Below are 110,855 nucleotides of genomic sequence, written 5' to 3' on the forward strand. Positions count from 1 at the left end.
ACGAGGCCCGATCGCACGGCGTGCACGTGGGGGTGGGCCGTGTCCTGGTGGAACACCGCGGCGCCGGCCGGCAGGAAGCGCACGGTGAGCGCCTCCTGCACGCGCTCCCGTTCGGGCAGCGGTGCGGGGGCGAGGGTGTCCAGCAGCCTCAGCAGGGTGCTCGGTGCGTCGTTCATGCCGATTGATCCGGGTTGATGCGGGGGCGTGCCGGCCCGCCTACAGTGGGCCGCATGACGAACCGCATCTTGCCCTACCCATGGCCCTGCTGCCTCGTGACCGGCGCCACGTCCGGCATCGGCCTGCAGCTCGTGCGCCAGCTCGCCGAGGCCGGCGTGGAGGTCGTCGCCCTGGGACGCGACATCGCCCGGCTGGAGGCCCTGTCCTCACGCTCTGCCCACCTCACGGTGGTGCAGGCCGACCTGCTGGACCTGGATGCGATCCCGGCACTCGCCGCGCGCCTCGTGGCCGCCCATCCGCGCCTCGCGGGCGTGGTGCTCAACGCCGGCGTGCAGCACGACGTGCGCTTCGATGCCGAGGGCTACGGCCCGCGGCAGGTGCGCGACGAGGTCGCCGTGAACCTCACGGCGCCGATGCTGCTGGCGCAGGCCCTGTTGCCGCACCTGGCCACGCAGCCTCACGCCACCATCGCCTGCATGACCTCGGTGCTGGCGCAGTCGCCGAAACCGCGTGCGGCGGTCTACAGCGCGACGAAGGCGGGGTTCGCCCGGTTCGCGGATGCGCTGCGGCTGCAACTGGAACCGGGGCCGGTGCGGGCGGTGGAATTGGTCGTGCCGCTGGTGGACACGCCGATGACGGCGGGACGCCCCGGCGCGAAGCTGCCGGCCGAGGCGGCCGCGGCGGCCATCCTCGCGGGCCTGCGGTCGGGCCGGCCGGTGGTGCGGGTGGGCAAGGCACGGGCGGCGGCGTGGCTGCACCGCTTCGCGCCGTGGATCCTGGCGCGTGTGATGCGGGCCAGCTGAGAGGTTTTCAGCGCCGGCGGTACGTCACGAAGGCGTAGCCGCGACCCTCGGGGTCGGTGTGCGCCTCGCGGGCGACCTCGTCGAAGGCCGCGCGGTCCCACGCGGGGAAGAACGCATCGGCGTCGTCGAAGGTGGCATCCACCTCGGTGAGCACCAGCTCGTGGGCGAGGGGAAGGGCCAGCGTGTAGAGTTGGGCGCCGCCGACGACGAACACCCGGGGCGAGCCGACGGCGAGCGCGAGCGCCGCGTCGAGCGACGTCACCACTTCGGCACCCTGCGCGGCGAAGGCCGCGTTGCGCGAGACGACGATGTTGCGCCGCCCCGGCAGCGGGCGGAAGCGTTCGGGCAGCGAGTCCCAGGTCTTGCGGCCCATCACGACGGGGTGGCCCATCGTGGTGTGCTTGAAGTGCAGCTGGTCCTCGCGCGTGCGCCACAGCAGGTCGTTGCCGCGGCCGATCTCGCGGTGGCGGCCCACGGCCGCGATCAACGACAGCTGCATCAGACGGCCACCGGCGCCTTGATCGCCGCGTGGTGTTCGTAGCCCACGACCTCGAAGTCTTCGTATTCGTAGTCGAAGATCGAGGCCGGGCGGCGCTTGATGTTCAGCGTGGGGTAGGGGTGCGGCGTGCGCGACAGCTGCAGCGCCACCTGCTCGGTGTGGTTGCTGTAGATGTGGCAGTCGCCGCCGGTCCAGATGAAGTCGCCCACCTGCAGGTCGCACTGCTGCGCGATCATGTGCGTGAGCAGCGCGTAGCTGGCGATGTTGAACGGCACCCCGAGGAAGATGTCGGCGCTGCGCTGGTACAGCTGGCAGCTCAGGCGGCCCTCGGCCACGTAGAACTGGAAGAAGGCGTGGCACGGCATCAGCGCCATCTTCGAGAGGTCGGCCACGTTCCACGCGCTCACGATGATGCGGCGCGAATCGGGGTTGGTCTTGAGCGTCTGGACGACGTCGGCGATCTGGTCGATGTGGCCGCCGTCCGGCGTGGGCCACGAGCGCCACTGCACGCCGTAGACCGGGCCCAGGTCGCCGTCGGGCTTCGCCCACTCGTCCCAGATGGTCACGCCGCGTTCCTGCAGCCACGTGGCGTTGCCGTCGCCGCGCAGGAACCACAGCAGCTCGAGGATGATCGACTTCAGGTGCACCTTCTTCGTGGTGACGAGGGGGAAGCCCTCGTTCAGGTCGAAGCGCATCTGGTGGCCGAACACGCTGCGCGTGCCCGTGCCGGTGCGGTCGCCCTTGGCCACGCCGTGTTCGGCCACGTGGCGCATGAAGTCTTCGTACTGGGAGCGGACAGGTCGGGTCACGGGCGGGTTTCCAACGGACGGAACGGAGCGGGGATTATCCCAAGAAACGAAAAAGGCGCCCCGGGAAGGCGCCTTCAGGGAGCGAGCGACGGGGATCAGGCGGGCTCGCGCACGAAGATCTCGACGCGGCGGTTCTGCGCGCGGCCGGCTTCCGTGGTGTTGCTGGCGACGGGTTCGCGGTCGCCACGGCCGGCGGTCTGCACGCGCGACGGGGCCACGCCGCGGCCGCTCAGGTAGTCGCGCACGCTCTGGGCGCGTTCGAGCGACAGCGGGTTGTTGATGGCCGCGTTGCCGGTGCTGTCGGTGTGGCCGATGATCGTGACCTCGGCCTTGGGGTCACCCTGCAGGCTGCTGGCGAAGCTGTCGAGCACGCCGCGCAGCTGCGGCTTGATGGCCGCGCTGTTGATGTCGAACGACACGTCGTTCGGCACGTTGATCTTCAGCTGGTTGTCCGACGTGCGGGTCACGTCGACGCCGGTGCCGGCCGTGGCCTGCTCCATCTGCTTCTTGCGGTCTTCCTGCTTCTTGCCCCACAGGTTGCCGGCGATGGCGCCCACGGCGCCGCCGATCGCGGCACCGGTGCCGGCGTTGCCGCCCGTGGCCGCGCTGATCACGGCGCCGCCCACGGCACCGATGCCGGCGCCGCCGGCGGTGCTCTTCTCGCGTTCGCTCATGTTTTCACAACCGGCGAGGAAGAGGGCGGCGGCACTCAGTGCCAGGACGGAGGTACGGAGGATGGGGGTGCTCTTGTTCATGTGAATGTTCTCCAGGCCTTCAGTAGGGATGGCTCTTGCATTGTGGACCCGAGGTCCGGCATGACTGTAGGACAGAGTGAAAGACCGGTGTGGGTTCAGGCCTCGAACTGCAACGCGGCCAGCCTTGCATAGAGACCGCCCGCCGCCGCGAGTTCCGCATGCGTGCCGGTCTCGACGATGCGGCCGTGTTCCATCACGACGATGCGGTCGGCCCGCTGCACGGTGGCGAGGCGGTGGGCGATGACGATGGTCGTGCGGTCCTTCATCGCGGACTCGAGCGCGGCCTGCACCATGCGTTCGCTTTCGGCGTCGAGGGCGCTCGTGGCTTCGTCGAGCAGCAGCAGCGGCGGGTTCTTCAGCATCGCGCGCGCGATGCTGATGCGCTGGCGCTGGCCGCCCGACAGGCGCACGCCGCGTTCGCCGAGGAAGGTCTTGTAGCCCTCGGGCAGCGCGCGGATGAAGTCGTCCGCGAACGCGGCCCTCGCGGCGGCGATCACCTCGTCGTCGCTCGCATCGGGGCGGCCGTAGCGGATGTTCTCCATCGCGTCGGCCGAGAAGATCACGCTGTCCTGCGGCACGATGCCGATGCGTCCCCGCAGCGCGTCGAGCGCGACCTGCGGCACCGGCACGCCGTCGAGCGCGATGCTGCCCGCGTCGGTGTCGTAGAAGCGCAGCAGCAGCTGCAGCACCGTGCTCTTGCCCGCACCGCTCGGCCCGACGAGGGCGAGCCGCTCGCCCGCACGCACGTGCAGGGTGAAGTCGGCCAGGGCCAGTTGCTGCGGGCGCGAGGGGTAGCGGAAGTCGATGTGATCGAACGTCACGGCCGAACCGCCGCGGGTGGCCGGCAGCGCCACGGGGTTCGCGGGCGACACGATCGGCGAACGTTCGGCGAGCAGTTCCATCAGCCGCTCGGTGGCGCCGGCCGCGCGCAGCAGGTCGCCGTACACCTCGGCCAGCACCGCGACGGAGCTGACCAGGATGGCCACGTACACCACCGTCTGCCCGAGGTGGCCCGCGCCGATCTGGCCGGCGATCACGGCCTGCGTGCCCTGGTACAGGCCCCACAGCAGCGCGCCGAACGTGGCGGTGATGATGAATGCGACGAGGCCCGAGCGCACCCGCGTGCGGCGGATCGCGGTGGCGAAGCCGGTCTCGGTGGCGGTGGTGAAGCGGGTGGTCTCGCGGTCCTCGGCCGTGTAGCTCTGCACCACCGGCACGGCGTTCAGCACCTCGGCCGCGATGGCGCTCGCGTCGGCCACGCGGTCCTGGCTGGCGCGCGAAAGCTTGCGAACGCGCCGGCCGAAGTACAGCGACGGCAGCACCACGAGCACGAGGATGCCCAGCACCTGCGTCATCACCAGCGGGTTCGTGACGATGAGCATCAGCATCGCGCCGATGCCCATCACCGAGTTGCGCAGGCCCATGCTGAGGCTCGAGCCCACCACGGTCTGCACGAGCGTGGTGTCGGTCGTCAGGCGCGACAGCACCTCGCCGGTCTGCGTGGACTCGAAGAACGCGGGGCTCTGGCGCACGACGTGGGCATAGACGGCGTTGCGCAGGTCGGCCGTCACCCGTTCGCCGAGCCACGACACCATGTAGAAGCGCGCCGCCGAGAACACGCCGAGCGCCGCGCCCACCGCGAACAGTGCCACGAAGTGTCCGCGCAGCGCGAGCACCCGCTGGCCGGGGTCGGCGGCGACGAGGCCCTGGTCGATCAGGGACTTCAGCGCGACCGGGAACACGAGGGTGCTCACCGCCGCCAGCACGAGGAACAGGCCCGCGAGCGCGATGCGCCCCCGGTACGGCCGCAGGAACGGACCGAGGCCGCTCAGCGAACGCACGTTGCGGGCAGGGGCGGGTGCGGCGGAGTCGGGGGTGGCGGTCATGCGGCGCAGTGTAGCCACCTCGGGTTTCTACGGAGTTCTGCAACGTTCTTCACATTCAAAGCCTTGACAATGTTTGCCTAGGCATCTAAATTTCAGCCCATGCCACAAGACCGCGTCCCCGCCGATTTCTACGAGGCCAACCAGTACGCCACCGAGGCCAGCGTGGGCTACCTCATGCGCCGGGTGCTGCTGAGCCTCACGCAGCAGACCGGCAAACTGCTGGAACCGGTGGGCCTCACGTCCGCCCAGTGGGCGCCCATGTTCAAGATGCACGAGGGCAAGGCCACCACCGTCGCCGAACTCGCCCGGGTGCTGCAGATGGACCCCGGTGCCACCACCCGACTGCTCGACCGCCTGGAAGCCAAGGGCCTGTGCCGCCGCGTGCGCTCCGACCAGGACCGCCGCGTCGTCAACCTCGAACTCACGCCCGAGGGCACCGAGGTGGCGGGGCACATCCCCGTTGCCCTGTCCGAGGTCATGAACGCCCACCTCGCCGGCTTCTCGCGCGACGAATGGCAGACCCTCAAGTCGTACCTCCAGCGAATGATCGACAACGGCGAGGGGATCCACGATGGCTGCTGACACCGATTCCCAGGGGCGATTTTTTTCGTCCGATTCAATGCCTAGGCAGTTAAAGCCCAATCAAATTTCTTCCAGGATGTTCGAGATGAACCCCGCCATCGATTCCCCCGCCGAGATGCCCCGCCACGGGGGCTGGCTCGCCGCCTCTGCCCTGATCGCCGCGCTGGCCTCGACACTCGTGCTGACCCTCGCGGGCTGCGCCAGCTCGGCCGGCATCGCGCCGCGCAGCGCCGAGATCGCGCCCGAGTCGGTCGGCCTGCCCGCCAGCGCCCCGGCCGCCGCCGTTGCACCGCGGCTCGACGAAGCCTGGTGGACCGGCCTCGGCGACCCCGTGCTCGACGGCCTCGTGCAGAAGGCCCTCGCCGGCAGCCCCACGCTGAAGGTGGCGCAGGCCCGCCTCGACCGTGCCGTGGCCGGCGCCGACAGCGCACGCGCCAACGACGGGATCCAGGGGGACGTGAAGCTCGAGGCCACCCGCCAGCGCTACACCGAGAACGGCATGATCCCGAAGCCGCTCGCCGGCTCCATCGAGAACAGCGGCACGATCCAGGCGAGCGCCTCGTACGAGATCGACTTCTTCGGCAAGCACCGCAAGGCCATCGAATCGGCCGTGGGCGTGCAGCGCGCCACCGAGGCCGACATGGCCGCCGCGCGCCTCGTGCTCGCGAGCCAGGTCAGCCGCAACTACCTGCAGCTTGCCCGCCTGTTCGAGCAGCGCGAGGTGGCCGTGCGCGCGCTGGCCCAGCGCGACGAGATGCTCGGCCTGATCCGCCAGCGCGTGGCCGCCGGCCTCGACACGAACGTGGAACTGCGCCAGGGTGAAGGCGCATTGCCCGAGACCCGCCAGGCGGTCGAGGTGCTCGACGAACAGATCGCGCTGACGCGCCACGCGCTCGCCGCACTGACCGTGCAGGCGCCGTCCGCCCTGAACGACCTCGTGCCGCGCCTGCAGAACCTGCACGGCTTCACGTTGCCCGACACGCTGCCCGCCGACCTGATCGCTCGCCGTCCCGACGTGAGCGCCGCCCGCTGGCGCGTCGAGGCGGCCGCGAAGGACAGCCAGTCCTTCAAGACGCAGTTCTATCCGAACGTCAACCTCGTCGCCTTCGCCGGCTTCTCGAGCATCGGCCTCGACCGGCTGCTCCAGAGCGGCAGCCAGCAGTACGGCATCGGCCCGGCCATCCACCTGCCCCTGTTCGACCAGGCTCGCCTGCGCGCCGGCCTGCGCGGCAAGACCGCCGACGTCGACGCCGCGGTGGAGACCTACAACGGCGCCGTGATCGACGCCGTGCGCGACGTGGCCGACCAGCTCGCCTCGGCACGTGCCGTCGCCCGCCAGCAGAACGAACAGCAGCAGGCCGGGGTCGCCGCCGAAGCGGCGTACGACCTGGCCACGCAGCGGTACAAGGCCGGCCTCGGCACGTACCTCACCGTGCTGAACGCGGAGTCCAACGTGCTGCAGCAGCGCCGCTCGGCCGCCGACCTGCGGGCCCGCGCGCTCGATGTGCAGGTGTCGCTGGCCCGCGCCCTCGGCGGCGGCTACGTCGGCCCGCAAGTCCACTGAACGTTTCGACCTTCACACACCAGAACAGAACACCCGTCGCACCGGAGTCCCCCGCCATGAATGCCCCGCAAACCCAAAGCCCCGAGTCCAACCCGCAACGCAAGAAGGCGCTGACCGCCGTGGCCGCCGTGGTCGCCGTGGCCGGCATCGCCTATGGCGCGTACTACGCGCTCGTGCTGAACCACTTCGAATCCACCGACAACGCCTACGTGCAGGGCAACGTCGTGCAGCTGACCCCGCAGGTCGGCGGCACGGTGCTCGCCATCAACGCCGACGACACGGACTTCGTGAAGGCCGGCACGCCCCTCGTCAAGCTCGACACGGCCGACGCCCGCGTGGCGCTCGACCAGGCCGAGGCGCAGCTCGCGCAGACGGTGCGTGAAGTGCGCATCCTGTTCGCCAACAACGCGACGCTGCAGGCCCAGATCGCCCTGCGCGAAGCCGACCAGGCCCGTGCCGAGAGCGACCTGCTCCGAGCGCAGGACGACCTCGCCCGCCGCGCCCCGCTGGTGGCCACCGGCGCCGTCGGCAAGGAAGAGTTCAACCACACCACGTCGCAGCTCGCCGCCGCCAAGAGTGCGGTGGCCGCGGCCAAGTCGGCCGTGCTGGCCGCCCGCGAGCAGCTGACGTCGAACCAGTCCCTGACCGACAACACGTCGGTCGAGCAGCATCCGAACGTGCTGCGTGCCTCGGCCCGCGTGCGCGAGGCCTACCTCGCGCTCAAGCGCGCCGAACTGCCGTCGCCGGTGGATGGCTACGTCGCCAAGCGCAGCGTGCAGGTGGGCCAGCGCGTGCAGGCCGGCGCGCCGCTGATGTCGGTCATCGCGCTCGACCAGGTGTGGGTCGACGCGAACTTCAAGGAAAGCCAGCTGCAGAACCTGCGCATCGGCCAGCCCGTTTCGCTGAAGGCCGACCTGTACGGCAAGAAGGTCGAGTACCACGGCAAGATCGAAGGCCTCGGTGCCGGCACCGGCGCGGCCTTCGCGCTGCTGCCCGCGCAGAACGCCACCGGCAACTGGATCAAGGTGGTGCAGCGCGTGCCGGTGCGCGTGTCGCTCGACCCGCGTGAACTCGCCGACCACCCGCTGCGCGTGGGCCTGTCGATGGACGCCAAGGTCGACATCAGCGACACCAGCGGCAAGATGCTCGCCGACGCCCCGCGCCGCGCGGCCGTCGCGCAGACCACGGTGTTCGACGAGGTCGACCGCATGGCCGACGACGAGGTGCGCCGCATCGTCGCGACGAACCTCGGCCGCGGCGCCAAGGCGCCGGCCCGCGCGGTGGCCGCGTCCGAACCCGCGCACAAGGGCGCCGCGGCGCCGGTGACCGCCCACGTCGCCATCGCGAAGTAAACCGGCGGAGCGTTCCACCATGTCGTCCCCCAACCCCCAGGGCGCCGCGCTGAAGCCGCTCACCGGCAGCCAGCTGGTGCTCGGCACCATTGCGCTGTCGCTCGCCACGTTCATGAACGTGCTCGACAGCTCGATCGCGAACGTGTCGATCCCGGCGATCTCCGGCGACATGGGCGTGAGTCCGGCGCAGGGCACCTGGGTCATCACGTCGTTCGGCGTGGCCAACGCCATCTCGGTGCCGCTCACCGGCTGGCTCACGCAACGCTTCGGCCCGGTCCGCCTGTTCACGGCCAGCATCCTCCTGTTCGTGCTGTCCTCCTGGCTCTGCGGCCTGGCCCCGAGCATCGGCCTGCTGATCGCGTTCCGCGTGCTGCAGGGCCTGGTCGCCGGTCCCATGATCCCGCTGTCGCAGACGCTGCTGCTGTCGAGCTACCCGCCCGCGAAGGCCGGCATGGCGATGGCCATGTGGGCGATGACGGTGCTGGTGGCGCCGGTGGTCGGGCCGTTGCTCGGCGGCTGGATCACCGACAACATCTCGTGGCCGTGGATCTTCTACATCAACATCCCGGTGGGCCTGGTGGCCGCGTCCATCACCTGGTCGATCTACCGCTCGCGCGATCCGGGTCCGAAGAAGGTCAAGCTCGACGTCGTGGGCCTCGCGCTGCTGGTGCTGTGGGTCGGCGCGCTGCAGGTCATGATCGACAAGGGCAAGGAACTCGACTGGTTCGAGTCCGGCGAGATCATCGCGCTGACGGTGGTCGCGGTGGTGGGCTTCCTGTTCTTCCTCGCGTGGGAGCTCACCGAGAAGAACCCGATCGTCGACCTGCGCCTCTTCAAGGGCCGCAACTTCTCGCTCGCGACCATCTCGCTGTCGGTGGCCTACGGCCTCTTCTTCGGCAACGTGGTGCTGATGCCGCTGTGGCTGCAGCAGTACATGGGCTACACGGCCACCTGGGCGGGCATCGCGCTCGCGCCGGTGGGGGTGCTCGCCATCGTGCTGTCGCCGTGGGTGGGCAAGAACGTGAGCAAGATCGACCCGCGGCGCCTGGCCACCGTGGCCTTCGTGGGCTTCGCGCTGGTGCTGTGGATGCGCTCGAAGTTCAACGTGCAGGCCGACCTCGCGACGATCCTGATCCCCACGGTCATCCAGGGCGCGGCGATGGCGTTCTTCTTCATCCCGCTGCAGGCCATCGTGTTCTCGGGCCTCACCCCGGACCGCATGCCCGCGGCCGCCGGCCTGAGCAACTTCGTGCGCATCACGGCCGGCGCGATGGGCACGTCGATCTTCACGACGGCGTGGGAGAACCGGGCGGTGATGCACCACGAGCACATCGCCGAGTCGGTCAACCGCGGCAACCAGGCGGCCAGCACCGCGCTCAGCCAGCTGGGCGCGGCGGGCTACTCACCGGACCAGGCGCTGGCCACGGTCAACCGGCTGGTCGACCAGCAGGCCTACACGCTGGCGGCCACGGACATCTTCTACCTGTCGGCGGTGCTGTTCGTGCTGCTGGTCGGGTTGGTGTGGACCACCAGACCGAAGATGGGCGGAGCCGCCGCCGACGTGGGCGGCGCGCACTGATCCGTCCGGACTCAGCCGCGGACGAGGCGCAGCAGCGCCGAGTCCCGGCCGATGTTCTCGATCACGACGGTGCGGGAGCGCCCGAGCGCGTGGGGCTGGCCCGGCGACACGAAGTGGTCGCTGGCGTCCCCCTTCGCCGTCACCCACAGCCGGCCTTCGATCACCTCGACCCGCAGGTCGCGCCCGTGGCGCAGCGTCAGCACGGCGCCGGCGGCGATCCGGAACGGTGCGGAAGCGTTGGAAGCCGGCGACGACGGGGCCTTGGCCGGGGCAGCGGTGGCGTTGAGGGCGAGCGTGTTCATGGGCTCAACCTTATGACGCCGTCCGGATTCGCGACAGACACAGGCCGTCCGACGTGAACAAGTACAGCGACGGAACTTTCGGACACTGTGCCGGTCGCGTTCACGTCAATCTGTACTGGTCGGCACACCGCTGAACGGTACAGAATGGTTCCATGACGTCCGATGGTGCGCTTTATCTCCAACTCGCCCAGACGATCGCCACCGCGATCCGCAGCGGCACGCTCGCGGCCGGTGAACGCGTCCCCTCGGTGCGCGAGATGGCTCGCCAGGAGGGCGTGTCGCTCTCCACGGTGATCCAGGCCTACCGTTCGCTGGAAGACGCGCACCTGATCGAGGCGCGTCCCCGCTCCGGCTACTTCGTGGCCACCCGCACGCCGGGGCTGCCGCAGCCCGAGACCTCGCGCCCGCCGGCCGACTCCCAGGCGGTGGACGTGGGCTCGCTCACCAGCCAGGTGCTGCGCCTCGCCAACGACCCGGCCTTCACGTCGTTCGGTGCCGCGTGCCCCAGCGCCGAACTGTTCTCGCAGGACCGCGTGCGCCGCGCCGTCAGCCGCGCCGCGCAGCGCAACCGGCACAGCCTGTGCACGTACCCCATCGGCGGGGGTGAGGAGACGTTGCGCCGCGCCATCGCGCGCCACGGCCTGCGCATGGGCTGCCAGATGGACGCGCGCGACATCGTCATCACGAACGGCTGCGTCGAGGCCATCACGCTGTGCCTGCGCGCGGTCACGAAGCCGGGTGACATCGTGGCGCTCGAGTCGCCCACGTACTTCGGTTTCCTGAGCATCCTCGAGAACCTGCACCTGCGGGCGCTCGAGATCCCGACGCATCCGCGCACGGGTGTTTCGCTCGACGCGCTGCAGCTCGCCTTCGACACGCAGCCGGTCAAGGCCGTGCTGCTGGTGCCCACGCTGTCGAACCCCGTGGGCGCCACGATGCCGCAGCAGGACCGCGCGCGCCTGGCCGCCATGCTGTCGCGCCACGACGTGCCGCTGATCGAGGACGTGCTCTACAACGACCTGGCGGAAGACGACGACATGCGCCGCGCGGTGAAGTCGTACGACACCACCGGGCACGTGATGATGTGTGGGTCCTTCTCGAAGACCGTGGCCCCGGGCATCCGCCTGGGCTGGGTCGAGGCCGGCCGCTGGCGCGATCGCGTCGAGGGCCTGAAGCTCGCCACCAGCGGCGCGCAGACGGCGGTGCTCGAACTCGCGATGGCCGACCTGCTCACGCAGCCCGGCGCCGAGGCCAGCTACCGGCAGCTTCGGGCCACGGTGGCCGCGCGCGTGGACGAGGCGGGCCGCATCATCGCCGAGAGTTTCCCGGCCGGCACCCGCGTGACCGACCCGCCGGGCGGCTTCATCCTGTGGGCCGAACTGCCCCGGGAGATCGACACGTTCGCGCTGTTCCGCGCGTGCCTCGCCGAACACATCGTGTTCGCGCCCGGCACCATGTTCAGCGCCACCGACCGCTACCGCCACTGCATCCGCCTGGGCGTGGGCGGGCGGTGGGACAACGCGCAGCGGCAGGCGCTGCGCCGCATCGGCGAGATGGCGTGCGAGATGCTGCAGGCGAAACGCCCGAAGTCAGCCGACGACCGCCAGGCCGAACCGGCGCTGGCCGGCTGATCAGAAGAAGCTGGCCACTACGAACAGCGCGGCCTTCAGCATCGCCACCAGCACCCCGGCGATCAGCACGGTGGACGCCACGGCGGTGATCAGCCCGGCGATGACCCAGAGGCCGTCGCGTTCGAGCACGCCCAGCGCCATCAGGCTGATGGCCAGCGCCGGCAGCATGTTGCCGAGCGGGATGGGCAGCACGAGCACGATGGCGAGGTAGAGACACACGAGGCCCACGAACCGCTCGCCGATGGGGGCGGTGATCCACAGCAGCCGCGGTTTCAGCAGGTTCTCCGCGCGGGCCAGCCACGGCGCGATGCGGGCCACCACGGCGGCGAAGTCGGTCCGCGAGATGGAACGCTGCGCGATGAACTGCGGCAGCCACGGTGCCAGGGCCAGCATCAGCTGCGCGGTCAGGAACACGAGGGGCGTGCCCAGCACGGTGGACGTGCCGGGGGGCATCGGGATCACGCAGGGCAGCGAGAAGATCAGCAGGAGCGCGCCGAGCGCCCGGTCGTCCAGGGCCTTCAGCAAGGCGCCGAGCGAGATGCGGGGCCGCGTGGTGTCGGAGGCGATCTCGAACAGCACATCGGACAGGGCTCGGCCGGAATGGGAATGCGCCATGACCAGGAATTCTCCTCCAGACGGCGAAACGGGGCCCGAAGGCCCCGTCGTGTGGTCGTGAGATCAGGCCGGGAAGGCGGTCACTCGTCGCGGCCGCCGAAGATGCCGAGCAGCATCAGCAGCGACTGGAACACGTTGTAAAGGCTCAGGTACACCCCCAACGTGGCGCTGATGTAGTTCGTTTCAAGGCCGTCCTGGACACGCTTGAGGTCATGCAGGATGAAGGCCGAGAAGATGCCGATGGCCAGCACGGCCAGCGTGATCATCAGCGCGCTCGACTGCAGGAAGATGTTCGCGATGCCGGCCACCAGCAGCATGATCGCGCCGATGAAGAGCCACTTGCCCATCGCCGAGAGGTCACGCTTGATGACCGACGACAGCGTGGCCATGCCCAGGAAGATCAGGCCCGTGCCCGCGAAGGCCGTCATGATCAGGCCGGCGCCGTTCGACAGGCCGAGCACCATGCCGACCATGCGCGAGAGCATCAGGCCCATGAAGAACGTGAACGCGAGCAGGATGGCCACGCCCGTGGACGAGTGCTTGGTCTTCTCGATGGCGAACATGAAGCCGAACGCGCCGGCCAGGAACACGATGGCGCCGATGCCGCCGGACATCGCCGACATCAGGCCGGTGGCCACGCCGATCCAGGCACCCAGCACGGTGGGCACCATCGACAGAGCGAGCAGCCAGTAGGTGTTGCGGAGCGTGCGGTTGCGCGTCTCCACGGAAGGGGCGGTCGAGAAACCGTAGGCGGTTTGCAGGGACTGGTTGTTCATGAGGGTCCTTTCGGAAAAGGGAAGCGATGGGGCATTCTGCGGCGGCCCCACACTTCGTGTAAATGCGAGTTTTTGGCAGGAACAGTTCGAGAAATCCCGAACTGTCAGGCGACCGCTTCCTTCGCCAGGCGCTTCTTGCGCGCCCGGATGTTCAGGGCTTCCACCACCAGCGAGAAGGCCATCGCGGCGTAGATGTAGCCCTTCGGCACGTGGGCCTCGAAGGCTTCGGCCGTGAGCGCCATGCCCACCATCACGAGGAACGCGAGGGCCAGCACCTTCACCGACGGGTGCGCGTCGACGAAGTCGCCGATGGGCTTGGCCGCCACCAGCATCACGCCGACGGACGTCACGACCGCGGCCACCATCACGCCGATCTGGTCGACCATGCCCACCGCGGTGATGACCGAGTCGAGCGAGAAGACGATGTCGATCACGGCGATCTGGCCGATGATGCTCCACATCATGCCGCGCTTGGCCGCGGCCAGCGCTTCGGGCGAGGTGGCGGGCGGGCCGTCCTGTTCGCGGGCTTCCACCTCGACGAAGATCTCGTGCGAGGCCTTGTAGAGCAGGAAGAGGCCGCCCAGCAGCAGCACGAGGTCGCGGCCGCTGATGTCCTGGCCCACCACCGTGAACAGGGTTTCGGTGAGGCCCATCACCCAGCTCAGCGAGAACAGCAGCGCGAGGCGGGAGATCATCGCGAAGCCGAGGCCGAGGCGCCGGGCGAGGTCGCGCTGTTCGGGGGGCAGGCGGCCCACGAGGATCGAGATGAAGATGATGTTGTCCACGCCGAGAACGATCTCGAGGGCGGTCAACATCCCGAAGGCGATCCAGACGTTGGGGTCGAGCAGGAATTCCATGGCGTGGTGCGGGACAGTCGAAGAACACGAGACTGTAGACCTGCCGATCTTTCGCGTAAATTCGGACTTTCAATCACCATGTTTCGAATAATCCGCAGGATGGACGCGTGAACTTCAAGCACCTCCAGTATTTCTGGGCCACCGCCAAGGCCGGCGGGGTCGTGCGGGCCGGCGAACAGCTGCACATCAGCCCCCAGACGCTCTCTGGCCAGATCAAGCTGCTCGAAGACCGGCTGGGCTGCAAGCTCTTCCGCAAGAGCGGTCGTCGCCTCGAACTCACCGAGCAGGGCCGGGTGGCGCTCGGCTACGCCGACCAGATCTTCGCGCTGTCGACCGAGATGGAGGCGGCCATCGGGGCGGCCGCCAGCGGTGAACACGTGCTGGAGTTCCGGGTGGGCATCGCCGACGCCGTGCCCAAGTCCATCGCCTACCGGCTGCTCGAGCCCGCGCTGGGCCTGCCCGAGACGGTGCGCCTGATCTGCACGGAAGGCAAGTTCCAGGACCTGCTGGCGCAGATCTCCGTGCACCGGCTCGACCTGGTCATCGCCGACGAGCCCATGAGCAAGCAACTGAGCGTGAAGGCGTTCAACCACGCGCTGGGCACCACCGCGATGAGCTTTTTCGCGTCGCCGGGCTTGAAGCGCACGCTAAAGGGCACGTTCCCGCAGAACCTGCAGGGCGCGCCGATGCTGATCCAGGGCGCCTCGTCGGCGATGCGCCAGCGGCTGGAGCTGTGGCTGACCCAGCACCAGATCCACCCGAAGGCGGTGGGCGAGTTCGACGACGCCGCGCTGATGAAGGCGTTCGGCGGGGAAGGGCGCGGCGTGTTCATGTCGCCCCGGGTGCTGGAGGAGGAGACCTGCGAGCAGTACGGCGTGAAGGTGCTCGGACGCACCGAGGAACTGGTGGAGGAGTTCTACGCCATCTCGGTGGAGCGGCGCATCACGCACCCCTGTGTCGTGGCCATCACGCAGGCGGCGCGGGGGCGGTTCTTCCGGCTGTAGGCGACGCTCAGGCGCGCAGCCGCGCCGGATCGGCGCTGGGATCGCCCGCGTACAGGCGGAACTTGCCCGTGCCGCTCTGCTTGGCCGCGCGCAGGGCCTCGCCCGCATGGGCGATGGCTTCCTCGAACGTGGCCCCGTGAACGGGCCACACGGCGCCGCCCACGCTGCCCGAGATGCGCAGGTTGCTCAGCGTGCGGTAGCTGAGCGGCCGCTGCAGTTCGGCCAGCACGCGGGCCGCCACGGAACGGGCGAGGGCGGTGGCTTCGCCCACGGGGCAGGTGAGCAGCACCAGGAAGTCGTCGCCGCCGAGGCGGAACACGCTGTCGCCTTCCCGGGCGGCCTGGCGCAGGCGGCGGGCGATCTGCACGAGCACCTCGTCGCCGGCCGGGCGGCCGTAGCGTTCGTTGACCGTCTGGAATCCGTCGATGTCGATGCACAGCACACACGTCTCGGCGGGTTCGTCAGCGGCCGCGTCGGCCAGGCGGCGGGAAATCCGTTCGAGCTGGGCCGCGTTGCCGAGTCCGGTCAGCGTGTCTCGGTGCTCCTGGTCCAGGATGTCGGGCACCGGGGACGCGACAGGCTGCAGGCGGGTGACGGGGGCGAGGTCGGAGCGGCGCTGGGGCCGCACGGCGCCGGCCATCAGCGAGGCGGGTTGGGTGCGGACGGGCTCCTGCGGGGCCGGCGGACGCACGGCGCGCCCGATGGCCCACCAGGCGAGCGCGGCCACGACGAGGCCCGCGCCCATCGCCCAGGTCCAGGCCTCGCGGCGCTGGGCTTCCACCGCGGTGGCGAGCGCCGCCTGTTCGTCGCGGGCGATCACGCGCCAGCCGAAGCCGCGGAAGGCGCCGACCGGCAGGCTTTCGGCGACCGCGGTGAGCGAGGGGCGGCCGTCGCTCCAGGCCACGGCCGTCCAGCGGTCGATGTTCTCCTCGATGCGGGCGGGGGCGAGGGTGGCGCCGGCGTCGCGCCGTTCGGGCGGCAGCAGCAGGTCGCCCTTCGGGCCCACGATCGTCAACTGCAGCGACGCGGGAGCGCCGCGTGGCCGCAGCACGGTCTGGCGCAGCTGGTCGGCCCACTGCCAGCTCAGGTGGGCGGCGAGCACGCCGAGGGGCTCGCCCGCCGCATCGCGCACGGGGGCGGCGATGTCGACGAACTTGATGTCCTCGCCGGGCGGGTGGGGCACGAGTTTCGCGAGCAGCACGGCCTCGTGCACGTCGCCGGTCCACAGGCCCTTCAGGCCGTTCTGGAACACGGGGCGCGACGCGATGGACTGGCCGAGCAGCAGGTCGCCGGTGGCCGCGACGATGGTGCCGTCGGGCGACGCGAGGCCCATCCACGTGAACTGGGGCAGGCGGGATTTCAGCCCTTCGAGCATCGCGCGCGAGGCGGCCGGGTCGGTGACGGGGTGGCGCAGCGTCTCGTCTTCGGACAGCGCCTGCACGTCACGGGCGCGGGCCGCCATCTCCTGCGAGAGCCGGTCGGCCATTTCGCGGGCCGTGGCGAGCAGCCGGTCGCCGGCGGCTTCGCGTGCGGTCTCGGCATGCCGGCGGGCGAACCACTCGCCGCACCCGGCGGCCGCGGCCAGGATCAGCAGGCACACCCCGACCCGCACCTGCAGGCGCAGGTGCCGCGGGCGGAGGGGGGCAGCGGCAGTCATCGGGCTTGTCCGGGATTCACCGACATTGTGGGCGTTGGCTCACCTGACAGGGTGCGGAAAAGCACGGTGTCTTGTGTCCAATTCAACGGAAATGCATTTTCAGAGGCGAAGGCGGCTTGCATAGCCGGTCATCTCCAGGTACCCGCGCCCGAGGCGCCGGCCGTCCGGCGCGCGCAGGTCGCTCAGGCCTTCCCAGTACCACGCGCCCGTGCTGGCCCGGCTGTCGAGCTCCTGGGCGTCGAGCAGTGACACCACCGCGAAGCGGCCGGCCGGGGTGTCGACGGTCCACTCCACCGGGTAGCGGGCCTGCGACGCCGGGCTGGTCCAGGTCCGGCCCGGCGAGAACACCACCTCGTTCGCGCCGAAGATCCGGGCGGGACCGCCGGCCGGGCGGTGGCTGCCGCCGGCCCACAGGGCGCTGCCGTCGGGGCGGCGCAGGCGGAAGGCGGTGAGGGCGGCGCCGTCGTCGAGGTTCATGCCGATCCAGTCCCAACCCACCGCCTCCGCGGGCATCAGCACGGCGCCCCACTCGTGGTCGAGCCAGGCCCGGCCCGTGACGGGCAGGGCCGGGGCGCCGTCCCGCACCAGCGTGCCCGCCACGGCCAGCTGGGGCTCGCTGTAGTAGCCGGTCGTGTTCGCGGGGTCCGGGCCCTTCCGGGACCAGCCGTCTTGCCCCTGCAGCAGCGTGGGCTGGGTCGTGTCGAGCACGAGGTCCAGGTCGAAGCCGGCCGCCGGGCAGCGCACGCGGGTGGTGTAGCGGTCGCCGTCGCGGTCGAGGTGCCAGTCGCGCAGCCGGATCGCGGTGCGCCCCTCGGCCGCCGAGGCCACTCCGAAACCGCTGCGGGCGACCCGCTGGTCGTGGAACTGCCGGCCGGCGGCGAGGTCCGTCAGGGCCGCGTGGCCGAACACCAGCTCACGTGCCGCGAAACGGCTGGGGTGGGCGGTGTCGATGCCGGTGGTGACGCGGAAGAACGTCACCTGGAAGCCCCAGGTGCGTCCACCCGCCTCGAGCGCGCCGGTGACGTACCACCACTCCGTCCGGGCGTCCGGATGGGCCCCGAAATCGTGCGGCAGGCGCACGCCGGGCGTGGCGGCGAGGCCCCACCCGGGCAGCGCCAGGGCCGAAAACAGCAACTTGCGTCGATTCACCATCCAAAGTGCCCCCGTCCTGCCCGACAATCGCGGGTTGCCGCCCATTTGCTCATGACAGAATTTTCTCTTCCCCCCGATTTCGATTTTGGCCAGCAATTCGACCGTGTCACGCTGACGCGGGCGATGGCCCTGAACCCGGATCAGGCCGTGTTGTCGATGCACACCCACGGCAACATGCTGATGACCCGCATGCAGGGCACAGGCCTGGCCGCCTACGACCAGCGCATCACGCTGCCGGTCGACCGGCTGGGCCTGCGTGTCCAGGGGCACTGCACGTGCCCGGTCGGGTTGAACTGCCCCCACGTGGCCGCCGCCCTGATGGCGTTCGAGGCCCGCGAGATCCGCCGCAAGAAGAACCCGCAGGCCACGCCGGCCGTGCGCCCGCTGGGCGGCACGCCGCCGGCCCCGCCCGCGCCGCGCCAGGCCGAACGCCCCGTCGAGAACCTCGGCAGCCTGCCGCTGGTGCCGGTGCTGCGCCTGACCACCTGCGTCGACGTGGCCTCCGAGGCCCTGCTGCACCACCGCTACGGCAACAGCACGTCGCGCAACACCACGCTGCGCCAGGCTTCCGCCCAGTTCTTCCTGCGCTACGTGCCCGACACCGGCAAGCCGCTCGAGTACCACTACCCGGCCGGCAACGCCGAGCAGACGCTGGCCGAACGCCCCGACCCGGCCCACCCGGGCCAGACCACGGCCATCCGCTTCCAGCGCCAGGGCAAGGAAGAGGCCGCGGCGCTGCTGGTGCTGTTCAACGAACTCGGCTTCCGCCCGTGGAGCCTGGCCGCGGGCCTCGCCCACAACCGGCTGACGAAGGTGGGCGCGCGCGCCGCGCAGAACACGCCCCACGCGCTCGAAGGCCAGCCGCTCGTGCTCGTGCCGCAGCTGCGCGACCAGTGGCCCATGCTGCTCGCCAAGCAGCTGCCCGAACTGCAGGAACGCGGCTGGGCCGTCGAACTGGCGGAAGACTTCCCGTACGAGATGCACAACGCCGACGAGTGGTCGGTGGACGTGGAGGAAGCGCCGGACGGCAACTGGTTCACGCTGGGCCTGAAGGTGTCCGTCGAGGGCCAGCCCGTCGACCTCGTGCCGCTGCTGGTGGGCCTCGTGCAGACCGGCTGGCTCAAGCTCGACGCCGCGCTGCGCGACCCCGAGGGCGACGTGCTGGTGCCGTGGCCCGGCAACGAGCCCGCGCTGCCCGGCCGCCCGGTGCGCACGCGCCTGCTGCGCGTGCCCGTGCGCCGCGTCGCCCCGCTGATGGACTGGCTGCGCACCGTGTTCGAGGCCAACGGCCGCGACGCGCCGCTGCGCATGTCCCGCTACGACCTCGGCGCCATGGACGACCTGTCCGTCGGCGCGAAGGTCACTGCACCCACGAGCTTCACCGCGCTGATCGAGCAGGTGCGCGCGCTGCGCACCGGCGAGGGCCTGCCGGTGGTGACGCCGTCGTCCAACGTCAACGCCACGCTGCGCCACTACCAGCAGGACGGCCTCTCGTGGATGGACTTCCTGCGCCGCGCCCAGCTGGGCGGCGTGCTCGCCGACGACATGGGCCTCGGCAAGACGCTGCAGGCGTTGACGCTGCTGCAGGGCGAGCTGGACGCGGGCCGCATCGACCGCCCGTGCCTCGTCATCGTGCCCACCAGCCTGATCGGCAACTGGGCGGCCGAGGCGCGCAAGTTCACGCCGGCGCTCAAGACGCTGGTGCTGCACGGCCCGCAGCGCACGCAGCACTTCGCGAAGATCCCGAAGGTGCACCTCGTGATCACGAGCTACCCGCTCGCGGTGCGCGACGCCGACATGCTCGCGTCGCACGAGTGGCACTACCTGATGCTCGACGAGGCCCAGCGCATCAAGAACGCGCGCAGCCAGGCCGCCCAGTCGGTCAAGGGCCTGCGCGCGCGCCACCGCATGTGCCTGAGCGGCACGCCGCTCGAGAACCACATGGGCGAGCTGTGGAGCCTGATCGACTTCGTGTGCCCGGGCCTGCTCGGCAACGAGAAGGAGTTCCGCGAGCACTATCGCAACCCGATCGAGAAGCGGCAGGAGTCCGCGCTCGCGACGCACCTCGCGCGCCGCGTGCGCCCCTTCATCCTGCGCCGCACGAAGCAGCAGGTGGCCAAGGAACTGCCGGCCAAGACCGAGACGCACCTGCGCGTGCAGCTGTCGGGCGCCCAGGCCGACCTGTACGAGACCGTGCGCGCCACCATGGACAGCAAGCTGCGCGAGGCCATCGAGAAGCAGGGCCTCGCCCGCAGCCAGATCATGGTGCTCGACGCGCTGCTGAAGCTGCGCCAGGTGTGCTGCGACCCGCGCCTCATCAAGACCGGCGAGACCAGCGCCGTGAAGGCCGCGCCGTCGGCCAAGATGGAACTGCTGCTCGACCTGCTGCCCACGCTGGTGGAAGACGGCCGGCGCATCCTGCTGTTCTCGCAATTCACCGAGATGCTCGAGCTGATCGAGGCCGAGGTGCAGCGCCTGAAGCTCCCGTACCTGCTGCTGACCGGCGAGACGAAGGACCGCGCGGGCCTCGTCGACGAGTTCCAGTCGGGCGACGTGCCGCTGTTCCTCATCAGCCTGAAGGCGGGTGGCGTGGGCCTGAACCTCACGGCGGCCGACACGGTCATCCTGTACGACCCGTGGTGGAACCCGGCCGTCGAACAGCAGGCCATCGACCGCGCGTACCGCATCGGGCAGGACAAGCCGGTGTTCGTCTACAAGCTGCTGGCCGACGGCACGGTGGAGGACAAGATGCTCGAGCTGCAGGCCCGCAAGGCCGGCCTCGCCGACATGCTGCTGTCGGGCGTGGCGAGCGATGCGGCGCTGAACGCGCAGGACTTCGACGAGCTGTTCAAGCCGCTGCCGAAGGCCGGATCCATCCAGCCTGCAAGCGGAGGCTGAAGCCCGTACGATCCGGTCCATGCCTTCCCCCGCGACCGACACCCCGCACCCGCCCTGGTGGCAGGCCTTCTGGCCGGCCCCCCAGGCCGTCGATGCCCGTGAACGCCTGCGGGGGGCCGGGGGCGCCGGCATCGGCATCCTGATCACCGCGATCGTCGGACACCTCGCGATGCGCCTCGGGATGCCGGCGTGGATCGTGGCGCCGATGGGGGCTTCGGCCGTGCTGGTGTTCGCGGTGCCGGCGAGTCCGCTCGCGCAGCCGTGGTCGGTGGTCGGCGGCAACACGCTCTCGGCGCTCATCGGCATCATCTGTGCGACGTGGGGCGGCAGCACCGAGTGGGCGGCCGCGGTGGCCGTCGCCGGGGCCATCGGCGTGATGTTCGCGCTGCGCTGCCTGCATCCCCCTGGGGGCGCTTCGGCGCTGCTGATGGTGGTGGCGGGGGTCACCGACCCGCGCTATGCGATCTTCCCGGTGCTGCTGAACTCGGTGCTGCTGGCGAGCGTGGGGGTCGTCTACAACAACCTCACGGGCCGGCGTTATCCGCACGCGCAGCTGCCTGCCAAGCCGTCCGAGTCGAAGGACGACCTCGACGCGGTGCTGGCCCGCTACAACCAGGTGCTGGACATCAGCCGCGACGACCTGCAGGCGCTGCTCGAGCAGACGCGCAGCGAGGGCTACCGGCGCCGCCTGGCCGAACTGCAGTGCAGCGACGTGATGTCGCGCGACCCCATCACCGTGGAATACGGCACCTCGCTGCAGGAGGCGTGGGCGCTGCTGCGAGAGAAGCGCATCAAGGCGTTGCCGGTGGTGGACACGCGCCGGCGCATCATCGGCATCGTCACGCTCGCGGATTTCATGCGCACGGCCGACCTCGACCTGCACGAAGGCTTCGGCCAGAAGCTCAAGCAGTTGATCCGCAGCACGGGCCGCACGCACTCCGACAAGCCGGAGGTGGTGGGCCAGATCATGGCGCGCACGGTGCGTGTGGCCAGCGAGCATCGCAAGCTGGTGGACCTGGTGCCGCTGTTCGGCAGCAGCGGGCACCACCACATCCCCGTCATCGGCGAAGGGGAGCGGCTGGTGGGCATCCTCACGCAGTCGGACGTGGTGGCCGCGCTGGCCGAACCGCCCGTGCGCTGACGCACGTCAGGTCAGCCACCAGATCAGCAGGATCACGGGCAGGGGAACGCCGAGGGCGAGCAGCAGCAGGGTCTTCATCGCGGTTCCTTTCAAGGTCGTGGACGTGACGATGAAAGGTTAGGGCGATGGGCCCGGGCCGGGCACCGGCCCCGGGCGTGCCCGCGTGTCGGACCGCAGGCCTTCAGCGTGACAGCGGCTTGATGCTGCCGCAGTCGTCACCGAGCCACGTGCCCTTCTGCGCGGTGTCGAGCTTCTCGGGCTGGCCGTTGATCTGCGTCAGCACGGTGGCCGTCATCACGTTCGACGTGGGCGAGATCACGCGCACCTCGCCTTCACCCGACACCGGCGGATCCGTCTGGCACGAGAACGACACCTTCGTGACGTTGCCGTCGCGGTTGACGATCTTCTGCGTGCAATCGCCGTTCTGCACGGGGATGTTGCCCTGCGCCACGTCGGCCGCGGTGAGGCACAGGCGCACGGTGGTGGCGCCGTTGCCGATGCCCACGCCGCGCTCGGCCATCATCTGCTCGATCTGGCGGCGTTGCTCCGGCGGCAGCTTGGCGATCTGGGCCTGCGCCTCGGCCATGGCCTTCTCGACCTGGCCGCTCTGGCTCTTGACGGTGCCGACCTGTTCCCACAGGCCCGGCTTGAGCTGGGTCTGCGCATGGGTGGTGAGCGGGGCGCCGAAGGCGGCGAACGCGGCCAGCGCCGCGAGGAGATTCGATTTCATGGTGGAGCACTCGAACGTCGAAGGGGCCGATGTTCGCACGACACGGTCCGCCACGTTGTAGCGTGATGTGTCGCCCCTCAGCCGCCCCGCAGGCGCTCGCGCACGACCCCGAGGGCGAAGCCCAGCAGGTTCAGGCCCTGCCACTGGTTGGGATCGTTCGCCTGCGGCGCGTCCGCGGCCAGGCCGATGCCCCACACGGGGTCCACCGGACTCGCCTCCACCAGCACCTGCGGGTGCGTGGACAGCAGGAAGCCCGACAACGTCGCGTTCTGCGAGAACTTCGCGAGGTTGCCTTCCACCACCGCATCGAAACGCCTCGCCACCCACGCCGCGTCGTCGTAGCCGCGCACCTGCCGGCCGAGGGCCTTGGCCGCCGCGGGTGTGCCGGCCGCGAGGATGCGCGACACGGTCTCCGCATCGCCGAAGAGGCGCGCCTTCTCGGCCATCATGAAATGTTCCGCCGTGGCGTAGGTGAGCCCGTCGACCTGGAACGGCGACTCGAACCACTGGCTGAAGCAGCTGGCCGACGGGCGGCCGTCGGCGCGAGGGCGGTGGCCCCAGAAGTGCAGGAACGAGAGCGGCTCGCCCGCGTCGAAGCGGGTGCGCAGGTCCTCGAGGGACACGGGTGGGGCGAGGGGATGGGTCATCGCGGGCTCATTGGTTGTTCAGTGCAACTTATGGGTGCGGATGTTGCCGCCGATCACGGGATCCGTCAAGCGCCGGCAAGTCCGGTGCGGGTCAATCGGTGTCGAACTGCCGCGAGGCGAAGGCCCACACGAGCCGCGACGCATCGGGCCCGCGCGCGTCGCTGAAGGGGTGTTTCGCCGCGCCGCCGCTCCAGGCATGTCCGAGCGACCCCACCTCGCACAGCGAGGCCCGCGTGCGGCCGCGAAGCTTGTAGTCGGTGACGGTCATCGCGTGGCGCTGGCCCCGCTGCACGCGGCGCGGGGCGGCGGGCCGGGCGCCGGACGCCTCGGCCCAGAACTCGGCGGTGCTCGCGGCGTTGCGGGACGACACCACGCGGTCGGCGTCGCCGTGGATCACGATGAGCGGGGGCCAGCGGGTCGCGTCCGTGCCGTCCGGCAGCGCGGCCGGCCGGTGCCCGTGGCGCATCGCCCGCAATGCCGTCGCGGTGGACGAGGCCGTGCCGGGCGGCACGCCCGAATGCATCGCCACGGCCTTGAAGCGGTCGGGGTACTTCATCGCGAGCAGCGCGGCCATGCTGGCCCCGGCCGACAGCCCGGCGAGCGCGACACGCTCGCGGTCCACCGGATACAGCAGGATCGCCTGCTGCACCGCCGCCATCACGATCTGGGCCTCGGCCTGCGCGAGGCCGGACCGGGTCTCGTACCAGTTCCAGCAGCCCTGGCTGTTGGCCCGCCGGTCCTGCTCGGGGTACAGCACGAGGAACCGTTCGCGGTCGGCGAGGGCGTTCATGCGCGTGGACTCGGCGAAGGCCTTCGCGCTCTGGTGGCAGCCGTGCAGCATCACCATCAGCGGCAGCTTCTCGTGGAAGGCGATGCCCGGCGGACGGTAGAGCTGGAAGCGGCGCAGGCCCGAGGGCGCCATCGCGACGCCGGAGATCCAGTCGCCGGGGCCGGCCGGAGGCCGGCGGTGTTCGTCGACGGCGTCCGAGACCGCCTCGGAGACCTTGCTCATCTGGGCGCGTGTGGCCGCGCCGGCGATCCGCACCGGCATGCGGCCCCATGCGCCCAGCATCTGCTCGAACGGCAAGGCCCAGGGCAGGGCGGCGCGGCGCCGGGCCATGGGCACGCGGGTCAGTTGTTGGCCGTGACCTGGCCGCGGATCTCGCCGCCCGGGTACGCCGCGGTGTGCAGGTTCACATACCACTTGCCGGCCAGCAGGTCCGACGCCTGGATGGCCGACAGCTTGGCCTCGCCCTCGATGGGGCTCGCGAGCGGCCCGGAGAAGGGCACCACGACACCCGTGTTCGTGCCGGGGGCGGCGGGGCCGTGGAAGTGGGCGGCGGTGACGGGGCCGGTCAGGCCGGTGTACGTGACCTTCCACTTGAGCACCTGCGTGTCCGTGTTGTACCGCGCCTCCAGCGTGCCGGAACCGGTGCTGGGGTTGGGCGGCACCTCGGCGGAGGCGGTGAGCTTCGCGCCGAGGGACGGGGCATGCGAACCCATGGGGTTCATCGAGCAGCCTGCGGCGAGCGCGGCCGCGGCGAACACGGCGGTGAGGGTGCGGTTCATGGTGTCTCCGGAAGGGGATCGGACGCCCGTTATGGCACAGCGGCGCGCGCGCCGCCATCGGGCCCGTGCGGAGGCGAGGGCTTCTATTGCAGGCCGGCCGGTGTTGGTGCACGGGGTTCACGCACCGGGACCGGGATGCCCTGCGGTGCGAGCGGATCGTCCACCGGCTCCGGCTCGGGCTCGTCCCGGGGCGGGGGAGGCGGCGGCAGCGGTGGCAGGTTGGGTGTGATCGGGGTGGGGTTCGGGGTGATCGAGGGGGACATCGCGGCTCCAGCATGGACGCGGAAAGCGGAGCGCCCCGCCAGGGCGGGGCGCTCCGGGGGAGAAGGGCGTGGCACGGTCAGAGCTTGTCGACCGCGTCCTTCACCTTCTCTTTGGCATCGCCGACGCCGGCCTGGATCTTCCCGCCGGCCTTGTCGAGCTGGCCTTCCGCGCGCAGGCGGTCGTTGCCCACCGCCTTGCCGGCGGTTTCCTTGATCTGGCCCTTGGCTTGTTCCACGCGGCCTTGGACTTGGTCCTTGTTCATGGTGCAATCCTTCATCGAGTTGGTGGTGATACCGGCGTTGGCCGATGTCTTCATGGTGCGCGGCACACCGGCCCGGGTCTGTCGGGCCGGGGGGCGGTGTGCCGTAGGACATGACCCACCGTCCCTGCAAGGAGCCGTACATGAGTCCGTTCATCCGTGCGTGGCCGCTGGCACTGCTGGTGCTGGCTGGCGTGTCCTCCGCCCAGAAGGTCTATTCCACAGTCACGCCGCCGCCCGTCGAGCGCGTGCGCACCACCTCGGTCGTGAACCTGCGCGCCGGGCCGGGCACGGAGCACGAGGTGGTGGGCAAGGTCGCCCGCGGCGCCTGGTTCGAGGTGCGCGACTGCCACATCACGCCGGGCTGGTGCGAAGTGATCGTGCCGGGGCCCGATCCGGCCTACGTGTCCTCGGCCCACCTGGAGCGCCTCGGGGTCGAGGTCCCGGCCGCACCGGCCGCCTTGCCGGCCCCGGCGACGGTGCCCATCATGGTGGTCGTGGAGCCGCGCGGTCGACGCCATTGACCACCATTGAGGCCATTTTCGCGGCCGATCGCTCAAACTGGCGGGCTAGTGCCATCCATTTTTCGATAGTCCTTCATCCCTCCGGAACCGCTGCCGACATCGGGGCAAGTTCAACCGAGGGAGTGGAAACGTGGGGAATGTCGAAGGGGTGGTCCGGGCCACCGAACGGGCGCAGGCCGCGATGGCCTGGGGGGATGCGGGCGAGAACGACGGGGAAACGCTGCTGCCGTTTTCGGTGCACGTGGTGACCACCGAGGCACAGCTCGACGCGGTGCAGTCCTTGCGCGAGACGGCCTACGGCCGCCACCTGCCGCACCTGAAGGCCTCGTTCGGCCTGCCGGACCCGCTCGACCGCGGCCCCGGCACCACGGTGTTCTACGCCGAGGACAAGCTCACCGGCGAGGTGGTGGGTTCGGCCCGCATCCAGACGAACCGCCACGCGCCGTTGCAGATCGAGCGCAGCCTCGAGTTGCCGGCGCAGTGGCGCGGCAAGCGCCTCGCCGAGATCACGCGCCTCGCGGTGCGGCCCGGCTACGGCGGCCCGGTGCGCCTCGCGCTCGTGAAGGCGAGCCACCTGTACTGCATCGCGATGCAGATCAGCGCGGTGCTCGCCGGCTCGCGCCAGTCGCTGCTGCGTTCGTACCGCATGCTCGGCTTCTCACCGCTCTTCGAGGAAGGCCGCCTCGTGCCGCTGGTGCATGCCGGTGGCCTGCCGCACCACGTGCTGGTGCGCGACATGGTGACGGCCGAAGCCGACGCGCGGGCGCGCAACTCGGGCGACCACGAGTTCGTCTTCCGCACGTACCACCCCGACATCGACCTCTTCGCCGCGGTGGGCGAGCGCGTGCGGCACGGCCTGCGGCCGGTGACGTCGCACTGACGCGGGTCAGGGCCGGTCGTCGAACGGCGCGAACACCTCGGCGATCCAGTCGACGAACAGGCGCAGCTTCGCGCTCAGGTGGCGCGAGGCGGGGTACACCACGTGCAGCGGATGGCGGGGGCGCGTCCAGTCGTCGAGCACGGTGCGCAGGCGGCCCTCGTTGGCGTGCGGATGCACCATGAACTTGAACGCCTGCCCGAGGCCCGCGCCGGACAGCAGCGCGCTCAGGTGCGCCGTGCTTTCGTTGACGGCCACGACGGCCTGCCCGGCCACCTGCAGGTGCTCGTCGCCGCGGTGGAACTCGAGCGGGAAGGCCTTGCCCGTCAGCGACGAGAAGTACCCGACGATCGCGTGTCCGGGGACCCGGTCGCCGTCCTGCGGCGTGCGCGCGGCCAGCTCCGACGGGTGTTTCGGCACGCCACGGGCCTTGAGGTACAGCGGGCTCGCGCACGTCACCCAGTCGAGGTCGGCGATGCGCCGTGCCACGAGCGAGGTGTCCGCGAGTTCGCCGCCGCGGATCACGCAGTCGACCCCTTCGCCGATCAGGTCCACCGGCCGGTCGCTCACGCCGAGGTCGATGTGGAGTTCGGGGTGGCGGGCGCGGAAGGCCGGCAGCGCGGGGATCAGGATCATGTTCGCGAGCACCGAGCCGATGTCGACGCGCAGGCGGCCGCGGGCCTGGGCGCGCGACTGCGCGGCCTGTTCGTCCATCTCCTGCAGGTCTGCGATGAGCCGCGTGGCCCGCTCGTAGTAGGCCGCGCCTTCCGGGGTGACGCTGACCCGGCGTGTCGTGCGCTGCAGCAGCCGGGTGCCGAGGTGGCGCTCCAGGTCCTGCACGAGCTTGGTCACGGTGGGGCGGGGGATGTTCATCGCGTCGGCCGCCTTCGAGAAGGCGCCCGATTCGGCGATGCGCACGAAGACGCGCAGGGCGAGCAACTGGTCCATGGGCTTGATTATTCAACATGATGAAATAAGAAGTGCGAATCTCCGTCTTTATTCATCGCCGTGGAATTTTTAAGCTTCGCTCACCCTTTCACTTCAGGAGCATTCCATGGGCAACAAACTCACCCACAAGGTCGCTGTCATCACCGGTGGCACGTCGGGCATCGGTCTGGCCGCCGCCAAGGCCTTCGCGTCCGAAGGCGCGTTCGTCTACATCACCGGCCGCCGCCAGGCCGAACTCGATGCCGCCGTCGCGGCGATCGGTCCGAACGCCACGGGCGTCCAGGCGGACTCCACGCGGCTGGCGGACCTCGACCGGCTCTACGACACGGTGCGCGAACGGCACGGCCGCATCGACGTGCTGTATGCGAACGCCGGCGGCGGCGGCATGGTGCCGCTCTCCGAGCTCACCGAGGCGCATGTCGACGAGACCTTCGACCGCAACGTCAAGGGCGTGATCTTCACCGTGCAGAAGGCGCTGCCGCTGCTCGACAAGGCGGTCCGCGGCGCATCCGTGATCCTCGCCGGCTCGACCACCAGCGTGATGGGCACCGCCAACTTCAGCATCTACAGCGCGACGAAGGCCGCGGTGCGCAACCTCGCCCGCAGCTGGATCCTCGAACTGAAGGGCCGCAACATCCGCATCAACACGCTGTCGCCGGGTCCGACGCACACGCCGGGCCTCGTGGAACTCGCCGGCCCGGACGCGGCCCAGCAGCAGGGCCTGCTGGACTACCTCACGTCGCAGCTGCCCATCGGCCGCATGGGTCAGCCCGAGGACATCGCGAAGGCCGCGGTGTACCTGGCCTCGGACGATTCGTCGTTCGTGACCGGCATCGAGCTGTTCGTCGACGGCGGCATGGTGCAGATCTGATGGCGCGGAGGCCGCCTCCGCAAGCTTGAGGATGACGGGCTCCCGCACCTTCGGTCGAATGCGACTCGAGAACGAAGGGGGAGCCCGCACCAGGTCTCGCGGGCAGTCATGGGGGATCTGCCATGGGAAGCCGCGGGAATGGCGCGCTGGCGGTATTCGCCGGCACGCTCGCGCTGGCGGGCTGTGCGGCGCTGTCGCCGCAGTTCTATGCGCCGGACATCGCGCCGGCGGCGGTGCAGGGCACACAGGGCACCGAGTCCGGCGGGCCGGTGACGTCGAGCGCTTCTTCGGCGTCGTCCGTGCCGCGGCCGTGGGCGCCTTCGGCGTCCTCTCCGGTGGAGGAGGAGCCGAACCTCTCCGATGCGATCTGGCTCGCGCGGGTCCAGCAGCGGCAATACGCGGCGGTGGTGCAATCGCTCTCCAATTCGTCCAGCGGAGTGAGCGTGGCGACGCTGACGGCCCTGGTCGGCACCGCGATCACCGCGATGACGGGAGGCGATTCGAAGCTGGTCGCCTCCCTGGCCGCAGGCACGGCGGGCCTGGTGGTCGCCGGCACCACCTTCGTGCCCAAGGAGCGGGCTACCGCGTTCGGGGCCGGGGTGATGGCGCTCGAATGCGCCATCGGATCCGCCGTGGCGCTCAATGAGCCGAAGTTGCAGGCCCGGCTGGACGGGGTCCGAAAGAACGCTGCACAACTGGACCTCGACATCGTCGACCTGGAGCGCATGGCCCGGCCGGTGAAACAGTCCGGCATCAACCCGGGTAACAAGTCGGGATGCGGCGCGCCCATCGTGTGCGGCAGCTCGTCGTCGAACCCCGCGGATCGGGCCACCAGCGCGAAGCTGTGCGAGGACCTGGAGAAGCGCCGGGCGAGCCTGTGCACGCCGTCCACGCGCAAGGAGACGACCCTCGAACCGGATGGCGACCTCGTTGCCCTCCTCGCGTACGCCCGCAAGCTGCGGACTGCCATCTCGGAGGGGGTCACCGCGGGGGACCGGTTCGGCGGCCAGGCGGACCTGGCCGCGTCGGAGCTGCGTGGCCGCGCTCGCGCGATCGGCGAGGCCGTTCGCGCGGAAGCCGCCAAGACGCAGCCGGACGTGGCGGCGGTCAAGGCCGCGGCAGGCAACAGCAGCGAACTCGGGGGCGTGCTGTCGACGTTGCCGAAGACGGTGAAGACGCCGACTTCCGCCGTGCCGCCGGGCGGGGACCCCGGCCAGGCGTTGAGCACGAACGCGCGTCCTCGCGCGGGCGACGCCGACACCAAGGCGTTGTCGGTCGAGGAACACGCCCGGCTCGAAGGCATCAGGATTCGCACGGTCAGTACCGCGAACGCCTGGAGCGGGTTGCAGGGCGTGCTGATCCGCATGGAAGCACGCCAGGCGCGGTCCCGCTCGCTCGAAGGTTGCACCGTGCCCGGCGTGACGCGGCCGGTGACCATCGTCGCCAGCGCCGCCGGGGATGTTTCCGTGCCGATCGACGATGGCGTGCGGCAATTGCTCGCACCGGGGCTCGGACTCGACCCGAAAGCCTCGAATCTGGCGCGGCTCGTCGAGCAGGGTCTGAGCGACTGTCAGGACCGTGGTGTCCTGCCCGAACCACCGGGCAGCGGCTCGCTGTCGGTCGCGTCGCTGACGAAGGTCGTCAACGGAGCCTGCCGCAAATGAGGGCGAATCAGCCGTCCTCGCGGCGAGCGCCGCCGGACCACGCCGCGGGCCGTGCGCTGGCCTGGGTCCATGCCCTCAACGAGTCGCATGGCTACGGCCGGGGCACCCTGGCCGCCGTTTTGCGGCCGGCGTCCCGTCCGGACATTCTCCTCGGCCTCACCGCCGGACACGTCGTCAGCGAGGACGAGCGTGCACGCGTCGGTGATCCGTGCACGCTGCGGGGTGGCGTGGGCGGCACGGTGGCGGGCCGGCTGTTCGACTGGTACCCGTACTTCCGGGCCGTCGACCGTGCCGTGCCGATGGATGCGGGCCTCATTGAACTGGCCGCCCCGGCGCTCGAGCCGCTCGTCGACGACTTCGCCTGGCCGGTGGGCTGGGCCGATCCGCTGCCGGGCGAACGGCTCCGCCTGCTGGTCCGGCAGCACCAGGTGCCGGCGCGGATGGTCCGCGTCGTTCCCGTGGTTCCGATGCAGGCCGGGCTCGCCAACCTTCGCTACGAGATCCTGGACGCGGCGCTCTTCGACATCGAGGCCGACGCCAGTGCCGGCGGCGTCCTCCAGCCGGGTGACAGCGGTGCTCCCGTGTGGAACGAGCGGGATGAACTGGTCGGCGTGTTGTCGGGCTCCGCGCCGGCCGGTGCCGGCGCTGCGGCGGTCATGACACCGATCCGTCGCATCCTTGCGTGGGCGAAGGCCGACCTGGTGTTGCGCCACGATGCGCTGGACCTGGAAGACCGCGGGGCCGCGCGGCCCGCGGTGCCCGCAGCCCCACCCACGCCGTTGGCGAGCGCCGTCCCGGCGGACGCCGTGGCCGCGGCGGCTGCGCTCGTACTGGCGCGCACGATGTGGGGAGAAGCCCGGGAAGACGGAGCGGATGGCATGGGCGCGGTCGGGCACGTGGTGCTCAACCGCGTGATGGGCGCGAGCTGGTGGGGACGCGACATCGAGTCCGTGTGCCTGCGCACCGCCCAGTTCAGTTGCTGGAACGCGGGCGATCCGAATCGTCCCAAGATGCTGGCCGTGACGGCTGCGGATCCGCAGTTCACGATGGCCAGTTCGCTGGCCGCCGCCTTCGTGGCGCAGGCGCCCGCCGACCCGGCGCGCGTGCGGGCCGATCCGACCCTCGGGGCCACCCACTACTTCTCCAGACGCTTGCCTCGGTGGCCCGCGTGGGCCGCCGGGCGGAGCCCGGTCGCGGAGATTGGTCATCACCTCTTCTTCAAGGACATCGGCTGACGGCTCCCGCGGGCTGTCGCACACGTCAAGGCGTCGACACCATGGACATGCGCTTCATCGAGGTCTGCATCGGGCTGGTGCTGGTCTTTGCACTGACCAGTCTGCTGGTCACCACCGTCACCGAGATCTGGGCGTCGATGCGGGGTCGAAGGGGTGCGAACCTGGAACTCGCCCTCCGGTCGATGCTGGCGGACGATCCGGCACAGGGCGGCTGGCGCGGCATGTTGTTCAGGCACCGCAAGCCGACGGACTTCACCGACGCATTGCTCAACCATCCGCTGCTGGTGTCGCAGTCCCAGGGACAGGCCCACGAGCAGGGCAAACCGTCGTATCTGCCGGGTGATCTCGTGGTGTCCGCGCTGCTGGACCTACTCGGAGGGCAGGAGAACGGGCAGAGCAAGCCTCGTGCGGAGACGCCTCGGCTGATGCTCGGCGCGTTGGCATCGACGAAGGGAGGCGACACACCGCCACCGGAGGGATTGATGCGTTCCCTCGAAACACTCTCCAAAGGCGTGGAGACGGACTGGCAAGCCTACGAGCGCCGCTTGGTCGCGTGGTTCGACAGCATCGGCGAGCGGTCGATCGGCTGGTACAAGCGCTGGAACCAGATGCGCCTGGGCGCGTTCGGCTTCCTGATCGCGGTGCTCTTCAACATCAACCCCATCGTGGTGGCGAGCCGCCTCTGGAACGAGGAACCGCTGCGGCGTGCCACGGTGGCGGTGGCACAGTCGACGAACGAGGCGTTCGTGGCTTCGCAAGCCGCATCGTCGCCGGACGCGCAGGCCGTGCTGCGTGTTCTCGAGCGTGCCGCCACGCGCCTGGAGGCCGCGGCTCCGCCGTCCGAGGCGGCGTCCGCGACGTCGAACGGGCTTGCCGGTGCGGGCACCGCCGCGGCGGCGCGGTCCGATGCGGCCCTGGGGCGGCTGCGCACCGAGCTTCATGGGGCACAGGGCAAGGACCGGGACAGCCTCGCACGCATCGCCCGGATGCTGGACCACGAGACGGACCTGCGGGACTTCGTCCGCAAGCGCCGGGCGAGCGTTGCCGACGACACGGTGCCCGAGCAGGTGCTGGCGTTCTCGACGCTGGTGGACGATGAGATGAAGCGGATCGCCGAACTGGCGGGGCAGAGCCGGCTTTCCGCGGTGGAACGGTCGGCGAGGGAGGCGCAGGCCGCGCTCGCCGCGGAGCGGGTGGATCTGCTGCTGCAGGCGCTGCCGGCGGCGTCCGGCCAGCGCTGCCGGGCGGCGCAGACCTCGGAGGCCCGTGTGGTGTGCGAACGCCTGGAGGGCGTGCGGTCGCTGGGGGACGGTGGACTGCCGGTGGGCTGGAACTTCGAGAACCTGCCCGGTTGCGAGAACCGCGGGTGCGACCCGCAGCCGGATGGCGCGCGCTCTCGGGCGGAGGTCCGCGACCGCCTGAAGGTGCAGATCGTGCAACTCGACCGCGGTGTCGGTCAGCGTGCCGCCGCGGCGTGCACGGACGGCAAGGGAAAGGACGGGTGCGATGCGGACAAGGCGCCGCGGTCGGCGGAAGCCGAGCGGGTGGAAATCGAGGCACGGCTGACCTCCGTCTGGCGCGCGGCCGCCAGCACGCTGCAGGTGCAGCCCGTGGCCATGGCCACGGTGATCGGTCACTGTGCCAGCGGAAAGGTGCCGTGCAGCTGGAGCCTGATGCTGCTGGGCTGGCTGGTGGTCGGCTTGGCGTCGGTCGTGGGGGCGCCTTTCTGGTTCGACGTGCTCGGTCGGCTGATCCAGTTGCGCGGCAGCGGTGCACGTCCGGCGGATGAAACCAAGGGCGGTGCCGCTCCCGCCGCGGGCGGCGGAGGAACCACGGGCCCCGGCAGCGGCATGCTCGCGCCACCGACCCAGCCCGCGGGTCCCGGGAGTGCCAATGCCGGATCCGCAGACGCGCTTTCGGAGGCAGAACTCCTGCTCACCGCCGATGACGTCGGACGCATCCAGCGCGACGGCCTGAACATGAAGCCGGAGGAGATCACGCGGCGCCTGGACACCGTCACACGCAAGAGCATCGCCGAATGGCAGGCCCAGCAGCAGCTGACCCCCGCCGAGGGTGTGTTGACCGGCCCGCAGATCGAACGCCTGCTGCGCGGCACCGCACCCGCGCCGGTGCAGCCGCCCGCACCGGCGGCCCCGTCGGGCCGTGGCGCCACGCCCGTCCGCAGCGACGGCACCATCGCCCCTCTGAAGGAGCAGGAGATCCGCGACATCTATGGCGACATCGCGACCGTTCCGGGGGCCTCGACCGGCTTCGTCAAGGTCGTTGCCGACGGGAAGCCCGGCGGGCCGCAGCGCGTGCTCGAGCCGCTCGTCGTGCCCGCTTCCATGGCGGCGCGGTTCCAGGGGCTCCGGGTGCACCACCTCGCGCGACCCCACCTGGAGAACGTGCTGAACGACATCGACCAGGCCGGGCTGTCGGCGCAGATCCTCACCTGCGATGGCGCGGTCGTCGAGCGGCACATCGGCCGGGATCCCGTCAAACGGCTCAGCAGCCACACCTGGGGCATCGCCATCGACATCAATGCGGCGCAGAACGGGCAGGGGTCGACGCCGGCCCCGAAGGGGACCCACGGGTCCGTCGTCGACCTCGTGCCCTTCTTCACGAAGCACGGTTTCGCCTGGGGCGGCCATTTCCGCAACGGAGGGTCCGACGGCATGCACTTCGAGCTGGCGCTGCGCAAGCCCTGAGGCGGATTTTCAGGGGCTCCGCACCGCCTCGGGCCCCAACCCCTCGACCAACACCGCGTGCAGCTGCGCATCGGTGAACGGCTTCGCGAGGAAGTCGTCCATGCCCGCTTCGATGCACTGCTCGCGGTCCTGCGGGAAGACGTTCGCGGTGAGCGCCACGAGGCGCAGCCGCGGCAGGCCGTGCTCCGACTCCATCTGGCGGATGCGCCGCGCCGCCTCGAAGCCGTCCATGAGCGGCATCTGGCAGTCGAGCAGCACGAGGTCGGGGCGCTGGCCGCCGTGGCCCAGCCGCGCCAGCACCTCGTGGCCGTCGCGGGCGCGGTCCACGGTCAGGCCCCAGCGTTGCAGCGCGGCCTCGGCCACGATGGCGTTGACCTCGTTGTCCTCGGCCAGCAGCACGGTGCCCGACAGCATCGCGCCCGCGGCAGGCTCGGCCGCGGGAGCCGGTGCGGGAGGGGTGCGGGCCGGCGCGGGTGCCGGGGGCAGCGGCAGCTCCAGCTCGAACGTGGAGCCGGCGCCGGGGCTGCTGGTGCAGCTCACGCGGCCGCCCATGGCCTCGCAGATGTCGCGCGTGATGCTGAGGCCGAGGCCCGTGCCCCCGAAGCGGCGGCTGTTCGACGTGTCGGCCTGCGCGAAGGGTTCGAAGAGCCGTTCGAGCATCGATGGGCCCATGCCCACGCCGGTGTCGGTCACCCGGGCGCGGAACACGCCCGAGGCGTCGGTGCTGGCCGACACCGTCACGCTGCCGCGGTCGGTGAACTTGATGGCGTTGCCGATCAGGTTGAAGAGCACCTGGCGCAGCCGGAACGGGTCGGCCGACCGCACGCAGGGGTGCGGCAGGTCGAGCTTCGTGGTCATCACGAGCCCCTTCTCGGACGCCGCGGGCGCGCACATCGCGACGGTGTCCTCGATCAGCTGGCGCAGGTCGACGGTCTCGGGGTGCAGGTCGATGCCGTGGGCGCCGAAGCGGGAGAACTCGAGGATGTTGTTGATGAGGCCCAGCAGGTGTTCACCGCAGCGCCGGATCACCCGCACGCCCTCGATGCGGCGGTCGGTGGCCGTGGCGTGCTGCAGCATGTTGGCCATGCCGAGGATGCCGTGCAGCGGCGTGCGCAGTTCGTGGCTCATGTTCGCGACGAACTCGTTCTTCGCGAGGTTGTCGCGATGGGCCGCGGCGAGCGCCGCCGACAGCTGCTGCGTGAGCCGCTCGTTCTTGAAGCGCAGCGTCAGCATCTCCACCACCATGCGCTCGGAGCGCCGCGTGGCCCGCATCAGCAGCGCGAGGAAGATCAGCACGCCGAAGCCGCCGTAGAAGCCGAAGCTGTCGCCGCGCAGCAGCATCACGATGGCCGCCGGCAGCACGATGGGCACGTTGTAGGCGAGGCAGGCGATCCAGTCCACGTGAAGCACGAAGGCCGCGACGGCGCTGACGCCCACCAGCGACGCGATCACCACGGTGATGGTCGGGATGTCCGCGGGCGGCACCAGCCACACGCCGGCCGCGCCCCACACGAGGCCATCGGCGAACAGCATCAGCTTGCCCCAGAACAGCCACGACAGCGACTGCGGCCGGCGCAGGTACAGGCGGACCTGCACGATGCGCGGGATCACGACGAGCACCTTCGCGATCACCCACCACAGCAGCGCCTGGTCGGGCACGTCGCCCCGCAGGTGCAGCGCGAAGCCCAGCGCGAAGATCGTGGCGGCGAACGTGGCCACGGCCGTCTGGCCGAACACCATCGCCATCTGCTCCTGGCGGACGCGGATGCGGACGTCGTCCTCGGCAGGGCCGGGCCGGAGGTGCACTGCAGGGGCGGGGGTGTCACCCATGGGCGGATCCGTCGTGGGCGGAGCCCGTACGTTACACCGTCAGGCTGCCCCGCGCTCGGCGGTCAGTCCGCCAGCAGTTCCGCCACCAGGTGCGGGGCGGCCGGGTCGGTGAAGAGGGTGTCGGCCGGCAGGTCGGCGAAGGCCGAGTCGGCCAGCGCCCCGGGGGGCGCGCCGTGCTCCCGCAGCACGTCGCGGAAGGCGCCCAGGTGGCGGTCGGTCAGCTCGTCGACGAGGCCGTCGTCGGCGATGCGGCGGGGCTGCAGCGGGCGGTGGAGGGATGCCGAGATTTCGTCTCGGCGCGATGCACGTGCGGCCACCCGGTTCGCCACCAGGTGCACGAGCGTCTGCGACGTGCTCAGGCTTTCGTTGGCGATCCCGGGCACGGGGGCGAGCGGGGCGTCGAGGCCCAGGGTGGCGACGAAATCGGACAGCACGGTGCCGCCGACGAGGCGGTCGCGTTCGTAGGGGCGCAGCAGCACGCGGTCCGCGCCGAACGTGGTTTCCCAGGCGTCGCGCAGGGCCTGCACGTCGAGGTAGTCGCGGCGGCTCTCGTAGAAGGTGCGGATGCCGTGCCGGTATTTCCACCGCCGCACCCATTCGCGGTAGCACGACTCGACGTAGTCGACCGGGTGGCGCAGGTAGGCGAGCAGGTACACCGGGCGATCGGGCATCAGGGCCGCGACGGCGAGCGGATCGATCTGCGGGGAAAAGAAGTTCTCGTGCGAGATCAGCACGCGGCCGTGCCACCCGTCGAGTTCGGCGTGCAGCTGCCGCCACGACGGGTGGAGGATGTTGTCGCGCGCCTCGGTCATCAGCGTGCGGTGGCGGTGGCCGGTGGCCACCTGGTCCACGAGGCCGGCGCGCGGGTAGAGCCAGCCGGCCTCGGCGAGGGCGCCGCGGTTGGCCTGCAGGGTGTTCTGGATGGCGGACGAGCCGGTCTTGTGCATGCCGCCGTGGACCACGATGGCGTCGGGCGGCAGGTCGAGCAGGTCGGTCGGTCGCATCGCGGGTCTCGTCAGCGCGGCAGCGCGCGGGCGCTCAGCACGCCGCGGTCCACGAGGGTTTCGATCAGCACGCGGCAGGCGTCGTCGGGCGAGCCGCGGTCCGAGTGGAGGTGCACGTCGGGATGGCGTGGCGCCTCGTAGGTGGCCTGCACCCCGGTGAGCTGGATGGCCTCGCCGCGTCGGGCGCGGGCGTAGAGGCCCTTCGTGTCGCGCTGCTGCACGACCGGCAGCGGCGCATCGACGAACACCTCGAGGAACTGGCCGGCGGGCAGCAGCGCACGGGCCTGGTCGCGCGAGGCCTGGAACGGCGAGATCAGGGTCACGAGCACGATCAGGCGCGAACGCGCCATCAGCGCGGCCACGTGGGCCACGCGGCGGATGTTCTCCACGCGGTCGGTGTCCGAGAAGCCCAGGTCGTCGCACAGGCCTTCGCGCACGTCGTCCCCGTCGAGGCGGGCGGTGTGGCAGCCGAGGTCGTCGAGCACGGACTGCAGCCGGCCGGCAATGGTCGACTTGCCCGCACCCGACAGCCCGGTGAACCACAGCACGCACGGGGCATGGACCGGCACCGGGCGCCACAGCAGCGGCACGGGGCGCAGTGATTCGTCGGCGAAGCCGGCGGGGGCGGTGATGTCGAAGGCGGGCTGGTGCACGGCGGAATCCCCGGAACGTTTGCGGAGATTGTTCCGGTGTCCCGCCGCGGCGATCGCCGGAAAAGACCGGCTGGTCGGGGTCAGATCTCCGCGGGCGGCGTGCGCGCGTCTTCCTCGCACTGCGCCTGCAGGCGGGCGATGCCTTCGGCGCCGAGGGTGGCCATGGTCTGCATGTTCACCTCGAAGACGGATTCCGCGTCGGGGAACGCCGCGGCCGCGCGGTCGACGCTTTCCTCGCGCAGCAGGTGCAGCGTCGGGTAGGGCGAGCGGTTCGTGGCGTTGGTGGGGTCGTCCGGCTCGGTGTCGGCGAACTGGTACTGCGGATGGAACGTGGCCACCTGCAGGATGCCGGCGTAGCCGAGCTGCTCCACGGCGGCGTCGGCCGCGTCGAGGAAGTCGTTGAAGTCCTCGAAGTCGGTCAGCACGAAGGGGTGCACGATCAGCGTGGTGTCGGTCTTTTCGGGGTCGCGTTCGGCGAGGTAGTGCATCTCCGAGCACAGCGTGTCGAGCAGGGTCTGCTCGTCGGTGGCGTCGCTGAAGACGTAGCGCACCTGGCCCTTGACCTGCACGGCCTTCGCGAAGGGGCACAGGTTCAGGCCGATCACGGCACGGTCGACCCAGGCGCGGGTGTGGGCGAGGGCGAATTCGGGGGTGAGGGACATCGTGGTGGCGCAGAGAGGAAAACCTGGGTCCATTGGACCCGATCGGGGATCAGCCGTACACGTGGAAACCGTCGAAGTCGGCCTTGCCGATCGGCAGCCCGGCATGCCGCAGGATGTGGTACGCGGCACCCACGTGGAAGAAGAAGTTCGGCAGGGCGTACAGGTGCAGGAAGTCGTCGGCCGGCAGCACGAGGCGGGCCTGGCCGGCGGTGTCCTCCACCTCGCGCGGCACGGCGAAGGCGGCCGGGTCCAGTGCAGCCACCAGCGTCGACGCGCGGGCGAGGCGGCGCCGCAGCCCGTCGGCCGTGGGCGGCATGTCGCCGTACGGCGGCACCGGCAGGCCGGCGAGCGGGAAGCAGGTGCGCAGCGCGAAGTTGGCCGCCACCTCCACCTGCGTGTGGAACGGCAGCATGTCGGGCGCGAGGCGGGCGGTCAGCAGCGCGGGCTCGGCCGCGGCCCGGTCGACCCACGTGCCGAGGCGGTCGAGGTAGCGCAGGAAGACCGGCACCGAGGCCGTGAACCGCGGCGGAGCCGTGCTCACGGCGTGGACGCGCGGCGGATGGTGGCGAGCAGGAACCCGGCGCCGATGAACGTGGCGCCCGACACCCGGTTGAACAGCCGCGCCCGGCCGCGTTCTCGCAGCCACGGCGCGAGCCGCGCGGCGAACGTGGCGTACACCATCAGGCAGGTGAGCTCGAAGGCGACGAACGTGGCGCCCATCGCGAGGAACTGGGGCATCCGCGGCGCGAGCGGGTCGATGAACTGCGGGAAGAACGCGGTGAAGAACAGCAGCGCCTTCGGGTTGCTGGCCCCCACGAGCAGCCCCTGCACGTACAGCGCGCGCACGGTGCCCGCGGAACGCGCCTGGTCGGGCACGTCGAAGCTCGATGCCGAGGACCGGAAGGTGGTGATCCCGATGTAGATCAGGTACGCGGCACCGGCCCACTTGATGGCATGGAACAGCGTTTCGGAGGCGGCCAGCACGGCGCCCAGGCCGACGGCCGAGCACGCCATGATGCCCAGCACCGCGGTGATGCTGCCGAGGGCGGACGCGAGCGTGAGGCGCGCCCCGTGGTTCACGCCGTTGGTCACGCACATCAGCACGGCCGGGCCGGGCGTGAGGGTGAGCACGAGGACGGCGGCGGCGTACAGCAGCCAGGCATCGAAGGACATGGAGGAAGCTCCGGGAGGATCAGGAGGACAGGTCGACCAGCAGCTCGAGGCGGTTCACCTCGAGCCAGGTGTCTTGCTTGAATTGTCGGTGAAACTGCTCGATGGCGGCCTGCGACCGCCGTGCGATCTCGAACGCGGCCTCGACGTCGGCCGCGCGCAGGTAGTAGACGAGGCTGTCGCCGCTGGCGTCGCTCTCGAGGAACACCGACTCCACCGACACGCCCTCGTCGTCCAGCGTGCGCAGCGCCTCCGCGCGGTGGGCATGGAGGTGCGCGGCCCAGGCGCGCACGCGGGGCAGGCTGCCCGGCTGGAGCCGGACTCGGGCACAGACGACGTCGTCTTTCATGGGCGGGCCTCCGGAGGGTGCGGGACCCCATTGTGGCCCCGGGTACCATGGCGGGGTGCTGAAGTACCTGACCGCTTACTCCCCGACGCTGCAGGCGAAGGTGCAGACCCTCGTCGACGAGGGGCGCCTGGCCGAGGTGCTGCGTGCCCGCTACGGCGGCGTGCACGACGTGCGCTCCGACGCCGCCCTGTACGACTACACCCTCGAGCTGAAGAACCGCCACCTGCGCAACGCCTCGCCGGTGTCGAAGGTGGCGTACGACAACAAGCTCAAGGTGATCCAGCACGCCCTCGGCACGCACACCACGGTGTCGCGCGTGCAGGGCACGAAGCTCAAGGCCAAGCGCGAGATCCGCATCGCGAGCCTGTTCAGGCAGACCCCGCCCGAGTTCCTGAAGATGATCGTCGTGCACGAGCTCGCGCACCTGAAGGAACGCGAGCACGACAAGGCGTTCTACGCGCTGTGCGAGCACATGGAGCCCGCCTACCACCAGATCGAGTTCGACCTGCGGATGTACCTCACGCAGCTCGACCTCTCCGACGAACCCGTTTTCACCGCATGATCCCGACCTCATGGCATTGACTTCCGCCGGCCAGATCTTCCTGGCGTGCAGCGCGGTGTTCCTGGGCGCTGCGTACGGGCTGGGGCGGGGCGTCTCGCGCCGCCTGCGTCCGGGGAAGCGCACCAGCGTGCTGCTGGTGATCATCTTCTTCACGATGATCGCCCTGTTCGTGCCCTTCACCTGGTGGACCGGCCAGGCGTTCTTCGCGCTGGCGACCAAACCCATCTACAGCGCCACCGTGGTGGGGCACACGTCGGAGCTTCGCGACTACGAGGAGAAGGACTCGCGCGGGCGCACCGTGCGGGGCCAGCGCCTGATGCACACCGCCCAGGTGCGGTTCCTCGGACCCGACGGCGCCTGGCTGGAGCTGCCCAACTCGGTGGCCTCGGGCGACGAACCCGTCGACGGGTCGGGGCTCAAGGTGGTGTACGCGCCGGGGGACCGGGTGGCCACCGAACTCAGCGTCCGCAGCGTGGGCCTGTGGCTCGGGGCGAGCGTGATGCTGTTCATCCTCGGCTACTTCCTGTGGGCCGCGGTCTGGTACGCCATGGGGCGCCCGATGGAAGGCGTGCGGGACTTCGGCATGGCCTTCCTGTTCCGGTTCCTGCTGCCGGTGGTCACGTCGCTGATGGCGGCGGCCCTGGGCTACACCGCGCTCAAGTACTTCGCGCTGGGCAATCCGGACGGGCACCCGCTGTGGGTCGCCTGCCTGTGCACCCTCTTCACGCTGGCGCTGCTGCCCCTTCTGGTGACGCTGCTCACGCCGGCGAAGGGACAGCGACGGGGCAAGTGATCAGCGGGTGCTGGTCTCGGACCACCACGTGCGGGCCATCGCCACGACGGGGTACAGCATCAGCGCCGCGCATAGCCACCCGTACCAGGCGCCCCCTTCCATGAACGGCGCGAGCCGGTCGGGCAGGGTGCTGTCGTGGGCCACCGACGCGAGGACCAGCTCGGCACAGCCCTTGAGGATGAGCTGGATCGACAGCAGGGCCATCAGCAGCGCGGAGAGCCGGAACACCGACAGCATGCCGACCCGCGTGCGAAGCGGCCGGTAGGCGGCCGCCAGCAGGCCGGTCGCCAGCAGGCCGAGCCCGAACCCCGTCGCGGTGTCGGCCGGACCGGCCTCGTCGTGCGTCTCGTGAAGGAAAAAGGCGAGTTCCACGGACTCGCGCAGTCCGACGATGACGCCGAACACACCCACCCAGATCGTGGCCGACGGCCGCGCCGTCCAGGCGTCCGCGGCCAGCTGCGTGCGGCTCCGGATGATCTGGGCCGACGACAGCATGCTCGTCGTGAGGAACAGGATCGCCGCGGCGAAGAGCGCCGAGATGCCCGCGGACAGCCGCGGGTCCCACGGGTACGCCGCCGCCGCTGCGGACAGGGCCGCGCCCGCGAGCACGCCCAGCCCCATCGCCCCCGGTAACCCGCGCGCGAGGTCGGCCCGCGCGGCGTTGCGCAGGTACTCCGCGGCGGCCTGCGCGATGAGCAGCAGTTCGGCGCATTCCCGCAGGGTCACGAACAGTGCGTTGAACATGGGGGCACGGATGTCACGGTGGAGCGGCATTATCCGGCGCGGCGGCCGCGGGCCGCGTGCGACACTGGCGACGGCTCCGGAATCTCCCCCGCATCGATGAAACAGGCACCCAACGACCAGGACGTTCTCCACCTCGTCGACGAAGCGATCGACCGGTTCGACGGCAACCTGAACGACCTCGGCAGCGCCATCGGCATGCTGATGCTGGCGCGGCGGTACGGGTGGCGGGTGGTCCTGCTGATCCACAGCCCGGGCACGGTGCGCAAGTACCTCAAGATCCTGGGCCTCCCCAACCTCCGGGAGGTGGTCCCCGAGGTGGGTGAACTCGCCCAGCGCTCGAAGGCCTGGCGCCTGATCGAGGGCACCAGCAGCTTCTGGAAGGTCGTGCGCGGCCAGATCAGCGGCGTGCGCACGGCGCTCGTCGACCCGCCGTCCAAGGGCTGATCCCGCCCGGCCCGGTCCGGGCTTCGAGGCCAGGCAGTGGTGCTTGACAGTACTACTGCCCGCTGCATACATTTGCTGGCGCTTGCGAGCGATTCGCATTCGCCGCCATTGCCGCGCCCCCGCATCCCGAGGACCTCCGTGAACCCGATCATCCGCACCCTTTCCGCAGCCGCCGTCGTCGCGCTCGGCGCCGCCTCCCTGCCCGCCCTGGCCCAGAACGCGGGCGAGGTCACCGTCTACACCACGCGCGAGCCCGCGCTGATCCAGCCGCTGCTCACGGCCTTCACGTCGCGCACCGGCACGAAGGTCAACACCGTGTTCGTCAAGGACGGCCTGCTGGAGCGCGTGAAGGCCGAGGGCGAGCGTTCCCCCGCGGACGTGCTCATGACCGTCGACATCGGCAACCTGGTCGACCTCGTCGAAGGCGGCGTGACGCAGCCGGTCAAGTCCCGCGAACTGACGTCGGCCGTGCCGCCGCAGCTGCGTGGCGTCGACGACCAGTGGTTCGCGATGTCGCTGCGCGCCCGCGTGCTCTACGCGGACAAGAACCTCGCGCTCAAGGACATCCACTACGAAAACCTGGCCGACCCGCGCTGGAAGGGCAAGGTCTGCATCCGCGCCGGCCAGCACCCGTACAACACCGCGCTGGTCGCCGCGATGATCGCGCACGACGGCGAAGCCAAGACGGAGCAATGGCTGCGTGGCGTCAAGGCCAACCTGGCTCGCAAGGCCTCCGGTGGCGACCGCGACGTGGCCCGCGACATCCTCGGCGGCATCTGCGATGTCGGCCTCGCCAACTCGTACTACGTCGGCCAGATGAAGGCCGCCAAGGAAGGCACCGACGCGCGCAAGTGGGGTGATGCGATCAAGGTCATCCGCCCGACCTTCGACAACCCGCGGTCGGGCACCCACGTGAACATCAGCGGTGCGTCGGTCGCGCGCCACGCGCCGAACAAGGCCGGGGCGGTCCGCCTGCTGGAGTTCCTGGTCTCCGAGCCGGCCCAGGCGCTGTACGCCCAGATCAACTTCGAGTACCCCGTGCGCAAGGGCGTGGCGCTCGACCCGATCATCGGCTCGGCCATCGGCGAGCTGAAGATCGACTCGCTGCAGCTCGCGGAGATCGCTCGTCACCGCAAGCAGGCGAGCGTGCTGGTCGACAAGGTCGGCTTCGACCAGTAAGCACCGACGGCGGCGGGCGGGCAGCGGCGATCGGCCGCCCGCACCCCCCGCCCGACCTAGCCGAGGAACCGTTCGGCGGCCACCAGCGCCCACGTCGCGACGGCGAACCCCAGCGAGAGAAACACCGCGGCGCTCGCCTGGTCCTTCGCCCGCTTGGACAACTCGTGCCGGTCGAACGAGATGCGGTCGACGGCGGCCTCGATGGCGGAGTTGAGCAGTTCGACGACCAGCACGATCAGCAGCACGCCGATCAGCGCGAGGCGCTGCCACCACGTCGTGCCGAGGCAGAGCGCCGCGGGCACCAGCACGGCCGCGGCCCACGCCTCCTGCCGGAAGGCGCTCTCGAAGCGGTAGGCGGACGCGAGCCCCGCCATGGAGTGGCCGGCGGCCCGCACGATGCGGTCGAGGCCGACATGGCCCTTGTAGGGATTGGTCATGGCGAAGTCTTGAGCGGAGGCGGGTGCCTCGTCCGGGTGAAAGGGGGGACGCTCCGGAGCCTGACGCGCGTTGCTTAAGGCAACCTTAGGGCGGCACCCGCCGCCAGGGCGTCCGTCGGCGCCGCCGCCGCGAACCGCACGGTGGCCAGCAGCCCGTGCGCCTCGTCCGGGTTGTCCGAGAGTGTCACGTCGGCATCGAAGCCCCGCGCGATCTCGCGCACGATCGCGAGGCCGAGGCCGGTGCCTTCGGTGTCGTTCGACACGCGGTAGAAGCGTTCGAAGATCCTGTCGCGGGCTTCGGCGGGAATGCCGGGGCCGTTGTCCATCACCGTCAGCCACACGGCCTCGTCGGTGCGCCGCACGCCCACGGTCACCCTGCCGCCTTCGGGGGTGTAGCGCAGCGCGTTGTCGAGCAGGTTGCTCACCAGCGCCTCCAGCAGCGTGGGCTGCGCGGTCACGAACGCGCCGTCGGCACCGGGCTCGGACTCCAGCCCGAGGTCGATGCCGCGGCGGTCCGCCAGCGCCGCGAGCTGCTCGACACACCGCAGCGCGGCGGCGGCGAGGTCCACGCGTTCGAGCGGCGTGCGCCCGTCGCCGCGTTCCTCGGCCTGGGCGAGCAGCAGCAGCTTGTTGGTGACTGCGACGAGCCGGCGGTTGCTGGTCTGCATCTCGCGCCACATGTCGTCCATGTCGGCGCGCCGCGTGGCCCATTCGCCGCGGTGCTGCCGCGTGTAGCGCGCGTACTCGATCTGCGAGGCCTGCATCGCGAGCGGCGTTCGCAGCTGGTGCGCGGCATCGGCGATGAAACGCCGCTGCGCCTGCGAATGCGACTGGAGCTGGGCGACGAAGCGGTTGATCGTGTCGGCGACGGGGCGCAGCTCGGTGTGCAGCGCCTCGGCGTCGACGACCGGGTCGAGGTGCAGCGGATCGCGCTGGGCGAGCTGCCGGCTCAGGCGCACGATGGGCCGCAGCTCGAGCGTGAGCGCCGCCACGGCGAGCGCGACGGCGAGCAGCAGCGCCACCAGCAGGTACACGAGCGAGGGCCACCAGAGCGTGCGCAGCATGTGGTCGCGGCTGCGCTGCGTCTTGCCCACGGCGATGGTGATGTCGCGTGCGCCGCCCACCTCGTACATCGAGCGTGTGGTGACCACCGCGCGCAGCGGCAGGCCGGTGAATTCCGCGTCGTACCACTGGGCGCGGTCGATGCCTTCGGGCTTGCGCACCGCGGGCAGCGGGAAGTCGGGCGACCCCGCGAGCAGCTCGCCGTTGGCGCCCGTCACGCTCAGGAACACGCGGTCGCGCTCGGGCGACACGAAGAGGCTCAGCGCCGACGGGGGCACGCTCGCCTGCACGTCGTCGCCTTCCCAGATCAGCCGGTCGGACAGCACCTTGGCCGAGGACAGCAGGTCGTGGTCCTGGACGTAGTCGGCCACCTCGGCGGCATTGCGCCAGTTGAGCCAGCCGCACACGGCGACGAACACCGACAGCGGCAGCAGCAGCCACAGGGCCAGGCGCAGCCGCAGGCTCGCGCGTTTCATGGGGCCCCTCAGTCTTCCTGGCGCGTGCGCAGCAGGTAGCCCACGCCGCGCAGCGTGATGATGGTGGCCTGGCTGGGCTCGAGCTTCTTGCGCAGGCGGTGGATGTAGATGTCGACCGCGTCGGCGCTCGGTTCGTCGTCGAGCCCGAAGATCGCATCGATCAGCGCCTGCTTCGACACCGCGTTGCCGGCCTTCAGCACGAGGGTCTCCAGCAGCGTGCGTTCGCGCGGCGGCAGCGCCAGCTCCTCGCCGGCGAGCGTGAACTGCCGGGTGCGCAGGTCGTAGCGCAGGTCGCCGCAGAGGATGTCGTTGGCCTTGCCCGGCATCTGCCGACGCACGAGCACCTTGATGCGCGCCACCAGCTCGCGGACCTCGAACGGCTTGACGAGGTAGTCGTCGGCGCCGATCTCGAGGCACAGCACCTTCTGGTCGAGCGAGGCGGTGGCCGTGAGGATGATCACCGGCACGGTGTCCCCGCGTTCGCGCAGCCGGCGCAGCACGGCCTTGCCGGGCAGGCCCGGGATGTTGAGGTCGAGCAGCACGACGTCGTAGGCGCCCTGGAGCAGCTGCAGGTCGGCGGCCTCGCCGTCCGCGACGTGGTCGACCACGAAGTCCTGCTCGCGCAGCAGGCTCGAGAGCCAGTGTGCGAGTTGCGGGTTGTCTTCGATCAGCAGCAGCTTCATGGGGCGCCTGATTCTAGGGAGGCTGCGGCGGTGTGGGGTGCCCTAGGGATAACCATGAGGATTCCGGCGCGCCGCCGAAAGCTGGTCGAAGGGTCCGGATTTCTAGACTGGCTTCGTCGAACAACCCGTGGAAAGACCGCCGACCATGTCCCCCATCCGCCGCACCCTGATCGCCGCCGCCCTCTGCACTTCCTTCGCCGCGCCGTTCGCGCACGCGGCCGACGCACCCATCGTCATCATGGTGGGGGGCATCAACAAGATCATCTACCTGCCGGCCAAGCTCACCGAGGCGCTGGGATACTTCAAGGACGCGGGCCTGAACGTCGAGCTGCAGTCGCAGCCGGCCGGCGTCGACGCCGAGAACCAGCTGATCGCCGGCGCCGTGCAGGGCGTGGTGGGCTTCTACGACCACACCATCGACCTCCAGAGCAAGGGCAAGGAGATCCAGGCCATCGCCGTGTTCTGCAAGGTTCCGGGCGAGGTCGAGCTGGTCAGCACCAAGGCCGCCGCGGCCGGCTTCAAGAGCATGGCCGACGCGAAGGGCGGCAAGACGCTGGGCGTGACCGGACTGGGCTCGTCCACCGATTTCCTCACCCGCTACCTGGCCGACCGCGCGGGCGTGGCCTCGAAGGAGTACTCGCTGCTGCCCGTGGGTGCCGGCAACACGTTCATCGCCGCGATGAAGCAGGACCGCATCCAGGCCGGCATGACGACCGAACCCACGGTGTCGCAGATGCTCAAGACCGGCGATGCGCAGGTGCTGGTCGACCTGCGCACCGAGGCCGACACCGTGAAGGCGCTCGGCGGGCTCTACCCGGCGGCCAGCCTGTACGTGCAGAACACCTGGGCCGAGTCGCACAAGGTCGAGGCGGCCAAGCTGGCCCAGGCCTTCGCCCGCACGATGAAGTACATCCAGACGCACAGCGCCGAGGAGATCGCCGAGAAGGTGCCGCGCGACTACTACGGCAACGACAAGGAACTGTACGTGCAGGCACTGAAGGCCTCGCTGCCGATGTTCACAGCCGACGCGAAGATGCCCGCAGGTGGTCCCAAGACGGTGCTGAAGGTGCTGGCCACCTACAAGCCGCTCGTGAAGAGCAAGAACATCGACCTGTCGAAGACCTACACCAACGCGTACCTCGCGGCGGCCACCAAGTGAGGACCGGACCATGCTCATGACCACGCCACCCGCCAGCGTCCCCGCGATCGACTTCCGCGACGTGTCGCTGCGCTTCATCTCGCAGGACGGCAACGCCACGGTCGCGCTGCGCAACTTCAGCATGTCGGTCGCGCGCGGCGAGTTCGTCGCGATCGTCGGCCCGACCGGCTGCGGCAAGTCGACCACGCTCAACATGATCACCGGCCTGCTCAAGCCCACCGTGGGCGACGTGCGGGTGATGGGCCGCCCCGTGGACGGCATCGACCCGCGCATCGGCTTCGTGTTCCAGGCCGATGCCGTGTTCCCGTGGCGCAGCGTCGAGGACAACGTGGCCGCAGGCCCGATGTTCCGCGGCAAGCCGAAGAAGGAGGCGCTCGAACTCGCGCAGGACTGGATCCATCGCGTGGGCCTCGCCAAGTTCGGCAAGCACTACCCGCACCAGCTGTCGGGCGGCATGCGCAAGCGCGTGGCGCTGGCCCAGACCTTCATCAACGACCCCGAGATCCTGCTGATGGACGAGCCCTTCTCGGCGCTCGACATGCAGACCCGCACGCTGATGCAGGACGAGTTGCTGCAGCTGTGGTCGAACAACGGCGGCAGCGTGGTGTTCGTGACCCACGACCTGGAGGAGGCCATCGCGCTGGCCGACCGCGTGTTCGTGCTGTCGGCCCGGCCGGCGACGTTGAAGCGTGTCTACGAGATCGACCTGCCGCGCCCGCGTGTCATGGCCGAGGTGCGCTACGACAAGCAGTTCATCGAGCTGTCCCGGCACATCTGGGACGACCTGCGCGAAGAGGTCGTCATCCAATGAGCCCCGCCACCCTCACCACTGGAGCCGCCATGAGCACCACCACGACGACCCTGCCCACCGCCCTGAGCGACGAGGCCCTCGCGCGCGAATCCGGCATCGCCCAGGCCGCCATCCGCAACCGCCGCCGCATGATCATCGGGCTGCGCCTCGCGGTGCTGGTGGTTGCGCTCGGCGGCTGGGAACTCGCCGCACGGCTGAAGTGGATCGACCCGTTCTTCTACTCGATGCCCTCGATGATCTACGACCAGCTCGTCGAGTGGATGCGCGACGGCACGTCCCAGGGCTCGCTGTGGATGCAGGTGGCGGTGACGCTCGAGGAAACCGTGCTCGGCTTCCTCATCGGCTCGGTGGCGGGTGTGATCTGCGGCATCGTGCTGGGCCGCAACAAGCTGCTCTCGGACGTGTTCAGCCTCTACATCCAGATCGCCAACTCGATCCCGCGTGTGGTGCTGGGCTCGATCTTCGTGATCGCGCTGGGCCTCGGCATGGCGTCGAAGGTGGCGCTGGCGGTGGTGATGGTGTTCTTCGTGGTCTTCGGCAACGCCTTCCAGGGCGTGCGCGAGGCCGACAAGTACATGATCGCGAACGCCCAGATCCTCGGCGCCTCGCCGCGCCAGCTCACCATGGCCGTGGTGATCCCGTCGGCGATGTCATGGATCCTCGCGAGCCTGCACGTGAGCTTCGGCTTCGCGCTGGTGGGCGCGGTGGTGGGCGAGTTCCTCGGCGCGAAGGAAGGCATCGGCCTGCTGATCTCCACCGCGCAGGGCGCGTTCAATGCCAGCGGCGTGTTCGCGGCGATGATCGTGCTGGCGGTGGTGGCGCTGGCGGCGGACTTCCTGCTGAGTTCGCTCGAGAAGCGGCTGCTGAAGTGGCGGCCCGCAGCGTTCTGAGCTAGCCGAGCACCAGGCGCTCCGCGAGGTGTCCGTACACGGCGGACACCCGGCGAAGGTGCCGCGACTCGCGGTGCGTCAGCAGCCAGAGGTCGTTGGGGTGGTCGTCTGCCGGCGCGTCGAGCGCCACCAGGTCCGGGCGATCGGCCGCGAGGAACGCCGGCAGCACGCCGATGCCGAGACCCAGCGAGATCAGCTCCATCACCGCCAGCACGCTGTTGACCCGCAGCCCCGGCACCACCTTCGGGAAGTGCTTGCGGCGCCACAGCACGGACGGGTGGTCCGGCAGCATGTCGTCGGTGGCGATCCACGGCACCGATGCCGGATCGCGCGATGCGGCCCGGCGGAGCGGCGCCTTCTTCGCGGCGTAGAGGCGCAGGCGGATGGGCCCGAGCCGGCGGCCCACGAGGTGCTGCGGCGGGCGCATCGTGGCCCGCACCGCGATGTCGGCCTCGCGCCGCGTGAGGCTCACCACCTCGTTGGCGGTGTGCAGTTCCAGGTTCAACAGCGGGTGTTCGGCCACGAGGTCCTTCAGGGCCGGGGCGACCAGCCCGTGGAGGATGGTGTCGGTGGTGGTGATGCGCACCGTGCCCGACACCTGGGCCGGCACCGCCTGCACGGCCGAGCGGGCCACCTCCAGCGCGGTTTCCATCTGCTCGGCCTGTTCGGCGAGCGTGCGGGCGAGGTCGGTGGCGGCGTAGCCACTGCGGCTTCGTTCGAACAGCGTGCGTCCGAGGCCGCGCTCCACCTTCTGCAGCGTGCGGAACACCGTGGAGGCGTCCACCAGCAGCCGCTCGCCGGCCGCGGCGAGCGTGCCGGCGCGCACGAGGGCCAGCACGACGTTGAGGTCGGCTGCGGTGAGATCGTATTGCGTTCGTGCAGTCATCGTTTGCGCTCCTGCGCATTTTCAATGCATCGACGCAATCCTACAGTGAGGTCCTCCCCACTCACCGAAGGACGTCTTCCATGAAGCTCTACCACGCCAGCGGCGCCTGCTCCCTCGCGGTCCACATCGCCCTGCGCGAAGTCGGCGCGCCGTTCGAGGCCGTCGCCGTCGACCTCGCCACGCACACCCTGGCCGGCGGCATCGACTACCGCACGGTCTCGCCCCGCGGGTACGTGCCACTGCTTGAACTGGACGACGGCTCGCGCCACACCGAAGGCACCGCGCTGCTGCCGTACGTGGCCGACCTCGACCCCACGCACGCGCTGATCGGTGCACCCGGCTCGGCGCGGCGCCTCGCGGTCACCGAGTGGCTCGGCTTCGTCGCCACCGAACTGCACAAGGTGTTCAGCCCGTGGCTGTGGCACAAGGAGACCGCCGACTCGACCCGCCAGGCGGTCAAGCAGAAGCTCGCCGAGCGGTTCACCGAACTCGACGGCGTGCTGGGCCAGCGCGACTTCCTCGCCGGCGAGTACAGCGTGGCCGACGCGTATGCGTTCACCATCGTCAACTGGGCGAACTTCCTCGGGCTGCCGCTGACGCCGTACCCGAACCTGCAGCGCTACCTCGACCGCGTGGCCGCCCGGCCGCACGTGCGCGAGGCGCTGCGGGCCGAGGGGCTGCTCAAGGCGTGACGAGGGTGGCCAGCTCGCGGGCGAGGTTGCCCCGGGCGGCCGCTTCCCACGCGGTGTGCAGCTCGGGCGTGCGGTAGATCGCGGGCCGGTCGATGAACGAACGCAGCACCCGCGCGCGGCCCGTGCGCCACTCGGCCTCGGGCACCCAGTCGAACTCGGCGCGGATCGCGGCAGCGTACGTGTCGTACGCGGCCGGCGCTGCGGCCAGCACGGACAGGTCCAGGTCGAGGAACAGCAGCGTGTCGGTGTCGCCGTCGTCGGCGCGGTGGTGCTGCGTCGCTTCCACCATCGTCGCCACACGTTCCACGTCGACGCCGAGCCAGCCGATCGACATCAGCTCGAAGCGCACCACGTCGGCCGAACACACCTCGTTGTCGTTGCGGTGCGTGTCGTACACCACGTCGTGGTACCAGGCGGCGGCCTCGAGGTGCGCCGGCTGGCGCGCGAGGTGCCGCCATGTGCCGAGGTGGCGCAGCAGCGCCTCGACGTGCGCCAGCGTGTGGTAGCGGCGGTGCGGCTCGGCGTAGCGGGCCTTCAGGTTGTCGAGCAGCGTTTCCGGCAGAGAGGGCAGGGCGTTCATCCGGACGATGGTAGCTGCCCGCGGTGACTCCACGTCACCGCCGGGGCCGTGCCACGCGCCGCCACGCCTGCCATGCGGCCGACAGCTCGCGGTCGGACAGCACGAACTCGGGCGCGTCCGTGAGCCGTGCGACGACCAGGTCGAGGAACGCGCGCACGCGGCGCGGCTGGGCCGCCCGGCTGCCGTAGTAGACGTGCAGCCCCATGTGGGCGCTCAGGTGCGGCAGCAGGATCGGGACCAGGCGCCCGGCCCGGAGGTGCGACGCCGCCAGGAAGTTGGCGAGCTGGCCGAGGACCTGGCCCGAGAGCACGGCTTCCAGTTCCAGCTCCGTGTCGTCGGTGGACAGGGTGGGCGACATGTGCCGCTGGACCACGTCGCCGTCGACGTCGAGGAACCACGGTGTCACCTTGCCCGTGCTGCGCTGGCGGAAGACGCTGCACCGGTGGGCGGCGAGGTCGTCCAGCGAGGCGGGCAGGCCGTGCCGGGCCAGGTAGGCCGGCGAGGCGCACACGATCAGCTGCATCGGGAACAGCAGCCGGCCGATCACGCCCTCCTGGGGCGAGACCCCGATGCGGAAGCCCACGTCCACCCGGTCCTGCACCCAGTCGCCGATGCCGTCGTCGAGCCGCACGTCGGGCTGGATGTCCGGGTGGGTGTTGCAGAACTCGTCGAGCACGGGCATCAGCACGGCGGCGAAGGACGACTTGGGCCCCACGATGCGCAGCGGCCCGGCGATCTCGTCCTTGCCCTCGCGCGCGACCTTGAGTGCGCGGTCGAGCGCCGCGAGCGCGGGGCGGGTGTTGTCGAGGAACTGCTGGCCTTCCTCGGTCAGCGCCAGGCTGCGCGTGGTGCGGTGGAGCAGTCGCACCCCGAGGTGCTGCTCCAGCTGGGCGATGACCTGGCTGGCGGCCTGCGGCGTGACCCCCTGGGCGAGGGCCGCGCGGCGGATGCTGCCGAGTTCGACGGCCTTGGTGAAGGTCGCGATGGCGCGAAGTTCGTTGAGGGCCATGGGGTGCGGGGAGGGGCGATGGGCGGATTATCAATCCGTGGCTGCGGCTGGAGCAAGGCACTGCGCGGCCGTGGCTTGCGGATCGGGCGGTGGCCTACCAGTCCTCCTTGACCGCGAGGGCCATCTGCCGTGACGCCGCGCTCCGCGCCGACAGCCAGGCCGTCACGGTGCCCGCGAACAGCACCGCGGCGCACAGCGCGAGCAGGCGGCCCCATGGCAGCATCAGGTCCATCGTCCAGTGGAAGCTCTGCGGGTTCACCACCTTCACGAGCACCACGCTCACGGCGATGCCCAGCAGCAGGCCGAGTGCCGCACCCACCGCGGTCCACACGGCCCCTTCGATCGCGACCACCGAGAGGATCTGCCGCCGCGTGAGCCCGAGGTGGCTCAGCAGGCCGAACTCCTTGCGGCGCGCGAGCACCTGGGCCGACCAGCTCGCGGCGATGCCGAAGAGGCCGATGGCGATGGCGACGCCCTGCAGCCAGTACGTCACCGCGAAGCTGCGGTCGAAGATGCGCAGCGAGGTGGCGCGGATCTCGCCGGGTGAGGCGAACTCGAGCAGCGCGGCATCACCGCCGGCGGCCGCGCGCAGCGCGTGCTGCACGGTGGCCGGGTCCGCGCCCGGAGCGAGCCACATCGCGAGGTCGTTGACGCGGGTGTCGCCGGTGAGCCGGCGGTAGTCGGCCGCGTGCATCATCACCGCACCGTGCTGGCGCGCGTAGTCGCGCCACACGCCGCGCACGAACACGGTGGTCCGCGAGCCGTCGGGCAGCGGCAGCGCGATGCGGGAGCCGGGGGCGGCGCGGTACAGGTCCACCATCGCCTCGCTGACGTACACGCCGGTCTCCCCGGCGGGCAGGGGGCGCAGGTTGCCGGTCAGCGGCAGTTCGCGGGCGGGATCGGTGAGCGGGCGGGCGATCAGCACGATGGGCGGCCGGCGTTCGTCCATCAGCACGGGGGAGACGCGCTGCGACTCGGCCCGCACGATGCCGGGCAGCGAGGCCGCCGCATCCACGAGGGGGGCGGGCAACGCGACGAGGTCGCCCGGGCCGCCGGCGGACGCCGCGCGCACGTACAGGTCGGCGGGCAACACCGTGTCGAGCCACTGCGTCACCGCGTCGCGGAAGCTCGCGACCATCACGGTGAGCGCCACCGCGAGGCTCAGGCTCGCGACGACACCCGCCACCGCGACGGTGGCCGCGTTGCGCTGGTGGCGCGCGCGCTCCACGGCCAGCAGTGGCAGGGCCTCCCGCGGCGGGCGCACGGCCGACAGCATCAACGCGAGGCCGGCCGGCACCCACGCGATGCCGCCGAGCAGCAGGCACGCCACCGACGCGTAGGCCGCGAGCGGCACACCCGCGACCGGTGGCAGCAGCGCGAGGCCCGCGCCGAGGGCCACGAGCACGGGGCCCAGCCACGGGCGCGCGTGGCCGCTGTCGCCGCCGAGGCCCTTCAGCGCGAGGGCCGGCGCGAGGCGCTGGGCCGCGCGGGCCGGCACCCAGCCGCCCACCATCGCCGCCAGCACGCCCAGGCCGCCATACACGGCCGCGGCCCCGGCGCTGAACTGCAGCCGCGGGGTCACGCCGGGGAAGTAGCCGCCGCCGAGGTCGCCGGCCAGCAGCTTGAGTGCGGTCGCGGCGAGCGCGGTGCCCAGCAGCAGGCCGAGCCCGCTGCCCACGGCGCCCAGCAGCGCCGATTCGGCGACGACGAGGCCCAGCCGCTCGCGTCCCGTGAGGCCCAGCACGCCCAGCAGCGCGAACTGCGCCTGGCGCTTGGCCACGGACAGCGACAGGATCGAGAACACCAGGAACGCGCCGGTGAACAGCGCGACGAGCGCGAGCACCGTGAGGTTCACGCGGTAGGCCCGCGACACGTTCGAGACCCGCTGCGAGGCTTCGTCCGGCGCCGCGGCGCGCACGCCGTCGGGCAGCGCGAGGGACGCCACGACGCGCTGGCGGTCGGCGCCCGCGGCCAGCCGCACGTCGATGCGGCTCAGCCGGCCGAGCCAGCCGAACGTGGCCTGGGCGCCGGCGATGTCCATCACGGCGAGGGCCGCGCCGGGCGCGCTCACGGTGCCGCGCACGGACAGCACCGCGCTGCCCGATGGCGTCTGCAGCCGCAGGTCGCCGGTCGTGCCGAGCGCCTCGCGGGCCGCGGGGTTCAGGAACACGGCGTCGGGCAGCAGCGCGGCGTAGCGGCTGCCGTCGTCCGACGCGTGGGGCAGCAGCGCGGGCGACACGGCCCCGGCCACGAGTGCATCGAGGCCCAGCACGCGCAGCGGCACACGCTTGCCCGCGGGGTCGACGGCGTAGGTGTCGATCTCGATCACGGGGCTGGCCACCGCGATGTCCGGGTGGGCCGCCACCCGCGCGTACAGCGCCTCGTCGAAGCCGCCCCGCTGCGCGCGCAGCTCGAAGTCGGGTTCACCGTTCACCGACCGCACCGCCGCACTGAACTCGCTCAGAGCCGACGCGTTGATCAGGTGCACGGAAAACGCGAGCGCGACGCCCAGCATCACCGCGAGCAGCGCGGCGAGGTTGCGCCAGGGGTGGTGGCGCAGCTCCGGCCACGACAGCTGGCGGAGCAACCCGATCATGTTTCGTGAAGTCCCGTGGCCGTGAGCGTCAGCACCCGGTCGGCCCGTGCCGCGGCCGTGCGCGAGTGCGTGACGAGCACGCACGCGGCGCGTTCGCCATGCACCTGCGCCACCAGCACGTCCATCACCTTCGCCGCGGTGGCGGGGTCCAGGTTGCCGGTGGGTTCGTCGGCGAGGATCAGCGCGGGCCGGTGCACGAGCGCCCGGGCGATGGCCACGCGCTGCAACTGCCCGCCCGACAGCGTCTGCGGCAGCCGCGCCCCGAGCCCGCCGAGGCCCACCGCGTCGAGCACCTCGGCCACGCGCGTGTCGTCGGCGCGGTGCTGCAGCAGCAGCGGCAGCGCGACGTTGTGCGCGACGCTCAGGTGCGGCAGCACATGGAAGGCCTGGAAGACGAAGCCGAGGTGTTCGCGCCGGAAGAGCGCCTGCTGCGTCTCGTCGAGCGTGGTGACCTCGCGGCCGGCGATGGACACCGAACCGGCATCGACCGTGTCGAGCCCGGCGAGGCAGTTGAGGAACGTGGACTTGCCGACACCCGACTCGCCGACGATCGCGACGAACTCGCCCGGGGCGACGTCGAGGTCCACCGCCGAGAACAGCGGCTGCCCCGGCCACGCCTTCGCGAGGCCGCGCACCTGCGCGAGGGGCGTGGTCAAGCGAGGGTCTCCGCGAGGCGCACCGCGAGCGCGACCGCCCGGCCGGTGGCGTCGGGCCCGTCGCAGTCGATCACCTGGCGCTGCGGCATGCTGCGCAGCCACGTGACCTGGCGCTTGGCCAGCTGCCGCGTGGCGGCGGCGCCGAGTTCCTGGAGGTCCGACAGGTCGCCGCGGTCCAGCGCCTCCCAGGTCTGGCGGTAGCCCACGCAGCGCATCGACGGCATTGCCAGCGTGAGGTCGCCGCGGTCCCGCAGGCCGGCCACCTCGTCGACGAGGCCGTCGTGCAGCATCAGCGCGAACCGCTCACCGATGCGGCGGTGCAGCCACGCGCGGTCGACGGGTTCGAGCGAGATCAGCGGGGGCGTGTCCACCGCCTCGCGTTCGCGATGAAACGACGACAGCGGCCGGCCGCTGACGCGGTACACCTCCAGCGCGCGCTGGATGCGCTGCGCGTCGGTGGGCGGCAGCCGCTGCGCGGTGACGGGGTCCACGGTGGCGAGTTCGGCGTGCAGCGCGGGCCAGCCGCGTTCCGCGGCGTCGGCGTCGAGCGCGGCCCGCACGGCCGGGTCGGAGGCCGGCATCTCGTCGAGCCCGTCGAACAGCGCCTTGAAGTACAGCATGGTGCCGCCCACGAGCAGCGGCAGCGCGCCGCGGGCGGTGATCTCGTCGACGAGCCGGTGCGTGTCCGCGACGAAGCGTGCCGCCGAGTACGCGCCGGTGGGCTCGATGATGTCGATCAGGTGGTGGGGCGCCTGCGCCCGTTCGGCGGCCGTGGGCTTGGCGGTGCCGATGTCCATGCCGCGGTACACGAGCGCCGAGTCGACGCTGACGATCTCGACGGGACGCCGCGGCGCGAGCGCCGCGGCGATGGCGAGCGCGGCCGCGGTCTTGCCGGACGCGGTGGGCCCCGCGAGGCACAGGCAGCGCGAGGCGATGGAAGCGGCGGAGGGAGAGGTCAAGGCACTCGGTGCTGTGGGACGACAGCACCGAGGTTAGCAGGGGATCAGCCGACCATCTTGCCGTACCGGTCGATGGTCACGAGCTCCACGTACTTCGAGCCATGCGGGTTGCCCGGGGCGAACTGCACCTTGTAGCCGCCGAGGTCGGTGCGCAGCGACGCGAGCGACTCCTTCAGGCGCGTGCGGTTCACGGCGCCGCCCTTGACGGCGCCGCGTGCGGCCTCGACCGCGGTGCGGCCGGCGATGTAGCCCTCGAGCACCGACACGCCCATGCGCTGGTCGCTGCCCATCGCGGCCAGGTCCTGCTGGCAGCGGCTCACGACGGGAAGGCCCATCGCATTCGGGCGCGGCACCACGACGCTCATCACCGCGCTCTGGCCCTTGGCGGCGAGCGCCTCGACGAGGTCCTGCCCGGCCATCGACGACGCGAAGTTCATGCCCTTGTAGCGGGACGCGAGCAGGTGGTCGATGATCGAGGCGGTGGGTGTTGCTGCGGCCATGAACATCACGGCGTCGAGGCGCTGGTCGGCGAGCTGCGCGGCCACCGCGTCGTACGACGGGTTGTTGCGGTCGAGGGCGATGGCGACGACGGGCGTGATGCCCACGGTGGCGAGCGACACTGTCATCGCGGCGAGGTTCGGCTTCGACGTGCCTTCGAGGTAGACGAGCCCCAAGCGCGAGAGGCTGCGGTCCTTCACGTACGACACCATGCGCTTGAACTCGAGGTCGTAGCCCGCGCGGGTGTGGTACGCCGACGCGAGGTTGTCGGCGCGGATGCCCATGTGGCCGGTGGCCGAACCCAGCAGCGCGACCTGCTGCGATTCGAGGCCGGGCAGCACGGCCTCGGCGCCCGCGCCGCTCGTGAGGCCCAGCAGTGCGGTCACGCCGGCGTCGGTGAGCGCCTTCACGTTCTTCGCGCAACGGTCGGCGGCACCGGCGTCGTCGAGCGACACGAGTTCGAAGCGCTGGTTGCGATCCGCCTTGTTGGCGGCATCGAAGGCCGCGAGGATGCCGGCCCGCACGGCCTTGCCGTGTTCGGAGAGGTCGCCGGTCAGCGCGGCCGACTGGCCGAACTTCACGACACCCGACTGGGCGGTGGCGGTCCCGTGGACGCCGGCCAGCCAGCTGCCCACACACAGTGCCGGAGCGCCCAGCACGAGGTTCCTGCGGTTCATTTTCGATGCTCCCTGTTTTGACGTCCTGCCGGCGTCGCCGGCCCCCTGGACGGATGTCTGTCGACTCGTTGGACTTCGGACTGGGTGGCAGCGCCTTGAGCTGGCGTTACCGCTCGACACCACTGGAAGCTTTGGTCACGGCCGTGTCCTGTCTGGCGCAACGTTTGGCCCGTGGTGTAGGTGTTTGACGGTCACGGCGAAACAAGCGCAGAAACACCCGCGCTGTTCCGCCCTTCAGACCGCGGCGGTCCCGTCGAAGATGCCTTGCCGGCGGAGCTGTTCGACGTCGACGTTCCACCACGACCAAGTCAGCCCCATGCGAAACAACCTTCCCGTCACCCAGCGCGAACACGACTTCCCGGCCGATGCGACGCTGATGTCCGTCACGGACCCGCAGAGCCGCATCACGTACGCGAACGAGGCCTTCATCAACGTCAGCGGCTTCGCGGCCGAGGACATCGTGGGCCAGCCCCACAACCTGGTGCGCCACCCCGACATGCCGCCCGCGGCGTTCGGGGACATGTGGGCCACGCTGAAGGCCGGTGAGTCGTGGACCGGGCTCGTGAAGAACCGCCGCAAGAACGGCGACCACTACTGGGTGCGCGCGAACGCGACGCCCGTCATGCGCCATGGGCAGCCCGTCGCGTTCATGTCCGTGCGCACGAAACCCTCGCGCGAGGAAGTGGCCGGTGCCGAACACCTGTATGCCGCGATGCGCGAAGGCCGTGCGAACGGCCTGCGTTTCCACAAGGGGGTCGTGCTCAAGCGCGGCGCGATGGCGTGGCGGACCTGGCTCAAGACGATGCCCGTGCGCTGGCGCATCCGCCTTCCCGTGTTCGCGATGACCGTGCTGAGCATCGCCGCAGCGGCCATGAGCGGACTGTCGATGGTGTCACTCGCCGAGTTCGTGGGCGCGTACCTCGCGCTGACGTTCTTCGCGCTCTGGTTCATCGAGGCGCAGGTCACGCGTCCGCTCGAGACCGTGATGGATCACGCGAAGCGTGTGGCCGCCGGCGACATGAGCAAGTCCGTGCAGCTCGACCGCGTCGACGAAGTGGGCCTGACTTTGCGCTCGATCAACCAGCTGGGCCTCATGTTCCGCTGGGTCATCGATGACGTGGCGGCCCAGGTGGTCAACGTGCAGTCGTCGAGCAGCGACATCGCCCAGGGCAACAACGACCTCAGCGCGCGCACCGAACAGGCCGCGGCCAGCCTGCAGGAGACGGCGGCCTCGATGGAGCAGATGAGCGCCACCGTGCGCAACAACGCCGACGCGTCGCGCCAGGCCGAGCAGCTGGCCGCGAGCGCGAGCGGCGCGGCGGCCCAGGGCGGCGCGGTGGTCGGCGAGGTCAACGAGACGATGGCGGGCATCACGGCGTCGAGCAAGCGCATCGGCGACATCATCGGCACGATCGACGGCATCGCCTTCCAGACCAACATCCTCGCGCTCAACGCCGCGGTGGAAGCGGCGCGGGCCGGCGAACAGGGCCGCGGCTTCGCGGTGGTGGCGGGCGAGGTGCGGTCGCTGGCGCAGCGCAGTGCCGAGGCCGCGAAGGAGATCAAGTCCCTCATCGGCGACAGCGTCCAGCGGGTCGAGCAGGGCAGCCGCCAGGTGGAGGACGCGGGGCGCTCGATGAGCGAGATCGTCGAGCAGGTCAAGCGTGTGAGCGACCTGATCGCCGAGATCGGATCCGCCACCCGCGAGCAGTCGAGCGGCATCGGGCAGGTCACCGACGCGGTCTCGCATCTGGACCAGACCACGCAGCAGAACGCGGCGCTCGTGCAGCAGTCGGCCGCGGCCAGCGCGAACCTGAGCCGCCAGGCCACGCAGTTGGTGAACGCGGTGGCGGTGTTCCGCATGCGCTGAGGGTTCACCCTCAAGTTGGCCGTGAGATTGCCGAAAACAGGCACGTCGGAGCCGTCTCCAGGGCGGTTCCCGTGCCTTTTTTCACGTCCTGGATTGCAGTCCCTCTCATGCGAACGAATCTTCCCGTCACCCAGCGAGAACACGAATTTCCGGCCGACGCGACCCTGATGTCGACCACCGACACGGACAGCCGCATCCTCTACGCCAACGCCGCCTTCGAGGCCGCCAGCGGTTTCACGCAGGACGAGTTGAAGGGCGAGGCCCACAACGTCGTGCGCCATCCCGACATGCCCCGCGAAGCCTTCGCCGACATGTGGGCGACGCTGAAGGCGGGCCAGTCGTGGACCGGCATCGTGAAGAACCGCCGCAAGAACGGCGACCACTACTGGGTGCGGGCCAATGCCACGCCCGTCAAGCGCAACGGCCGCACCGTGGCCTACATGTCGGTGCGCACGCGCGCCAGCCGAGACGAGATCAAGCAGGCCGAGGCGCTGTACGCCGGCTTCAAGAAGGAAGGCGGCGCCGGCGCCGCGTTCCACAAGGGCCTCGTGGTGCACACGGGTGCGATGGCCTGGCGCAGCATGCTCAAGACGATGTCCGTGCGCTGGCGCCTGCGCCTGCCGGCGATCGCCCTCGTGGCGGTGGCCATCGCCGGTGCCGCCGCGTGCGGCCTCGGCGGCGCGGGTCTCGCGGCCTTCGCGGCGGGCTTCGCGGTGGTGTCGGCACTGGCGCTCGGCTGGGTCGAGGCCCAGGTCACGCGCCCGCTCGAACAGGTGATGGCCGAGGCGGAACGCGTGGCGGCCGGCGACACCGGCAGCCCGCTTCACCTCGACCGCGTCGACGAGATCGGCATGACCTCGCGTTCCATCAACCAGCTGGGCCTGATGTTCCGCTGGATCATCGACGACGTGTCGTCGCAGGTGCTGAACTTCCAGAGCGCCACGAGCGACATCGCCCAGGGCACCATCGACCTCAGCGGGCGCGTGGAGCAGTCCGCTTCGAGCCTGCAGCAGACCGCCTCGTCGATGGAACAGATGAGCGCCACCGTGCGCAACAACGCCGACTCGGCCCACCAGGCCGAGGAACTGGCCGCCAACGCCTCGGCGGCCGCGGCCCAGGGCGGGTCGATCGTGGGCCTCGTGAACGACACGATGGAAGGCATCACCACGTCGAGCAAGAAGATCGGCGACATCATCGGGGTGATCGACAGCATCGCGTTCCAGACGAACATCCTCGCGCTGAACGCCGCGGTGGAAGCCGCGCGGGCTGGCGAACAGGGCCGCGGCTTCGCGGTGGTGGCCGGTGAAGTGCGTTCGCTCGCCCAGCGCAGCGCGCAGGCCGCCAAGGAAATCAAGACGCTGATCAGCGACAGCGTGGAGCGTGTCGAGCAGGGCAGCCGCCAGGTGGGCGATGCCGGCCGCTCGATGGGCGAGATCGTCGAGCAGGTCAAGCGCGTGAGCGACCTGATTGCCGAGATCGGTTCCGCGACCCGCGAGCAGACCGCGGGCATCGGCCAGGTGAGCGAGGCGGTGAGCCAGCTCGACCAGGTCACGCAGCAGAACGCCGCGCTGGTGGAGCAGAGCGCCGCGGCCGGCGAAAGCCTGAAGGACCAGGCCAGCCGCCTCGTGGGCGCGGTGTCGGTGTTCCGGCTCGGCCGGTAAGAAGGAAACTCAGCGGCCGGAGGCGCTGTCGCCGGCCTGCAGCCGCAGCATCAGCCGCATGTACTCGAGCTTCGCGTGAAGCTCGGACATCTCGGCCAGCAGCGCGGCCCAGCGCGTGGCGTTGCCGTCGGGAGACGGCAGCGGGGCGGGGGTGTTGTGGGCGTCCATGGAAACTCCGTGACGTATTTTGCACCTGATGTTCGCCGACCGTGTGGAAGTTGGCAACCCCCGTGATTCCGGGGCGGGGTCCGGCGCTGTCACCCCGCTGTCATGCGGATTTCACGCCGCAGTCACGAGTCATCTAGATGATTCGCCCCGTTGTCCACTGAGCACCGGGGTTCCCCATGAACGATCTGGCGATCGAAGTCACGTCGCTGCACAAGCAGTTCGGCGAGAAGACCGCATTGCGCGGCATCGACCTGCAGGTGCGGCGGGGCGAGATGGTCGCGCTGCTGGGCGCGTCGGGCTCCGGCAAGAGCACGCTGCTGCGCCACCTGAGCGGGCTGCACGTCGCGCATCGGGGTTCCGTCAAGGTGCTCGGACGTGAGCTGCAGGCGAACGGCAAGCTGTCGCCGCAGGTGCGTTCGCTGCGCGCCGAGATCGCCACGATCTTCCAGCAGTTCAACCTCGTCGAACGCCTGCCGGTGATGACGAACGTGATGGCCGGTGCGCTGCACCGCCTGCCGCTGTGGCGCACGCTGCTGCGCAGTTTCCCCGCTGCGGAACGCGAGCGTGCGCACGAGGCGCTGTGCCGCGTGGGCATCGAGGCGTGTGCGTGGCAGCGGGCCTCCACGCTGTCGGGCGGCCAGCAGCAGCGGGCCGCGATCTCGCGGGCGCTGGTGCAGGGCGCCAAGGTCGTGCTGGCCGACGAACCCATCGCGTCGCTCGACCCGTCGTCGAGCCGCCGCGTGATGGAGCTGCTCGCGGCCGTGAACCGCGACGTGGGCGCCACCGTGGTGGTGTCGCTGCACCAGGTCGACTACGCCTTCGCCTACTGCCCGCGCACCGTCGCGCTGCGCGGCGGCGAGGTGGTGTTCGACGGTCCCACGAACCAGCTGTCGATGGAGCGCCTGCAGTCGCTGTACGGCGGCCAGATCGACGAACTCTTCCCCGAGCCGGCGCATGCGCGTCCGGCCCCGCGGCTGCCCGAGCTCGACGCGGCGCCGCTGATGCAGGCGGCCTGACCGCCGCCTCCCCACCCCTTTCTCTCCCAGGAGCTTTCCATGAACCGCCGTTCCCACATCACCGCCCTGATCGGTGTCACCGCCACGATGCTCGGACTCGCGCTGCCGGTGGCCGCGCAGACGCGCGAAATCAACTTCGGCTTCATCTCGACCGAATCGTCGAACAACCTGAAGGCCGCCTGGCAGCCCGTCATCGACGACATGCAGAAGGCCACGGGCCTGAAGGTCAACACGTTCTTCGCACCCGACTACGCCGGGGTCATCGAAGCCATGCGCTTCAACAAGGTGCAGCTCGCGTGGATGGGCAACAAGTCCGCGATGGAAGCCGTGGACCGGGCGAGCGGCGAGGTGTTCTCGCGCGTGGTGAACGTCGATGGCACGCAGGGCTACTGGAGCCTGATGATCGTCCACAAGGACAGCCCGCTGAAGACGCTCGACGACGTGATCCGCAACCGCAAGGACCTGACGCTCGGCTTCGGCGACGTCAACTCGACGAGCGGCTCGCTGGTGCCGGGCTTCTACGCCTTCGGCGCGAACAAGGTCGACCCGAGCCGCGACTTCAAGCGCTCGGTGCGCAGCAACCACGAGACGAACATCCTCGCGGTGGCCGGCAAGCAGATCGACGTGGCCACGGTGGCGAGCGACGGTGTCGACCGCATGAAGATCAAGATGCCCGAGAAGGCGGCCGAGCTGCGTGAAGTGTGGCGTTCGCCGCTGATCGCGAGCGACCCGCTCGTGTGGCGCAAGGACCTCGACGCGGACAGCAAGAAGAAGATCCGCGAGTTCTTCGAGACCTACGGCCGCGACGCCCGCGAGAAGGAGAACCTCGCGAAGCTGACGCTCGGTGGCTTCGTGACGTCCGACAACAAGCAGCTCGTGCCCATCCGCCAGCTGGAACTCGCCCGCGAGCGCAGCAAGGTCGACGCCGACACCGCGATGGCCGCCGACGACAAGTCGACGAAGCTGAAGGACATCGACGCCCGCCTGGCCGAGCTGGCCAAGGTGAACTGACGGAAGCCTCGGCGTGACCCCGTCCCTGGCCCTCGGCGCGGCGGCCACGCCGCCGCGCACTTCCTGGTCGCGCCTGCTGATGTGGGCCGTGCTGCTGGCCGTGCTCGCCGGCTCGTGGAAGGGCGCCGACATGCGCCCGCTCGACCTGTTCAACGACGCCGGCAACATGGCGGAGTACGTGCGCGGCTTCCTGCCGCCGAACTTCACCGACTGGCGCAACTACCTCTCCGAACTGGTCGTCACGCTGCAGATCGCGGTGTGGGGCACGGCGCTCGCCATCGTGTGTTCGGTGCCGCTCGCGCTGCTCGCGGCCGGCAACATCACGCCGTGGTGGATCCACCAGCCGGCGCGCCGCGTGCTCGACGCGTTCCGTTCCATCAACGAGATGGTGTTCGCGCTGCTGTTCGTCGTCGCGGTGGGCCTGGGCCCGTTCGCCGGCGTGCTGGCGCTGTGGGTGCACACCACCGGCACGCTCGCGAAGCTGTGCTCGGAGGCCGTCGAGGCCATCGACCCGCAGCCGGTGGAGGGCATCCGCGCCACGGGCGCGCACCCGCTCGAGGAGATCCTCTACGGCGTGCTGCCGCAGGTGATGCCGCTGTGGATCTCGTTCGCGCTGTACCGCTTCGAATCCAACGTGCGTTCGGCCTCGGTCGTCGGCATGGTGGGTGCGGGCGGCATCGGCATGGTGCTGTGGGAGGTGATCCGAGGCTTCCAGTACGCCGAGACTGCCGCGGTGCTGCTCATGCTGATGGTCACCGTCTCGCTGATCGACATGGCCTCGGCCCAGCTGCGCAAGCGGCTCGTGTGATGGACGCGGTCGAACGCATCGAGCAGCTGTTCGCGCAGCACGGCGACGTGGTGTACGACGGCGCGCGCAGCGAGCCGGTCACGGCGCTGCAGCATGCGCTGCAGTGCGCCCAGCTCGCGGAGTGGGCGCACGCGCCGTCCACGCTGGTCGCGGCCGCGCTGCTGCACGACATCGGCCACTTCTTCGAGCAGCTGCCCGACGACGTCGACGACCGGCATGAGCACCGTGCCGTGCCGTTCCTGTCGGCCTGGTTCCCGCCCTCCGTGGTGGAACCGGTGCGGCTGCACGTGGAGGCCAAGCGCTGCCTCGTGACCTTCGACGCGGTCTACGCCGCCGCGCTGTCGCCCGCCTCGGTGCATTCGCTCGCGCTGCAGGGCGGTCCGATGTCCGGGGCCGAGGCCGCGGTGTTCCAGCGGCAGCCGTACGCGGGCGATGCACTGCAGCTGCGGCGCTGGGACGATGCGGCCAAGGAGCCGGGCAAGGCGGTGCCGTCGCTCGGCTACTACCTCGCGCTGCTCGACGAGGTCCGGGCCGCGCGCTGAGCTTGCCCGGCGGAATGCCGGGTGTGTGAGGCGTTCGCCTACAAGCCGATGCGGCGGGCGCCGACGCCCCGTTTCGACGGTGAACGGGCATGCTAGGGGGATCGCCCGATCTCTCCAACGCAGTCCCCCATGCAGATCGCATCCTCCTCCGCCCTCCACAAGCAGCTTCCGGACGCCCCGGTCGGCCTGGCGGCCTGGTGGGAGCCGGCCTCCGATTTCGCGACGCCGGTGGCCTTCGAGAGCAGCCTGCGCCGTTCGCTGGCGGCCGCGCGCCGCGAGACCGGCACGGTGGCCGTGCTGATGATGTCCGTCGATGCGGCGGGCGCCGTGGCCTGCCGCCGCGCGCTGCGCGAGTCCGACGTGGTCACGCGGCGGGAGGACGGCTCGCTCGCCGTGATGCTCGACGGCTTCGATTCCGCGGCGGAGGCGGACCGGGTGGCGGCGCTCGTCGCGCGGCGCCTGCAACGCCTGCCCGAGACCGGCGACGACGCGCCCGGCATCGCGATCAGCGAGCCGCGCGACCGCAGCCCGCAGGCCCTGATCGAGCGGGCGTGGGCCCGCGTGACCGGCTGACCCTTTCTCTTCAGTAGAGCGTGCTGCGCTGCCGCTCCGGAAGGGCCGCATCGTAGGCCGCGCCGTCGATCTCCGACTGCGACAGCACCTCCAGCACACGGCCGGCGGTGGGCAGCGCGTCCCGGGTCACATGTTTCGCCGGATTCCACAGCCCGGACCGCAGCACCGCGCGCCCGCACTGGAAGAACACCCTGGTGACCGAGACCACCAGCACCGAGCGCGGTGGCTTGCCGTCCACCTCGAAGCGCGCGAGCAGGTCGGGGTGCACCGAGATGCGGGCGGAGCCCAGCACGCGCAGCGCCTCGTTGTGGCCGGGCACGAGGAACAGCAGCGACACCCGCGGGTCGAACGCGATGTTGCGCAGCGTGTCGATGCGGTTGTTGCCGCGCCGGTCGGGCAGCAGCAGCGTGTGGTCGTCGGCCACCTCGACGAAGCCCGGGGCGTCGCCGCGCGGCGAGATGTCGAGCCCGTGGGTCCCGAGCGTCGCGATCGCGAGCCAGGGCGAGGTCTCGATGAAGGGCCGGTACATCGGGTGGACGTGGTCGGCTTCCTTCTTCAGGGAGGCGCCTGCCGGCAGCGCGTAGAGGGCCCGCAGGCCCTCCACGGTGCCGATGTCGTGGGTGGTGTCGGTCCAGGGGGTTTCGGTCATGTGATCCTCCGGCCGGCACGATACACCTCGCGCACGGTCGGCAGACCCCCTACCTCGACGACACGCACCACGTCGGCCTTCAGGCCGATGGCGATCTCGCCGCGGTCGTGCAGGCCGCAGGCCAGCGCGGGGGCACGGCTCACCACCTTCACCGCCTCGGGCAGCGAGAAGCCCGCGTCCGACTGGAGCTTCCACGCGGCCTGCAGCAGGCTCGACGGCACGTAGTCGGACGACAGCGCATCCAGCACGCCGGCCTTCGCGAGGTCGAGCGCCGCGACGTTGCCCGAGTGCGAGCCGCCGCGCACCACGTTCGGCGCGCCGGCCACGGTGGACAGGCCGAGCGACCGTGCGTGGCGGGCGGCGTCCATCGTGGTGGGAAACTCGCTCATCGACGCACCGAGCGCATGCGCCTCGTCGACGTGGGCGAGCGTGGTGTCGTCGTGGGTGGCGAGCGCCACGCCATGGTCCTTCGCGAACGCGGTGAACCAGGCCCGGTTGGGCACGGCGTACTGCGCCTGGCGCTGCGGGGCGATGCGCACCTCCTCGTCGAAGCGGGTGTCGCTCCAGCCCTTCTTGCCGGTGTAGTAGATGCGGGCGTGTTCGACGTCGGTCCACTGGCGCTGGCCGGGCGTGTGGTCCATCAGCGAGATGAGGCGCAGGCGCGCGTGGCGCGCGAAGGGTTCGAACAGCGCCTGCGCGTTCGGGGCCGGCAGCTCGCAGCGCACGTGGATCAGGTGGTCGGCGCGCAGCGCGCCGGCGGCTTCCAGGCGGTCGAGCACGTCGAGCAGCGCGCTCTGGTCGCGCGAGCGGAAGCCGTCGCCGTACGGGTCGCCCACGCCGATGGCGTCGAGCACCGTGGTGATGCCGGCTGCGGCGATCTCGGCGTCGTGCGACTGCACGGCGGACTGCATCGGGAAGTACACCTTCGGGCGCGGCATCACGTGGCGCTCGAGGTTGTCGGTGTGCACCTCGACGAGGCCGGGCAGCAGCAGGTCGCCGCGCAGGTCCACGGCGCCGGGCACCTGGCTCGGGCCGTGGCCGATCCCGGCGACGAGGCCGTCGCGCAGCAGCACGTGGCCGTGGATCACCTCGTTGCCCAGCACGAGGCGGGCGTTGTTCAGCAGGAGTTCGTTCGGGGCGGTCATGCGTCGTGTCTCACGTGGATGCAACGGGTGGCGACGGCGTCGCGCACTTCTTCGTCGTGGAAGATGCCCACGACGGCGGTGCCGCGGGCCTTGGCCTCCTCGATCAGCTGGACGACGACGCGGCGGTTCGTGGCGTCCAGCGAGGCGGTGGGTTCGTCGAGCAGCAGCAGGGTGGCGGGCTGGATGAAGCCGCGGGCGATGTTGACCCGCTGCTGCTCGCCGCCGGAAAACGTGGCCGGGGGCAGGTCCCACAGGCCCTGGGGCACGTTGAGGCGGTCGAACAGCGAACGTGCCTCGTCGCGCGCGCGGGCCAGGGCGGCGGCATGGGCTTCGTCGTCCAGCGTGTTCGCGGCGGGGTCGGCGTCCACGCGGCGCTCGGCCACCACGTCGATCGCCGGCACGCGCGGCACCACGCGCAGGAACTGGCTCACGTACGCCATCTCGCGGCGGCGCACCTGGATGACCTCCTGCGGCGTGGCCGTGGCGAGGTCGAGGGTGGCACCGTTGTCGCGGGCCAGCAGCACCTCGCCGCTGTCGGCCCCGTAGCTGCCGTGCAGGCATTTCATCAGCGTGGACTTGCCCTGGCCGGATGGCCCCACGAGCGCCACGCACTCGCCGGCGGCGACGTCGAGGGACACTCCTTGCAGCACCGGCAGGCGCAGGCTGTCGCGCAGGTGCAGCGTGAAGGTCTTGCGCAGGTCGCGCACGCGAAGCACGGGAGTCGTCAGGGCCGTCATGGCATCACCACCGAGGAGACGAGGAGTTGAGTGTAAGGATGCTGCGGATCGTCGAGCACCCGGTCGGTCAGGCCCTGCTCGACGATGCGGCCCTGCTGCATCACGAGCGTGCGGTGGGCGAGCAGGCGCGCCACGCCGAGGTCGTGCGTGACGACGAGCGCGCACAGGTGCATGCGGGCGACGAGCACGCGCACGAGGTCGAGCAGGCGGGCCTGCACCGACACGTCGAGGCCCGACGTGGGTTCGTCCATCAGCACGAGGCGCGGGCGGGTCACGAGGTTGCGTGCGATCTGCAGGCGCTGGCGCATGCCGCCCGAGAAGGCGCGCGGGCTGTCGTCGACACGGGCCGGGTCGAGCTCCACGCGCTCCATCCACTCACAGGCGCTGGCGTGCAGCTGCCCGTGGTGCCGCTGGCCGAGGGCCATCAGGCGTTCGCTGACGTTGGCGCCGGCACTCACGTTCAGGCGCAGGCCGTCGGCCGCGTGCTGTTCGACGAAGCCCCATTCGGTGCGGGCGAGTTCGCGGCGTTCGCGTTCGGGCAGGCCGTGCACGTCGACCTTGCGGCCGTCGGCGGTGCGGTAGAGCACCTGGCCTTCGAGCGGGGCGATGCGGCCGGCGATGCAGTTGAGCAGCGTGCTCTTGCCCGAGCCGGATTCGCCGACGATGGCGACCACCTCGCCGGGGTACAGGGACAGCGCCGCATCGCGCACCGCCCAGCGGGTGCCGGCGTTCGCGAAGCGGTGGCTGAGGGCGTCCACGCGCAGCAGCGGTTCGTTCATCGTGCACCTCCGAGCGGCACCACGAAGCTGAAGCCGTGGCGCTGGAAGCCGAGGTTGTCGTAGAAGGCATGCGCTGCCTCGCGCTTCTCGTTCGACGACAGCGCGAGTTTGTAGCAGCCGGCGGCCGAGGCGCGCTCCATGGCCTCGTGGATCAGCCGGCGGCCGATGCCCTTGCCCTGTGCGGCAGGGTGCACCGCCACGTCTTCCACCAGCGCGGCGGGGGCCGTGGCGTGGGCCAGCAGCGGCAGGATGAAGAGCGTGAGGGTGCCGAGGGGCTGGCCGTCGCCGGACTCGGCGATGAACACGTGGGCACCGGCCTTGCGGAGGGCCGACCAGTGCGCCGCGGCGCGTTCGGGGTCGTTTTCTCCGGGGCGGTCGATGCCGGAGGTCTCGTACAGCATCAGCAGGTTCGGCACGTCGCGCGCCGTGGCGTCGCGCACGGTGATGACGGGATCGGTCACAGGGGGGCTCCTTCGGCGGCCTCGCGCTGCTCGCGGCAGTGGTCGGTGTCCGAACAGGTGTGGAGGGGGACGCCGTCGGAGGTGGGCACCTCGTCGAGCCAGGTGGTGGTGCTGCCGCACAGCGCGCACGCGTGTTCGGGCATGGGCACCTCGAACGGATGGTCCTCGAAGTCGAGGCTCTTCACGTCCGTGTAGGGCGGCACGGCGTACAGGCGCTTCTCGCGGCCGGCGCCGAACAGCTGCAGCGCGGGGTTGCGGTGCATCTTCGGGTTGTCGAAGCTCGGGATGGGCGACGGCGACATCACGTAGCGGCCGTGCACCAGCACCGGGTGGTCGTAGCTGCTGTCCAGGCGCCCCCAGTGCGTCAGGTCCTCGTAGAGCTTCACGTGCATCAGGCCGTACTCGCGGTACGCGTGCAGGCGCGTGGCTTCGGCGCGGCGCGGCTCCAGCTTGTAGAGCGGCTCGGGCTGCGGCACCTGGTACACGAGCACCTGATGCTCCGTGAGCGGCGCCTCGGGGATGCGGTGGCGCGTCTGGATGACCGTGGCCTCGCGGGTGCGTTCCGTGGTGGACACGCCCGTCGTGCGGCGGAAGAAGTGGCGGATGTTGACGGCGTTGGTGGTGTCGTCCGAACCCTGGTCGATCACCTTGAGCACGTCGCCCTGGCCGAGCACCGCGGCGGTCACCTGGATGCCGCCGGTGCCCCAGCCGTAGGCGAGGGGCATCTCGCGGGAGCCGAACGGCACCTGGCAGCCGGGCACGGCCACGGCCTTCAGCAGCGCGCGGCGGATCATGCGCTTGGTGCCCTCGTCGAGGTAGGCGAAGTTGTAGCCGGCGTTCATGGGGTCTCTGCTTGCTGTGCCGAACGGAGCGTGCGCACCATGTGCAATTCCGATTCGAACGTGACGTAGTGGGGCAGCTTCAGGTGCTGGACGAAACCGGAGGCCTCGATGTTGTCGCCGTGCGGCAGCGCGAACTCCTGCTGCTGCGCGGGGCTCGTGACCTCCTCGTCGAACTCGTCGGCGCGCAGCACGCGGTCGACGAGGGACATCGCCATCGCGCGGCGTTCGCCGTGGCCGAAGGCGAGGCCGTGGCCGCGCGTGAACTGCGGCGGCGCGTTGGCGCTGCCGACGAACTGGTTGACCATCTGGCATTCGGTGAGCTCGATCTCGCCGATCTCGATGGGAAAGCCCAGTTCGTCGGGCACCACCTCCACCGCGACGTGGCCGTGGCGCACCTCGCCGGCGAACGGGTGGGTGTTCGCATAGCCGCGCTGCGTGGAGTACGCGAGGCCCAGCAGCCAGCCCTCGTCGGCGCGCGACAGCATCTGCAGGCGGGCCGGGCGGGGCGTCGGGTACGCGGGCGGGTGGCGGGTGATGTCGTCGGGCTCCGGGTCACCCGCCGACGGCACGGCCGGTTCGACCAGGCCTTCGTCGGCAAGGTGCTTCAGTGCGGGCGCCACGGCCGGCGGCGGTTCGGCGGACGCCGGCGTGGCGAGCGGCGCGGCGCTGCCGGCCTCCAGCAGCCGGAAGTCGAGCAGGCGCTGCGTGTAGTCGAACGTGGGGCCCAGCAGTTGGCCGCCCGGCAGGTCCTTGAAGATCGCGGAGATGCGGCGCGAGACGCGCATGCGGTCGGTGTCCACCGGTTCGGTGAACGCGAAGCGCGGCAGCGTGGTGCGGTAGGCGCGGATCAGGAACGCCGCCTCGATGGCGTCGCCCCGGGCCTGCTTCAACGCGAGCGCGGCGAGCTCGGGGTCGTACAGCGAGCCCTCGGCCATCACGCGATCGACCAGCAGCCCGAGCTGTTCGCGGATCTGCGCGACTTCCAGCTCGCGCAGCGCGCGGTCGCCCCGGCGGGCTTCGTCGAGCAGGCGCCACGACGCGGCGATCGCGGCCTCTCCTCCCTTGACGGCGATGTACACGGGTCAGTCCTCCAGGGCGATGCGGGTGGAACGGGGCAGGGCCGCGATCAGCGGGCCGCACGTGAGCACGAGGTCGGCGCCCCGCGGGAAATGGTGCTCGCGGGACTGGCGCTCCTGCCAGAAGGCGGTGCCGACACCCCCCACGTCCAGCGAGTGGTGGTGTTCGATGCCGGGGCCGGTGAGCCGCAGGCCGGGCGTGGCCGACAGCGACGGCACCTCCACCAGCAGCGTGGCGGCGGTGTGCGGCGCTTCGTCGGTGCCGATGGCAGCCTCGGACCACACGTCGGGCCGGGCGTCGTTCGCGGCCAGCACGAGCCAGTCGGCCTCGGTGGCGGTGTCGGCGATGCGCGCGCCGGTGTGGAAGCGCAGCCAGGCGGCCAGCGCCTCGGCGTGGGCGCCGGGGGCGAACCACACGCGCAGGTCGGGGTCGGCGACGGTCAGCAGCACGGCCGCGGTGGCGGCGCCGAGTCCGGCAGGCGGGTCGACGCGCACGGCGGCGTCGTCGAGGCTCTGCAGGCGGCCGGGGCGGGACATCGCGTCGAGCAGGCGGCGGAACACCTGCTGCGCGTCGTGGACGGGGTCGGCGAGACCCGGGGCCAGGTCGGCCAGGGCGGTGGTGTTCATCAGTTGGCCTCCGGCTGGAGCGTGTAGAACTGGACGCGGCTGGTGTCGGCGCGGGCCGAGTCCGCGGCGCGCCGGGCGGCGAGGGCCTCGGCCAGCGGCGCGAGCACCGCCTTCGACAGCACGGGGTGCAGCGCGGGCACCTGCAGCAGTGCGTCGAGCGAGGCGACCCACTGCGCGCGGTCCTCGTCGCGGCCCAGCACCCAGCCGACGCCGGCCGTGGCGGGGCCGTTCGCGGGCCGGTGCGTGACCACGCAGCGCGTGACGGTGGCCTCGCCCACGTTGAAGCGGTCGCCGCCGTTGGCGATGCGGGCGCGGACCATCGCGAGGCCGGTCTCGGGGCGGCGCAGCCATTCGAAGTGGTGGTCGGCGATCACCGGGGCGGCATGGGTGGCCAGCAGGTCGCGCGGGGCCTGGGCCAGCAGCGACAGCCAGGCCTGGCGGGGGGCGTGAGGAGGGGGGGTGTTCATGGCGTCGGAGTTCATCACGATGTCATCTAGATGACTTTATCATTGCACGCAGTATCCGAGTCGTCGATGACAATTTCTTGACCATGAACCGAAATCCCGAGCTCGAACCTTCTCCCGACGTCCAGGCCGACGCCCCGCGCGGGCGGCGCTGGGAGGCCATCGCCACCGCGCTGCGCGACGACATCGTGTCGGGCCGCATCGCGCCCGGCGAACGGTTGCCGAACGAGGCCACGCTCGCCGCGCGCTTCGAGGTGAACCGGCACACGCTGCGCCAGGCCGTGCAGGCCCTGGTGCGCGAAGGGCACCTGCGGGTGGTGCACGGCAGCGGCACGTACGTTCGCGAGCTGGTGCTCGACTACGCGCTGCAGCGGCGCACCCGCATGAGCGAAAACGTCGCGCAGGCGGGTGAACGGGCGAAGCGCGAGCTGCTGTCCCACGAACGCGCGAAGGCGGGCGAGTGGGCCGGGCCGCTGAAGGTGCCGGCGGGCAGCGAGGTGGAGATCCTCCACACGCGCGCTTCCATCCGCGGACGGCCGGTGGGCATCTGCACCGCGGCGTACCCGTGCCCGCGGCTGTCGGGCATGGCCGAGGCGTTCAAGGCGGGCGGCGTCATCACCCAGGCGCTGAAGGACCTGGGCGTGGCCGACTACGTGCGCGTGCGCAGCACGATCTCGACGCGCCTGCCCACGCCGGCCGAGGCCGACGCGCTGGCCCGGCCGGTCACGCAGCCGGTGCTCGTCGTGCAGTACGTCAACGCGGACCTCGACGGCAAGCCGGTGGAGGCCGCCACGACGCTGTTCGCCGCCGACGCGGTGCAGCTCACGGTGGAGTCGGACGGAGAGGTCTCGTGACCGCGCGGCATGCGGTCTACTGGGTGCCGCGCGAGGATCATCCGCTGTGGGCGGCCGGGGTCTCGTGGCTCTCGCGCGGTGACCATCGGGCCTCGGCCACGCGCTACGGCTTCCATGCCACGGTGAAGGCGCCGATGCGGCTGCGCGGTTCGACCGCCGGCTTCGCGGCGGCGCTGTCGGCGCTCGCGAAGGCGCATCGCGCCGTGCCGCTGCCGGCGTTCGAGGTGACGTGGCTGCGCGACTTCATGGCGCTGTGCCCCACCGCGCCGCTGCCGGCCGGCTTCGACGCGCTGGCCACCGCGTGCGTCAAGGAACTCGACGGGTTCCGCGAGTTGCCCGACGCCGCGGAGCGCGCTCGCCGCATCCGGGGCCTCGACGAGGAGCAGGTCCGGCTGTACGACACGTGGGGCTATCCGCACCTGTTCCACCGCTGGACCATGCACCTGACGCTGTCCGACGAAACGACCGACCCGTTGCTGCGCGCGGCCCTGGCCGAAGCGGCACGCGCGCATTTCGCCGAGGCGCTGGCCGTGCCGATGGGGGCGGGGGAACTCGCGTGGGTCATCGAACCGGCACCCGGCGCACCGTTCCACATCGAACGGCGCTTCGCGATCGGAGGGGACGCATGACCACGCATGTGCCCGACAGCGAACGCCTGATCGTCGTGGTGGGGCCGTCCGGCGCGGGCAAGGACAGCGTGCTGCAGGCCTGGCGCACGCTGCTGCCGCCGGCCGAGGCGCCGGCGCAGGTGCGCCGTGTCATCACGCGCCCGGCCGACCCGCACGGCGAGAACCACGAGCCGATCGACGAACCCACGTTCGCGCGCATGTGCCTCTCCAACGAACTGGCCTTCTGGTGGTCGGCCCACGGCCTGCACTACGGCGTGCGGCGCGCCTCGCTCGCGCCGCTGGCCCAGGGCCGCTGGGTCGTGATGAACGGCTCGCGTGGCCACCTCCCGCAGCTGCGCCGGCGCGCGCCGAAGGCGCACGTGGTGGAGGTGACGGCGCCGCCCGAGGTGCTGGCGCAGCGCCTCGCGGGGCGTGGGCGCGAGGACCCCGACGCGGTCGCCGCACGGCTCGCACGGGAGACGCCGGCGAGCGAGGCCTCGCTCGTGGTGTCCAACACCGGCGACGTGACCGAGGCGGCGCAGGTGCTGCACCGGTGGTGGGAGAGCCTGAACTAGGCCTTGCCCAGCGGCGGCTTCGAGAACAAGCCCGACGCGCTGCTGGTCGCTGCCAGTTCGTCGGTGGCCGCCAGCAGCGCCGGCGCCAGCGCCTGGATGCGCTCCGGCGTGAGCCGCTGCCGCGGCCCCGCGATGCTGATCACGCCGATGGCCGGGCGCCCCGCGCGCCGCACGGGCGCGGCCACCGCGGACATGCCCGGTGCGAACACCTCGTCGATCATCGCGTAGCCCCGCACGCGCGCGGCATGCAGGAAGCCGAGCAGCGCCTTCACCGTGGTGGGTGCCTTCGGACCGAATTCCTTCGGTGAGCCGAAGCCCTGGGCCGACACGAGGGCCAGGGCCTCCTCGTCGGTGAGGGTCAGCATCCACGCGTGGCCCGACGACGTGCACGACAGCCGCGCGTCCATGCCCATGTCCGGGTCGTAGCGGAAGCCCTTGCGGCCGCCCTCGGCCTTCGCGACCCACGTGAGGCGGTTCACGTCGATGATCGACAGCCGCACGAGTTCGCCCGACAGGTCGGCGAGGCGCTCGATCAGTGGCTGTGCGATGTCGACGATGCCCGAGCTGCTGAGGAAGCCGAGGCCCAGCGAAGAGATCTTCGTCGTCAGCACGTACTCGCCCTGCGCCCGCAGCTGGCGCACGTAGCCGCGCGCGCACAGCTCGGCCAGCAGGCGGTGGCAGGCGCTGCGCGGGATGTCGAGCGTGTCGGCGATCAGCGCGAGCGGCAGGCCGTCGGGATGGCCGGCGAGGTGTTCGAGGATGCCCAGTCCCCGGTCGAGTGCGGTGCTCATTTTCCGCAATATAGAACAGGATTCCAGTTCGGAACGACAGGTTGGGCGGCGTTTCAACAATCGCTTCCAACGACCCCAACCCTGTCCAGGAGGCCCCATGGCCCACCCGCTGTTCGTGCTCAACGGCTCCAACCTCAACATGCTCGGCAAGCGCGAGCCCCACCTGTACGGCACCACCACGCTCGCCGAGGTGAAGGCCCGCACCGAGGCGCTGGCCGGCCAGCTCGGCCTCGCCTGCGACTTCCGCCAGACCAACCACGAAGGGGTGCTGGTGGACTGGATCCAGGAGGCCTTCGAGGCCGACGCCGCCGTGGTCATCAACCCGGCCGGCTTCTCGTTCAAGTCGGTGCCGGTGCTCGATGCGCTGAAGCTCATCCGCAAGCCGCTGGTCGAGGTGCACATCACCAACATCCACCAGCGCGACGACCCGTACCGGCACTCGCTGGTCTCGCTCACCGCCACCGGCGTCATCTGCGGGCTCGGTGTCAACGGCTACCTGCTCGCGGTGCGCGCGGTGGCCGATGCCCTCGGCCTGCCGTCGGCCTGATCCGCTTTCTTCAACGACCCTGGGGACACACCACATGAACACGATTCGCACGACCCTCACCGCCGTCACGGCCGCCCTGATCGCCTTCACCGCCCCCGGCGCCCATGCGCAGTCCGGCCCCGTGAAGATCGCCGGCATCATGGAACTGTCGGGCAGCGGTGCCACGCCCGGCACCAACTTCAACAACGGCGTGAAGCTCGCGGTGAAGGAGATCAACGCGGCGGGGGGCATCCTCGGCCGCCAGGTCGAGTACCTGCCGGTGGACACGCAGACCAACCCCGGCGTGGCCAAGGCCCTCGCGCAGAAGGCCGTGGACGACGGTGCCTACGTGGTGCTGGGCCCGGTGCATTCGGGCTCGATGCTCGTCACGATGGCGGAGACGCGCCGCGCCGAGGTCACGAACTTCACCGGCGGCGAGGCCGCGAGCATCACGCAACAGGGCAACCCGTACGTGTTCCGCTCGTCGTTCACGCAGCTCACGTCGATGCCCAAGGTGGCGCGCTACATCAAGGACACGGTGAAGGCGAAGAGCGTCGCGCTGATCTACACGAACAACGACTACGGCAAGGGCGGCCACGACGCGATGCTGAAGGCGCTGGAGGCCCAGGGCATCAAGGTGGCGGTGGACGTGTCCACCGACCCGCAGCAGGTCGACTTCTCGGCGGCGGTGCTGCGCGTGAAGCAGTCGGACGCCGACGCGCTGTTCCTCTACACGCTGGAGGAGGAGTCGGCCCGCGCGCTGCGCGAACTGCGCAAGCAGGGCTACGCGAAGCCGGTGATCGGCGAGACCACCGCGGTGAGCCAGAAGACCATCGAGCTGGCCGGCGATGCGGCCAACGGCATGGTGGGCCACGTGGGCCTGACGGTGGACGCGCCGCAACCGCGCATCAAGGCCTTCGACGAGCGTTTCCTGCGCGAGTACAAGTACAAGAGCGAGCACAACGGCATGAAGGGCTACATCAGCATGTACGTGGTGAAGGCGATGACCGAACGCCTGGGCAAGTTCGATTCGAAGGCGCTGTCGGAGTCGCTGCACGGCGCGAAGCTCTCCGCGGCGCAGTACCCGGGCGTGCTGATGGACCTGTCCTTCGACGCCAACGGCGACCTCGACCGCGAGAGTTTCCTGATCCGGGTGGAGCAGGGCAGGCAGCAGGTGATCGGGACGTTGCCGGCGATGTCCGCGAAGTGATCCCGCGCGGGCGCGGTGGTAACGTGGGCGGCTTGTCCGTCCCGTTTCCCGATCCGCCCATGCCGTTCCTCACCGTCGAATACTCCGCCAACCTCGACCCGCTCGACGTCCCTGCGCTGCTGCTGCGCCTGAACCAGACCATCGTCGACGGCGGCCATGCCGACGAGCTCGTCATCAAGAGCCGCGCGATCCGCTTCGACACGTTCCAGGTGGGCACGTCCAGCGACGTGCGCGGTTTCCTGCACGTGAAGCTGGCGCTGATGAGCGGGCGCACCGACGAGGTCAAGAAGGCGCTGGCCGAGCAGCTGATGGCCGTCGTCAAGGACGCGGCGCCCACGCCCGGCCTCGTGCAGCTCGCCGTCGAGCTCAGCGACATCGACCGCGCCGGGTTCGTGTCCGCGCGCGTGGGCGCGGCCTGACGGGGTTCACTCCGGCTGCACGGGCCGGACCAGCGCGCCGGCCGCGGCGGGCACCGACCCATCCGGGCGGCCGTAGGTGGCCACGGTGTACCCGCTCGCCAGGCCCCGTGCCGCGATCGCCTCCAGCACCGCGCCCCGTCCCGGCGTGCCCGCCAGCGGTTCGCCCGCTTCCAGTGCGAACACCTGGAACACGTAGCGGTGCGTGCCGTGCCCGGGGGGCGGGTCCGGCGGAAGCCACCGCGCCCGCAGGAACGAGTTGCGTCCCGGGGTGACGTCGGCTTCGGCCTCGTGGTCCGGGCTCGGGAGGGCGCCGGCCTGCAGCGACCCGGCCTCGCCCGGCAGGCCCACGACGATGGCGTGCACCAGCGGCTGGGGCGTGGGCGCGTCCGCGTCCTCGACGATCAGCACCACCTCGGCCGCCTGCGGCGGCACGTGGGCCCATTCGACGGGGGGCGACAGGCCGGCCCCGTCGGCGGTGTAGTCGGCCGGCAGCGTCGCGTGGTCGGCGAATGCGAGGCTCGTCACCGCGAGCACACCGGCACCGGCGCGCAGGTCCACCTGGTTGAACGCGATCTTGTCGAGGCCGGCGCGCTGTTCGCGCAGCGCGAGGCCGATGACGTCGGGCAGGTTCTCGAGCACGGTGGGACCTCGTCAGAAGCGGGCAGAGCCTCCATTGGCGTCGATCCGGGCGCCGGGCGACACCCGGGATCCTCCCGTCTCGGTGTCGGAATGCGCCGACGTACGATCGCCGCCATGAACGAACGCCCCTACGACCTCGTCCTCTACGGCGCCAGTGGTTTCGTCGGCCGCCAGACCGTCGCCCACCTGGCCCGCCACGGGGACGGGTTGCGGTGGGCGCTGGCCGGCCGCTCCCGAGAGAAGCTCGAGGCCGCGCGCACCGCGGCGGGCGAGGGCGCCGCGAACGCCGGCGTGATCGTGGCCGACGCGGGCGACGCGGCGGCACTCGACGCCCTCGCGTCCCAGGCGAAGGTGGTGCTGAGCACGGCCGGGCCGTTCGCGCTGTACGGCAGCGAACTCGTGGCCGCCTGCGTGCGCCACGGCACCCACTACGTCGACATCACCGGCGAGACGCCATGGGTGCGCGACCTGATCCGGCGGCACGATGCCGACGCCCGGGCGAGCGGCACGCGCATCGTGCCGTGCTGCGGCTTCGACTCGGTGCCGTCCGACCTCGGCACGTGGGTGCTCGCCCACGAGATCCGCGAGCGGTTCGGTGAACCGTGCCGCGAGGTGACGTCCGCGTTTTCGCTGCGGGGCGGGTTCAACGGCGGCACCATCGCCTCGCTGCTCAACGTGATGGCCGAAGGCGAGTCCGAAGCCTTCGCGAACCCGTTCCTGCTGAACCCCGCCGGCACGGCGCCGGCCGACACGGCCCCGCACCGCGACCCGGCCGGACCGCACCACGACGACGACCACCGCGCCTGGCTGGGCCCGTTCCTGATGGGGCCCATCAACACCCGCGTGGTGCGGCGCACCGTGGCGCTTGCCGCCGAGCGGGGTGACACGGCGTTCGCGGCCGACTTCCGATACGGCGAGTACATGCGCCTCGGCCGCGGCCCCCGCGCCGGCCTGATGGCCTGGGTCCTGAGCGCCGGCATGGCGGCCACGAAGTTCGCGCTGAGGTTCGCGGCCGGCCGGCGGCTCGCCGCGCGCTGGTCACCCGCGCCGGGCGAGGGACCCACCGAGGCGCAGATGGACCGCGGCGGCTTCCGCTGCGAGCTGGTCGGGCGCAGCGCGTCCGGCCTCGTGCTGCGCGCCCGGGTGTCGGCCAAGGGCGACCCCGGGAACCGCGCCACGACGGTGTTCGTGTGCGAGTCGGCACTCGCCCTCGTGCGCAACCTCGACGTGCTGCCGCCGGGCGGCGGCGTGATGACACCGGCGACCGCGCTCGGCGACGTGCTCGTGCGGCGGCTGCACGCCGCCGGGGTCGCGCTCGAGGTGCTGCCGGCCTGAGCCGGGCGTCAGGGTACGAGCCGGGGCGTCGTCACTGCCCGGTGCGGTTGTCCTTGATGCGCTCCTTCTCCACCTTGTAGGAGTCGCTGGACGGCACCGCCGTGCAGCCGCCGTCGCTGCCCGCCGTGCGCTGGCACATCGCGTCGCCCTTCAGGACCGAGCGTTCCGCGGTACAGCCCGCGAGCACCACCAACAGGGCGGCAACGAGGGGAAGGCGAGAGGAATGCATGGGAGCTCCTGGAGGGGGAGGGGGAAGGCGTTCGTTCCTCCGATTCTGCGCCGCCGGAACACACCTGCTCGAGATGGCCGACCGACCACTCGGGATATCCCTGATGAATTCGATTTCAAGCGCTGGTCAAATGCGCTGCATGGAACCGGTTCCATGCAAAGGAACCGGCTTGCCGACGAACAACCAGGTGACCCTCACGTGACGACCTCCGACTCGCTCGTTTTCTCGCCCCCGGCCGGATCGGCCATGCTCCGCCCCGACTTCCTCTTCGGCGCCGCCACCGCCTCCTACCAGATCGAGGGCGCGGCCACGGCCGACGGCCGCCATCCGTCCATCTGGGACACGTTCTGCCGCGTGCCCGGCGCGGTCCACAACGCCGACAACGGCGACGTGGCGTGCGATCACTTCCATCGCTGGCAGAGTGATCTGCAGCTGATCTCCGACCTCGGCTTCGACGGCTACCGCTTCTCGGTGTCGTGGTCGCGCGTGATGACCGTCGACGGCCAGCGCAACGAGAAGGGCCTCGACTTCTACAAGCGGCTGCTCGACGAGCTCGAACGCCGGGGCCTGAAATCGTTCCTCACGCTGTACCACTGGGACCTGCCACAGCACCTGCAGGACCGCGGCGGCTGGCTGAACCGCGACACCGCCACCCGGTTCGCCGAATACGCCGACCTGATGAGCCGCGAGGTCGCCGGCCGCGTGAGCGCGTGGACCACGCTCAACGAGCCGTACTGCTCCGCCTACCTCGGCCACACCACCGGCCGCCACGCGCCGGGCCTGAAGGACGTGCGCTACGGTGTCGAATCGATGCACCACCTGCTGCTGGGCCATGGCCTGGCCACCGAGGCGGTGCGCGCCAACGACAAGGCGCCCGTCGGCCTCGTGGCGAACGTCTGCGCGATGGTGCCGGCGAGCGATTCGCCGAAGGACCGCCGCGCCGCCGAACTGTCGTACGCCAACGCGAACACGTGGGTCCTCGACCCGCTGCTGCTGGGCACGTACCCCGAGGAACTGGCCGAGTTGTGGCCGGGTGTAAAAGCGCCCGTGCGCGCCGGTGACATGGCGACAATCTCCACGCGCATGGACTACCTCGGCATCAACTACTACTTCCGCTCGAACATCCGCAGCGACGGAGCGCACGGCTATGTCGAGGAAGACCTGCCGAACGTCGAGCGCACGCAGATGGGCTGGGAGGTGTACCCCGACGGCCTGCGCGACCTGCTGCTGGACTTCAAGCACCGCTACCCCGGCCTGCCGCCCATCTACATCACCGAAAACGGCATGGCGAGCGACGACAGTCCGGTGGCCGGCCGCGTCGCCGACGAACAGCGCCTGCGCTACCTGAACCGCCACGTCGCCGCGGTGGACCAGGCCATGCGCCAGGGCGTCGATGTGCGGGGCTACTTCGCGTGGTCGCTGCTGGACAACTTCGAGTGGTCCTACGGCTACGAGAAGCGTTTCGGCCTCGTCCACGTCGACTACGACACCCAGGTCCGCACGCCGAAGGACAGCGCACTCGCGCTGAAGCGGTTCCTCGAACAACGGCGCGGCTGATCCCGCGCACCGACCAGAGCACCACACCCCGGGGCGAGGGCCCCGACACAACAGGAGATCGACAATGATCCGCAAGCATTCCCTGGCCATCGGCGTCAGCCTGGCCGTCCTTGCCGTCGGCGCCGCACACGCCCAGGCCAACCGCGCCGAAGTCATCCACTGGTGGACCTCGGGCGGTGAATCCGCCGCGATCCAGGAGATCGCCAACGGCTACAAGGCCGCGGGCGGGACGTGGGTCGACAGCGCCATCGCCGGCGGCGAAGCCGCCCGCTCGGCCGCCATCAACCGCATCGTGGGCGGCAACCCGTCCACCGCCGCGCAGTTCAACACCTCGCAGCAGTTCCTCGACATCGTCAAGGGCGGCATGCTCAACAACGTCGACGAAGTCGCCAAGAAGAACGACTGGGACAAGATCCTCCCGGCGCCGATCCTCAAGTCGATCAAGATCGACGGCCACTTCTATGCCGTGCCGGTCAACATCCACATGCCCGCGTGGTTCTGGTACTCGAAGGCCGCGTTCGCCAAGGCCGGCATCGCCGCCGAGCCGAAGACCCCCGAAGAGTTCTTCGCCGCCCTCGACAAGCTGAAGGCCGCCGGCATCACCCCGGTCGCCTTCGGCGGCCAGCCGTGGCAGGAGAAGATCGTGTTCGACGCGCTGCTCGCCCACATCGGCGGCGCCGACCTGTACCTGAAGGTCTACAAGGGCGACCAGAAGGCCATCGCCTCGCCCGAGTTCAAGAACGTGCTCGCCTCGTTCAGGAAGCTCAAGGGCTACACCGACGCCGGTTCGCCGAACCGCAACTGGAACGACGCCACGTCGATGGTCATCTCCGGCAAGGCCGGCGTGCAGATCATGGGCGACTGGGCCAAGGGCGAGTTCCAGGCCGCCAAGCAGACGGCCGGCAAGGAGTTCGGCTGCTTCCCGGGTTTCGGCCCGAAGGCGCCGTACATCATCGCGGGTGACGTGTTCGTGTTCCCGAAGACGAGCGACGCCGCGGCCATCAAGTCGCAGCAGCTGCTGGCCACGGTGATGACCTCGCCCGCCACGCAGGTCGCCTTCAACAACAAGAAGGGTTCGATCCCGATCCGCACGGACGTCGACGCGAAGGCGATGGACATCTGCGCGCAGCAGGGCATCGCCGCGATGAAGGACGTGTCGCGCCAGCTGCCGAACTCCGAAATGCTCGTCGCTCCGGACATCACCGGCGCGCTCCAGGACGTCGTCACGAAGTTCTGGAACACCAACCAGTCGGTGGACGACGCGGTGAAGGCCGTGGGCGCGGCCGTCAAGGGTTGAGCGCCGCCGCCCGCCCCGGCAGCCATTGGCTGCGTCACGGCGTGGTCTACGCCGCGATGCTGCCGATGCTCGCCACCGTGCTGTTCGCCTACCTCGGCACCGTCTTCTGGTCGGTCCGGGTGTCGGTGAGCAGTTCACGGACACTCCCGTCCAGCGACTTCGTGGGCCTGGCGCAGTACACGCGCCTGTTCGCCTCGGAGCGCTGGTTGCTGTCGCTCGAGAACGTCGTGGTGTTCGGCGTGATCTTCATCGCCGCGTGCCTCGTGCTCGGGTTCCTGCTGGCCGTGTTCATCGACCAGAAGGTGGCCGGGGAGGGTGTGCTGAGAACCGTGTTCCTCTACCCGTACGCGATGTCCTTCGTCGCGACGGGCCTGATCTGGCAGTGGGTGCTGAACCCCGAGCTGGGCATCCAGTCCACCGTGCGCGCGCTCGGCTTCGAGACGTTCACGTTCGACTGGATCGCCACGCAGGACAAGGTGATGTACGCGATCGCGCTCGCGGCGGTGTGGCAGGCCGCCGGCCTCGTGATGGCGCTGATGCTCGCCGGCCTGCGCGGCATCGACGACAGCCTCTGGAAGGCCGCCCGCATCGACGGCATTCCCACGTGGCGCGTCTACATGAGCATCGTGCTGCCCATGCTGGGCCCGTCCATCGGCACGGCCGTCGTGCTGCTGTCGGTGAGCGTGGTCAAGGTGTACGACGTCGTCGTCGCGATGACCCAGGGCGGCCCCGGCCTCGCGAGCGAGGTGCCCGGCAAGTTCATCATGGACAACCTGTTCGGCCGCGCCAACATCGGCCTCGCCTCGGCCGCGTCCACCGTGCTGCTGCTGACGGTGCTGGCGCTGCTCGCCCCCTGGATGTACGCTCGCGCCCGGGCCGCCCGCAACGGAGGCCACCGATGAACACGACCACCACGACGATGCCCTCTCAACCCGTGGCTCCGCCGGCCGTCGCCCGCACCTCGGTCCGCCCGCGCCGTTCAGCGTGGACGCCCGCGCGCATCGGCATCTATGCCTTCCTGCTCGTCTGCGCGGTGTTCTTCCTGTTCCCGCTGTACGTGATGCTGATCACCTCGGTCAAGCCGATGGAGGAGATCCGCCTGGGCAACATCTTCTCGCTGCCGGTCAAGGTCACGCTCGAACCCTGGGCCATGGCCTGGTCCAGCGTGTGCACGGGGCTGCAGTGCGAGGGCATCAAGGGCGGGTTCTTCAACTCGATCGCCATCGTGGTGCCCAGCACCATCCTGTCGATCCTGGTGGGCGCGCTCAACGGCTACGCACTGTCGTTCTGGAAGCCGCGCGGCGGCACGCTGCTGTTCGGCGTCCTGCTGATGGGCGCGTTCGTGCCGTACCAGGTGATCATGTTCCCGCTCGTGCGCGCGTTCGCGGCCATGTCGATCTTCGGTACGCTGCCGGGCATCGTGCTGATCCACACCATCTTCGGCATGCCGGTGATGACGCTGCTGTTCCGCAACTACTACGCGTCGATCCCCAACGAGCTGTTCAAGGCCGCGCGCATCGACGGCGGGGGCTTCTGGCGCATCTTCCTGCAGCTGATGCTGCCGATGTCGCTGCCCATTCTCGTGGTGGCGGTGATCATGCAGGTGACCGGCATCTGGAACGACTTCATCCTCGGGCTCGTGTTCGCCGGCCGCGACCACCTGCCGATGACCGTGCAGCTCAACAACGTGATCAACACGACCACGGGCGAGCGCCTCTACAACGTCAACATGGCGGCCACCGTGCTCACCTCGCTCGTGCCGCTGTTCATCTACCTCGTTTCCGGCCGCTGGTTCGTCCGCGGCATTGCGGCCGGCGCCGTGAAAGGCTGATTCCCGATGTCCCGTGTTTCCATCCAAGGGCTGCAGATCAAGATGGGCTCGCTGCCCATCCTGGAGAACCTCGACCTCGAGGTGCATGAAGGCGAGTTCCTCGTGCTGCTGGGCCCGTCCGGCTGCGGCAAGTCCACGCTGCTCCACTCCATCGCCGGCCTGCTCGAGGCCGACCAGGGCCGCATCGACATCGGCGGGCACGACGTCACCTGGGCCGATCCGAAGGACCGCGGCATCGGCATGGTGTTCCAGTCGTACGCCCTGTACCCCACGATGAACGTCGAGAAGAACATGTCGTTCGGGCTGCGCATCAACGGCGTGCCCAAGCGCGAGATCGCCCAGCGCGTGGAACGTGCCGCCGACATGCTGCACCTGAACGAGCTGTTGACCCGCAAGCCGTCGCAGCTCTCGGGTGGCCAGCGGCAGCGCGTGGCCATCGGCCGGGCGCTCGTGCGCGAGGCGAAGGTGTTCCTGTTCGACGAGCCGCTGTCGAACCTCGACGCGAAGCTGCGGGGTGAGCTGCGCCGCGAGCTGAAGCAACTGCACCAGGACATCGGCAACACGATGATCTACGTGACGCACGACCAGGTCGAGGCGATGACCCTCGCGCACCGGGTCGCGGTGATGCGCAACGGCAAGATCCAGCAGATCGACACGCCGCAGGCCGTCTACGCGCGGCCGGCCAACATGTTCGTCGCGGGGTTCCTGGGTTCTCCCAGCATGAACTTCCTCGAGGGTGAGCTGGAGGTCGGCCCCGGAGGCGAGGCCACGTTCATCAAGGGGGCGCTGTCGGTGTCGCTGCAGGGGTACGAGTTCGCCGCGCGGCCCGCGGCGGGCCGGCGCGCGGTGCTGGGCATCCGCCCGGAACACCTCGCCGTCGACCAGGACGGCGTGCAGGGCGCGACGGCCCAGGTGACCCTCGTGGAGCCGATGGGTTCGCACCTCGTGGTGTGGCTCTCGTTCCTCGACCAGCAGCTGTCGGTGACGATGCCGGTGGGCGGCGAGCCCGTGCCGGGCCAGCGTGTCGCGCTGCGTTTCGATGCCACGCGGGCGTCGCTGTTCGACCCCGAATCGCAGCAGCGGCTGTGAGGACACCGCTGCTGACAACACGGTGTCAGCAGCGGGTGTCTATCGTGAGGACTTCACCACACGGAGGAGTCTCACGATGAAGAAGACCTACCAGGGCAGCTGCCACTGCGGCCAGGTGCGCTACGAAGCCGACGTCGACCTGTCGGAGGGCGCGTCGCGCTGCAACTGCACGTACTGCTCCAAGACCCGCGCCTGGGGCACCACCATCAAGCCCGACGCGTTCCGCCTGCTGACCGACGAGAACGCGCTGAAGGACTACCGCTTCAACACGCGCTCGGGCGGGCACCTGTTCTGCAGCACCTGCGGCCTCTCGTCGTTCAGCCGGGGGGACGTGCCCGCGCTGGGCGGCGCCTTCGTGTCGGTCAACGTGGCGTGCCTCGACGGCGTGAGCCCCGAGGAACTGGCCGCCATTCCGGTGAAATACTGCGACGGGCTGCACGACAACTGGTGGAACCCGCCGGCGGTCACCTCGTACCTCTGAGCGTTCCGTTCGAACAGCGTGACGATCCGCCCGCTGATCGGCGGTTCACCTTCCTGTCCCTGATCCGACACTATCGCCCGGGCCAGTTCGCCGCCCGCTCCACTCGACGGGGCGGCTTCAGAGCGGACGGTCCGCCGGGGTGGTCTGGAGCAGTACGTGGGATCGCGTGGGTCGTGGGTGAATGGCGTCCGTTCGGGCGCCGGGGTGGTGTGGTTGAGCCTGCTGGTCGCCTGTGGCGGCGGTGGGGGTGGCGGCAGTCCGGCGACGGGCGGCGGCAGCCCCGACAGCGGGCCCGTGGCGGCGCCGCCGGGGTCGACCGACGGCTCGCCCGGAGACAGTGCCCCGGTGCCGGCTCCCGTACCCGCACCGGCACCTGATGCCGGATCGCCGGCGCCTGTCCCGGACACCTTCACGGCCAACGACGCCGCCCGGTTCCTGGCCCAGGCCACCTTCGGCCCCACCGAGGCCGGCATCGCGCGCCTGACCGCCATCGGCCCCGCCGCCTGGCTCGACGACCAGTTCAGCCAGCCGGTGGTGTCCCACCTCGCGTTCGTGAACACGCTCGCCGCCGGTGGCACCTCGCTCACGCAGGTGCACTTCCGCCAGTCGTTCTGGACGCAGGCCATCGCCGGCGAGGACCAGCTGCGCCAGCGCATGGCCTTCGCGCTCTCGCAGGTCTTCGTGGTGTCGTTCGCCGACACCACCCTGTCGACGAAGGTGCGGGGCATGGCGTCCTACTACGACGTGCTGGCCGCCCACGCCTTCGGCAACTACCGCGACCTGCTGCAGGCCGTGGCGACGCACCCGATGATGGGCATCTACCTCAGCACGCTGCGCAACCAGAAGGAGGACGCGGCCACCGGGCGCAACGCGGACCAGAACTTCGCGCGCGAGTCGATGCAGCTCTTCACGCTGGGCCTGCACGAGCTGAACGCCGACGGGACGGAGAAGGGCGCGAGCCCGGTCGACACCTACTCGGCCGCCGACGTCGAAGGCCTGGCGAAGGTCTTCACCGGCTGGAGCTGGTACGCGGGCCCGAATGCGAGTGACCGCACCGACCGCCGCTTCCAGGGCCTCGATGCCCACGCCGAACGCGACTGGCGCCCGATGCAGGCTTACGACAAGTTCCATTCCACGAGCGAGAAGCAGTTCCTCGGCGTGACGATCCCGGCCGGCTCCGGCAGCGCCGAGGCCGACCTGAAGGTGGCGCTCGACCGCCTCTTCAACCATCCCAACGTGGGCCCCTTCGTCGGGCGGCAGCTGATCCAGCGTTTCGTCACCAGCAACCCCTCGCCAGGCTACGTGGCTCGGGTCGCGGCGGTGTTCGCGAACAACGGGCAGGGCGTGCGCGGCGACCTGAAGGCGGTGCTGCGCGCCGTGTTGATGGACGCCGAGGCCCGCACGTACACACCCTCGAACGCGGCGTATGGCAAACCGCGTGAGCCGCTGGTGCGCCTCGCGCACTTCATGCGGGCGTTCAACGCGACATCCACCAGCGGCCGCTTCACCGGAATCGACGAGCTCGAGGCGGGCAGCCAGGTGGGCCAGCAGGCGCTCAAGGCGCCGTCGGTCTTCAACTTCTTCCGCCCGGGCTACACGCCGCCGAACAGCGCGGCGGCCTCGGCGGGCCTCGTGGCCCCCGAGTGGCAGCTGGCCAACGAGGTGAGCCTCGCGACCTTCGCCAACTACCAGCGGGCCTGGGCCGGCTACTCGGCCACGCGCGACATCCAGCACGACTACACGGCCGAACTGGCCCTCGCCGACAACCCGGCCGCCTTGCTCGACCGGCTCGACCTGCTGCTGATGTCCGGCCAGATGACCGCGACCCAGCGCCACCTGATCACCGCCGCGATCAACGGCCGTGCCATTCCCGCGGCCACCGGCAGCAACCAGGCCGCGATCGATTCGGCCCGGCGCGACCGGGTCAGCATCGCCGTGCTGCTGACGATGGCTTCTCCCGACTACGTGGTGCAGAAATGACGAACGCCTCCCGACGTGAATTCCTGCGCCGCGCCGCGGCGATCTCGGCCGCCACCGGCGGCGGCGCGCTGCCGTTCGCGATGAACCTCGCCGCGATGAACGCCGCCTCCGCGCAGGCGGCCGACTACAAGGCCATCGTGTGCCTGTTCCTGCACGGCGGCAACGACAGCGCGAACATGGTGCTGCCGACCGACACGGCCTCGTGGCAGGCCTACAGCGCCGTGCGCAGCACCGGCAGCGACCCGATCGCGCTGCGCGCCCCCGGCACACCGGCCGACGGGTCGGCGGCCGCCGGCAGCCCCGCCGCACTCGGCGGCGTGCTGCCCCTCGTGCCCGGCTTCACGGCCTTCCCCGAAAACGCGTCCCGCACGTTCGCGCTGCACCCGTGCATGGGCGAGACCGCCTCGCTGTTCGCCCAGGGCCGCCTCGCGGTGGTCGCGAACGCCGGCCCGCTCGTGATGCCGGTGACGAAGGCCGAGGTGCGCGCCCGCTCGAAGCCGCTGCCGTCCAAGCTCGGCTCGCACAACGACCAGCAGAGCACCTGGCAGGCGCTCGCCCCGGAAGGCGCCCAGGCCGGGTGGGGCGGCCGCCTCGGCGACCTGCTGGCGTCGGCCAACGGCAACACGGCGTTCACGGCGATCTCGCTGTCGGGCAACGCGGTGTTCCTGTCCGGCGACTCCGTCCACCAGTTCCAGGTGGCCAACGGCGGTGCGGTGCCGATCGAGGGCACCACCGGGGCGCTGTTCGGCTCCTACACCGCCCCGGCCGCGTACCGCGCGCTGCTGACCCAGGGCAACGTGCCCGACGACCAGGCGAACCTGATCGCGCGCGAGTACGCCGCCATCGCCAAGCGCAACGTGGACCAGGGGGCGGCGTTCAACGCGGCCTACCAGACCGGCGCGGTGATCGCCGGCACGAAGTACATGCACCCGGTGACGAAGACCCTGACCACGAACCCGCTGGCCGACCAGTTGCGCAGCATCGCGCGCATGGTCTCCGCCCGGGCGAACATGGGCGTGCGCCGCCAGGTGTTCTTCGTGGGGCTGGGCGGCTTCGACACCCACGACTGGCAGAACGCCGCGCACGCGAACCTGATGGCGCGGCTGTCGCACGCCATCGGCACGTTCGACGACGCGCTGGGCGCGCTCGGCCTGCGCGACCAGGTCACGCTGTTCACCGCGTCCGAGTTCGGCCGCACGTTCGCGACGAACGGCGACGGCACCGACCACGGCTGGGGCGCCCACCACTTCGTGCACGGCGGCGCCGTGAAGGGCGGCGAGATCTATGGCCGCTTCCCGCAGGTGGGCCTGAACCACGACGACGAGACCGGCTCGGGCATCTTCCTGCCGCAGGTGTCGGTGGAGCAGCTGGGCGCCACGCTCGGCCGGTGGTTCGGCGCGAGCGAGGGCGCGCTCGACCTCGTGTTCCCGAACCTGCGCAACTTCCGGCGCGACCTCGGGTTCATGCGCTAGGGCGTGGGGACGCCTGCTGACAACACGTTGTCAGCAGCCGGGGCGCCCAATGCCGTCTGTCGCATCGACAGACAACGGGAGAGGCCCCATGTGGAACCATGAAGCGAGCATCGAGACCTCCGCGTCCGCGGAGACCCTGTGGCGGTTGTTCGAGGACGTGGCGGGATGGCCGCGCTGGAACGCCGGCATCGCGCACATCGCGCTGCACGGCACGTTCGCGCGCGGCACCACCTTCACCATGGGGCTGCCCGACGGCGACGCGATCACCAGCACGCTGACCGAGGTCAGTGCCGGTGTGTGTTTCACCGACGAGACCGTCGTCGACGGCAACCGCGTCGCGGTGGCCCACCTGCTCGTGCCGCTGCGCCACGGCGGCACGCGCGTCACCTTCCGCACGCAGGTGGACGGACCCGACGACACGGCCATCGGGCCGATGGTGTCGGGTGACTTCGCCGACGTGCTGGACGCGCTCAGGTCGCTGGCGGAACGCGAGGCCGAACTCGAGGTGTCATGACGCGTCGCGCAGCAGCGCGATGATGTCGGTGTGCTTCTTCTCGAAGGCGTAGTCGAACGCGGTGCGGCCCGACGGGTCCTTCAGGTCGCGCGATGCACCGCCGACCATCAGCGCACGCACCGTCTCGAAGTGCCCCGCATCCGCGGCCAGCATCAACGCGGTGCGTCCGTCCGCCTGTCGCACATCCGGATCCGCGCCTTTCGCGATCAGCGAGGTCACCGTGGCGGTCTTGCCGAGGCTCGCGGCGGACACGATGGGCGGCACGGCCGCGGCCTGGGCGAGAGAGAAGAGGGGAACGCTGATCGCGGCGGCGGCCAGCAGGTGCTTGATGCGGGACATGGGACGGGACCTCGGAAGGGGACTGCGGAAGAGGACTGCGGACGACGCGGGATCGATAGCAAGCGGCGCGCCACGGACGGATTCCCGTACGCGGTGCGTCGATCGGTGGCACGCGCTTTGCGAACGGTCGCCGCTCTCATCCTCTCGCACCCATCCCCGATGACTCCCCTGCAGTATCTTTCCCCCTCGTCGCGTGTCACCCGCTTCGCCTGCACGATCCTCTTCACCGCCGTGCTCGCCGCGTGCGGCGGCAACGACGACGACACCCCCGAAGGCGACGCCGTCGTCCTCAAGGCCGACCGCAAGCCGTTCCCGCTCGTCGAGGCCACCATCGAAGGCTTCCACGCCGCGATGCGCACGGGCGACGTGTCGTGCCGCGATGTCGTGCAGGGCTACCTCGCGCGCATCGCCGCGTTCGATGCCGACGCGTCCACCGCGTACCCCGACAGCCCGGCGCTGCACAGCGTGATCGCGACGAACCCCGATGCGCTCGCGAAGGCCGACGAGCTCGACCGCACTTTCTTCAAGACGGGCAAGATGGTCGGCCCGATGCACTGCGTCACCGTGCTCGCGAAGGACAACTTCGACACGTACGACATGAAGACCACGGCCGGGTCGCTCGCGCTGAAGAACAACCAGCCGCCCGACGACGCCTACGTGATCAAGAAGATCCGCGATGCCGGTGGCATCATCATCGGCAAGGCGAACATGGACGAGTTCGCCTTCGGCTTCACCGGCAGCTCGTCGGTGGGCGGCAAGACCAAGAACGCCTACATCCCCGCCAACAGCGCCGGTGGTTCGTCGTCGGGCACGGGCACGTCCATCGCGACGAACCTCGCGATGATCGGCCTGGGCTCCGACACGGGCGGTTCGGTGCGCGTGCCGTCGGCGGTCGAGGGCCTCTACGGCCTGCGGCCCACGCTGCGCCTCGTGAGCCAGGACGGCATCGTGCCGCTGGCCCACGGCCAGGACACCGCCGGCCCGCTGTGCCGCCAGGTGCAGGACTGCGCGCTCGTGATGGACGCGATGGCCGGCTACGACAGCGCGACCGGCAGCGGCCAGCGCAACGCGAAGGCGTGGGACGCACCGCTCGTGGGCAGCGCCGCGGCCTACGCGTCGATGACGATGCAGCCCGCGACTTACATGACGTCGCTGAGCGCGACCGGGCTCAAGGGCGCGCGCATCGGTGTCGTCCGCGGCATGTTCCCCACCGCCAACGCGAACAACCAGGCCTTCATCGACACGCTCAACGCGGCGCTCGAGGCCATGAAGGCGGCCGGCGCCACGGTGGAGGACGTGGACATCTCCGATCGCACCACCATCCTCACCGGCTACTCGAGCCTCTCCACGTACGAGTTCCGCGACAACCTCACCGAGTACCTCAGCTCGTGGAGCTCGGCGGCCGACGCGCACCTGCGCACCACGGAGGAAGTGGCCACGGCGCTCGAGACGCTGGAGCCGGACCGTGTCGCGAACTTCAAGTCGTACGTGACCGCGGGCACCAACAAGGAAGCCAACGCGAACTACCTGCGCAACCTGAAGCCGCGTGACGAGTACGTGATCCCGCGCGTGACCGCCGCGCTCGACAACATCGACTTCACGACGAGCCAGAGCAAGGGCATGGCGTACGACGTGCTGGTGTACCCGGTGCTGCAGGGCTTCAACAGCACGAGCGTCAACTCGGGCAGCAACAACCGCCTGAGCCCGTTCACCGGCTTCCCGGCACTCGCCTTCCCGGCGGGCTTCGTGAAGTCGAAGGACACGTCGACCTCGGTCGAACCGGTGACCTTCGAGATGATCGGCCGCGCCTTCGCCGAACCGACGCTGTTCAAGCTGGCCTACGGCTGGCAGAAGACGACGACGGCGCGGGTGCCGAGCCCGCTGGCGCCGGAGCTGGGGGCGAAGTAACCCGCGGTGTGGGGAGCGGAGAACTGCCCTCCACACCCATGTCATCCCGGCGGAGGCCGGGACCTTCGGCCTGTGTCCAGGGTCCCGGCATTCGCCGGGATGACCGTGTTTTCTTGCGTGTGCTCGCGCGTCAGCCGAACGACTCGTCCAGCCGGAGGTAGCGCCACTGCCCCGGCGGCAGGTCCCCCAGCATGACCTTGCCGATGCGCACCCGCTTGAGCCCCAGCACCTCGAGCCCCACCGCCTCGCACATGCGGCGGATCTGGCGCTTGCGCCCTTCGCGCAGCACGAAGCGCAGCTGGTCGTCGTTGACCCACTCGACCTTCGCCTCGCGCAGCTGCACGCCGTCGAGTTCGAGGCCGTGGTTCAGCAGCGCGAGCGAGGCCTGCGACAGCGGCTCGCCGTCGCGGCTCTTCACGCGCACCAGGTACTCCTTGTCGATCTCGCTGTCGTCGCCGATCAGCTGCTTGGCCACGCGCCCGTCCTGCGTCAGCACGAGCAGGCCGGTGGAGTCGATGTCGAGGCGGCCGGCGGGAGCCAGGCTGCGCAGGTGCGACAGCAGGAAGCGCGTGCCGGACTGGTCTTCCTGCCACTGGTTCTCTGGCTTCACGAGCACGTAGGCGGGCTCGTAGCCGTCCTCGGCCTGGCCGCTCACGTAGCCGATGGGCTTGTGGATCAGCACCGTGACGCGCTGGGCCTGCACGTGGCGGGCCTTCGCGTCGATGGTGATGCGCTGCTCGGGCAGCACGCGCGAGCCCAGTTCGGTGACCACGCGGCCATCGACCCGCACCCAGCCCTTCGGGATCCATTCGTCGGCCTCGCGGCGCGACGCGATGCCCAGCTCGCTCATGCGCTTGGACAGCCGCATGCTGCCCGGCACCTCGGGGCGCACGACCTCGTCGTCGTCGTCATCGTCGTCGTCCCGCGCCCGGGGGGCACGGCGCGGCGGGGCCGGGCGGTCGTCGCGGCCGAAGGCCGTGTTGCGGCCGGACGGACGCGGGCCGTGGGGGGCGGGCGGCGCGGACCGTTCGGCCCGCGGGCCGGGGTTGGCGCTGCGGCGCTGGTCTTCGCGGAACGGCGGACGGCGGTCGTCTCGCTCGGGCGGACGCCGGTCGTCGCGGGCGTAGCCCGGGCGGGGCGGTTCGTCGCGGCGAGGCGGCCGGCGGTCGTCGCCGCCACCGAAGGCGCTGTTGCGGCGAGGGTCGTCGTCGCGGCGCGGGGGGCGGCGGTCGTCGGGCCGGCCCGACGGCGGGCCGTCCCGCCGCGGGCGGGCGCCGGGACCTTCGTCGCGGCGGGTGAACTTCTCGGGCGGGTGGTCGCCGAAGCGCTGCCGCAGCTGGTCCTGGTAGCGCGCGTCGCGCTCGGCCCGCTGGGCTTCGGCCTGGGCGAGGGTGGGGCGTGGCTTGCGCACCCCCGACCCCACGCCGCGCACCGGGGCGCGGTCGGCGGAGCGTTCGGGGGCGCCGCCCGACTGGGCGGGCTTTTTCAGTTTGATCGTGGCCATGCCACGATTGGAACACGGGGCGTTCAGCCGCGGGGATGGTGTGTCGCGTGCAAGGCCTTCAGGCGCTCCCGGGCGACGTGCGTGTAGATCGTCGTGGTGGAGATGTCGGCGTGCCCCAGCAGCATCTGCACGGCCCGCAGGTCGGCCCCGTGGTTCAGCAGGTGGGTGGCGAAGGCGTGGCGCAGCGTGTGGGGTGACAGCGGCGCCGCCACGTGGGCCTGCACCGCGTACTTCTTGATCAGCTGCCAGAACATCTGGCGGGTCATCGGGCCGCCGCGGCCGGTCACGAACAGCGCGTCGGACGCCTGGCCCTTGAGGATCTCGGCCCGCGCCTCGGCGAGGTAGCGGCGCAGCCAGCCGTGGGCTTCCTCGCCGAACGGCACCAGGCGCTCCTTGCTGCCCTTGCCCATCACGCGCAGCACGCCTTCGTCGAGCCCCAGGTGAACGGACTTGAGCGTCACCAGTTCGCTCACGCGCAGGCCGCTCGCGTACATCAGCTCGATCATCGTGCGGTCGCGCAGGCCCAGGGGCACGGCGACGTCGGGCGCGCGCAGCAGGGCCTCGACCTGGGCCTCGCTCAGCACCTTCGGCACGCGCGGCGGCTGTTTCGCGGCCAGCAGCTTGAGCGTGGGATCGCGCGTGAGCAGGTTCTCGCGCAGCGCCCAGCGGAAGTAGCGCTTGAAGACCGCCAGGCGGCGGTTGGCGCTGGTGGCCTTGCGGCCCGCGTGGTGGGCCACCGCGTGGGCGCGCAGGTCGGTCTCGGTGGTCTCGTCCAGCGACTTGCCGTGTTCGGCGTCGAGCCACTGGACGTAGAGGGTCAGGTCGCGCCGGTAGGCGGCCAGCGTGTTGGCCGCCAGGCCGTCCTCGATCCAGAGCGCATCGATGAAACGGTCGATGGCGCCCTGGCTGCGTCTCAGCGCGTCCGAACTCACTCGATCTTGAGCTTCTGCGTCGCCACGACCTTCTTGTAGACCTCGTACTCGGCGGCCACCTGCTGCGTGAACTGCGCCGGCGTGTTGCCGACGAGCAGCGAGCCGGTGCCTTCGATGCGGGCCTTCACGGTCGGGTCTTCCATCGTCTTCTTCACGGCCGCGTAGACCTTGTCGACGATGTCCTTCGGCAGGTTCTTCGGCCCCTGGATGCCGTAGTAGGCCATGCGGTTCACCCCCTCGAGGCCCACTTCCTTGAACGTGGGCACGTTCGGCAGCACGGCCAGGCGCTCCGGTGCGGCGACGGCGATGGCGACCAGGCGGCCGTCCTTGATGAAGGGCAGGGCGGAGGGCAGGTTGTCGAAGATCATCGGCACCTGGCCGGCGACCGTGTCGTTCAGGGCCGGGCCCGCGCCGCGGTACGGGATGTGCGTGACGAAGGTGTTCGTGAGGCTCTTGTAGAGCTCGAACTGCATGTGCCCGATGCCGCCGGTGCCCGACGTGGCGTACGAGTACTTGCCGGGGTTCTTCTTCAGCTCGGCGATGAAGCCCTTGTAGTCCTTCGCGGGGAAGCTCGGGTGCACGGCGATCACGTTGGGCGTGGCCGCCACGTTGATGATCTGCGTGAAGTCGGTGATCGGGTTGTAGCCGATCTTCGGGTTGATGGCCGGGTTCGACGCGGTGGTGGACACGGTGGCGATGCCGAGCGTGTAGCCGTCGGCCGGCGAGCGCGCGATCTCGTTCGCGCCGATCGAGCCGCCGCCACCGGCCTTGTTCTCGACGATGACGGTCTGGCCCAGCGGCCCGTTCAGCTTCTCGGAGAGCACGCGCGCGATGATGTCGGTGGTGCCGCCGGGGGCGAACGGCACGACGAGGCGCACGGGCTTGGTCGGGTAGGCGGCCTGGGCCCACGCGCCGGAGGCGCTGAAGAGGGCGAGGGCGGCGGTGGCGACGAGGGTACGGCGTTGCATGCGGAACTCCTGAAACAACAGATGAAGAGGAACCGTGGGTGGCGCCTGCCCTGCAGCGGGCGCCAAGGGTCGAGCGGGCCGGTCTCCGGGCAGTATCGCCCATGAAACGAGGATCCGGGGTCGAGCCGTCACGGACCATGTTGCACGGGTCCCGGGGCCTTCCTGACTGTGGAAACTACGCAGCCCGGGCGCTGGCACACTGGGCCGATGTCCACCGCGCTGTTGTTGCTTCCCGACTTCCTGCTGATCGTCTGCGGCTTCTGCCTGTGCCGGTGGACGGCGCTGAACCGGCCCGTGTGGGAGGCCGCCGAGCAGCTGGTGTACTACCTGCTGTTCCCGGTGCTGCTGTTCAACTCGGTGATGCGCAGCCCGCTGCAGCCGACGCAGACGCTGAGCCTCACGCTGGGCGGGGTCGCGCTGCTCGCCTGCGGCATCGCGCTCGCGTTCGCGGTGAAGCTCTGGCCGGGCGTGGACGCGCGGCTGCATGCATCGGGCGCACAGGTGGCGTTCCGCTTCAATTCCTTCATCGCGCTGGCGCTGGCCGAGCGCCTGGGCGGCCCCACGGGGGTGGCCTGGATGGCACTGCTGCTGGCCATCGGCGTGCCCATCTGCAACGTGGCGGCCGTGTGGCCGCTCGCGCGCCACGGCGGGCATTCGTACGCCCGCGAGATCATCCGCAACCCGCTGATCGTCGCGACCTTGCTGGGCCTCGCAGCCAACCTCGCGGGGGTGACCTTCCCCGAAGCGGTGGGCACCACGCTGCAGCGCATCGGCGTGGCCGCGCTGCCGGTGGGCCTGCTGGCCGTGGGGGCGGGCCTGAAGCTGGGCGGTCTCAAGGCGTCGCCGATGCTGACCACGGCCTTCATCGGCATCCGCCACGCCATCCTGCCGCTCGTGGGCATCGGGCTCGCGCTGCTGTTCGCGCTGTCGCCCGAGCAGCGGCTGATCCTCGTGCTGTTCGCGTCGATGCCGACGGCGTCCAGCGCCTACGTGCTGGCGGCCCGCATGGGCGGCGACGGGGCCTTCGTGGCCGGGCTCGTGTCGCTGTCGATCCTGCTCGGCATGGTGACGATTCCGTGGTGGATCGCCGTCCTGGGTTGGGTCACCTGAGGGCCCAGTCGATGTGCTCCTGCACGAGGGGCGAGGCGGCGTCGCGGGCCGCTTCGAGCGCGGCGCGCACGTCCGCGAGCGACGGGTCGGCCCGCAGCGCGTTGCCCAGGCCCACCGCGAGGTTGCGCCGCCAGCGTTCGTAGCCGATGCGGCGGATGGGGCCGCCTTCCGTGTGGCGGAGGAAGTCGGCCTCGGTCCAGGCCCAGAGCTGCAGCAGCGTGGGATGCAGCAGCGGGGCGCGCGGGTCGAAGTCGGGCAGGGTGCTGCGCTGGGCGTACTTGTTCCAGGGGCACACCAGCTGGCAGTCGTCGCAGCCGTAGATGCGGTTGCCGATCAGCGGGCGCAGGTCTTCGGGGATCGCGCCGTCGTGTTCGATCGTCAGGTACGAGATGCAACGGCGGGCGTCCACGCGGTAGGGCGCGACGATGGCTCGCGTGGGGCACACGTCGATGCAGGCCGAACACGAGCCGCAGTGCGGGGTCACGGGTTCGGACAGCGGCAGCGGCAGGTCGATGTAGATCTCGCCGAGGAAGAACATCGAGCCCGCCTCGCGGTGCAGCGTGAGGGTGTGCTTGCCGCGCCAGCCGATGCCGCTGCGCGAGGCGAGCTCCACCTCCAGCACCGGCGCCGAGTCGGTGAAGACGCGGTGGCCCAGCGGCCCCACGGCCTCGGCGAGGCGGTCGGCGAGCTTCTGCAGCCGGTTGCGCAACACCTTGTGGTAGTCGCGGCCGCGGGCGTACGTGGACACGCCCGCGTTCTCCGGCCGTGCGAGGTGCGCCCATTCGACGGCCTGCCAGTCGTTGTCGCCGTCGTGGCGCGTGCGAGGCAGGTAGTCCATGCGCGCCGTGATGACCCGCACGGTGCCCGGCACCAGCTCGGCGGGCCGCGCGCGCTTGAGGCCGTGGGTGGCCATGTAGGCCATCGAGCCGTGGAAACCGTGGTCGAGCCAGGCCAAAAGTCCCGGTTCGGCCGAGGACAGATCCACATCCGCCACGCCGATCTGGGAAAATCCGAGCGAACGCGCCCAGCCGCGCAGCTGTTCCACCAGCGCGGCGGGGTCCCCCACCTGATCCATGTTCCGGGCGTCCGACATTTGCCGATTCTAGAAACCCGCACCCAGGCGTGGCCCGACGAGGCCGCGTGCCAGCAGTCCGCAGCCCTTCTCGCGGCCCGGCCGGCGCTTCGCCGGGCGTTCGTCGAACTGCACGGCACCCTCGGCGCCGGCAAGACCACTTTCGCACGCCACCTGCTGCAGGCGCTGGGCGTCACCGGCCGCATCAAGAGTCCCACCTACGCGGTGATGGAAGCCTACCCGCTGGAGGGTTTCACGGCCTGGCACTTCGATTTCTACCGCTTCAACGACCCGCAGGAATTCGAAGACGCAGGCTTCCGCGACGTGTTCGCCAGCCAGGGACTCAAGCTCGCCGAGTGGCCCGAGAAGGCCGAGGGTCTGCTGCCCGAACCCGACCTGCGGATGGAACTTGTCCCACTCGACGGAGACGAACGCCGCGTGACCTTCACCGCCTGCACCCCCCTCGGCCAGGAGCTGCTGCCTTGAAGCGCCGCACCGCGCTCCAGGCGCTCGGCAGCGTCGTGCTGTCGCTCGGCACCGCCGAACTCGCGTTCGGCGCCAGCCTCGTGGCCGTGCGCGTGTGGCCCGCCGACGAATACACCCGCGTGACGCTCGAGTCCGACACGGTGCTGTCGGTCAAGCACTTCATGGCCGACAACCCGCGCCGCCTCGTGATCGACATCGACGGCCTCGAACTCAGCCCGAAGCTGCGCGAGCTGGTGGGCAAGGTGCATGCCGACGACCCGTACATCGCCGGCGTGCGCGTGGGCCAGAACCAGCCCCGCGTGGTGCGCCTCGTGCTGGACCTGAAGCAGGCCACCGCGCCGCAGCTCTTCACGCTGGAGCCGGCCGCGGCGTACCAGCACCGGCTCGTCTTCGACCTGCACCCGGTGCACGAGGCTGACCCGCTGCTCGCGCTCATCAACGAGAAGCAGAGCGCCGAGCAGAAGGCCGCCGAGGCCGTGCAGGACGCGCTGGGCGAGTTCATCGGCCGCGTGGGCAAGACACCCACGCCCCCGGCCACCCCGCCGGGTCCCGTGGCGCCGCCCGTGCCCGCACCGCCGGTGATCGCCCAGAAGCCGTCGCCCATGACGCAGGAGAAGATCGACCGCCTGATCATCGTCGCGCTCGACCCCGGCCATGGCGGCGAGGACCCGGGCGCCATCGGCCCGAGCGGCCTGCGCGAGAAGGACGTGGTGCTGTCGGTGGCCATGAAGCTGCGCGACAAGCTCAACGCCGAGCCCGGCATGCGGGCCATGCTCACGCGCGACGCCGACTTCTTCGTGCCGCTGCACGAGCGCGTGCGCAAGGCACGCCGCGTGCAGGCCGACCTGTTCGTGTCCATCCATGCCGACGCGTTCCTGAACCCGCAGGCGCGGGGCGCCTCGGTGTTCGCGCTGTCGCAGGGCGGTGCCACCAGCGCGGCAGCCCGGTGGATGGCCAGCAAGGAAAACGCGTCCGACATCGTGGGCGGCGTCAACTTCAAGGCGAAGGACAGCACGGTGATGCGCGCGATGCTCGACATGAGCACGTCCGCCCAGATCAAGGACAGCATGAAGCTCGGCGGCGAGGTGCTGGGCCAGATCGGAAAGGTGGGCCGGCTCCACAAGGCGAAGGTGGAGCAGGCCGGCTTCGCGGTGCTGAAGGCGCCGGACATCCCGTCCATCCTGGTCGAGACGGCGTTCATCTCGAACCCGGAGGAGGAGTCGAAACTGCGGGATGCGGGCTACCAGCAGGAACTGGTGGAGGCGCTGGCCACGGGCATCAAGCGGTACTTCGCCAAGAACCCGCCGCTCGCGCGCACGCGGCAGCTTTGAAGCCGGCACGCGGAAAAAACATGTCGCCCCGGCGAAGGCCGGGGCCCTGGGCGTCCGCCGAAGGGCCCGGCCTCCGCCGGGATGACATCTTGTTTTAAACAGCCGCGGCCGCCGCAGCCGCCGCCTTCCGCTTCGCCTTCCAGGCCCCGAACAGCACGAGCAGCCCGGGAATGAAGATCGCCGCCCAGATGATCTTGTCGAGGTTTTCCTTGACCCACGGGATGTTGCCGAACACGTAGCCGGCCGTGACGATGCCGCCCACCCAGACCACCGCGCCCACCACGTTGAACAGCGTGAACTTGCTGCGCGTCATCTCGGCCACGCCGCCCACGAACGGCACGAAGGTGCGCAGGAACGGCATGAAGCGCGCGGCGATGATGGTGGCGCCGCCGTACTTCTCGTAGAACGCGTGCGCCTGCTCGAAGGCCTGCTTGTTGAAGAACCGCGAGTTCTCCCACTGGAAGACCTTCGGGCCGAAATAGCGGCCGATCGAGTAGTTGCACTGGTCGCCGAGGATGGCCGCGAGCGTGAGCAGCCCGATCGACAGCCAGATGTCCATCAGCCCGGCGCCACACAGCGCGCCCACGACGAACAGCAGCGAGTCGCCCGGCAGGAACGGCATCACGACGACGCCGGTCTCCACGAACAGGATCAGGAACAGCAGGGCGTACACCCAGGTGCCGTAGGTCGCGACGAAGTTCGCGAGGTGCACGTCGACGTGCAGGATGAAGTCGATCAGAAACGTGACAATTTCCATGCGGCCGATTATCACGGTTCGGATGACGGCCTCCCGGCAATTCCCCCGCGAACCGGTGCCCCGGCCGGGCCCGGTCCCTACAATGCCGGGATGAATGCCGTGCTCCAGCCCGCCGCCCGCCGTCCCATCCGCGAGCTCCCCGACGAACTGATCAGCCAGATCGCCGCCGGCGAGGTGGTCGAACGGCCGGCGTCCGTGGTGCGCGAACTGGTGGACAACGCACTCGACGCGGGTTCGCGCGAGATCACGGTGAAGCTGGTCGCCGGGGGCGTGCGCTCCATCCTGATCGAGGACGACGGCCACGGCATCCCGTCCGACGAGCTGCCGCTGGCGCTGCGTCGCCACGCCACCAGCAAGATCGGCTCGCTGGTCGACCTGGAGAGTGTCGCCACGATGGGCTTCCGCGGCGAGGCGCTCGCGGCCATCTCGTCGGTGGCCGAGGTCAGCATCTCGAGCCGCACCGAAGGCGCGCCCCACGCGCAGCGGCTCGATGCCCGCTCGGGTGAACTGTCACCCGCCGCGCGCGGCACGGGCACGAGCGTGGAGGTGCGCGAGCTGTTCTTCAACACGCCGGCCCGCCGCAAGTTCCTGAAGACCGACGCCACCGAGCTCGCCCACTGCGTCGACGCCGTGCGCCGCCATGCGCTCACCCGTCCCGACGTGGGCTTCGCCGTGTGGCACGAGGGCAAGCTCGTGCAGCAGTGGCGCCGCGCCGACCCCGACCAGCGCATGAAGGACGTGATCGGCGCCGAATTCGTGGAGCAGAGCCGTCCCGTCGACATGACCCTCGGGCCCATGCGCGTGACCGGCCGCGCCGGCGTGCCCGCCGCGGCGCGCGCAAGGGCCGACCAGCAGTACGTCTACGTCAACGGCCGCTACGTGCGCGACAAGCTGATCGCCCACGGCATCCGTTCGGCGTACGAAGACGTGCTGCACGGCGGCCGCCAGCCGTCGTATGCGCTCTTCATCGAGATTGCCCCGGACCGGGTCGACGTCAACGTCCATCCCACCAAGATCGAGGTGCGCTTCCGCGATTCGCGCGAGGTGCACCAGGCCATGCGCCGGGCGGTCGAAGGGGCGCTCGCCGCGCCGCAGGCCGGCGGCGCCATCGCGATGACGCCGGTTCAGCCCACGCTCGACGAAGGCACCGGCCTCGGCGTGCTCGCGGCCGAAGCCAACGACATGTGGGCGCGTGGCACACCGAAGCCCGTGGCCTACAACCCGCCGTCCGAAGGCTTCCGCCCGCTGGGCCAGCAGGTGGGCCTCGGCCTGCAGCAGGCCGCCGTGCTGTACGCCCAGGAGGCCCCTCCGGCGTGGCGCATGCCCGCTCCCGTGGCCGCGCCGCAGCCGGCCGCGCCCATGGCGAACCCGCTGCCGGCCGGCGACTGGCCGCTCGGCCGCGCACTCGCCCAGGTGGGCGGGGTGTTCGTGCTCGCCGAGAACGACCAGGGCCTCGTGATCGTCGACATGCACGCGGCGCACGAGCGCATCGTCTACGAACGCCTGAAGTCGAGCCTGGGCGCGGCCGACATCGAGGCCCAGCCGCTGCTGATCCCGGCCACCTTCGCCGCCACCGCGGAGGAGATCGCCACCGCCGAAGCGCAGTCCGACAACCTGCGCAAGCTCGGCCTCGACATCTCCGCGCTGTCGGCCACCACACTCGCCGTGCGCTCGCGCCCGGCCGCGCTCGACGGTGGCGACGTCGTCGAACTCGCCCGCAGCGTGCTCGCCGAACTGGGCCAGTACGACGCCAGCACCGTCATCGAACGCGCTCAGCACGAGATCCTGTCGACCATGGCCTGCCACGGCGCCGTGCGCGCCAACCGCCAGCTCACGCTCGAAGAGATGAACGCGCTGCTGCGCGACATGGAACGCACCGAACGATCCGACCAGTGCAACCACGGGCGGCCCACGTGGCGGCAGCTCACGATGAAGGACCTCGACGGGTTGTTCTGGCGCGGGCGATGACCTCGCCGCGGCTGCTCTGCCGTCCTCAGGACCTCAGCAACGCGAGGAACTGGTCCGAGTCGAACCCGTTGTCCATCCGCTCGCCCCGCACCACGAGGAACGGCGTGCCGACGGCCTTGTAGGCCGCGAATTCCTGCTGGCAGGTGCGGCTGACGCTCATGTTGCATTCGGTGAAGGCGAAGCCGTTCTGCTGGAGCCAGGCCTTCGCCTGGTGGCAGTAGACGCACTCCGTGGTGGTGTACATCACCACGTCCTCGGCCTTCACCGTGGCCGCCAGGGCCTGGATCTGCGGCGTGTCGATCGGCCCGGGACCGGGGTTCAGCCGGATGATGGCCACGGCGACGACCGGCACGATCAGCCAGCGGGCCCACGCCAGGTCGCCGAGGAGGCGCTTGGCGACGACGAAGAGCACGAGACCGCCGAACACGTAGCCCGCGGCCTTGCCCGTCGTGTAGGCGCTGCCGGAGGCGGCGTGGGCGAGGGCCGGCAGCAGGAGGAGCGAGATGGAGGCCAGGCGGGGAAACGTCGCGGTCATGGTCGTGAGTCCGAGTGGAGGCGCGCCATCCTAGCGGCATCCGCCGGGTGATTTTCACGTCCAGCCGCATCGGCCAGGACAGGCCCGCTGTTGGCCGAAAGAATTCTGAATCCCCCTTCAGTTTGCTCCCCTTTCCCGTGTCTCTGTTGCTGAATGTTTCTCGAAGATGCGCAGATTTCGCGCGAGCAGGGGCATGCCTCCCCGACCCCTCGGGCGGATCTTTGCTGGGCTGATCACGTTAATGCCGTGACGAAGTTCTCGAAATCGATGGTTCGCCACGGCACTGGCTCGCGCTCGCCCACGCGAATACCGCGGCGTGCGGACCTCCGCAAGCCCCCACCTTCCAACCCCCATCCCCCCGAAACCCGCTGGTAGGATTTCGCCACGAATGCCGCGCGGCACGAATCGCGCGGCTCACCAAAAGGGGAGTGGGGCATGAAGGGCAACGAGTTTCGTTGCGTCCGTTCACGGACGCTGTGCGCGTGGTGCAAGGCCACGCTGAAGCCGATCGCGGCGCCGTCCGGGCACGCGCTTTCCCACGCCGATCTCCTCGCCGACGCCCGCTGACGCGGCCGCCTGCGATCCATCCTCCGTTCTCTCCTGTACCCATGATGCGACTTGCCTGCGCGGTGTTGCTGCTGTCCGTCGTCCGTCGCCTGCGCGACGCCGGCGTGCCGGCCCTGGCGGCCTTCCTCGGGCTCGCATGTAGCCCGGTGCTGGCGCAGACGATCGTCGCAGCCGACATCACGAGCGACACCCGTTGGGACACCGCGGGCAGCCCGTACGTGGTGAACGGCGCCGTCGCCGTCCGCGCGGGTGCGACGCTCACGATCGATGCAGGCGTGGTCGTGTCGATGGGCAGCGGCGCGGGCCTGACGGTGCAGGCCGGCGCCGTGCGCGCGAACGGCACGGCGGCGCTGCCGGTGCAGGTGCGATCGGACAAGGTGCGCGCGGGCCAGGCCGCCGTCGCGGGCGACTGGAACCAGTGGACCTTCACCTCGGGCACCGTGAACACACGGCTGGAGCACGTCGTGTTCGAACACGGCCGCGGCCTCGCCGTCCACGGTTCGGCGCCCGAGTTCAACTTCCTCGACATCCGCCAGCAGCAAGGCCCGGCGATCGCGATCGACCTGGCCGCTTCGCCGTTCGGCCTCGGCAACCGCGCGAGCGGCAACGCCCTCAACGCGGTGTCCGTCGCGGCCGGTGACATCGCGGGCAACGTGCGCTGGGGCCTGCGCGGCATCCCGTACGTGGTGACCGGCGGCACCGTGTCGGTCGGCGCGAGCCCGTCGGTGACGGGCGTTTCGCCGTCGACGGTGGAGGTGGGCCAGACCGTGACCGTGACGGTCAACGGCAGCCGCCTGTCCGGCGTGAGCGAAGCGGCACTCGACCGGGCGGGCCTCGCCCTGACACCGTTCAGTGGCGGATCATCGTCACAGGTCTTCATGCAGCTCCGGGTCGATCCCGCCGCCGCCCCCGGGCGCGCGGCGTTGCGCCTCGTGGTGGACGCGGGTGAGGTCGTGCTCGCCGACGCGGTGACCGTGACGCTGCCTCTGCCGACGATCAACGCCGTGTCGCCCGCGTCGGTGACCGCGCAGTCCGGCCCGCTCGAGATCACCGTGACCGGGCGGAACTTCACGGCCGCGTCCGAAGTGCTGTTCAACGGCGCCACGGCCGCCACGCGTTTCGTCAGCGCGACCGAACTTCGCGCGACGCTGCTGAACCAGACCGCGGCCGCGACGCTCGCGGTCCAGGTCCGCGCGCCGGACCCGGCGAACGCGGGGCAGTACCTCCTGTCGAACCAGGGCAGCCTCGTGGTGCAGGCCGCGGTGCCGCCGGTGGTGTCGGTCGAGCCGGCGCCGCTCGCGCTGCCGCCGGACTCGACCAGCCGCAACATCGTGCTGCGCCTGTCGAAGGCCGACTTCCGCGAGCACACGATCAACGTCTCGGTGAGCGATCCGGCGAAGCTGACGGTGACGCCGACGACCCTCGTCATTCCCGCGGGCCAGACGGTGGCGACGCTCGCCGTCGTGCCGCGCGCCGTCGGGACGGTCAGCCTCACGCTCAGCTCGGCGGCGCTGGCCCAGGTGGTCGTGCCGGTGTTCATCACGTCGGACTTCCGTGGTGCGAACACGAGCTACTCCGGTCTGGTCGGCGTCGTGAACGGCGAGGTCGTGGTGGCACCGATCACGTCCGAGGCCAAGGTCTCCAACGCGCCGGTGGGTGTGGCCGTGGGCGGTACGCTGACCTCGGTCTCTCCCGCGGGCTGGGCCCGCGGCACCACGGTCCGCTTCACCGTCGCCGGCAAGGGCATCCCGTCGGATGCGCAGCTGTCGCTCAACCCGTCCGCCGGGGTGTCCTTCGGCGCGCAGACCGTGGCGGCCGATGGCAGCCAGCTCCAGGTGGACGTGACCGCCGCGAACGATGCGGCCATCGGCGCCCGCCGTGTCGTGGTCAAGGACGCGGCCGGCAAGGAGCTGGTGTTCGCCAATGCGCTGCAATCGACGGTCCAGCTGACGACCGGCGCGCCGGCCATCGAGTCGGTCACGCCGCTGATCTCGCCGCGCGGGACGCGGGTCCGCCTCGTCGTGCGTGGTCGCAACCTGCAGCAGGGTCTGCTGCGCGTGACGCCCGCCAGCGGGTTGAGCATCGACACCCAGCTCGAGATCGACGCGGATGGCACGTCCATCGCCACGTGGGTCGACATCGCTGCCGACGCCCTGGTGGGGCAGCGCCTGGTCCAGGTCGTCACGCCGTCCGGCACGTCGTCGGCCGAACCGCTCGCGTTCAACACCTGGAACCTCGCCGAGTCCGAAGCGGTTCGCGGTGACATCGGCCCGCTCGCCTCGCGCCTGGTCGGCGTGATGGTGGGGGTGGCGACCGTGGAAGACAAGATCGTCACGGTGACGCCGGGCGCGACCGCGGTGGGCGTGCTGAACGGCGCCGGGGTGCTCGAACTGTCGCCGCACGTGGGCGTGGTCGGCACGGACGTGGTGGTGACCGTGCGCGGCCGCTCGCTCCAGTCGATGACCGGAGCCGCGCTGGTGCCGTCGACGGGCGCATCGCTCGTCGGCGCTCCGACCGTGAATGCGGACGGCACCGAGGCGACCTTCACGCTGCGCCTGGCCGCCGATGCGCCGCTCGGCAACCGCAAGCTGGTGCTGCAGACTGCGACGGGTGTGCTGACGACGGTGAAGTGGTCGGACGACACCTTCCTCGTGTCCGCGCCGCTGCCGGAACTCGATTCCGTGACGCCGCAGGTGCTGGTGGCGGGCACCACCGGTGTCGCGATGACGGTGCGTGGCCGCAACCTGATCAACATCACGGGCGTCCGGGCGGAGCCGGCGAACGGCCTGACGTTCACCGGGCCGTTCACAGCGTCGGAAGACGGCACGGTGCTGAGCTTCTTCGGCGCGGTCGCCGCCGGTGCGCCTGCGGCCGACAGCACGCTGGTCATCACGTCGGTGGCGGGTGACTCGACACTCGTGGCATCGCCGCGGAACCTGGTGCGGGTGTCCGCCACCAGCGGGCCCACCCATGCGCTCACCACCGGACTGGTCGGTGTGATGGTCGGGACGCCTGCGGCCCCCGACGCGATCGTGGGCGGGCTGGCCTCGCTGCCGGTCGGGGTGGCCGTCGGCACGAACTCGACGACCCTGCCCGAGGAGCCCCAGACCGGGGTGCTCGGCACCCAGCCGGTGGGGGTGGTCGTGGGCGCCCACGTGGCGACGGTCACGCCCCGCGGCGTGCTGCAAGGCGGCTCCGGCACGATCACGGTCACCGGGGCGGGCTTCGATGCGGTGACCGCCATCGTGACCACGCCGTCGACGGGCCTGCTCTTCGACACGCCGGTGGTCAGCGGTGGCGGGACGGTGCTGAGCGTGGGCGTCTCCGCCGCGCCCGATGCATTGACCGGCCCGCGCCACCTGCGCCTGCGGACAGCCACGGGTGTCGTCTCGACCCTCTCGGCGGAGGCCGTGTTCGGCGTCGGCGCGATCCCGGTGCTCCAGTCGGTGTCGCCGATCCTGCTCGAACGCGGCAAGGGCACGACGGTCACGGTGCGCGGCACCGGGCTGTCGGCCGTGACGGGGGTGTCGTTCGTGCCGGCCTCGGGCGTCCGCGCGGTCACGACCCCGGTCTTCCTCACCGACGCGCTCGGCGATTACCTGCAATTCAACGTGCTCGTCGATCCGGACGCCACGCTCGGGAACCGCGTCCTGGTCCTCGAGGTGCCGGGTGGACAGAGCGGCACCGCACCCCTTCCCGCCAACACCTTCAACGTGGTCGCACCGCAGTGACCGGAACCGCCCCAACCATGAAGTCCCTTTCCGTCCTGCGCGCGAGCGCGCGTCCTTTCCCTTGCCAACCTGAATCGAGGAGCCCCTCCATGAACACTTCAACGAAATCGCTGAAGCGGGCCCCGGGGCGCGGTGCCCCGGTCGCCTTCCTGCTGAGCGTGCTGGCAGTCGCCAGCGCGCAGGCCGCCGTCAACAGCGGCAGCACCGGCGCCGACGGCGCCTTCAACCCGACGGTCAACACCGAGGTCGTGCTGCCCGAGTCGGGCATCCTGAACTACACGACGGTGAACATTCCCGCCGGCGTGACCGTCAAGTTCAAGCGCAATTCGGCGAACACACCGGTGTTCCTGCTCGCGACGGGGAACGTCACGATCGCGGGCGTGATCGACATCGCCGGCGGCACGGCCGCGCACTCGGGCACGTACGGCAACGGCGTGCTGGGCGACGACGGGCAGCCGGGCCTCGGTGGCCCGGGCGGCTATGACGGCGGCCGTGGCGGTCGCGAGGACGCGGCGTCGCGGCCGGCGGTGATCCGCTCGGGCGCGGGCCTGGGCCCGGGCGGCGGCAAGGGCGCGATCGAAGGCGGCGATGGCTGCGGCACCGACGGCTTCGGCTACTACCGCTACGTGGGCGGGGGCGGGGCTTACGGGCTTTCGGTCTTCCGGCCCTACAGCCAGTGGCAGTCGTGCGGAACGAGCGATGCCTTCTACAGTGCGAAGGCGTACGGTTCGCCGCTGCTTCAGCCGCTGCTCGGGGGGTCGGGCGGTGGCGGGGGCCTCGGTGGAACTTCCTATGCCGGTTCGGGTGGTGGTGGTGGTGGTGGCGCAATTCTGATCGCCTCGTCCGCGACTGTGAGCATCACTGGCACGATCAACGCGATCGGGGGGGATGGAGGCGGCATCGCCGGACCAGGCGTCGGCGGCCAGGGCGCTGGCGGATCCGGCGGCGCCGTGCGCATCGTTGCCACCACCATTGCCGGCAACGGCCCGATCCAGACCCACGGAGGCTGCCGACACTACAACGGCAACCCGCGGGCGAATTGTGGTGCGACAGGTCAACACGAAAACTTTGGTGGCAGCGTCGGCCGCGTCCGCCTGGAAGGCGAAGCCGTGACCTACACCGGCGCGTCGACCCCAGCCTATGTGGTCGATGCCCCCGGCCCGATCTTCATCGCCGGCGCACCGAGCATCCGCATCGCCTCGGTGGCGGGCCAGGCCGTCCCCGCGAACCCCACTGGCAACGCCGACGTGACCCTGCCGACCTCCACGACGACCCCGGTCGACGTGGTGTTCCAGACCACGAACGTGCCGGTCGGCAACACGGTGACGCTGCGCGTCGCACCGGCCTACGGCGTGTCCGTGCAGGCCATCAGCCCCGCCATCGCCGGCACCACGACGTCCGGCACAGCCACGGTTTCCGTGACGCTGCCGCAAGGCCCCAGCACGCTGCAGGCCACGACCACCTACACGGTCGTCGTGGGCGGCACGACCCAGGCCGGCATGCCCGACCTCTCGCGCTTCGCGAAGAACGAGGCCGTCGAGAAGGTGGAAGTGACGGTGCCGCTGGTGGGTGAAGCCTCGGCTCGCCTCTACACCGTGAGCGGCAAGACGTTCGACGTGCCGTACGCCGCCCTGCAGGCCGCGGGCTTCCGCGGCTGACTCTCCCTCGCAGGAACCCGATCGCCCCCGCCTTCGCCCCATGACCATGATGACGAACGACACCCGCCCGGACCGCCATTCTTCGCGTGTCCGGCAACCCGACCGCCGCGCCGGGTGGGCTCGTTCGTCGGTCGTCGGGGCGACGGTGTTCGCGCTCGTCGCGACGTCGATGCCCGTCTCGGCCGCCGAGCTGGCGATCGACGAGGGCGTGGTGGTCAAGTTCGGCGGCGACGGGCGCCTGGTCGTGCGCGACCGCCTGCTCGCATCGAAGGGCGTGACCTTCACCAGCCAGAAGGACGATGCGTCGGGTGGTCCCATCGGCGCTGCGCCGCAGGTGCCCGCCTCGGGCGACTGGACCGGCATCCGCGTGGAGAAATCCGCCGCGGCCTTCGGCCTCACCGGTTTCGGTGACTTGACCGTGCGCTACGCGGGCGCCGCCAACGGCGCGGCGCTGACGCTGCGCGGCGTGAACCCCGCGCTGCAGTACGCCCAGTTCACCGACAACGCCGTGGGCCTGCGACTGCTCGACGGCGCCTCGCCTGCCATCACGGGCTCCAGCTTCCTGCGCAACGGCGTCGGCATCGAGGCGAGCGGCGGCAGCGCGCCCACCGTCGGCAGCACGCAGTTCGCGCAGAACACCGGCAACGCCATTTCGAACGGCACCTCGGGCAGCACGCTGCTCGCCACCGGCAACTGGTGGGGCCATGCCAGCGGGCCGACGGACCCGGTGGGCAACCCCGCCGGTCAGGGGGACCGCGTGTCCTCCGGCGTCAACTACGGCAACTTCCTGGCCGCCGCGCCGCTGATCGCACCCACGGTGCGCCTGGCCCAGCCGGCGCCGTACTTCGAGACGAACACCGTCGCGCTCGAGGTCTCGTGCGTGAACGCGACCGAGTACCGCATCGCCGAGGGCGGCGCCTTCGCGGGCGTGGCCTTCCAGCCGCTGCCGGGCGGCCGCGCCACCGTGAACTTCACGCTGTCCGCGGGTGACGGCACGAAGCCGGTCTCCGTGCAGTTCCGCAACGCGAGCGGCACCGTCGCCACCGGCACGCTGACGGGCGGTGTGCTCGTCGACACCGAGGCCCCGCTGCTCGCCATCGGCAACCCGGTGGCCGGCAGTGTCATCAGCGGCCCGATCACGGTGGACGCCACGGCCACCGACGGCTCCGGCATCGAACGCGTGCAGTTCTTCCTGAACGGCACGCTGGTGGTGACGCGCACCGCCGCACCGTACAACTACAGCTGGAACCCGGCGAGCCTCGCCGACGGGGTCCACCACTGGCGCGTGACCGCCACCGACCGGGCCGGCCGCGTGGCCGAGCAGCTGCGCGATGTGACGCTGTCCCGCGCACCGGTGGTGCCCGACACCGAAGGCCCGCAGTTGACCACGCCCACGTCGGCAGGCGTGCCGCTCGCCAACGGCGCCACGCTGACGCGCAACACCACGTTCACGTTCCAGGCCACCGACCGCAGCGGCATCTCGCGCATCGAGCTGCTGCTCGACGGCGCGGTGGTGGGTACGGCGTCGGGCACCGGCACCTACAGCGTGTCGCTCGACCTGTCGTCCGTGGCCAACGGCGCCCACACGCTGGCGCTGCGCGCCTTCGACTCGCTCAACAACAGCAGCACCACGAGCTACAGCATCAACGTGGCCCATGCGGTGCCCGATGCGCCGGTGCTCTCGGCGCCCGCCAACGGCAGCACGACCCGCGAGGCCGCGGCCACCGTGACCGGCACGGCGAAGGCCGGCAGCGCGGTGCGCCTGCACCTCAACGGCCAGGCCGTGGGCACGGCGGTCAACGCCGGCAGCGACGGCCGCTTCAGCAGCGCCGTGACGCTCGCCCCGGGCGCGAACCAGATCCAGGCCACCGCGACGGATGCGTGGGGCACGAGCGCGCTGTCCGCGGCCGTGTCCGTCACGCTCGACGTCACGGTGCCGGCCAGCCCGTCCAACCTGTCGGCCCTGGCCCAGGTGCAGGGCAAGGTCAAGCTCGGCTGGACGCGGTCCACCGATCCGAACGTCACCGGCTACCAGCTCTACCGCGCCAGCGTGCCGTTCACGAGCGTGACCGAGGGCGTGAAGGTGCACACCGGCACGCTCGGCAACACCATCTCGGCCTACGACGACCTGCCGCAGCAGGACGGCACCTGGTACTACCGCGTGGTGTCGGTGAACGCCGCCGGCACGCCGTCCGTGCCGTCGAACCAGGCTCAGGCCGCCTCGGACGGCACGCTGCCGCGCGCGCTGTCGATCGCGTACGCGCCGCAGGGCAAGGTGGACGCCGCCACCGGCCGCATCGGGCAGGGCCGCGTGAACCTCGTGGTCACGCTGAACGAGCCGCTGCAGGCCACGCCGTACC

The 110,855-nt window shown here is 70.7% G+C and carries 110 protein-coding genes (2 of these 110 only partly in view); 55 read left to right on the top strand and 55 right to left on the bottom strand.

What is annotated here, in order from left to right:
• Positions 1-176: the 5' portion of a Crp/Fnr family transcriptional regulator gene (locus A4W93_RS08385; RefSeq protein WP_085750188.1), read on the bottom strand. Its footprint begins 418 nt before the window's first position; 176 of the gene's 594 nt are visible here — the first part of the coding sequence; its start codon is at positions 174-176; its stop codon lies off the left edge, out of view.
• Positions 177-230: 54 nt separating this feature from the next.
• Between A4W93_RS08385 and A4W93_RS08390 the strand changes: the two genes are divergently transcribed.
• Positions 231-980 carry an SDR family NAD(P)-dependent oxidoreductase gene (locus tag A4W93_RS08390; RefSeq protein ID WP_157782136.1) on the top strand — a complete coding sequence of 250 codons (750 nt, stop codon included), beginning with the start codon at positions 231-233 and terminating at the stop codon, positions 978-980.
• A gap of 7 nt (positions 981-987) precedes the next feature.
• Here the strand turns inward: A4W93_RS08390 and A4W93_RS08395 are convergent, their stop codons facing one another.
• The 4 genes from A4W93_RS08395 to A4W93_RS08410 all read right to left on the bottom strand — a co-directional run bounded on the left by A4W93_RS08395 (position 988) and on the right by A4W93_RS08410 (position 4,929).
• Positions 988-1,482, bottom strand: coding sequence for a dihydrofolate reductase (locus tag A4W93_RS08395; protein ID WP_099960040.1), 495 nt, complete (start codon positions 1,480-1,482; stop codon positions 988-990).
• Positions 1,479-2,252, bottom strand: coding sequence for a thymidylate synthase (locus A4W93_RS08400; RefSeq protein ID WP_237357788.1), 774 nt, complete (start codon positions 2,250-2,252; stop codon positions 1,479-1,481). Before A4W93_RS08400 ends, A4W93_RS08395 begins: the two co-directional genes overlap by 4 nt.
• Positions 2,253-2,383: 131 nt before the next feature.
• Entirely contained in the window at positions 2,384-3,043 is a 660-nt protein-coding gene (locus A4W93_RS08405) for a YiaD family glycine zipper/OmpA-like lipoprotein (RefSeq protein ID WP_085750192.1), read from the bottom strand.
• 95 nt (positions 3,044-3,138) lie between these two features.
• Entirely contained in the window at positions 3,139-4,929 is a 1,791-nt protein-coding gene (locus A4W93_RS08410; RefSeq protein WP_085750193.1) for an ABC transporter transmembrane domain-containing protein, read from the bottom strand.
• Positions 4,930-5,028: 99 nt separating this feature from the next.
• On the opposite strand from A4W93_RS08410, the gene A4W93_RS08415 reads away from it, so the two are divergent.
• From A4W93_RS08415 to A4W93_RS08430, 4 genes are all read left to right on the top strand, one after another.
• On the top strand, positions 5,029-5,511 hold the full coding sequence (locus A4W93_RS08415) for a MarR family winged helix-turn-helix transcriptional regulator (protein WP_085750194.1): 483 nt from the start codon (positions 5,029-5,031) through the stop codon (positions 5,509-5,511).
• An 85-nt stretch (positions 5,512-5,596) separates the two neighbouring features.
• Complete coding sequence (locus A4W93_RS08420) at positions 5,597-7,075, top strand: efflux transporter outer membrane subunit (RefSeq protein WP_237357726.1); 1,479 nt, start codon at positions 5,597-5,599, stop codon at positions 7,073-7,075.
• A gap of 56 nt (positions 7,076-7,131) precedes the next feature.
• A complete protein-coding gene (locus A4W93_RS08425; protein ID WP_085750195.1) occupies positions 7,132-8,427 on the top strand; it encodes an HlyD/EmrA/EmrK family protein in 1,296 nt (431 codons plus the stop codon).
• Between the two features lie 19 nt (positions 8,428-8,446).
• Entirely contained in the window at positions 8,447-10,006 is a 1,560-nt protein-coding gene (locus tag A4W93_RS08430; RefSeq protein WP_085750196.1) for a DHA2 family efflux MFS transporter permease subunit, read from the top strand.
• An 11-nt stretch (positions 10,007-10,017) separates the two neighbouring features.
• Here the strand turns inward: A4W93_RS08430 and A4W93_RS08435 are convergent, their stop codons facing one another.
• Complete coding sequence (locus tag A4W93_RS08435; RefSeq protein WP_085750197.1) at positions 10,018-10,308, bottom strand: DUF2917 domain-containing protein; 291 nt, start codon at positions 10,306-10,308, stop codon at positions 10,018-10,020.
• Positions 10,309-10,460: 152 nt separating this feature from the next.
• Between A4W93_RS08435 and A4W93_RS08440 the strand changes: the two genes are divergently transcribed.
• Entirely contained in the window at positions 10,461-11,939 is a 1,479-nt protein-coding gene (locus A4W93_RS08440) for an aminotransferase-like domain-containing protein (protein WP_085750198.1), read from the top strand.
• Here the strand turns inward: A4W93_RS08440 and A4W93_RS08445 are convergent, their stop codons facing one another.
• The 3 genes from A4W93_RS08445 to A4W93_RS08455 form a co-directional block, all read right to left on the bottom strand.
• Positions 11,940-12,554, bottom strand: a complete 615-nt coding sequence (locus A4W93_RS08445; RefSeq protein WP_085750199.1) for an exopolysaccharide biosynthesis protein — start codon at positions 12,552-12,554, stop codon at positions 11,940-11,942.
• Positions 12,555-12,634: 80 nt separating this feature from the next.
• Positions 12,635-13,330 (bottom strand): Bax inhibitor-1 family protein, encoded by a 696-nt coding sequence (locus tag A4W93_RS08450; protein ID WP_085750200.1) that lies wholly within the window; start codon positions 13,328-13,330, stop codon positions 12,635-12,637.
• A gap of 104 nt (positions 13,331-13,434) precedes the next feature.
• Positions 13,435-14,187, bottom strand: coding sequence for a TerC family protein (locus A4W93_RS08455; protein WP_085750201.1), 753 nt, complete (start codon positions 14,185-14,187; stop codon positions 13,435-13,437).
• A gap of 107 nt (positions 14,188-14,294) precedes the next feature.
• On the opposite strand from A4W93_RS08455, the gene nhaR reads away from it, so the two are divergent.
• Positions 14,295-15,191, top strand: a complete 897-nt coding sequence (nhaR, locus tag A4W93_RS08460) for a transcriptional activator NhaR (RefSeq protein WP_085750202.1) — start codon at positions 14,295-14,297, stop codon at positions 15,189-15,191.
• A gap of 7 nt (positions 15,192-15,198) precedes the next feature.
• Here the strand turns inward: nhaR and A4W93_RS08465 are convergent, their stop codons facing one another.
• Both A4W93_RS08465 and A4W93_RS08470 read right to left on the bottom strand, forming a co-directional pair.
• Positions 15,199-16,848, bottom strand: coding sequence for a sensor domain-containing diguanylate cyclase (locus A4W93_RS08465; protein ID WP_085750203.1), 1,650 nt, complete (start codon positions 16,846-16,848; stop codon positions 15,199-15,201).
• Between the two features lie 99 nt (positions 16,849-16,947).
• Positions 16,948-18,000 (bottom strand): lipocalin-like domain-containing protein, encoded by a 1,053-nt coding sequence (locus A4W93_RS08470; protein ID WP_085750204.1) that lies wholly within the window; start codon positions 17,998-18,000, stop codon positions 16,948-16,950.
• Between the two features lie 123 nt (positions 18,001-18,123).
• Here A4W93_RS08470 and A4W93_RS08475 point away from each other — a divergent pair, with 123 nt between their 5' ends.
• Complete coding sequence (locus tag A4W93_RS08475; protein ID WP_085750205.1) at positions 18,124-20,898, top strand: DEAD/DEAH box helicase; 2,775 nt, start codon at positions 18,124-18,126, stop codon at positions 20,896-20,898.
• Between the two features lie 19 nt (positions 20,899-20,917).
• Positions 20,918-22,039, top strand: a complete 1,122-nt coding sequence (locus A4W93_RS08480) for an HPP family protein (protein ID WP_085750206.1) — start codon at positions 20,918-20,920, stop codon at positions 22,037-22,039.
• Between the two features lie 181 nt (positions 22,040-22,220).
• Here A4W93_RS08480 and A4W93_RS08485 read toward each other — a convergent pair whose 3' ends face one another.
• From A4W93_RS08485 to A4W93_RS08505, 5 genes are all read right to left on the bottom strand, one after another.
• On the bottom strand, positions 22,221-22,769 hold the full coding sequence (locus A4W93_RS08485; RefSeq protein ID WP_085750207.1) for a DUF3617 domain-containing protein: 549 nt from the start codon (positions 22,767-22,769) through the stop codon (positions 22,221-22,223).
• Positions 22,770-22,846: 77 nt separating this feature from the next.
• Positions 22,847-23,416 carry a riboflavin biosynthesis intermediates N-glycosidase gene (locus tag A4W93_RS08490; RefSeq protein WP_085750208.1) on the bottom strand — a complete coding sequence of 190 codons (570 nt, stop codon included), beginning with the start codon at positions 23,414-23,416 and terminating at the stop codon, positions 22,847-22,849.
• A gap of 91 nt (positions 23,417-23,507) precedes the next feature.
• The gene (locus A4W93_RS08495) at positions 23,508-24,536 is read right to left on the bottom strand and encodes an extracellular catalytic domain type 1 short-chain-length polyhydroxyalkanoate depolymerase (RefSeq protein WP_085750209.1); all 1,029 of its coding nucleotides are present in this window, start codon (positions 24,534-24,536) and stop codon (positions 23,508-23,510) included.
• An 11-nt stretch (positions 24,537-24,547) separates the two neighbouring features.
• On the bottom strand, positions 24,548-24,985 hold the full coding sequence (locus A4W93_RS08500) for a CHRD domain-containing protein (RefSeq protein WP_085750210.1): 438 nt from the start codon (positions 24,983-24,985) through the stop codon (positions 24,548-24,550).
• A 340-nt stretch (positions 24,986-25,325) separates the two neighbouring features.
• Positions 25,326-25,511, bottom strand: a complete 186-nt coding sequence (locus tag A4W93_RS08505; RefSeq protein WP_085750211.1) for a CsbD family protein — start codon at positions 25,509-25,511, stop codon at positions 25,326-25,328.
• A 140-nt stretch (positions 25,512-25,651) separates the two neighbouring features.
• Here A4W93_RS08505 and A4W93_RS08510 point away from each other — a divergent pair, with 140 nt between their 5' ends.
• On the top strand, positions 25,652-26,032 hold the full coding sequence (locus A4W93_RS08510; protein ID WP_157782137.1) for an SH3 domain-containing protein: 381 nt from the start codon (positions 25,652-25,654) through the stop codon (positions 26,030-26,032).
• A gap of 130 nt (positions 26,033-26,162) precedes the next feature.
• A complete protein-coding gene (locus A4W93_RS08515) occupies positions 26,163-26,912 on the top strand; it encodes an N-acyl amino acid synthase FeeM domain-containing protein (RefSeq protein WP_157131616.1) in 750 nt (249 codons plus the stop codon).
• 6 nt (positions 26,913-26,918) lie between these two features.
• Here the strand turns inward: A4W93_RS08515 and A4W93_RS08520 are convergent, their stop codons facing one another.
• Positions 26,919-27,857 carry a LysR substrate-binding domain-containing protein gene (locus A4W93_RS08520; RefSeq protein ID WP_085750214.1) on the bottom strand — a complete coding sequence of 313 codons (939 nt, stop codon included), beginning with the start codon at positions 27,855-27,857 and terminating at the stop codon, positions 26,919-26,921.
• Between the two features lie 106 nt (positions 27,858-27,963).
• On the opposite strand from A4W93_RS08520, the gene A4W93_RS08525 reads away from it, so the two are divergent.
• The 4 genes from A4W93_RS08525 (at position 27,964) to A4W93_RS08540 (ending at position 34,335) form a co-directional block, all read left to right on the top strand.
• On the top strand, positions 27,964-28,728 hold the full coding sequence (locus tag A4W93_RS08525) for an SDR family NAD(P)-dependent oxidoreductase (RefSeq protein WP_085750215.1): 765 nt from the start codon (positions 27,964-27,966) through the stop codon (positions 28,726-28,728).
• A 122-nt stretch (positions 28,729-28,850) separates the two neighbouring features.
• Complete coding sequence (locus tag A4W93_RS08530; RefSeq protein ID WP_085750216.1) at positions 28,851-30,392, top strand: hypothetical protein; 1,542 nt, start codon at positions 28,851-28,853, stop codon at positions 30,390-30,392.
• A complete protein-coding gene (locus A4W93_RS30265; RefSeq protein WP_218919190.1) occupies positions 30,389-31,627 on the top strand; it encodes a cell wall hydrolase in 1,239 nt (412 codons plus the stop codon). The genes A4W93_RS08530 and A4W93_RS30265 overlap by 4 nt, the downstream gene beginning before the upstream one ends.
• Before the next feature lie 41 nt (positions 31,628-31,668).
• Positions 31,669-34,335, top strand: coding sequence for a M15 family metallopeptidase (locus tag A4W93_RS08540; protein ID WP_085750217.1), 2,667 nt, complete (start codon positions 31,669-31,671; stop codon positions 34,333-34,335).
• A gap of 9 nt (positions 34,336-34,344) precedes the next feature.
• Here the strand turns inward: A4W93_RS08540 and A4W93_RS08545 are convergent, their stop codons facing one another.
• The 7 genes from A4W93_RS08545 to A4W93_RS08575 all read right to left on the bottom strand — a co-directional run bounded on the left by A4W93_RS08545 (position 34,345) and on the right by A4W93_RS08575 (position 40,003).
• Positions 34,345-36,165 carry an ATP-binding protein gene (locus A4W93_RS08545; protein ID WP_085750218.1) on the bottom strand — a complete coding sequence of 607 codons (1,821 nt, stop codon included), beginning with the start codon at positions 36,163-36,165 and terminating at the stop codon, positions 34,345-34,347.
• A 62-nt stretch (positions 36,166-36,227) separates the two neighbouring features.
• On the bottom strand, positions 36,228-37,169 hold the full coding sequence (locus tag A4W93_RS08550; protein WP_085750219.1) for a hypothetical protein: 942 nt from the start codon (positions 37,167-37,169) through the stop codon (positions 36,228-36,230).
• Positions 37,170-37,180: 11 nt separating this feature from the next.
• Positions 37,181-37,822, bottom strand: a complete 642-nt coding sequence (gene cysC, locus A4W93_RS08555; protein WP_085750220.1) for an adenylyl-sulfate kinase — start codon at positions 37,820-37,822, stop codon at positions 37,181-37,183.
• Positions 37,823-37,902: 80 nt separating this feature from the next.
• Entirely contained in the window at positions 37,903-38,484 is a 582-nt protein-coding gene (locus A4W93_RS08560; protein ID WP_099959878.1) for a DUF1415 domain-containing protein, read from the bottom strand.
• A gap of 49 nt (positions 38,485-38,533) precedes the next feature.
• Positions 38,534-39,025, bottom strand: coding sequence for a DUF1993 family protein (locus A4W93_RS08565; RefSeq protein ID WP_157782138.1), 492 nt, complete (start codon positions 39,023-39,025; stop codon positions 38,534-38,536).
• Positions 39,022-39,657, bottom strand: coding sequence for a LysE family translocator (locus A4W93_RS08570; protein ID WP_085750223.1), 636 nt, complete (start codon positions 39,655-39,657; stop codon positions 39,022-39,024). The genes A4W93_RS08565 and A4W93_RS08570 overlap by 4 nt, the downstream gene beginning before the upstream one ends.
• Before the next feature lie 19 nt (positions 39,658-39,676).
• On the bottom strand, positions 39,677-40,003 hold the full coding sequence (locus tag A4W93_RS08575; protein ID WP_085750224.1) for a DUF6176 family protein: 327 nt from the start codon (positions 40,001-40,003) through the stop codon (positions 39,677-39,679).
• On the opposite strand from A4W93_RS08575, the gene A4W93_RS08580 reads away from it, so the two are divergent.
• Complete coding sequence (locus A4W93_RS08580) at positions 40,002-40,565, top strand: YgjP-like metallopeptidase domain-containing protein (RefSeq protein ID WP_085750225.1); 564 nt, start codon at positions 40,002-40,004, stop codon at positions 40,563-40,565. The two genes, A4W93_RS08575 and A4W93_RS08580, sit on opposite strands and share 2 nt — an antisense overlap.
• Before the next feature lie 10 nt (positions 40,566-40,575).
• Positions 40,576-41,358 (top strand): hypothetical protein, encoded by a 783-nt coding sequence (locus tag A4W93_RS08585; protein WP_085750226.1) that lies wholly within the window; start codon positions 40,576-40,578, stop codon positions 41,356-41,358.
• Here the strand turns inward: A4W93_RS08585 and A4W93_RS08590 are convergent, their stop codons facing one another.
• Complete coding sequence (locus A4W93_RS08590) at positions 41,359-42,102, bottom strand: hypothetical protein (protein ID WP_085750227.1); 744 nt, start codon at positions 42,100-42,102, stop codon at positions 41,359-41,361. It lies immediately after the preceding gene.
• A 96-nt stretch (positions 42,103-42,198) separates the two neighbouring features.
• Here A4W93_RS08590 and A4W93_RS08595 point away from each other — a divergent pair, with 96 nt between their 5' ends.
• Positions 42,199-42,546 carry a hypothetical protein gene (locus A4W93_RS08595; protein ID WP_085750228.1) on the top strand — a complete coding sequence of 116 codons (348 nt, stop codon included), beginning with the start codon at positions 42,199-42,201 and terminating at the stop codon, positions 42,544-42,546.
• Positions 42,547-42,684: 138 nt separating this feature from the next.
• Positions 42,685-43,725, top strand: a complete 1,041-nt coding sequence (locus A4W93_RS08600) for a Fe(3+) ABC transporter substrate-binding protein (RefSeq protein WP_099959879.1) — start codon at positions 42,685-42,687, stop codon at positions 43,723-43,725.
• 56 nt (positions 43,726-43,781) lie between these two features.
• Here the strand turns inward: A4W93_RS08600 and A4W93_RS08605 are convergent, their stop codons facing one another.
• From A4W93_RS08605 to A4W93_RS08615, 3 genes are all read right to left on the bottom strand, one after another.
• Entirely contained in the window at positions 43,782-44,162 is a 381-nt protein-coding gene (locus A4W93_RS08605) for a diacylglycerol kinase (protein WP_085754087.1), read from the bottom strand.
• Between the two features lie 74 nt (positions 44,163-44,236).
• On the bottom strand, positions 44,237-45,700 hold the full coding sequence (locus A4W93_RS08610) for a sensor histidine kinase (RefSeq protein ID WP_085750229.1): 1,464 nt from the start codon (positions 45,698-45,700) through the stop codon (positions 44,237-44,239).
• An 8-nt stretch (positions 45,701-45,708) separates the two neighbouring features.
• Complete coding sequence (locus tag A4W93_RS08615) at positions 45,709-46,383, bottom strand: response regulator transcription factor (RefSeq protein ID WP_085750230.1); 675 nt, start codon at positions 46,381-46,383, stop codon at positions 45,709-45,711.
• Between the two features lie 145 nt (positions 46,384-46,528).
• Here A4W93_RS08615 and A4W93_RS08620 point away from each other — a divergent pair, with 145 nt between their 5' ends.
• Genes A4W93_RS08620 through A4W93_RS08630 form a run of 3 tightly spaced genes read left to right on the top strand, consistent with a single transcriptional unit; the run spans position 46,529 to position 49,243 of the window.
• The gene (locus A4W93_RS08620) at positions 46,529-47,542 is read left to right on the top strand and encodes an ABC transporter substrate-binding protein (RefSeq protein ID WP_085750231.1); all 1,014 of its coding nucleotides are present in this window, start codon (positions 46,529-46,531) and stop codon (positions 47,540-47,542) included.
• 16 nt (positions 47,543-47,558) lie between these two features.
• A complete protein-coding gene (locus A4W93_RS08625) occupies positions 47,559-48,353 on the top strand; it encodes an ABC transporter ATP-binding protein (RefSeq protein WP_099960042.1) in 795 nt (264 codons plus the stop codon).
• A gap of 29 nt (positions 48,354-48,382) precedes the next feature.
• Positions 48,383-49,243, top strand: coding sequence for an ABC transporter permease (locus A4W93_RS08630; protein ID WP_085750233.1), 861 nt, complete (start codon positions 48,383-48,385; stop codon positions 49,241-49,243).
• Between the two features lies 1 nt (position 49,244).
• Here the strand turns inward: A4W93_RS08630 and A4W93_RS08635 are convergent, their stop codons facing one another.
• Positions 49,245-50,129 (bottom strand): LysR family transcriptional regulator, encoded by an 885-nt coding sequence (locus A4W93_RS08635; RefSeq protein ID WP_085750234.1) that lies wholly within the window; start codon positions 50,127-50,129, stop codon positions 49,245-49,247.
• A gap of 80 nt (positions 50,130-50,209) precedes the next feature.
• Here A4W93_RS08635 and A4W93_RS08640 point away from each other — a divergent pair, with 80 nt between their 5' ends.
• The gene (locus A4W93_RS08640) at positions 50,210-50,821 is read left to right on the top strand and encodes a glutathione binding-like protein (protein WP_085750235.1); all 612 of its coding nucleotides are present in this window, start codon (positions 50,210-50,212) and stop codon (positions 50,819-50,821) included.
• Here the strand turns inward: A4W93_RS08640 and A4W93_RS08645 are convergent.
• The 6 genes from A4W93_RS08645 to A4W93_RS08670 all read right to left on the bottom strand — a co-directional run bounded on the left by A4W93_RS08645 (position 50,811) and on the right by A4W93_RS08670 (position 57,796).
• A complete protein-coding gene (locus A4W93_RS08645) occupies positions 50,811-51,401 on the bottom strand; it encodes an HD domain-containing protein (RefSeq protein WP_085750236.1) in 591 nt (196 codons plus the stop codon). The two genes, A4W93_RS08640 and A4W93_RS08645, sit on opposite strands and share 11 nt — an antisense overlap.
• 34 nt (positions 51,402-51,435) lie before the next feature.
• Positions 51,436-52,410 (bottom strand): LysR family transcriptional regulator, encoded by a 975-nt coding sequence (locus A4W93_RS08650; protein WP_085750237.1) that lies wholly within the window; start codon positions 52,408-52,410, stop codon positions 51,436-51,438.
• A 94-nt stretch (positions 52,411-52,504) separates the two neighbouring features.
• The gene (locus A4W93_RS08655) at positions 52,505-55,006 is read right to left on the bottom strand and encodes an FtsX-like permease family protein (protein WP_085750238.1); all 2,502 of its coding nucleotides are present in this window, start codon (positions 55,004-55,006) and stop codon (positions 52,505-52,507) included.
• Positions 55,003-55,662 (bottom strand): ABC transporter ATP-binding protein, encoded by a 660-nt coding sequence (locus tag A4W93_RS08660; RefSeq protein ID WP_085750239.1) that lies wholly within the window; start codon positions 55,660-55,662, stop codon positions 55,003-55,005. The genes A4W93_RS08655 and A4W93_RS08660 overlap by 4 nt, the downstream gene beginning before the upstream one ends.
• A complete protein-coding gene (gene miaA, locus A4W93_RS08665; protein ID WP_237357727.1) occupies positions 55,659-56,621 on the bottom strand; it encodes a tRNA (adenosine(37)-N6)-dimethylallyltransferase MiaA in 963 nt (320 codons plus the stop codon). The genes A4W93_RS08660 and miaA overlap by 4 nt, the downstream gene beginning before the upstream one ends.
• 44 nt (positions 56,622-56,665) lie before the next feature.
• A complete protein-coding gene (locus tag A4W93_RS08670; RefSeq protein WP_085750240.1) occupies positions 56,666-57,796 on the bottom strand; it encodes an ABC transporter substrate-binding protein in 1,131 nt (376 codons plus the stop codon).
• Positions 57,797-58,112: 316 nt separating this feature from the next.
• Between A4W93_RS08670 and A4W93_RS08675 the strand changes: the two genes are divergently transcribed.
• A complete protein-coding gene (locus tag A4W93_RS08675; protein ID WP_085750241.1) occupies positions 58,113-59,663 on the top strand; it encodes a methyl-accepting chemotaxis protein in 1,551 nt (516 codons plus the stop codon).
• 107 nt (positions 59,664-59,770) lie between these two features.
• Complete coding sequence (locus A4W93_RS08680; RefSeq protein WP_085750242.1) at positions 59,771-61,324, top strand: methyl-accepting chemotaxis protein; 1,554 nt, start codon at positions 59,771-59,773, stop codon at positions 61,322-61,324.
• Positions 61,325-61,333: 9 nt separating this feature from the next.
• Here the strand turns inward: A4W93_RS08680 and A4W93_RS29560 are convergent, their stop codons facing one another.
• Entirely contained in the window at positions 61,334-61,492 is a 159-nt protein-coding gene (locus A4W93_RS29560; RefSeq protein WP_157131617.1) for a hypothetical protein, read from the bottom strand.
• 176 nt (positions 61,493-61,668) lie between these two features.
• On the opposite strand from A4W93_RS29560, the gene phnC reads away from it, so the two are divergent.
• The 5 genes from phnC to A4W93_RS08705 all read left to right on the top strand — a co-directional run bounded on the left by phnC (position 61,669) and on the right by A4W93_RS08705 (position 65,442).
• Entirely contained in the window at positions 61,669-62,508 is an 840-nt protein-coding gene (gene phnC / locus A4W93_RS08685; RefSeq protein WP_085750243.1) for a phosphonate ABC transporter ATP-binding protein, read from the top strand.
• 39 nt (positions 62,509-62,547) lie between these two features.
• Positions 62,548-63,519 (top strand): phosphonate ABC transporter substrate-binding protein, encoded by a 972-nt coding sequence (gene phnD, locus A4W93_RS08690; RefSeq protein ID WP_085750244.1) that lies wholly within the window; start codon positions 62,548-62,550, stop codon positions 63,517-63,519.
• Positions 63,520-63,532: 13 nt separating this feature from the next.
• Positions 63,533-64,327, top strand: a complete 795-nt coding sequence (gene phnE, locus A4W93_RS08695; protein WP_407081704.1) for a phosphonate ABC transporter, permease protein PhnE — start codon at positions 63,533-63,535, stop codon at positions 64,325-64,327.
• Positions 64,327-64,869: an HD domain-containing protein gene (locus A4W93_RS08700; RefSeq protein WP_085750245.1), complete on the top strand. Its 543-nt coding sequence runs from the start codon at positions 64,327-64,329 to the stop codon at positions 64,867-64,869. The genes phnE and A4W93_RS08700 overlap by 1 nt, the downstream gene beginning before the upstream one ends.
• 129 nt (positions 64,870-64,998) lie before the next feature.
• Positions 64,999-65,442, top strand: a complete 444-nt coding sequence (locus A4W93_RS08705; RefSeq protein WP_085750246.1) for a nucleotidyl cyclase domain-containing protein — start codon at positions 64,999-65,001, stop codon at positions 65,440-65,442.
• A 10-nt stretch (positions 65,443-65,452) separates the two neighbouring features.
• Here the strand turns inward: A4W93_RS08705 and A4W93_RS08710 are convergent, their stop codons facing one another.
• Genes A4W93_RS08710 through phnG form a run of 9 tightly spaced genes read right to left on the bottom strand, consistent with a single transcriptional unit; the run spans position 65,453 to position 72,225 of the window.
• Positions 65,453-66,091, bottom strand: a complete 639-nt coding sequence (locus A4W93_RS08710; RefSeq protein WP_085750247.1) for a pyridoxamine 5'-phosphate oxidase family protein — start codon at positions 66,089-66,091, stop codon at positions 65,453-65,455.
• Positions 66,088-67,236, bottom strand: a complete 1,149-nt coding sequence (locus A4W93_RS08715; protein WP_085750248.1) for an alpha-D-ribose 1-methylphosphonate 5-triphosphate diphosphatase — start codon at positions 67,234-67,236, stop codon at positions 66,088-66,090. Before A4W93_RS08715 ends, A4W93_RS08710 begins: the two co-directional genes overlap by 4 nt.
• Positions 67,233-67,973 (bottom strand): phosphonate C-P lyase system protein PhnL, encoded by a 741-nt coding sequence (phnL, locus tag A4W93_RS08720; protein WP_218919191.1) that lies wholly within the window; start codon positions 67,971-67,973, stop codon positions 67,233-67,235. The genes A4W93_RS08715 and phnL overlap by 4 nt, the downstream gene beginning before the upstream one ends.
• Positions 67,970-68,752 (bottom strand): phosphonate C-P lyase system protein PhnK, encoded by a 783-nt coding sequence (gene phnK / locus A4W93_RS08725; RefSeq protein WP_085750249.1) that lies wholly within the window; start codon positions 68,750-68,752, stop codon positions 67,970-67,972. Before phnK ends, phnL begins: the two co-directional genes overlap by 4 nt.
• Positions 68,749-69,213 (bottom strand): GNAT family N-acetyltransferase, encoded by a 465-nt coding sequence (locus A4W93_RS08730; RefSeq protein WP_085750250.1) that lies wholly within the window; start codon positions 69,211-69,213, stop codon positions 68,749-68,751. The genes phnK and A4W93_RS08730 overlap by 4 nt, the downstream gene beginning before the upstream one ends.
• On the bottom strand, positions 69,210-70,055 hold the full coding sequence (locus tag A4W93_RS08735; protein ID WP_085750251.1) for an alpha-D-ribose 1-methylphosphonate 5-phosphate C-P-lyase PhnJ: 846 nt from the start codon (positions 70,053-70,055) through the stop codon (positions 69,210-69,212). The genes A4W93_RS08730 and A4W93_RS08735 overlap by 4 nt, the downstream gene beginning before the upstream one ends.
• Positions 70,052-71,134 carry a carbon-phosphorus lyase complex subunit gene (locus A4W93_RS08740; protein WP_085750252.1) on the bottom strand — a complete coding sequence of 361 codons (1,083 nt, stop codon included), beginning with the start codon at positions 71,132-71,134 and terminating at the stop codon, positions 70,052-70,054. The genes A4W93_RS08735 and A4W93_RS08740 overlap by 4 nt, the downstream gene beginning before the upstream one ends.
• A 3-nt stretch (positions 71,135-71,137) precedes the next feature.
• On the bottom strand, positions 71,138-71,758 hold the full coding sequence (gene phnH, locus A4W93_RS08745) for a phosphonate C-P lyase system protein PhnH (RefSeq protein WP_085750253.1): 621 nt from the start codon (positions 71,756-71,758) through the stop codon (positions 71,138-71,140).
• Complete coding sequence (gene phnG, locus A4W93_RS08750; protein ID WP_237357728.1) at positions 71,758-72,225, bottom strand: phosphonate C-P lyase system protein PhnG; 468 nt, start codon at positions 72,223-72,225, stop codon at positions 71,758-71,760. Before phnG ends, phnH begins: the two co-directional genes overlap by 1 nt.
• A gap of 83 nt (positions 72,226-72,308) precedes the next feature.
• Here phnG and phnF point away from each other — a divergent pair, with 83 nt between their 5' ends.
• The 3 genes from phnF to phnN are packed head-to-tail and all read left to right on the top strand — an operon-like array spanning position 72,309 to position 74,259.
• Positions 72,309-73,076, top strand: coding sequence for a phosphonate metabolism transcriptional regulator PhnF (phnF, locus tag A4W93_RS08755; RefSeq protein ID WP_085750255.1), 768 nt, complete (start codon positions 72,309-72,311; stop codon positions 73,074-73,076).
• Positions 73,073-73,705 carry a DUF1045 domain-containing protein gene (locus tag A4W93_RS08760; RefSeq protein WP_085750256.1) on the top strand — a complete coding sequence of 211 codons (633 nt, stop codon included), beginning with the start codon at positions 73,073-73,075 and terminating at the stop codon, positions 73,703-73,705. Before phnF ends, A4W93_RS08760 begins: the two co-directional genes overlap by 4 nt.
• The gene (gene phnN / locus A4W93_RS08765) at positions 73,702-74,259 is read left to right on the top strand and encodes a phosphonate metabolism protein/1,5-bisphosphokinase (PRPP-forming) PhnN (protein WP_085750257.1); all 558 of its coding nucleotides are present in this window, start codon (positions 73,702-73,704) and stop codon (positions 74,257-74,259) included. The genes A4W93_RS08760 and phnN overlap by 4 nt, the downstream gene beginning before the upstream one ends.
• Here the strand turns inward: phnN and A4W93_RS08770 are convergent.
• A complete protein-coding gene (locus A4W93_RS08770; RefSeq protein ID WP_085750258.1) occupies positions 74,256-75,050 on the bottom strand; it encodes an IclR family transcriptional regulator in 795 nt (264 codons plus the stop codon). The genes phnN and A4W93_RS08770 overlap by 4 nt on opposite strands.
• Before the next feature lie 97 nt (positions 75,051-75,147).
• Between A4W93_RS08770 and A4W93_RS08775 the strand changes: the two genes are divergently transcribed.
• Genes A4W93_RS08775 through A4W93_RS08785 form a run of 3 tightly spaced genes read left to right on the top strand, consistent with a single transcriptional unit; the run spans position 75,148 to position 77,205 of the window.
• Positions 75,148-75,597, top strand: a complete 450-nt coding sequence (locus A4W93_RS08775) for a type II 3-dehydroquinate dehydratase (RefSeq protein ID WP_085750259.1) — start codon at positions 75,148-75,150, stop codon at positions 75,595-75,597.
• Between the two features lie 34 nt (positions 75,598-75,631).
• Positions 75,632-76,786 carry an ABC transporter substrate-binding protein gene (locus A4W93_RS08780; RefSeq protein WP_099959881.1) on the top strand — a complete coding sequence of 385 codons (1,155 nt, stop codon included), beginning with the start codon at positions 75,632-75,634 and terminating at the stop codon, positions 76,784-76,786.
• Positions 76,787-76,845: 59 nt separating this feature from the next.
• Entirely contained in the window at positions 76,846-77,205 is a 360-nt protein-coding gene (locus A4W93_RS08785; RefSeq protein ID WP_085750260.1) for a 5-carboxymethyl-2-hydroxymuconate Delta-isomerase, read from the top strand.
• A 6-nt stretch (positions 77,206-77,211) separates the two neighbouring features.
• On the opposite strand, the gene A4W93_RS08790 is transcribed toward A4W93_RS08785, so the two are convergent.
• Positions 77,212-77,844: a YbhB/YbcL family Raf kinase inhibitor-like protein gene (locus tag A4W93_RS08790; RefSeq protein WP_085750261.1), complete on the bottom strand. Its 633-nt coding sequence runs from the start codon at positions 77,842-77,844 to the stop codon at positions 77,212-77,214.
• A gap of 114 nt (positions 77,845-77,958) precedes the next feature.
• On the opposite strand from A4W93_RS08790, the gene A4W93_RS08795 reads away from it, so the two are divergent.
• Positions 77,959-79,179 carry a saccharopine dehydrogenase family protein gene (locus tag A4W93_RS08795; RefSeq protein WP_085750262.1) on the top strand — a complete coding sequence of 407 codons (1,221 nt, stop codon included), beginning with the start codon at positions 77,959-77,961 and terminating at the stop codon, positions 79,177-79,179.
• A gap of 31 nt (positions 79,180-79,210) precedes the next feature.
• Here A4W93_RS08795 and A4W93_RS08800 read toward each other — a convergent pair whose 3' ends face one another.
• On the bottom strand, positions 79,211-79,408 hold the full coding sequence (locus tag A4W93_RS08800) for a hypothetical protein (protein WP_085750263.1): 198 nt from the start codon (positions 79,406-79,408) through the stop codon (positions 79,211-79,213).
• Between the two features lie 153 nt (positions 79,409-79,561).
• On the opposite strand from A4W93_RS08800, the gene A4W93_RS08805 reads away from it, so the two are divergent.
• The 9 genes from A4W93_RS08805 (at position 79,562) to A4W93_RS08845 (ending at position 89,629) form a co-directional block, all read left to right on the top strand.
• Positions 79,562-80,965, top strand: coding sequence for a GH1 family beta-glucosidase (locus A4W93_RS08805; RefSeq protein ID WP_085750264.1), 1,404 nt, complete (start codon positions 79,562-79,564; stop codon positions 80,963-80,965).
• Between the two features lie 64 nt (positions 80,966-81,029).
• A complete protein-coding gene (locus A4W93_RS08810) occupies positions 81,030-82,262 on the top strand; it encodes an ABC transporter substrate-binding protein (RefSeq protein ID WP_085750265.1) in 1,233 nt (410 codons plus the stop codon).
• Positions 82,263-82,318: 56 nt separating this feature from the next.
• The gene (locus tag A4W93_RS08815) at positions 82,319-83,164 is read left to right on the top strand and encodes a carbohydrate ABC transporter permease (RefSeq protein WP_085754092.1); all 846 of its coding nucleotides are present in this window, start codon (positions 82,319-82,321) and stop codon (positions 83,162-83,164) included.
• A 17-nt stretch (positions 83,165-83,181) separates the two neighbouring features.
• Complete coding sequence (locus A4W93_RS08820) at positions 83,182-84,093, top strand: carbohydrate ABC transporter permease (protein WP_237357792.1); 912 nt, start codon at positions 83,182-83,184, stop codon at positions 84,091-84,093.
• 6 nt (positions 84,094-84,099) lie between these two features.
• Positions 84,100-85,182, top strand: a complete 1,083-nt coding sequence (locus A4W93_RS08825; protein WP_085750267.1) for an ABC transporter ATP-binding protein — start codon at positions 84,100-84,102, stop codon at positions 85,180-85,182.
• A gap of 76 nt (positions 85,183-85,258) precedes the next feature.
• Positions 85,259-85,663 (top strand): GFA family protein, encoded by a 405-nt coding sequence (locus A4W93_RS08830; protein WP_085750268.1) that lies wholly within the window; start codon positions 85,259-85,261, stop codon positions 85,661-85,663.
• 156 nt (positions 85,664-85,819) lie between these two features.
• Positions 85,820-87,643 (top strand): DUF1800 domain-containing protein, encoded by a 1,824-nt coding sequence (locus tag A4W93_RS08835; RefSeq protein ID WP_237357729.1) that lies wholly within the window; start codon positions 85,820-85,822, stop codon positions 87,641-87,643.
• The gene (locus A4W93_RS08840; protein WP_085750270.1) at positions 87,640-89,115 is read left to right on the top strand and encodes a DUF1501 domain-containing protein; all 1,476 of its coding nucleotides are present in this window, start codon (positions 87,640-87,642) and stop codon (positions 89,113-89,115) included. The genes A4W93_RS08835 and A4W93_RS08840 overlap by 4 nt, the downstream gene beginning before the upstream one ends.
• Before the next feature lie 88 nt (positions 89,116-89,203).
• Positions 89,204-89,629, top strand: coding sequence for an SRPBCC family protein (locus A4W93_RS08845; RefSeq protein ID WP_085750271.1), 426 nt, complete (start codon positions 89,204-89,206; stop codon positions 89,627-89,629).
• Here A4W93_RS08845 and A4W93_RS08850 read toward each other — a convergent pair.
• On the bottom strand, positions 89,624-89,968 hold the full coding sequence (locus A4W93_RS08850) for an ankyrin repeat domain-containing protein (RefSeq protein ID WP_085750272.1): 345 nt from the start codon (positions 89,966-89,968) through the stop codon (positions 89,624-89,626). The two genes, A4W93_RS08845 and A4W93_RS08850, sit on opposite strands and share 6 nt — an antisense overlap.
• A 159-nt stretch (positions 89,969-90,127) precedes the next feature.
• Between A4W93_RS08850 and A4W93_RS08855 the strand changes: the two genes are divergently transcribed.
• Entirely contained in the window at positions 90,128-91,876 is a 1,749-nt protein-coding gene (locus tag A4W93_RS08855) for an amidase (RefSeq protein ID WP_085750273.1), read from the top strand.
• A 130-nt stretch (positions 91,877-92,006) separates the two neighbouring features.
• Here the strand turns inward: A4W93_RS08855 and A4W93_RS08860 are convergent, their stop codons facing one another.
• The 3 genes from A4W93_RS08860 to A4W93_RS30345 are packed head-to-tail and all read right to left on the bottom strand — an operon-like array spanning position 92,007 to position 95,280.
• Positions 92,007-93,380: a pseudouridine synthase gene (locus A4W93_RS08860; protein WP_085750274.1), complete on the bottom strand. Its 1,374-nt coding sequence runs from the start codon at positions 93,378-93,380 to the stop codon at positions 92,007-92,009.
• A gap of 23 nt (positions 93,381-93,403) precedes the next feature.
• A complete protein-coding gene (gene xerD / locus A4W93_RS30340; RefSeq protein ID WP_237357730.1) occupies positions 93,404-94,312 on the bottom strand; it encodes a site-specific tyrosine recombinase XerD in 909 nt (302 codons plus the stop codon).
• Positions 94,309-95,280, bottom strand: coding sequence for a tripartite tricarboxylate transporter substrate binding protein BugE (locus tag A4W93_RS30345; protein ID WP_237357731.1), 972 nt, complete (start codon positions 95,278-95,280; stop codon positions 94,309-94,311). Before A4W93_RS30345 ends, xerD begins: the two co-directional genes overlap by 4 nt.
• 207 nt (positions 95,281-95,487) lie before the next feature.
• On the opposite strand from A4W93_RS30345, the gene A4W93_RS08870 reads away from it, so the two are divergent.
• Positions 95,488-96,390, top strand: coding sequence for an AEC family transporter (locus A4W93_RS08870; protein WP_085750275.1), 903 nt, complete (start codon positions 95,488-95,490; stop codon positions 96,388-96,390).
• Here A4W93_RS08870 and queG read toward each other — a convergent pair.
• Positions 96,383-97,483 (bottom strand): tRNA epoxyqueuosine(34) reductase QueG, encoded by a 1,101-nt coding sequence (gene queG, locus A4W93_RS08875; protein WP_237357732.1) that lies wholly within the window; start codon positions 97,481-97,483, stop codon positions 96,383-96,385. The two genes, A4W93_RS08870 and queG, sit on opposite strands and share 8 nt — an antisense overlap.
• Between queG and tsaE the strand changes: the two genes are divergently transcribed.
• Both tsaE and A4W93_RS08885 read left to right on the top strand, forming a co-directional pair.
• Positions 97,484-97,948 (top strand): tRNA (adenosine(37)-N6)-threonylcarbamoyltransferase complex ATPase subunit type 1 TsaE, encoded by a 465-nt coding sequence (gene tsaE, locus A4W93_RS08880; protein ID WP_237357733.1) that lies wholly within the window; start codon positions 97,484-97,486, stop codon positions 97,946-97,948. It abuts the gene before it with no gap.
• Positions 97,945-99,279 (top strand): N-acetylmuramoyl-L-alanine amidase, encoded by a 1,335-nt coding sequence (locus tag A4W93_RS08885; protein ID WP_085750276.1) that lies wholly within the window; start codon positions 97,945-97,947, stop codon positions 99,277-99,279. The genes tsaE and A4W93_RS08885 overlap by 4 nt, the downstream gene beginning before the upstream one ends.
• 94 nt (positions 99,280-99,373) lie before the next feature.
• Here A4W93_RS08885 and A4W93_RS08890 read toward each other — a convergent pair whose 3' ends face one another.
• Complete coding sequence (locus tag A4W93_RS08890; RefSeq protein ID WP_085750277.1) at positions 99,374-100,036, bottom strand: DedA family protein; 663 nt, start codon at positions 100,034-100,036, stop codon at positions 99,374-99,376.
• Between the two features lie 90 nt (positions 100,037-100,126).
• On the opposite strand from A4W93_RS08890, the gene mutL reads away from it, so the two are divergent.
• Entirely contained in the window at positions 100,127-102,004 is a 1,878-nt protein-coding gene (mutL, locus tag A4W93_RS08895; protein WP_085750278.1) for a DNA mismatch repair endonuclease MutL, read from the top strand.
• A 25-nt stretch (positions 102,005-102,029) separates the two neighbouring features.
• Here mutL and A4W93_RS08900 read toward each other — a convergent pair whose 3' ends face one another.
• On the bottom strand, positions 102,030-102,539 hold the full coding sequence (locus A4W93_RS08900) for a glutaredoxin family protein (RefSeq protein WP_085750279.1): 510 nt from the start codon (positions 102,537-102,539) through the stop codon (positions 102,030-102,032).
• Positions 102,540-102,974: 435 nt separating this feature from the next.
• On the opposite strand from A4W93_RS08900, the gene A4W93_RS30605 reads away from it, so the two are divergent.
• From A4W93_RS30605 to A4W93_RS08915, 4 genes are all read left to right on the top strand, one after another.
• Entirely contained in the window at positions 102,975-103,106 is a 132-nt protein-coding gene (locus A4W93_RS30605) for a hypothetical protein (RefSeq protein WP_257790072.1), read from the top strand.
• A gap of 41 nt (positions 103,107-103,147) precedes the next feature.
• Positions 103,148-106,837, top strand: a complete 3,690-nt coding sequence (locus tag A4W93_RS08905) for a choice-of-anchor Z repeating domain-containing protein (RefSeq protein WP_099959882.1) — start codon at positions 103,148-103,150, stop codon at positions 106,835-106,837.
• Positions 106,838-106,926: 89 nt separating this feature from the next.
• Complete coding sequence (locus tag A4W93_RS30665) at positions 106,927-108,495, top strand: hypothetical protein (RefSeq protein ID WP_085750281.1); 1,569 nt, start codon at positions 106,927-106,929, stop codon at positions 108,493-108,495.
• A 40-nt stretch (positions 108,496-108,535) separates the two neighbouring features.
• Positions 108,536-110,855 carry the start of an Ig-like domain-containing protein gene (locus A4W93_RS08915; RefSeq protein ID WP_085750282.1) on the top strand. Its footprint extends 4,025 nt past the window's final position, so 2,320 of the gene's 6,345 nt are visible here — the first part of the coding sequence; the start codon lies at positions 108,536-108,538; its stop codon lies beyond the right edge, outside the window.

It is taken from the genome of Piscinibacter gummiphilus (genome assembly GCF_002116905.1).
GTDB lineage: Bacteria > Pseudomonadota > Gammaproteobacteria > Burkholderiales > Burkholderiaceae_C > Rhizobacter > Rhizobacter gummiphilus.

Excerpts from the sequence above, each read along its gene's own strand:
- A4W93_RS08595 (WP_085750228.1), top strand. The coding sequence starts at position 42,199 with ATGAAACAGGCACCCAACGACCAGGACGTTCTCCACCTCGTCGACGAA.
- A4W93_RS08655 (WP_085750238.1), bottom strand. The coding sequence starts at position 55,006 with ATGATCGGGTTGCTCCGCCAGCTGTCGTGGCCGGAGCTGCGCCACCAC.
- A4W93_RS08805 (WP_085750264.1), top strand. The coding sequence starts at position 79,562 with ATGCAAAGGAACCGGCTTGCCGACGAACAACCAGGTGACCCTCACGTG.
- A4W93_RS08475 (WP_085750205.1), top strand. The coding sequence starts at position 18,124 with ATGGCCCTGAACCCGGATCAGGCCGTGTTGTCGATGCACACCCACGGC.
- A4W93_RS08590 (WP_085750227.1), bottom strand. The coding sequence starts at position 42,102 with ATGTTCAACGCACTGTTCGTGACCCTGCGGGAATGCGCCGAACTGCTG.
- A4W93_RS08450 (WP_085750200.1), bottom strand. The coding sequence starts at position 13,330 with ATGAACAACCAGTCCCTGCAAACCGCCTACGGTTTCTCGACCGCCCCT.
- A4W93_RS08890 (WP_085750277.1), bottom strand. The coding sequence starts at position 100,036 with ATGGAAATTGTCACGTTTCTGATCGACTTCATCCTGCACGTCGACGTG.
- A4W93_RS08580 (WP_085750225.1), top strand. The coding sequence starts at position 40,002 with ATGGGCGGGCCTCCGGAGGGTGCGGGACCCCATTGTGGCCCCGGGTAC.
- A4W93_RS08465 (WP_085750203.1), bottom strand. The coding sequence starts at position 16,848 with ATGACTGCCGCTGCCCCCCTCCGCCCGCGGCACCTGCGCCTGCAGGTG.
- A4W93_RS08485 (WP_085750207.1), bottom strand. The coding sequence starts at position 22,769 with ATGAAATCGAATCTCCTCGCGGCGCTGGCCGCGTTCGCCGCCTTCGGC.
- A4W93_RS08525 (WP_085750215.1), top strand. The coding sequence starts at position 27,964 with ATGGGCAACAAACTCACCCACAAGGTCGCTGTCATCACCGGTGGCACG.
- A4W93_RS08420 (WP_237357726.1), top strand. The coding sequence starts at position 5,597 with ATGAACCCCGCCATCGATTCCCCCGCCGAGATGCCCCGCCACGGGGGC.
- A4W93_RS08860 (WP_085750274.1), bottom strand. The coding sequence starts at position 93,380 with ATGGCCACGATCAAACTGAAAAAGCCCGCCCAGTCGGGCGGCGCCCCC.
- A4W93_RS08495 (WP_085750209.1), bottom strand. The coding sequence starts at position 24,536 with ATGGCCCGGCGCCGCGCCGCCCTGCCCTGGGCCTTGCCGTTCGAGCAG.
- A4W93_RS08530 (WP_085750216.1), top strand. The coding sequence starts at position 28,851 with ATGGGAAGCCGCGGGAATGGCGCGCTGGCGGTATTCGCCGGCACGCTC.
- A4W93_RS08870 (WP_085750275.1), top strand. The coding sequence starts at position 95,488 with ATGTCCACCGCGCTGTTGTTGCTTCCCGACTTCCTGCTGATCGTCTGC.
- A4W93_RS08645 (WP_085750236.1), bottom strand. The coding sequence starts at position 51,401 with ATGAACGCCCTGCCCTCTCTGCCGGAAACGCTGCTCGACAACCTGAAG.
- A4W93_RS08470 (WP_085750204.1), bottom strand. The coding sequence starts at position 18,000 with ATGGTGAATCGACGCAAGTTGCTGTTTTCGGCCCTGGCGCTGCCCGGG.
- A4W93_RS08815 (WP_085754092.1), top strand. The coding sequence starts at position 82,319 with ATGCTGCCGATGCTCGCCACCGTGCTGTTCGCCTACCTCGGCACCGTC.
- phnK (WP_085750249.1), bottom strand. The coding sequence starts at position 68,752 with ATGAACGAACCGCTGCTGCGCGTGGACGCCCTCAGCCACCGCTTCGCG.
- A4W93_RS08500 (WP_085750210.1), bottom strand. The coding sequence starts at position 24,985 with ATGAACCGCACCCTCACCGCCGTGTTCGCCGCGGCCGCGCTCGCCGCA.
- A4W93_RS08505 (WP_085750211.1), bottom strand. The coding sequence starts at position 25,511 with ATGAACAAGGACCAAGTCCAAGGCCGCGTGGAACAAGCCAAGGGCCAG.
- phnH (WP_085750253.1), bottom strand. The coding sequence starts at position 71,758 with ATGAACACCACCGCCCTGGCCGACCTGGCCCCGGGTCTCGCCGACCCC.
- A4W93_RS08905 (WP_099959882.1), top strand. The coding sequence starts at position 103,148 with ATGATGCGACTTGCCTGCGCGGTGTTGCTGCTGTCCGTCGTCCGTCGC.
- A4W93_RS08785 (WP_085750260.1), top strand. The coding sequence starts at position 76,846 with ATGCCGTTCCTCACCGTCGAATACTCCGCCAACCTCGACCCGCTCGAC.
- A4W93_RS08710 (WP_085750247.1), bottom strand. The coding sequence starts at position 66,091 with ATGACCGAAACCCCCTGGACCGACACCACCCACGACATCGGCACCGTG.
- A4W93_RS30605 (WP_257790072.1), top strand. The coding sequence starts at position 102,975 with ATGAAGGGCAACGAGTTTCGTTGCGTCCGTTCACGGACGCTGTGCGCG.
- A4W93_RS08415 (WP_085750194.1), top strand. The coding sequence starts at position 5,029 with ATGCCACAAGACCGCGTCCCCGCCGATTTCTACGAGGCCAACCAGTAC.
- A4W93_RS08550 (WP_085750219.1), bottom strand. The coding sequence starts at position 37,169 with ATGCGACCGACCGACCTGCTCGACCTGCCGCCCGACGCCATCGTGGTC.
- A4W93_RS08625 (WP_099960042.1), top strand. The coding sequence starts at position 47,559 with ATGACCACGCCACCCGCCAGCGTCCCCGCGATCGACTTCCGCGACGTG.
- phnG (WP_237357728.1), bottom strand. The coding sequence starts at position 72,225 with ATGAACACCCCCCCTCCTCACGCCCCCCGCCAGGCCTGGCTGTCGCTG.
- A4W93_RS08830 (WP_085750268.1), top strand. The coding sequence starts at position 85,259 with ATGAAGAAGACCTACCAGGGCAGCTGCCACTGCGGCCAGGTGCGCTAC.
- A4W93_RS08795 (WP_085750262.1), top strand. The coding sequence starts at position 77,959 with ATGAACGAACGCCCCTACGACCTCGTCCTCTACGGCGCCAGTGGTTTC.
- phnN (WP_085750257.1), top strand. The coding sequence starts at position 73,702 with ATGACCACGCATGTGCCCGACAGCGAACGCCTGATCGTCGTGGTGGGG.
- A4W93_RS08900 (WP_085750279.1), bottom strand. The coding sequence starts at position 102,539 with ATGACCGCGACGTTTCCCCGCCTGGCCTCCATCTCGCTCCTCCTGCTG.
- A4W93_RS08845 (WP_085750271.1), top strand. The coding sequence starts at position 89,204 with ATGTGGAACCATGAAGCGAGCATCGAGACCTCCGCGTCCGCGGAGACC.
- A4W93_RS08425 (WP_085750195.1), top strand. The coding sequence starts at position 7,132 with ATGAATGCCCCGCAAACCCAAAGCCCCGAGTCCAACCCGCAACGCAAG.
- phnD (WP_085750244.1), top strand. The coding sequence starts at position 62,548 with ATGAACCGCCGTTCCCACATCACCGCCCTGATCGGTGTCACCGCCACG.
- A4W93_RS08540 (WP_085750217.1), top strand. The coding sequence starts at position 31,669 with ATGGACATGCGCTTCATCGAGGTCTGCATCGGGCTGGTGCTGGTCTTT.
- A4W93_RS08400 (WP_237357788.1), bottom strand. The coding sequence starts at position 2,252 with ATGCGCCACGTGGCCGAACACGGCGTGGCCAAGGGCGACCGCACCGGC.
- A4W93_RS08605 (WP_085754087.1), bottom strand. The coding sequence starts at position 44,162 with ATGACCAATCCCTACAAGGGCCATGTCGGCCTCGACCGCATCGTGCGG.
- A4W93_RS08850 (WP_085750272.1), bottom strand. The coding sequence starts at position 89,968 with ATGTCCCGCATCAAGCACCTGCTGGCCGCCGCCGCGATCAGCGTTCCC.
- A4W93_RS08390 (WP_157782136.1), top strand. The coding sequence starts at position 231 with ATGACGAACCGCATCTTGCCCTACCCATGGCCCTGCTGCCTCGTGACC.
- A4W93_RS08700 (WP_085750245.1), top strand. The coding sequence starts at position 64,327 with ATGGACGCGGTCGAACGCATCGAGCAGCTGTTCGCGCAGCACGGCGAC.
- A4W93_RS08855 (WP_085750273.1), top strand. The coding sequence starts at position 90,128 with ATGACTCCCCTGCAGTATCTTTCCCCCTCGTCGCGTGTCACCCGCTTC.
- A4W93_RS08820 (WP_237357792.1), top strand. The coding sequence starts at position 83,182 with ATGCCCTCTCAACCCGTGGCTCCGCCGGCCGTCGCCCGCACCTCGGTC.
- A4W93_RS08635 (WP_085750234.1), bottom strand. The coding sequence starts at position 50,129 with ATGACTGCACGAACGCAATACGATCTCACCGCAGCCGACCTCAACGTC.
- A4W93_RS08800 (WP_085750263.1), bottom strand. The coding sequence starts at position 79,408 with ATGCATTCCTCTCGCCTTCCCCTCGTTGCCGCCCTGTTGGTGGTGCTC.
- A4W93_RS08560 (WP_099959878.1), bottom strand. The coding sequence starts at position 38,484 with ATGTCCCTCACCCCCGAATTCGCCCTCGCCCACACCCGCGCCTGGGTC.
- A4W93_RS08640 (WP_085750235.1), top strand. The coding sequence starts at position 50,210 with ATGAAGCTCTACCACGCCAGCGGCGCCTGCTCCCTCGCGGTCCACATC.
- A4W93_RS08840 (WP_085750270.1), top strand. The coding sequence starts at position 87,640 with ATGACGAACGCCTCCCGACGTGAATTCCTGCGCCGCGCCGCGGCGATC.
- A4W93_RS08715 (WP_085750248.1), bottom strand. The coding sequence starts at position 67,236 with ATGACCGCCCCGAACGAACTCCTGCTGAACAACGCCCGCCTCGTGCTG.
- phnF (WP_085750255.1), top strand. The coding sequence starts at position 72,309 with ATGAACCGAAATCCCGAGCTCGAACCTTCTCCCGACGTCCAGGCCGAC.
- A4W93_RS08545 (WP_085750218.1), bottom strand. The coding sequence starts at position 36,165 with ATGGGTGACACCCCCGCCCCTGCAGTGCACCTCCGGCCCGGCCCTGCC.
- A4W93_RS08770 (WP_085750258.1), bottom strand. The coding sequence starts at position 75,050 with ATGAGCACCGCACTCGACCGGGGACTGGGCATCCTCGAACACCTCGCC.
- A4W93_RS08455 (WP_085750201.1), bottom strand. The coding sequence starts at position 14,187 with ATGGAATTCCTGCTCGACCCCAACGTCTGGATCGCCTTCGGGATGTTG.
- A4W93_RS08825 (WP_085750267.1), top strand. The coding sequence starts at position 84,100 with ATGTCCCGTGTTTCCATCCAAGGGCTGCAGATCAAGATGGGCTCGCTG.
- A4W93_RS08435 (WP_085750197.1), bottom strand. The coding sequence starts at position 10,308 with ATGAACACGCTCGCCCTCAACGCCACCGCTGCCCCGGCCAAGGCCCCG.
- A4W93_RS08410 (WP_085750193.1), bottom strand. The coding sequence starts at position 4,929 with ATGACCGCCACCCCCGACTCCGCCGCACCCGCCCCTGCCCGCAACGTG.
- A4W93_RS08675 (WP_085750241.1), top strand. The coding sequence starts at position 58,113 with ATGCGAAACAACCTTCCCGTCACCCAGCGCGAACACGACTTCCCGGCC.
- A4W93_RS30265 (WP_218919190.1), top strand. The coding sequence starts at position 30,389 with ATGAGGGCGAATCAGCCGTCCTCGCGGCGAGCGCCGCCGGACCACGCC.
- A4W93_RS08705 (WP_085750246.1), top strand. The coding sequence starts at position 64,999 with ATGCAGATCGCATCCTCCTCCGCCCTCCACAAGCAGCTTCCGGACGCC.
- A4W93_RS08520 (WP_085750214.1), bottom strand. The coding sequence starts at position 27,857 with ATGGACCAGTTGCTCGCCCTGCGCGTCTTCGTGCGCATCGCCGAATCG.
- A4W93_RS08445 (WP_085750199.1), bottom strand. The coding sequence starts at position 12,554 with ATGGCGCATTCCCATTCCGGCCGAGCCCTGTCCGATGTGCTGTTCGAG.
- A4W93_RS08735 (WP_085750251.1), bottom strand. The coding sequence starts at position 70,055 with ATGAACGCCGGCTACAACTTCGCCTACCTCGACGAGGGCACCAAGCGC.
- A4W93_RS08810 (WP_085750265.1), top strand. The coding sequence starts at position 81,030 with ATGATCCGCAAGCATTCCCTGGCCATCGGCGTCAGCCTGGCCGTCCTT.
- A4W93_RS08650 (WP_085750237.1), bottom strand. The coding sequence starts at position 52,410 with ATGGCCCTCAACGAACTTCGCGCCATCGCGACCTTCACCAAGGCCGTC.
- queG (WP_237357732.1), bottom strand. The coding sequence starts at position 97,483 with ATGTCGGACGCCCGGAACATGGATCAGGTGGGGGACCCCGCCGCGCTG.
- A4W93_RS29560 (WP_157131617.1), bottom strand. The coding sequence starts at position 61,492 with ATGGACGCCCACAACACCCCCGCCCCGCTGCCGTCTCCCGACGGCAAC.
- A4W93_RS08615 (WP_085750230.1), bottom strand. The coding sequence starts at position 46,383 with ATGAAGCTGCTGCTGATCGAAGACAACCCGCAACTCGCACACTGGCTC.
- A4W93_RS08610 (WP_085750229.1), bottom strand. The coding sequence starts at position 45,700 with ATGAAACGCGCGAGCCTGCGGCTGCGCCTGGCCCTGTGGCTGCTGCTG.
- A4W93_RS08510 (WP_157782137.1), top strand. The coding sequence starts at position 25,652 with ATGAGTCCGTTCATCCGTGCGTGGCCGCTGGCACTGCTGGTGCTGGCT.
- A4W93_RS08620 (WP_085750231.1), top strand. The coding sequence starts at position 46,529 with ATGTCCCCCATCCGCCGCACCCTGATCGCCGCCGCCCTCTGCACTTCC.
- A4W93_RS08680 (WP_085750242.1), top strand. The coding sequence starts at position 59,771 with ATGCGAACGAATCTTCCCGTCACCCAGCGAGAACACGAATTTCCGGCC.
- A4W93_RS30665 (WP_085750281.1), top strand. The coding sequence starts at position 106,927 with ATGAACACTTCAACGAAATCGCTGAAGCGGGCCCCGGGGCGCGGTGCC.
- phnL (WP_218919191.1), bottom strand. The coding sequence starts at position 67,973 with ATGACGGCCCTGACGACTCCCGTGCTTCGCGTGCGCGACCTGCGCAAG.
- A4W93_RS08630 (WP_085750233.1), top strand. The coding sequence starts at position 48,383 with ATGAGCACCACCACGACGACCCTGCCCACCGCCCTGAGCGACGAGGCC.
- A4W93_RS08780 (WP_099959881.1), top strand. The coding sequence starts at position 75,632 with ATGAACACGATTCGCACGACCCTCACCGCCGTCACGGCCGCCCTGATC.
- A4W93_RS08585 (WP_085750226.1), top strand. The coding sequence starts at position 40,576 with ATGGCATTGACTTCCGCCGGCCAGATCTTCCTGGCGTGCAGCGCGGTG.
- A4W93_RS08440 (WP_085750198.1), top strand. The coding sequence starts at position 10,461 with ATGACGTCCGATGGTGCGCTTTATCTCCAACTCGCCCAGACGATCGCC.
- A4W93_RS08490 (WP_085750208.1), bottom strand. The coding sequence starts at position 23,416 with ATGACCCATCCCCTCGCCCCACCCGTGTCCCTCGAGGACCTGCGCACC.
- A4W93_RS08775 (WP_085750259.1), top strand. The coding sequence starts at position 75,148 with ATGGCCCACCCGCTGTTCGTGCTCAACGGCTCCAACCTCAACATGCTC.
- A4W93_RS08670 (WP_085750240.1), bottom strand. The coding sequence starts at position 57,796 with ATGAACCGCAGGAACCTCGTGCTGGGCGCTCCGGCACTGTGTGTGGGC.
- A4W93_RS30345 (WP_237357731.1), bottom strand. The coding sequence starts at position 95,280 with ATGCAACGCCGTACCCTCGTCGCCACCGCCGCCCTCGCCCTCTTCAGC.
- A4W93_RS08480 (WP_085750206.1), top strand. The coding sequence starts at position 20,918 with ATGCCTTCCCCCGCGACCGACACCCCGCACCCGCCCTGGTGGCAGGCC.
- A4W93_RS08430 (WP_085750196.1), top strand. The coding sequence starts at position 8,447 with ATGTCGTCCCCCAACCCCCAGGGCGCCGCGCTGAAGCCGCTCACCGGC.
- mutL (WP_085750278.1), top strand. The coding sequence starts at position 100,127 with ATGAATGCCGTGCTCCAGCCCGCCGCCCGCCGTCCCATCCGCGAGCTC.
- A4W93_RS08405 (WP_085750192.1), bottom strand. The coding sequence starts at position 3,043 with ATGAACAAGAGCACCCCCATCCTCCGTACCTCCGTCCTGGCACTGAGT.
- A4W93_RS08575 (WP_085750224.1), bottom strand. The coding sequence starts at position 40,003 with ATGAAAGACGACGTCGTCTGTGCCCGAGTCCGGCTCCAGCCGGGCAGC.
- A4W93_RS08570 (WP_085750223.1), bottom strand. The coding sequence starts at position 39,657 with ATGTCCTTCGATGCCTGGCTGCTGTACGCCGCCGCCGTCCTCGTGCTC.
- phnC (WP_085750243.1), top strand. The coding sequence starts at position 61,669 with ATGAACGATCTGGCGATCGAAGTCACGTCGCTGCACAAGCAGTTCGGC.